The organism is Flavobacterium anhuiense (genome assembly GCF_001705175.1).
Classification (GTDB): Bacteria; Bacteroidota; Bacteroidia; order Flavobacteriales; family Flavobacteriaceae; genus Flavobacterium; species Flavobacterium anhuiense.
Map to the genome: position 1 here is coordinate 403,700 of NZ_CP016907.1, position 115,343 is coordinate 519,042.

The window sequence follows — 115,343 nt, forward strand, 5'->3', positions numbered from 1 at the left end:
ACTCCTATTAGAAGAAAAGCTGTAGATGCTGGTCTGGTTCTTACAACCTCTCCTATTGCAGATCAAAAAACATTTAGTGTGTATGCGTGTGATGTCATCAATTTTACAGATCGTCTTTCGGCTATGTTGAGTTTGCGTCTGGATAATTTTGACCGTGAAAAAGTAGGAACCGTTGAAGGTTACAATCAGACAGCTTTGGCTCCAAAGCTTGGATTGGTTTATGAATTGGTTAAAGACCAAGTTTCTGTATTTGGAAATTACATGAATGGCTTTCAAAACATGCAGCCTGTAACACAGCCAGATGCTTCGATATTTGTTTTGGATCCTATTTATGCAGTTCAATATGAAGGAGGTATTAAAGCCGAAGCTTTCAATAAAAAACTGACTGGTTCTGTGAGTTATTACAATATTACAATCGATAATGCGACAAGAGTAAATGCTACAGGTTTTACAGAACAAGATGGCAAGCAAGTCAGTAAAGGTTTTGATTTTGAGTTAATGGCCACTCCTATCAACGGATTAAGCATTGTCGCTGGTTATGGCTATAATGATAACAGAATTGTAAAAGCTTCTGACACATCAATCGAAGGAAATAAAGCGACAGGTTCTCCTGAAAATGTGGTGAACTTTTGGACTTCTTACACCTTCCAAAATAAACTAAAAGGGCTTGGTTTAGGTTTTGGCGCCAATTATGTAGACAAAAATTTCTTTACAGCAGATAATACTTTTTATATGCCTTCTTATACAACTCTTAACGGATCTGTTTATTATGATCGTACATCATGGAGAGTTGGCCTTAAATTTAATAATATAACTAACGAAAAATACTGGGATTTCTGGGGTACATCACAAGCTCCGACAAATATTCTGGCTAGTTTAACAATTAAATTTTAAGTCAGAGTTTTAATTTAAGCAAAAGCATCTCAGCATAAAACTTGAGGTGCTTTTTTGTATGATTTTATTTTTAATTATTCTAAATAAAACTTATGTTTGTGAAAAATATCAATTAATAATTTAAAACTCGATCTTATGAAATCAAATACTTTAAAAACAGTAAGCTTTTTATTTCTAATGCTTTTTGCTGCACCTCAACTTTTTGCTCATGCTCTTTGGATCGAAACTAAAGCAACAGGAACAAAAGGAAAAGCTCAAGAAATTTCTGTTTACTTTGGAGAGTTCTCTGATAACGACATTACAAAAGCCGATAAATGGTTTTCTGATTTAAAGGATTTCTCTTTAGTGGTAATTTCTCCTTCAAAAAAAGAGACTAAATTAACTTCTAAAGCTCTAGACAATAAATACCAAGCGTTTTTTACACCAGATGAAGATGGGGTCTACACGATTGTAATGCATCATACTGTAAAAGATGTTTATGGCACGATGAAATTAGATTACAATTCTAGTGCAAACGTTGTGGTTGGCAATAAGGCTGCAGGAAATACTATTACTTCTAACACCAACAAAATTGCTGTTTTCTCAGAAAATGCGGATGTAGCCAAAAAAGATACTAAAATTACTGGCGTAGCCTCTTATGACGGAGCGATTGCAAAAGAAGCTAAAGTTAAAGTAATTGCGCCAAACGGATGGGAAAAAGAGTTGTGGACAAACGATAAAGGAGAATTTTCTTTTACGCCTATCTGGTCAGGAAATTATATGGTAGAATATGCTCATACAGACAAATCATCTGGTGAACACAACGGAAAAAAATACGATGAAATCTGGAAAATGGCTACTTACCAAATTGTAGTAAAATAATTTTTCGTTCATTCTGAGATTTAAATTCAATTTAAAGCCTTGCTGCGGAGCAAGGCTTTTTAGTTGTTATTTATACTAAATTAAAATAATAACTAAAAATTCTTAAGGAAATCTTAAGGAAAAAATAATAAACATTTAAGAAATAAAAATGGTTCATAATTTTCTGTTAAAGAATCTGTGTCTTTATATTTGCACTCGATAATTTTTATTGAATCTAAATAAATACCATGAAATATAATTTACTATTTGCATTAGGATTATTAAGTTTTGCCTCTTACGGTCAAGATTATTCAAGCAATGAAACGACTTCATCTGTTACTGATACTGTAAAAAATAAAAAAGGAGAAATTCTAAACGAAGTTCTGGTTACCAAAACAAAAGAGCCGAAACCAGTAACTGCAGTTCGCTCTGGATTAAAACCAATGGATAATCCTCAAAGCATTCAAGTAATTGGTTCTGAAATTATCGAACAGCAGCAAGCTATCAGATTAAGCGAAGTTCTTAAAAATGCTAATGGTGTATATGTAAGTTCTGCTCGTGGAGGTGCTACAGAATCTTTTTTCTCAAGAGGATATGACATGTCGGCAAACAATATGTTCAAAAATGGTTTTCGTTATAATTCAGGTTCAATTCCTGATGTTTCTGGCTTAGATAAAGTAGAATTTTTAAAAGGTGGTTCTGCCCTATTATTTGGAAATGTTACTCCAGGAGGAATTTTAAACTTAGTAACCAAAACGCCTCAATTCAAAAGTGGAGGTGAAATCTCAATGCAAATGGGAAGCTACGCTTACTATAAACCAGCATTTGATTTTTATGGAGGCCTAAATAAATCTATTGCATTTAGAATTAATGGTTCTTATGAGAATTCAGAGAGTTTTAGAGATGTTGTAAAAAATGAACGTTTATACATCAACCCATCGTTACTTTTCGTAATCAGCCCTAAAACACAAATTACGGTTCAAGGTGACTATTTAAGCGCAGATTGGACGCCAGATTTTGGAACCGGAATTATCGGAAAAGAAATCTTAGACTTACCTCGCAATGCTTTCTATGGAGCACTTTGGTCAAATGGTACTACTAAATCTTCTAGTGCATCGGTTTTATTAAATCACGATTTCAATAAAAACTGGAAACTGAACTTCAATAGTTCTTATCAGACATACAAAAGAACACAAAAATCTACAGCCCAACTATCTAATTTAGATGACAGCAAAATATATCCAACTCCAGGTTACTGGAATAGAGGATTAACTCAAGGAAAAAACTTAGAGCAAATTTTAGGAGATCAATTAAGCTTACAAGGAAACTTTAATACAGGATCTGTAAAACATCAAATTTTTACTGGTGTAGATTGGGAAAACTCATTTGCAACAGCTTATACTTACGCTTTTAGTGAAGAAAAAGTAAAAGTAAACGGTAAATATGATCCTAGTCTTTATGACACGATTTATCTTTTTGATTTTGATCCGTCAACGCAAAGAAATGATATTCCAAATGCAAGAGCAACACAAATCGGAAAAACAGAAACAAATCGTTTCGGGGTTTATTTCCAGGATTTAATTTCGGTTACAGATAAATTTAAAGTACTTGCTGGAATTCGTTGGTCATGGCAAGAAGCTGAAGTAACAACATATAAAGAGACTTCTACCGGAGCAGGAAATCCTGAAAAAGCAACACCAACTGTTGCTCCAAAGCGTTTAGACAATGCGTTTTCTCCAAAAGTAGGATTAGTATATCAGCCTTTAAAAGACATGTCATTATTTGCTAGTTACTCTAGTTCATTTACACCAAATACAGGAACAACAATTGACTTGCAACCATTAGAAGCTTCTATTATAGATCAATATGAAGCTGGAATCAAAAAAGATTTCTGGAATGGTGCCTTAAGTACAAATGTAACAGTTTACCAAATCACAAATAGCAATTTAGCGCAAACTGCAGAGTATAATACTGATGGATCTCTTAATACAGATACAACTAAAAAAACTTTAGGCGGCGGAACAAAAAGTAAAGGAGTTGAAATTGATATTACCGCAAAACCTACTGAAGGATTAAGCATCATTGGAGGTTACAGCTATAATGATATGCGTTATACTAATACATCTGGGACTAACGGAAGTTTTGTTGAAGGAGATCGTGTAGTGAGAACGCCAGTAAATACAGCCAATTTAAGTTTCTTCTATACGTTGCCATCTGGCGTCTTAAAAGGTCTTTCTTTTGGAGCTATCGGAAACTATATTGGAGACCGTTTGGGCGGATGGAATGATGATTATGTTTGGACTGCTGTTAAACCTACACCAACAAATCCTAAACCTGACCCTGCATATACCGTAACGATTAGAGATCGCGATATTCCATTAGAAGGTTATATTACAATCGATGCATCTGTTGGATATACTTGGAGAAAATTCTCAATTCTTTGCAAATTATCAAACATTACAAACGAATTAAATTATACAGTTCACGAAAACTATAGTGTGAACCCAATTGCTCCTCGTCAGGTTATGACAAGCTTGCGATACAAGTTCTAAAATATTGAATTAGATGTTTTTTTGATTTATCCCGAGATTTTCCTGTCTTCTCAAAAACAGAAAAATCTTGGGATTTTTATTTTACATCCGATACTAATTCAATTAACACTATTTTTGTTAGCAATAATATTCCCTAAAAAAATCAAAAATGTCAGATTCCAAGAAAAACCAATTGCAAAAAAGTTTAGGCCTTAGTTTTAATATAGCCGTTTTAATTGGAGGAACAATCGGTGTTGGGATCTTAAGAACGCCTGGAACTATTGCAGAAATGCTAAACAATTATTGGCTGATTCTTGCTTCTTGGCTATTTGGAGGTTTGTATGTTTTATTGGGAGCTAATTCGTATTCAGAACTGGCGACAATGCTGCCAAAAGCTGGTGGGTCTTACAATTATATAAAAAGAGCTTTGGGCGAGTATGCTGGATTTCTTTCTGGCTGGTACGATTATATTGTAAATGCCATTCCTCCTGCCTTTTATTGCATTGTAATTAGCGAATACACTAGCATTCTATTTCCACAATTGGCCAATTATGCAACAGTAATGTCCATTTCTTTATTAATAGCATTTGTATTGCTACATTTAAGTGGTGTAAAAAACGGAAGCTTGATTCAGCAGATTACTAGTTTATTAAAAGTGATTTGTTTTGTGGCTTTGGTTGTGGCTTGTTTTATGTATTCTGGAGTTGAAGTTCCGTCAATTAAAACCGATAATTCCATTTTTCAAATTGGACTTATTTTTGGATTTTTCAAATCATTACAGCTTATTATCGGGACTTACAATGGCTGGAATGCTGTATGTTTTTTTGCTGAAGAAAATGAAAATCCAAACAAAAATATTCCGAAATCTTTATACAGCGGAGTTTTACTTGTTGTAGCCATTTATATTTTGGTAAATGCTGCATTTTTTCATGTACTGCCAATCGAAACACTAGCAAAATCTAATCTTGCCGCTGCTGATGTTGCTAAAATTCTTTTTGGCGAAAGCGGAGCTAAAATCGTAACGGTAATTTCGATTTTCTCTTTAATCAGTATTTTGAATGCCTTTATGATGATTCCTCCAAGAATATTGTACGGATTAAGCCGTGACGGATTTTTTATCGAAAAAGGAACTCAAGTAAACAAAGGCGGAACACCAATTGTAGCGCTTTTGGTTTCATCATTTTTTAGCTTGTTTTTAATCTGCATTGGTTCTTTTGAAGTTTTGTTTTCATTCGCCGCTTTTATCTCCATAATCGTTTGGGGACTTGCCTATTATTCCCTTTTAAAACTAAGAACCTCTGAACCGCATTTACCAAGACCTTACCGCTCTTTCTGGTATCCGTGGACCACAATAATTGCCTTAATATTTTCTATTGCATTACTTGCTGGATTTATTTACAGCGATCTAAAAAGCTTTATTATAATTGTAGGTATTGTGATCGCTTCTTATCCTTTGTTTTTAGTTTTGAAGAAAAAACAAAAGTAATACAAAACTTACTTTTATTTTGTTTTTTAATAAAATGCACTATTTTTGCATTTAACAATATGAAACATGAATTACAACTTATCATTTCAGGAAAGAGCAAAGTTAAGCATGGAGCAATTATCCAAGCAGCAGCCAGTTACCTTAGAAGAAGCCAAAGCTCAAGTACAATGGCTAAAGAATTCAAGCATTTCAAAAAACAAGAAAAAGAGACCTTAGAAAGATTTATAGAATTAAATAATCTTTGGATTCTAGATATTAATCTTGAAGATTACCTCTCTGAAGGAGCAGAGCAAAAAGTCTATCTAAAAGATGGAAAGCATGTAATCAAACTTAATGATTCTATTTATTACAATTCCTGGATAGATTACTTCAATAATTTATTGTTAAATAACTTCTTTTTTCCAGATACTGCATACAATTTACTAGGCTTTTTCAAAAACGAAGATATTATATATGCAGTTGTTGACAACCTTTTGTAAAAGCAACTGAACCAACAGATTTAGAAGTTGTAAAAAGTTTATGCTTGTAAACGGTTTTCTAAATACCAAAAACAATGATTATTATAATCCCGACCTAGGAATTATTCTTGAAGATCTTCACGACGAAAATGTATTGACAGAAAATGGTATTCTCCAATTTATAGATACCGTTTTCTATATAAAAGATAATTTTTACGAGAATTAAAAAAATAATTTCGTAAAAAAAGAGAACTTCTACTGACATAACGTTGTCACTTCATGCCATTTAATTTGCATAACAAAACACAAAAAAGATGAGCAAATTAGATTTAACCAAAACAGACAAAACGTACTATAATGCCAAAATCAACCCCGAAATTGTCTTTATAGAAAAAGCGAATTATATATCGCTTACAGGTCAAGGTGATCCTTCTGGAAAAGATTTTTCAGAAAAAATTCAAGCATTATACACCACGGCGTATGTCATTAAATTTATGCATAAAGCGATGGATAACGATTTTGTTGTTCCAAAACTAGAAGCATTGTGGAGTTTTGATACTGAAAAATACGCATCAATCTCAATGGATGAAGCTCCACTGAAAATACCTCGCGCTGAATGGAATTACAGGATCATGATTAGAATGCCCGATTTTGTAACTCGAGAACAAACCGAAAAAGCTATTGCCATTGCGGTCAATAAAAAACAAAATGAATTAGCCAAAGCAATTGAATTCTTTGAAATGGAAGAAGGCAAAGTAATTCAAGTTCTTCATATTGGCCCTTTTGATACAGAACCGCAAACACTAAAAAAAATTCTAGAATTTAGTATTGAAAATAATCTACAACAAAACGGGTTGCATCATGAAATTTATCTTTCAGACTTTCGTAAAACAGCTCCCGAGAAATTAAAAACAATACTGAGAGAACCTGTCAAATAGTTTTTTTATTAGCCACGACTCGAGCGAAAGCGAACAGGCGAAGCAATTTGTGGCTAATAAAAAAAAGACCTAACAGGTTTTAAAAACCTGTTAGGTCTGCTTATAAAAAGAAATATTTCTTATTTCAAACCAGCCAAACTCTGCTCGATTGTAGCAATTTTTGCTAAAGCATCAGCTTGTTTTTGTTTTTCTAAATTAAGTACTTTCTCCGGAGCTCCGTTAACGAATTTCTCATTTGAAAGTTTCGCTTCAACCGATTTCAAGAATCCTTTTGTATAATTCAATTCTTCTGTCAGTTTTGCAATTTCTGCTTCAACGTCAATATTTCCAGTAATCGGAATGAAATATTCATTAGATTTTACACGGAAAGACAAAGCGCCATCAACTTTTTCAGAAACATATTCGAAAGCAGAAACGTTTCCTAATTTCGTGATGATTGAATCAAAATAAGTAGAAACATTTTCGCTATTGATTCCTTTTAATTCAATTGCATCTTTAAATGGAATATTTTTATCTTTTCTGATGGTTCTAATTCCTGAAATTACTTCAATAGAATTTTCGAAATCAGCAATTAATTTTGCATCAAACGGTTTTACTTCTGGCCAAGTCGAAACAATTAAAGCTTCTTCTGGAGTTCTTTCCGTAATCAACTGCCAAATCTCTTCTGTCAAGAAAGGCATAAACGGATGCAATAACTTCAAGTTGTTTTCTAACATTTCGATCGCTTTCGAGAAAGTTACGCTATCAATTGGCTGTTGGTAAGCCGGTTTAATCATTTCTAAGAACCAAGAACAGAAATCATCCCAAACCAATTTATAGATTGCCATCAATGAATCTGAAATTCTGTATTTCTCAAAATTATCCTCAATATCAACCAAAGTCTGCTGTAATTTCGCTTCGTACCATTCTATTGCTACTTTTGATGATTCTGGCTGTGCGATAGTTTCAGAAACTTCCCAACCTTTAATCAATTTGAAAGCATTCCAGATTTTGTTTGAGAACGCTTTTCCTTGAAGGCATAACTCTTCATCAAACATAATATCGTTTCCTGCAGAAGCACTTAAAAGCAATCCTACACGAACACCGTCGGCACCAAATTTCTCGATCAAGTCTAAAGGATCTGGAGAATTCCCTAATGATTTAGACATTTTACGGCGTTGTTTATCACGAACTAAGCCAGTTAAATATACATTAGTAAATGGTTTTTCACCTGCATATTCGTAACCTGCAATGATCATTCTTGCCACCCAGAAAAATAAAATATCTGGACCTGTTACTAAATCATTTGTTGGATAATAGTATTTAAAATCTGGACTTTCTGGATCCATAATACCACCGAAAACAGACATTGGCCATAACCAAGAAGAAAACCAAGTATCTAATGCGTCAACATCTTGTTTTAAGCTGTCGGTTGTTAGTTGAGGGTTGTTGGTTTTTTCTTTTGCTAATGCTAACGCATCTTCGATGTTTTCTGCAACTACGAAATCTTCTTTTCCGTCACCATAATAGTAAGCCGGAATTTGTTGTCCCCACCATAACTGGCGAGAAATATTCCAATCGCGAATGTTGTTTAACCAATGCGCGTAAGTGTTTTCGAAACGTTTTGGATGTAATTTAATATCTCCTGTTTCTAAAACCGATTTAATTGCTGGTTTTACCAATTCTTCCATTTTCAAGAACCATTGGTCAGATAATCTTGGTTCGATTACGGCTTTTGTTCTTTCAGAAGTTCCCACTTTATTTAAGTGTGTTTCTGTTTTTGCTAAAGCACCGATTTCTTGAAGTTCTTTTTCAATTTCCTTACGAACTACAAAACGGTCTTTTCCTTGATAGTGCAATCCGAAGCTGTTTAAAGTTGCGTCTTCGTTAAAAATATCAACGATTTCTAAGTTGTGTTTCTCACCCAACGTTTTGTCGTTCATATCGTGAGCAGGCGTTACTTTCAAACATCCTGTTCCGAATTCAATATCAACATATTCGTCTTCAATAATTGGAATAACTCTTCCGCAAATTGGAACAATTGCTTTTTTACCTTTTAAATGTGTAAAACGCTCATCGTTTGGATTGATACAGATAGCAGTATCTCCGAAAATAGTTTCTGGACGCGTTGTGGCAATGGTCAAGAAATCTTCTGAACCTTCAATTTTATATTTTAAGAAAAATAATTTTCCTTGCTGTTCTTCGTAAATTACTTCTTCGTCAGAAAGAGTAGTTTTTGCTTCTGGATCCCAGTTTACCATACGGTATCCTCTGTAGATTAATCCTTTGTTGTATAAATCCACAAACGATTTAATTACAGATGCAGACATGTCTGGATCCATCGTGAATTTAGTACGTTCCCAATCGCATGAAGCTCCTAATTTCTTAAGCTGCTCCAAGATTGTTCCGCCATATTTATCTGTCCATTCCCAAGCATGTTTTAGGAATTCTTCGCGGGTCAAATCGTTTTTATTGATTCCTTCAGCTTTTAATTTCGCTACCACTTTTGCTTCAGTAGCAATAGAAGCGTGGTCTGTTCCAGGTACCCAACAAGCGTTGAATCCTTTTAGACGTGCTCTACGAATTAAAACATCCTGAATCGTATTATTCAACATATGTCCCATGTGAAGGACTCCAGTGACGTTTGGCGGTGGGATTACAATGGTGTACGGTGTTCTATGATCTGGTTCTGAATGAAAATAGTTATTTTTCATCCAGTAATCATACCATTTACTCTCAATCGTCTTAGCGTCAAATTGTGCTGGAATTGTCATTTATATATGTTTAATCGTTTACTTTTTTGTTGATTCGTTTAATCGTTAAATTGTTTAATCGCTTGTTTTTTCGTGAAATCAATTTAAGGTAAATCGGTTAAACGATTAAACAGTTAAGCACATAAGCGAAACTTTGGTTCAGTTTTTGTATTTTATTAGCTGACAGCAAAAGTAAATAATTAAGTAGACTATAAAAAGAGAAATAATAATTTGTGTGTTAATTAAAAGAATGTATATTTACTTACAATTAAAAAAAGATTTCATATGAAAAATGCAGCCTCTTTTATTGCAGTCTTATTGTTTAGTGCAATAAGTTATGCGCAAAATGGCCCAAAAATTGAATTTGCAGCCCCTGATAATACAATTGATTATGGAAAAATTTCTAAAAGTGACAATGGGCTTCGTTCATTTGAATTTACCAACACTGGAGATGCTCCTTTATTAATTACAGGTGCAGAATCTACAGTAAGTTCAATTATTGTGACTAAACCTGCGGCAGCCATTATGCCAGGCAAAAAAGGAAAAATCGATGTAAAATATAATATGGTCGCAGGACCTATCCGTAAAACTATTACTGTTGAAACAAACGCAGTAAACTATCCTGACGGAAGAGTAGCTCTTAAAATTAAGGGTGAAGTTCAATAAGAATCAAATAATCTAAAATAACAAAAGCCGTTTCTAAATCTAGAAACGGCTTTTTATTTTGCAAAGCATCTTGCTTCTCAAATCTTTCTTCTTTTATTTCTTCTCAGCGCATTCAGCGGTATCAAATTTATACTTTACGCTTTCAAAGTCAATTGGTTTGTCTTTTACTAAATAAGTAACTCCCATTGTTGTCTGCATCGTTCCGTTTCCTAAAATAAGCTGATTATTGCGTTTTAAAAGTGCCATCGGATTTTTGAATGTTTTGTCCCCGTTTACGTTGTCTTTAAAAGTATAATCTACAAACAGCGTATCTCCATGAAACTCTCCTGCAACTTCACCCGTTCTAACAGTTGAAGGCGCCACTCTCATAACCATATCTCCAGATAATTTTCCGTTTTTTAAAGTATTTAATTTTAAATCTATCGTATCCTTTTCATAAATTGCTTTGTAACATGCCGTGCTTACTATTGTTTCACCTTCTGCTTTTGCAGCTTCAGCGGCTTTTTGTTTTTCTTCATTTTTACAGCTTTGCAATCCGATGAAGGATAAAAGCAAACAAGATAAGGTTAGATTTCTCATAATATTTTTCATTTTTTTGATATCACCATAAAATTAAAGAAAAAGAATTTATTTCTTCAATAATTTTAATCTGTTGGTAAAAATTAATTTCAACACATAGAAACATAGTTTCAATAAATTTTAAAAGGCGTTTCACTAATTTCAATACACATAGCTATGTGTTAAAGCTAGCTTTTTCTATAATCTTAAACAAAAACAATAAAAATCTATGTTTATATGTGTTTAAATTCAATTTAACTCAAAAGGATGATTTTTATAAATTTTTAATTACAAATTCAGATCTTCTGTTTAATTCATGTTCTTCTTCTGAGCACGAGTCATCGGTTTTGCATTTTATAATTGGCACCGATTCTCCATAACCTTTTGCTGTAATTCTTTGGGCATCTATTCCCGATTGAATGATAAATTCTCTAGTAGAATTAGCTCTCTTTTGCGATAAATCTTCATTAAATTTAGCATTTCCTCTAGAATCAGTATGAGATCCTATTTCGATTTTCATTTCAGGATACTTCTTCATTAATTCGACAACTCTTCCTAGAACCACTTTTGATTCTTTACGAATGTACCACATATTATAGTCAAAGTAAATTGGATCTGTTTTGATGATCAAGCGGTCTTTGTCTTTTACAACATCTTTTTCTTTCGCTAAAATCTCTTTTACTTTTTCCTGTTTTTTAACTTCAGCTGCAACAATTGCGGCTTCTTTGGCTTTTTTCTCTTTTTCTTTTAACTCAAGGGCAACCAAAGCTTCTTTTTTCTTGTTCTCTTCTTCAATAATAATTTCCTGTTTTCTCTTATTTTCAGCAATTTGTTTTTCTTCTTTTTTGATGGCTTCTAAAGATCTCAACGCCAAAGAAGCATCATTAACTTTATCTCTAGTTTTATCTAAGGTCAATATTTTAGAAGCATTGGTATAGTTTTCTTTGAAAGCGCTTATTTTATACGAACTCTCACAGGCAACCGTAAAACTGAATTTTCCGTCAGCAGAAGTTGTGATTGTATTTAAGGTTTTATTTTCTGAATCCTGCAATAATACTGTTGCACTTTCTAGAGCCAATTGCGTATCTACATCTGTAATTGTTCCTGCAATAAACTGTTTGCAATCTTCAACGATTAGATCTTTTATTTCTTTGAATTGATAAATGTCGTCGCTTCCCTTTCCTCCTTCTCTATTTGAAGCAAAAAATCCTTCTTTGGTATTCGAATCGATATTAAACGCAAAATCATCTAAATTGGAATTTAACGGAAGCCCGACATTTACTGGTTTTGAATAGTCATTTCCATTTATTTCAGAAACAAAAACATCTAATGATCCGTAACCTAAATGTCCGTCTGATGAAAAATATAATTTATTGTCTCCCGAAGCAAAAGGAAACTGCTCTCTCTTACCGGTATTGACTTGCGGCCCTAAATTCTTTGGAGTATCAAATGCTCCTTTATTTATGTTTACCGAATAAATATCAAATGAACCCAAAGAACCTGGCATATCTGAAGCAAAATACAATACTTTTTCGTCGGCACTCAAAGCGGGATGCTCAACAGAATAATTCGGACTGTTGAATGGAAGCGATGTAATATTGGTCCATTTTCCTTCTACTAATTCTGCTTTAAAAATCTGAAGATTTGAGATTTTTTTATCGTCTTTCTTCTTCTTGCCATTTTTAGAATTGTTTCTCGTAAAATACATCGTTTTGCCATCTTTTGTAAAAACTGCATTCGATTCGTGCATTCCAGTTTTTAATTCTTTAGCAAAATAATGAACGATAGAATCTGCCGAATTGATGTTTTTTAAAGGAATTGAAACTAAATTCAAATAGGTTTCGTTATCCCATTTGTATTTTTTATCGAATAAACCAGGTTTCAATTTAACTCCTGCAAAAACTAGATTTTCTTTGTATTTAACTGCTCCAAATTCAGAATTTGGCGTATTTATAGCAAGGTTTTTAATTTCAAAACGCTTACCGATCGCAGTAACATTTTCTAAAGTTTTAAGTTCTTTTTCAAATTTGGTAAGATCTTCTGGATTACTAGATTTAGCATAATATTCTTTTAAATTGGCATTTGCGTCATCGTTGCTATTTGTTGCTTTTAACGTTTGTGCGTATCTAAAATAATATTCTCGGTCTAAATTATTGCTGTAATTGCCAATCAGAAGACGATAATAACGCTGCGCTTTAACCAAATCATTGGTATAGAAATAAGAATCGGCCAAGTTTTTAATGACTTCTTCAGAAGGTCTTTCGTCGGCTAATTTTTGGTATAAAATAATGGCTTCGCTGTAATACGTTTTATCAAAAAAACGTTTTGCTCTAATCAATTCTTGATCCTGTGCACTTATAAACTGTATTGAAAATACGAATATAATAACGAGTAGTTTTTTCATATTTTTCATTTTAGAAGAATCTTGGTGATTTATCGAATCCTTTTCCTAATATATCTAAATCGAACAACAGCATTATTTCGTGTGTTCCAGAATTAAACTGACCGAAATTTGTGAGCGTATAATCATAGGCGTAACCCACTCTCAATGTCGGCGTAACATTAATATTGAATAAAGCACTAACTGAATCATCAATTCTGTAGGCAGCTCCAAATTCAAACTTTTCATTATACAAAACATTGGCTGTAACATCTAAAGTAATTGGCGCGCCTTTTACAAATTTTGACATAAATGCTGGTTTCAACTTCACCTTATCGCTAACCTGAAAAACATAACCTGCCGTTAAAAAAGTGTGTATTTCTTCAGAACCAAAAGCATTCATTCCTGATTTTTCTTCAATGTATTTTGATTTCAGCAAATTAGGCGCAGATAATCCAACATAGAGATTGTCTCTAAAATAGTAAGCTCCAACTCCAATATTAGGTTTGGTTGCATTTATATTTTCTGCAAAAGCTAAATCGGTCTGCGGATCTGTAAAACGAAATCCGTTAAAATTGGTTTGCATGGATGAAAAACCTGCTTTTAAACCTAGAGACAATTTATTTTTTCCGCCTAATTTTAAAACATATGCAAAATCGGCGTAAACATTATTTTCTTTTTTGGCGCCATCTCCAATATCATCTGAAATAAAAGAAATTCCGGCTTCTATTTTGTCATTAATCGCCGTATGTCCAAAAAACGTAAATGTTTTTGGAGCCCCATAAGCGCCCACCCATTGAGTTCTGTACAATCCACCAAAATTCATCATGGCAGGAACACCTGTCGCATAAGCAGGATTCACCACGCTCATATTATACATATAATGCGTGTATTCTGGGTCTTGCTGGGCAGAGACCGATAAATAGAAGAAGAAATTTATAAGGAGTATTATTTTTTTCATTTGAAAACTGTATTAAAATGTAAAAAGAGATTTTATCGATTTAAATAAAGACGGCCTTGTTTTGGCGGTTTATTGTCTTTATTGAAATGCAATACATAAAAATAAACTCCGTTGGGTGCGACACCTCCCGCGATACCGCTTTTTTCATAATTTTTACCGTCCCAAGCCGGTTTACTATTATCTCCTTTATACATTCCGTTTCCGTATCTATTATAAATTTCAAGTGTATAATTCGGGTATAAAAACTCAATATCTTTTATCACAAACGAATCGTTTACACCATCTCCGTTTGGTGAAAATCCGTCTGGAATAAAAAACTCGTATTGAGCCACCTCGCAGTCTTGCAAAGAGACTTTTACTTCTCTGTAACTTTCAGACAAGCATCTCGTTACTTCATTTAAATCATATCCGTAATAAGTTGCATTATGGACTAGTAATGTAGTTGAAGGCAATAAATTTCCATCTACCGCATCATACCAAGCAACGGTTGTGGGAACATTGGTTTTACTGGAAAGATCACTTATTTTCGGATTTGCCAATCCGCAGAAGTCTGGCGTTTCTGTCATTTCAGGAGCTGGCGTATCGTTTATAATTACCGAAATTTTGGCTGGTTCTGAAGTACAGCCCGCTGCTGAAGTTTCTCTAACGAAATAATCTTCTGTTTTTAAAACATAATCAACTGCTAACGGTGTTGTTGCTGTTGCCGAATTATACCATTTATATTGCGCCCCTTTTGGCTCTAAATTGGCTATTACTGCTTCATCAACTTTACAAAACTGCTGATCTGTTACAGTAGGTGCTGGCGGAATTGGATTTATTACAAAATCATCTGTAACATTGATTAAATCTACATCGCAATTTGTAACGGTATTGGTTAAATTCAATAATGTAATTTTTGTTGTTCCTGTATTTAAAAGCAATTCGGCAGGAATAATAAAATCTAATTTTCCATTTGTGACTGCTTTTGCAATAGTTTGCACAGATGAAGAATTGCTTTCAGACAACGCATAAGAAATACTGGCATTCGTTAAGCTTCCTAAACCAGAAACTGCAACAGTAACAGGCGCATTCAAACAGAAATCATTAACTTTTGCCACCACAGTTACTGCATTTGGAAGCGGATTTATATTTAAATTTCCTGCTACATTTGCCGTATTGCTGCATTGAGGCGAAGGATTTGTAATATCAGTGATGCTATAAATACTAATTACCGATAATCCGCTTCTAGTATTTAAACTTCTTGGAACTATAAAAGAAGCCTTTCCTCCAATAGATTGCATTTCTGCTGTTTCGCCAAGAGCCAAATTATCTCCATTTACGTTATAAGAGATACGGTAATTTCCATCGAGCAATTGAGGCGCTGTGACTTGAATTGTAGCATCATCATTTTGACAAATAGGAAGCGCCGATAATGTAGCATTAGTCAAACGCGGTAATGGATAAATAGTCAAAATAGTTGAAAACGGACTAAAGATATTTACACATTTTCCTTTACTTGATGTTGACACTATACGCGTAACCGTTATGGTATATTGCCCCACTTGTTTAAAATAAGAAGATCGAATTGGAAAGTTAAATTCTCCATTTGCAAAATTTCCTCTTACAGTTTCAGATCCAGACGCTCCCGGTCCGACAACACTAAAACTAACGTCGTATACTCCATTAGTTATAGAGTCTGGTCCTTGCGTAATTTTTGCCGAATACGTTGCTGTGGCAATTTCCGATTCGCAGATATCTTTGCTAACTGCGATTTTTGACCCTGTAAAATCGAGTCTTTTTTCGAGCAATATTTTTACAGTAGCATTATCATCAGGACATATAAAGCTGTTAGGAACAGCTAAAACAGTATACGTATAAGAATATTCTCCTGGGCCATTTGCGTCAAATAATTCTTGAAGGTTAATAGTATGATCAGTGGGCGATGTTATTCCGATACCTGTCCATGTTCCATCTGGGTCTTCACCAGTAAGCCTATCATTTAAATTCAAATCGGTATATGCTGCCAAATCGGTTGTGCCGCACAACTCCAAATGCTGTGGTTCTCCTGCTTCTGGAGCTATATAAATAGTTACTTGCACATTGGTAGACTTTTCGTCGGGAGAACATGCAAGCACAGCTGGCACGGTATAGATAAAGTTAAGTGTAGTTTTGGTTTTATATTGATCAATCGTTATTGAAGATTCTACGGGCTCTCCTTTGTCAGTCTTAAATGTCCCGTTTACATGTGGTCCCATTACTTTACTGTCAAAAGCCGTAAAAAGATTAAAAGTTCGATTTTTATTACAAACTGTAGCTTCCGAACCAACTCCCACATATGCACCTATCGTAATTGTAACTACAGCTTTATTATCTGTACATCCTGAAGTCGCTGGGGCAGTATAAGTATAATAATACGTTCCACCACCAAGAATAAGTTGCGCGTTCAAAATACCATTCACAGCATCTAAACCTTGCTTGCTGCTTCCTGTCCATGTTCCGCCAGGAACTGGAGAACCTCCTAATAAAGAAAATAAATTTACCGATTGATAAATTGGATTAGAGACGTCACAAATTAATTCATTTGTATTATCATCACCAGCACATTGTGCCGTTAGTTTTGAAGAAATGAGGGTAAAAAAAATAAAAAACAATACAAAACAGTGGTAGCTAATGTAGTTTTTTGCCATAGATCAAATTTTTTACTAAACATAAGAAAATATTTAACAAAAAACACGCTTTTTAGTAAACTTATTTTCACAAAAAGTAAACATTTCTACAATACAATATCTTAAAATGCTGTTTTCATAATAAATCAAAAATTATGACCTAGTTCTTTTTTACAATTCATCTTCTAGCCTAAATCTAAATTTAAGCACCACACTATTTCGTTCAACCTCGATATTAATCCAAATATCATCTTCCGATTTTAAAAGATTATTAATCTGTTGGAGAGTATATTTATACGGCTGTGTCTTATTAATACTGATAATAATGTCACCTTTTAGCAGTCCGCATTTTTCAGCTGCAGAATTCTTACGCACGTTTACAATTTCATAAACAGGCTTTAGAGCAAATTTATATTTAAAATTATTGCTGTTCTTCTCTTTTTCCTGCAATTCATCCATCGAGGAAGCAACTCGCACGGTTTCTAAATGCACTGTTTCCTGTACCCACTGAAGTCCATTGTGCTGAACCGTGATTCCACTTTTATTGTAGGTAAAAGGTTCTCCAAATTTGCTATTCTTTTTCAGGTAGAGTTTTTTCCCTTTATAATCCAAAACCAAAGTAAATCGTTTTAAAACTTCGCCACCAACAGATCCAATACGTCCTGGGACCATCTTAACGTTCCGAATGGAGGCAGAATCAGGAAAAGAAACGATTGGTTTTTTAAAATCAAATTCGTCAATCGAAAATTTATCAATTTTAGCACGATGCCCTTCAATATCCCCGCTAAATCCTTTTCCTAAAAAATCTGGAAAATTTTTATTTGGGAGTTTGATTTTATCATTCTCAAAAACCCAGAAAGCATCACTATTTCCAATATCAATTAGAAGCTTTGCCGGAATTTCTTCATTATTGACCGTTGCTGTTGTCATGATATAGGGTTTTGATTTTTCTACTGTTATCGGAACCATTCTAAACTTTTTATTTAGCCTTTCCTCAAACTTATTATTCTTCGCATGAACTATTATTTTCCTTTTCTGGTAATTAACTTCTACATAGTTATTTCGAAAGAATTTATGGCCGATAATTCCATTGACAGGAATTCCGATATGAGAAGACAAATTGAAGCTTTGGTCTAAAATAATAAAGACCATATGATCATTGGATTTCAGACCATGCGTTTCCAAAATATTCTTTGTCGATTTCAAGCCTTCTATTTCTTCCTCGCTTCCTAAACCGCGGAGTTTAATTTTTTCCACATTATTAAAACTGACTTCCTGCTTTTCTTCCATACTAAACAGAATCGTTTCTTCGACACCAGAATCTAAAAGAAAGTTAAGCTCAACTCCATTTACTTTTATCGGAATAAAAACAAGATTATTTATCAATTTAAAAGGAATTGTGGCCTTTGTTGCATTGTTTTCCAATAAAAAATCGCCTTGTCCAAAAAGCAAAAAAGGTAAGAATAACCCAAAAAACAATACTATATATTTTTTCATTGACAATATTTTATTATAAAATTAGTAAATATATTTATTATTGTTACATTTTTGCAAGTACCCGTATTGTTTACGTTAAATTGGAAAAAAAAATGCAAATTTGCACTTCAATAATTTATACTCATGCCGACAATTTCACACAAGGGAAGAAACATGCCCGAATCTCCGATACGCAAGCTGGCTCCTTTTGCTGATTTAGCAAAGAAAAAAGGACACAAGGTGTATCACTTAAACATTGGTCAACCGGATATCAAGACACCGGAAGTGGCCATCGAGGCGGTAAAAAATATTGATTTGAGTATTATAGAATACAGTCCGTCTGCCGGATATGAAAGCTATAGAAAAAAATTAGCTCATTTTTACCAGCGCCAAAATGTAAACGTTAACACAGAAGACATCATTGTAACTACTGGTGGTTCTGAAGCCTTACTTTTTGCACTGGCCACAATTACAGATCCTGGAGATGAAATCATTATCCCGGAACCTTTTTATGCTAATTATCATGCGTTTGCTTCTTCTACAAGTGCAACTGTAGTGCCTCTTGTTTCTACTATTGAAACTGGTTTTGCTTTGCCAAGTATTGACGAAGTTGAAAAACTAATAACACCAAGAACAAAAGCCATTCTGATTTGCAACCCTGGAAATCCGACTGGATATTTATACTCTGAAGCCGAAATTAAACAATTGGCTCATTTAATTAAAAAACACGATTTATACTTAATCGCTGATGAAGTGTACCGTGAATTTTTATATGATGGAGATGATGTTCATTTTTCTGTAATGAATCTAGAAGATGTACAGCAAAATGTAATCATGGTTGATTCTGTTTCTAAACGCTACAGTATGTGCGGAGCAAGAATTGGCTGTCTGGTGACAAAAAACAAAGACGTCTTGGCAACCGTAATGAAGTTTGCTCAAGCGCGTTTAAGTCCGCCAACTATTGAGCAGATTGCTTGCGAAGCTGCTATAGACACTCCGCAGAGTTATTTTGATGAAGTAATTGGTGAATACAAAGAACGTCGCAATACCTTAATTGCCGAATTAAACAAGATTGAAGGTGTTGTGGTAACAAAACCAAAAGGCGCTTTTTATTGTATTGCCGAACTTCCGATAGAAGATTCAGACGATTTTGCACAATGGCTTCTTGAAAGTTATGATTTAAATGGCGAAACGGTAATGATTGCTCCTGCAAAAGGTTTCTATTCGACACCTGGAATGGGACTAAATCAGGTTCGTATTGCTTATGTGTTGAACAAAAAAGATTTGATTACTGCTGTAAATATCTTAAAGGAAGCTTTACTGGTTTACAACAACAGATAATCAATTCATTATAATCGATTTAAAAAGACAATAACGTTCTTCGTTGTTGTCTTTTTTGTTTTTAATAACAATATTTCTCTTTAAAATTTAAATTATATCCAAAAAGTAGTAATTAAATCCTAAAAACCATAGAAAAGGTTTCCTATTTATTAATTATCTTTACCGCCTTAAAAAGATATACCACATATAATAGTAGTTCTTAATGATAAATAACGAAGATTTTTTAGACGAAATAGGTGACAGTCATTTCAGCAGTAATGCCAAAAACCCTCTAAGAGCGGATGCTTTTGATATCACTGATGAAGAAAAAATAGAAAAAATTAAAAAAGATGTCGAAAACATCCTGCAAACATTAGGAATGGATTTGACAGATGACAGCATTAAAGGAACTCCAAACCGAGTTGCAAAGATGTTTGTAAAAGAAATTTTTGGAGGTCTTAACCCAGCAAAACAGCCAAAAGCTTCTACTTTTGACAATAATTATAAATATGGCGAGATGCTTGTAGAAAAAAACATCACGGTTTATTCTACTTGCGAACACCACTTACTGCCAATTATCGGGCGTGCTCACGTTGCTTACATCTCAAGCGGACGCGTTATTGGTTTATCAAAAATGAACCGTATCGTAGAGTATTATGCAAAAAGACCTCAAGTACAAGAGCGTCTAACTATGCAGATTGTTCAAGAGCTTCAAAAAGCTTTAGGAACAGAAGATGTAGCCTGCGTTATTGATGCAAAACACCTTTGCGTAAACTCTCGCGGAATTAAAGATATCGAAAGCAGCACAGTAACTTCTGAGTTCGGAGGAAAATTCAAAGAGCCACAAACAAAAAGAGAATTTTTAGATTATATTAAGCTAGACACTCAGTTCTAAATTATTTGGGTTAACCGTTTATTTGTTTAATCGTTTAATCGTTTAATCGAAAAAGAGTTAAACAAATAAACGGTTAAACGATTAAATCAAAAAAAACATGTACATTTTTTCTTTTGAGAAACTTGAAGTGTGGCAAAATGCAAGAATGTTCATTTTGGATATTTATAAATTGACTAGTAAATTTCCATCAAATGAATTATTCGGAATAGCATCTCAAATAAAAAGAAGTGCATCTTCGATTGCAACAAATATTGCTGAAGGAACTTCAAGAAATACAAGTAAGGACAAAGCTCATTTTTTAACGATTTCTTATTCATCTGCAATGGAAACTTTAAATCATTTAATCATTTCAAAAGATTTAAATTATGTTTCAGAAACAGATTATGTAGCATCAAGAGAAAAAATTGAAAAAATTTGTAATCAAATAAATAATCTAAAAAAATATTATCTTTCACAACAATAAATCCGACAATCCGAATTAAACAAAATTAACGGTTAAACGGCTAAACGATTAAACGATTAAACAAAAATACTATGCCACTATATAGCAGTCAGCCTTTAAAAATATACAATTCGCTTTCTGGCGAAAAAGAAGATTTCAAACCAATCCATGAAGGAAACGTTGGAATGTATGTTTGTGGACCTACCGTATATAGTAATGTTCACTTAGGAAACGTGAGAACTTTTATGTCTTTTGATGTAATCTTCAGGTATTTTCTGCATTTAGATTATAAAGTTCGTTATGTTCGAAATATTACCGATGTTGGACATATCGTAGACGATGTGGATGAAGGTGAAGATAAAATTGCTAAAAAAGCGCGTTTGGAGCAATTGGAACCAATGGAAGTAGTACAGCGCTATACTGTAGATTTCCACAACATTCTAAAAGCTTTCAACTTTTTGCCTCCAAGCATCGAGCCTACAGCAACAGGGCATATTATTGAGCAAATTGAAATTATTAAAAAAATTATCGATAAAGGCATCGCTTATGTGGCAAACGGATCGGTATATTTTGATGTTGTAAAATATAACGAGACTAATAATTACGGTATTTTAAGCGGCAGAAATATCGATGATATGCTGGCAAACACACGTGATCTTGACGGGCAATCTGACAAGAGAAATCCTCAAGATTTTGCGCTTTGGAAAAAAGCAGAGCCGGAACATATCATGAGATGGCCTTCACCTTGGAGTGATGGTTTCCCTGGATGGCACTTAGAGTGTACTGCCATGAGCACCAAATATCTTGGGAATCATTTTGACATTCACGGAGGCGGAATGGATTTAAAATTCCCTCACCACGAGTGTGAAATCGCTCAAAATGAAGCTTGCACGGGTCAGGCGCCAGTAAATTACTGGATGCATGCGAACATGCTTACTTTAAACGGAAAGAAAATGGCAAAATCGACTGGAAACAATATTCTTCCAGGCGAAATTCTTAGCGGAGACAACAACATCTTAAGCAAACCATTCTCTGCTTCTGTAACTCGTTTTTTCATGCTTCAAGCACATTACAGAAGCATCTTAGATTTTTCTGACGATGCTATTGTTGCGGCCGAAAAAGGATATAAAAGATTGATGGAAGCACTAGATGCTTTACCAAATATTACTGCAGGAAATTCTAGTTCAATAGATTTTGCTGCTTGGAAACAGCTTTGCTACGATGCAATGAATGATGATTTCAACACGCCAATTTTAATCGCGCAGCTGTTTGAAGCCGTTCGCTACATCAATTTATTAAAAGATGGCAAAGAAACGATTTCTGCTGATGATTTAGCCGATTTCAAAAAAGCCGTAAATGCTTTTGTTTTTGACGTTTTAGGACTCAATGATGACAAAGCTGCTGATGGCGATAGCGATAAACTGGAAGGTGTAGTAAACATGCTTATCGAAATGAGAAATCAAGCGAGAGCAGATAAAAACTTTGCGCTTTCTGACCAAATTCGCGATCAATTAATTGCTTTGGGAATTCAGCTTAAAGACGGAAAAGAAGGAACTACTTTTAGCATTCAATAAAAAAGTATTCAATATTAGTTTTTAGTGTTTCATTCATTCTGAACACTAAAAACTGAGTATTGAACACCAACTAAACGATACAAGAAAAATATGTTTTCAAAAATTCTGATATATCCGTTTGTATTGTTAGTCCGCTTTTATCAGACTGCCATTTCACCGTTTACACCGGCTTCTTGCAGATTTGAGCCAACTTGTTCGACATATATGATTCAGGCATTGCAAATTCATGGATTGTTTTATGGCGGATTTTTAGGCGTCAAGCGCATTTTAAGCTGTCACCCTTGGGGAAGAAGCGGTTACGATCCTGTACCAGAAAAGAAATGCAACCACAAACATTAACTTTTTAGGAAACGGTACTTTACATTAAATATTTATTTTTACAGCTATATAAAAACATTTATACATGACACACGCCTTAAATTTAGTTTGGAATCCTTCTGAGGGAATCAACTTAGGATTTTTTATGATTCGCTATTACAGCTTAATGTTTGTAATTGCTTTTGGTTTAGGATGGTTCCTAATGAAAAAGATGTTCGAAAGAGAAAACGAATCGATTGAAAAACTAGATTCTCTATTTGTTTGGACAGTTTTAGCCACTTTAATAGGCGCTCGTTTAGGTCATGTTTTCTTTTACGATTGGGAATATTTCAGAAATCATTTGCTTGAAATTTTCCTGCCGTTTAAATTTGAGCCTGAATTCCAATTTACAGGTTTCCAGGGATTAGCGAGTCATGGTGCAGCAATTGCGATTATTGTTGCGATGTATTACTACAGCAAAAAAATTCTAAAACGTCCATTGTTATGGATTTTAGACCGAGTTGTAATTCCTGTTGCAAGCGGTGCTATTTTTGTACGTTTAGGGAATTTCTTTAATTCAGAAATTATTGGTCACGAAACTACTTCCGCATTCGGAATCCGTTTTCTTCATGATAAATTCAGTAAAGCTGAAGCAGTTCAAAAAACGGGAATAGCCGATCCAAAAGAAGCTTATAACGCAATAGCTTCAGATCCAAGATTTGCTAATTTGCTAGCAGAAGTTCCTTCAAGACATCCTACTCAGCTTTACGAAGCAATCTGTTACGTTTTTGTTTTTGCTATTTTATACTTTTTATACTGGAAAACAAATGCAAGACTTAAATCTGGTCTATTATTCGGATTGTTTTTAGTTCTTTTATTTGTTGTGCGTTTCATCGTAGAGTTTGTAAAAGAAAGCCAAGGTGGTTTTGAGAGTGAATTAGGCTTGTTTTCGACAGGACAATGGCTAAGCATACCATTTATCATTATCGGGCTTTTCTTTGTTATTAGAGCACAAAGAAATCCTTTAGCAGAATCATAAAATATAACTCCTTTTAATAAAAATGCCCAATATTTGAGATATTGGGCATTTTCTTTTTATAGCTTTAATTTACATCCAAATATGGATTTAAAGTTTCAGCTAGTTCATTGAGCCAATAGAAACTGTCTCTTAATTTGTTTTCTTGCTGGATGTTTTCTTGTTCGCTCATCACGTTTAGTGCGAGAGCAAAATTGACCTGTCTTAATGCTTTCGCCATAGACTGCGCGTCAATTCTATCGTTGAAGAAATTCATCAGCCTGATTTCGGCTTCTTTTGAAAGGGTTTTGGAACTCATAATCTTAACTTTTAGGGAAATATAAAACCCGCGTAGGTTAGGTGTCCTACGCAGTTAAGAACGCGTTGCAGTTGTTTCCAATACCGCCACCATACCACACGGGCAAACTTTTTTTCTGTGATCATAATTCTTAATTTTTAGGAAGTGCAAATATATTAAAAAAGACTAGTTTTAATAAGTAGGAAAAGTAATCTTTTTTCTTTTTTTAATTAGCTTCATTTACATAGGCAAACCAATACTACCATTTTTAGTATCATCGAATAATTTTTTAAAATCAGGAATGTTGTAGTAGTTACTTCTTTTGAATTCTTCTTCAAATTTTTCATCATTTAATTTTGGGAAAAAGGTATAAACATAACCTTGGTCAATACTTTGAGTGAATTTTGTTGCATAATAACAATATAGCGCATAGATTTTTGCCTTATCCCTGAAATTTGCATCCTCAACTTTTGGTAGTTCTGTTTTTCCTCGTAGATAAAGAAGATAGTTTTCCTTGCTTTTGTTATCAGCTTTGGTCATAACTTCAAAAATCTCTTTATGGAGAATGTATCTGTTATTACAAGTTTTGGTAAATAATAATTTGTCAAATTCATCATCATTTAGGTTTCGGTCTAAAACCCATTTTAGTAAATCTTTGTCTTGAACATAACCGAAAACTTTTACAAGTGATTCTAAAAAGTATTCATCATTGAATTTTAGCCATACCAAACTTGCTTTGTTATCATTGAATAGATATTTGTTGCGGTTGATTAAAGTTTGAATATTTTTTTGTCTCTTTTGCGATAAATCTGATATATCTTTCCACTTTGTGATAGTAACTTTATCATTCTCCTTTGTCCTGATTTCTGACGGTATATTATTTTCAAAGTCAATTAAATAAGGAAATTCCTTTTGATAATCTATGATTTCAGGAATAGCGTATAATTCAGTAATGAAGTTGTGTTTTTTTATTATGTATATTAGATATGGCTTAATATCGATTGAATTATCATTTCTATAAAAATTCATTGTTTTAGAACATTTTTCTTCAAAATTTATACATAATGTAGATTTACTTGAAGCAGGGTCAATTAATCGACCAAAGATTTTATAAATTCTATCATTAAAATTCTGCTCGTCAATTTTTGAAAAACTATTTTTCTTTAATATTTTATCTAAAAAAAGAATTGAATAATCTAGATCATTATTCGTGTAAGAATAGGTTTCTATATCAAAAGAGTTTTCGTACAAACCAGTCGAACCCTTTGACAGCTGATTTTCTAATATTTTTTCATTCATTGTTTGTTCCTTTTTAATCTGTGAATCTTTTATTTTATTCTTATTTTTTTTGCAATTAGTTGTTAAAAAAAGAAGGAAGATTATAATTATTATTTTATTTCTCATATTTAAAGATTATCTTGATTTTTCATAATTTAATTCTTCTCCATCTGAGGATAGCTTAGGCAATATTTTTTCTTCATCAGAAGGCATATAATTCTTTGGCTTAATTAACCAAAACTTTGTACCTAATCCTTTTTTTGAAACTGGATTTGTACATATAGTTCTTTTTCCTTTTCCATCGCCTTTTTTTCCATCTGATTGATTTCCTCCTAAATAAATTAAGTTTTCCCCATTTTTTGAAATACCAGCTAAAAATGCGACATGAGAATATGAAAAAACAATTACAGTACCTGGAAAGGCATCTTCAATATTCGTGATCAATTCCCCATCTTGCCATCCGTCCAGATTTGATCTTTTTTCTTTTGCCAAAGTAGGGGGAAGCCAATCTAATGCCGCTTCATTTTTAATAGGGTTTGTATTTTTATATTCACTAACTTGGGAAAAGCACCAGTTTACAAACGCCGCACACCAAAATGTCTCATTGGTTCCTGCAGGGTAACTGCTTTTATCAAAATAAGTGTAGATTTTTTCCTTTAATGGGGATTCGGTTTGTCTAATACCTCCAAAATCTTTTAATTCCTTAATTGCATATGGATACCAAGGCGCTGTTCCATCACTCTTTTTGGGTTCTTCCTCTTCAACATTCTCACATACTCCCTTAAATAGATACTTTGCTCCAGGATTATAATGTTCTTTTTTTAATTCTAACATAACATCTGCAACTGTAGTTTTTCCATTAATAAATCCCCAACGGTCTTCAAAACGTTGTCTGGTATAAACCCATTTCTTTCTTTGTGTATGTTCTTCGCCTTTCATAAAAGACGGGTTGGAAGCATAGCCGTATTTTGTTACCCAAGGTTCAATACCAATATTAATCCCCCTTTGCTTAGCGCTTGTTTGGCTTCCATCGCCATCTGGTACCGATATGCTTTCGTCGAAAAGAACATAATCAGGATTATTTCCATTTCCTACAGCATTGGGTTTTTAAACATGCAAATACAAGTCTACCATGTTTGATATTTCTTTCTTTGAAGCAAAATAGTCGTGAACATAATCCATTTGCTGTATGAAAGTCATTTTTTTTAAAGCAGATCTCGTTGTGCCTAATTTTTTGGCTGAAGCATCACTGAATTGTATTAAACCAGAATAGTCAGCTCCATTGTCAGCGTAAGGCTTAAACATGTTTTTCTCACCCGTTTCAAGATGCATAATAGCCATTAGTTCACTTGCTTTGTCTTTCTTTTTATCCTCTCCCCAAAGTTTTGCGCATACTTCTAGAACTTTTTTGCGTTCGTCGCAGGTTAATTTATTGCTCCAATAGAAATTATTTTCTTTACAAACACAGTTTGTTTTATTTTTATCTACCCAATGCCCACCAATATTAACAGTCAAGTAGCTATTAATCTTTTCAATAAATGGATCTTTCCAGATTTCTTTTTTTACATCAACTTTCTGTTCCTGATAATCATGCGCTTTTCTATCAGCTTTTGCTATTCCTCTGGTTTCTTTTTTAGAAGGACCTTTTGTTCTGCGGGAGATGGTTTTTGAGTTTCAGATGGTTTTGAAGCGGTGTAAATTTGATATTTGGGACACATAAATTATCTAAAATGACATTCAAACGTGATTGCTTTTCTCTATGTTGTAAAACTTCTATTGAAAAGACTCCGCTTTTATCTTAGTTTTATAAACATATCCTTTTTTGCCTTCCTTGGTTTGTACCAACCACCAATCTCCTGAATTATCCAATACTTGAACTTCAGAACCAGTGCTTATTTTTTGAAGAATTTCAGAAGATGTATTTTTCTCTTTTCTCAGATTTGTATAGCCGTCTGAATCGTTTATTTTATATTTAGAGTTATAACTTAAAGAATTTGAATATTCATGTTCAAGATAATTTTTTAACCTTTCAAAACCATAATAATTATTATTCTGTAAAACTTTTATATAATCTGGGTTTTCATCCAAATCCTCATCTACAATCCCTGTTATCCCTGACAAAATAATTTCATTTAATAAGAAAGCAATTTGATAATCACTTTTTTGAAAGTCATTTGGCTTTTTTCTGATTTCTTGGATTAAGTCTGAAAAATTAGAATAAACATCAGCTCCAACAACAACACCATAGTCTGTTGAAATTTCATTATTAAATTTTATTTCCCTTAATTTCTTAACCATCTTTTCACGTAATTTCAATTTGGTTTCATGATCTTGAAACAGAAGTTCAATAAGTACTGATTTACTTTCAAAATTAGTACGGCTAAAAACAAATTTTAATATGTCATTGTTTTCAGTAAATCCATAAACACTTACCAAATCATCCAATAGATATGGATGTCTTAATTTCAACCAAGCTAAAGCTGGGTTGTCATCATAAAATATAAATTTATTGTAATTACTAATTAATTGACCATCTATTTCTTCCCCGTCAGAATTTTCCACATATATTAAATTATAATCCTTAATAACAACAACAGGAAACATATCATTTTCTAAAACAATAATATTTGTATAATCTTTGATATCCCAATTATAATAGAATTTAATCTTATCGTAGAATGTATTTGTATCTGGTACCTTATAACCATACTTATTTACTTCAGATCTTATTCTTTCCTTATTGTCAGTAATAAATTTTTCAAAATTTATATTCATACCTCCATCATTAAAAATATTGAATGATGAAATTTTTTCGTTTGTTTGCCTATTCATTTTTTTATTTTTTTCATGTTGTCCATTGCAAGAAGCAGATAAAATAATTAGTGAAATACTAATATATTTCATTTTGTTTTTTATAATATTCCAGTCCATTTCGTATCTCCTATTTCTGTATTATCCCATTTTTCTTCTTTTACAGACCTCTGTTCTACAATAATCCTTACAGGTCGCTCATCATTTAGTGGTAAGTCTTCTAATTTCGAAAGCAATTCTTCTACTAATTTTGTATCTTGACCAGTTACCGTAGTCAAACAACCAATAGAATATTTTGGACTATATTGATGAATAGCAATACCTGCTCTTATTCCATGTGGTCCATTAATGGATGCAGATTTACCATCATCACTCAGATATATTTTGTATTTTTGACCATCAGATTTAGGGATTAAATAATATTCTCCAGGTGGAGTTTCATTATTTTTTCCGTATCTCATATTAGAATGCTTCCCATATTTGGTTTTATCACCATGTGCATCTCTTGATAGAAAAATAGAATAATCTTCAACAGGTAATTTATTTTCAGTTTTTTGTTTCTTGTATGTCTCTAGCGACATATTAAAATAAATATTAGTTTTATAAACAACCCAATCTTGGATTTTTTTTGAACCCTCACCAGAAACAACTACAACAGTTCCTATATCTAGATTTGAAAAAGTACCTGCTTTACAATCACTAAGCTTTAATATATCATTAGCTTTTTTGAAAAATCTTTGCCTCTCTTTCAAACCATCAGCGATCGCATTAATTTTTAAAGAAACTTTTTCAACAGCTTTTGCATTATTTTCATTTGCAAGAGAATTTATATTATTCTTGCCCCAATAAGCCAATGCACTAGTTATAGCATCTTTTGGATTATTTTTCAATTTGTATGGGTTGTCTCCATCTGTCCAATCTACATCAGGTTCATTATCATCCTTCATATGAGTATTGAAATATCTTTCTAGATTTTGATAATTCTCCTTCCACGTAATCTGTTTAAAGCCTTTCCCACTATACAACCATCCATCTCCTGTGTTTATGTGTAATCTGCCTAGCGGGTGTGTGTGTCCATATATTGCATTAGCCAATTCAATTTGTTGATTTAAAGTTAGCCCAGGCGTAGGTAATCGATTAATTCTTCCTAACCTTTTCGCCTCGGTTTCTTTTTCAAGACGTGTTCTAAATTGATTAAAATATGATGAGAATTTACCTATAAGCTTCTCCCAATACCAATTAAAGTTTTCCTGCAAACTGTAAAATTTACTTTCTTGAGAAATTTGAGCTAAAAAGTGAGCCTTTCGTATACAAGTATTTATGCCAACTTTTTTACGATATATATTTAAATAAGGAAGAGCGGCTCTTATCATGGTTTCATCCTCAACTAGACAATTGTTTCTTTTGTCTACACAAATCTTTTTAATTTCATCAAGTGTAATATCTTTATCACAATTTGGGCAATCACTTTTTTTCTGATGCCAAATTGAATCCCCAACATCAACCATTAACAGACTATTTATAAATTCCTGTTGCGGGTCGTAATTAACGGTAGGTTTTACATCTATTTTCTGCTCCAGATAATCATTCGCTTTTCTATCTGCTTTTGCTATTCCTCTGGTTTCTTTTTTAGAAGGTCCTTTTTGTTGTGCGGGAGATGTTTTTTTAGTTTCGTTTTCAGATGGTTTAGAAGCAGAAGTTTTGGAAAGTATATCTACTTTATAATCTGGATTAATTACATTAATATCTTGGGTAGGTTTCGAAACTTTTTTGTAAAACTCTGCTGTCACATAATATTCATGAAATGCGCCTTCGTTAGACTCATTGGGTGACGTTTTTGCATTGGCAAGCCAAACTTTGCTGGGGTCAAAAGTAAATTTGACATCGGCTATTCCATTTAATACATTGGCTTCTTTTGTTTCAATACTAATATCAGAAAGGTCTTTTTTGCCTCCGTCATTTTCCCATAAAGTAACGTTTATGCGAAATTTTTCCATGTTCAGACAATGCACGCGAGCTGTAATCGTTTCGCCGTAGCTAAATAGTTTAGTAGGCTTTTTTCCAAGGTTGTCCAAAATTTCTACATGCAGTATCTTGCTTTCTGCATTTTCTTTTGTTTTTATATCCAGAACTGCTTTTTCGCCATTGGCATCAACTAGCATCCTGATTCCTTTTCGTTTAAGGCTAGGTTGGGTAAATGTATACTCTACGGTTGCACCGGTCTTATTGTTTTTGGTCATTTTTACCCATTCTTTTCCCAATAATATCCAGACACTCCATTTAATATTTTCGTCAGGTATATTTTGCAGTGGTTCCATGAAATTTGATGGAGCAGAATTGCCAAAAAAATCATGTATAGAGTAATATTCTTGTATCCCTATCACAGGATTGGCATTGCCATATATCTTTACTTTGCTCATAATTTTATACTATTTAATAACAATCAGAAAGCTGTTCTTCTAATTCATCTGGATTTAACAAAGGATTAATCTGCTTTAAGACATCGCGATCTGCTTTTTGCATCTGCTGGCTTCCTAACTCGGCTATTTGTCCATGTTTAAAAATTTCTATGCATTTTGGTCCGCCTATAGGACATCCCGCTTTGCTGTCTTCTATCAAAATCTTGCCTTGATTGCTCAATGTTACTTTCTCGTAAGGATCGTCCCACAAGGTTATGGTCGCCATGCAGGGTTTATTACCACTTGAAGTAGGCTGTAAAGTGCATTTGCCAAAAGTGCCACTCTTTAAGGTTTGATTGATATCTTTGGTTGTAGCTATCAATTTTTTATTGGCTCCTTTGTCGTTGGCAAAATGTTTTTTTTGAGATTTTACTACTAAAATATCCGTGGCACTTGGGTCTTCACTAAACTTGCATTTGCAGGTTGCGCCATCTACAACAACATATTTCTCCATAATCTTAATTTTTTATTATTCTACTAAAAGTGACATCCTACTATCTACAGTAATTTTGCTCTCGTCTAAATTTTTAACTTCAACTGTAATTTTTCGTTTCATATCAATTAAATCACATTCCAAATGCAGTTCTTCTATGAGATAATTATTAGGATTCAAAAAATATTGAGCTTGGTAATATTCTTCGACATTTTTGTCTTCAGATTTTCCGCTTTGGGTTATTTCAATCTGATTTAGATCGTTGAGATAAGGATTCACCTTTTCAGAAATTAAAAACTCCAAATCTTCGGTTTGGGCAATTACAGGAAAATATAATTTTCGTTCCGTTTCAAAACTTTGAGTGTAGGCTCTGTGTATTCCGTTAAAATAAGCCCTCAAGAACCAGTTTCCAGATAGAAGTTTTACCAATAAGCTGTTATCTTCAATTGCACTTTCAATATTTTTAGTGAGCTGGGCAAAAGTTTTCCCATCAAACAATTCCCTAATGCTGTATTTTTGTTTTTCCCAGCGTTCTTTTAGTTTGTCATAACTATTTAAATCTATCCATTTGCCGTATTTATTTACAACTATTCGTAAAGGAAACAGAAGTTCTGAAGTCTTTTCTGCGACCGTATATACTCTTGTATCAATTGGTTCTCCGTCTATTAATAGTTCTGAAGTTTTACTTATTTCAATAAAATGATAATTGTCTTGTTGGGTATCAGGTTTCAATCTTAATAGGCTGAAATTTTGTTCAAGAGTCTGTTTTTTTCCTTCCTTTTCAATTGTGTACAAAACCGAATAGTTACGATTGAGTTCAAAAGGGTTAAAAGGAAGGACATTATCTTGACTTACAAATAAAACGGGTTCTTTCTCCTTTTCTTTATCATCTTCTTTTTTCATATGCTATCCATTTATTTTATAGGTCCTTCTTCATCAGGCTCTTTTAATTCATTAATCTTTTTCTGTTCTGAATCTTCATTGTGCGAATCAGTGTTGTATATTTTAGCATCGGGTATTTTCTTTATTTCTGGAGGAGCATTTTTCTCCGTTTTACGCTCACATACTATTACTGAGTTTTCCTTGATTAAATTGGATTCCATATCGTATAAAGCATCTATGTATTTTGTTTTTTCATACCATTTGGATTGAGGATAGAAAACCCAATTGTAATTTTGTTTATTTGGCATCATTACTTCAATCTGATTTTCTGGATTACTTTGGTTATATCCATTTACTGCAAGAAAAAACAAACGCCCAAATTTGACGCCTACAGGTGCTTTTGCTCGTATAGAAATATATTTTTCATCACTGTATTCTTTTTTTATTAAGAGTGTAATCAATAAAATGCCATTCATTTCATTGCTCTTAATTGTTTTATAAAACTTATCAGGTGTCCATGTAGTTATTTTTTTTGGGGGTATAAGCATCATAAAACAAAACGCTTTATCAATCGCAGTGGGAACTACGAATAGTATAAAATGGCCACACATTATAAAAGTAAAATTTATGCCGTTTAAGGCTGTATAAATAATAGCAAACAGCAGGCTTGAGTATAATGGGGCAACAGATGCGAAAAGGAGTTCTACAACAAAACTCTTTTGCTTGAATTCCTGAAAATAATTACGATAAATCCAAACATGAAAAACCCCAAACACTAAAGATACTATCTGATAAAAAAGAAGTTCTTGACTAAGGTTTGTAAATCGCTTATTATGACCTAAAAATGCAATAAGCGCATAAATCAATGCCAATATCAAAGCATAGGCATAGAATTTCTTTTTATACTCTTTTGCAAAGTCTTTTATTTTATCGCTAATAAGTAAGGTAAGGATACTACTAAGCGCAATTATCACAATTAAATATATTATGATATTGACATCAATAAGATTTACTAAGTACTTTTTAATCATTTCAGTAATATTTAAGCACTAATGTAATCTTTTTATTTCATTTTAAACCAAAAATATATTATTTTTCTTTCATTTAAGAATTTTTATTTAATAAAAAAAAGGACTATGTCCTTGAGTGTTTTTTACAATTAATTATTATTTCATAAAATCATTACAAAATATATAATTTTAAACCAAATCCTTTACAATTGATACGAGATACCAAATTCGATATTCTTCGTATTATATCCAGCATTACTGCTTCCTAAACCTGCATTTGAAACGTGCCTTAAGCTTGGACGAATATCAAACTGCATTTTATTATAACCAACCGTAAAACCAAGCGCTAAAACATCGGCAAAAGCAAATCCTTTAGACATTCTTTCTGTTTCTGTATCTGTAATAAGAGGTCCAACACTTCCTAAAACATAAAACGAACACACTTTACCGATAGGTTTACGAACTAGAAAACCACAATTAATCACATATTCGCGAACATCCTTTAGACGCGTATATTCATCTCTTTTTTGCTGATAATTTGGCGTTTCAGGCTTAACAAAATAGAAATTCAATAATTGGTGTTTTCCAAAATTGATTTCAGGTTGAATTAAAACTTCGTATTCAAAATTTTTAGTCTCTTTTATCTTGTAATAGAGTTGCGCCTTATAAAAATGATTTTCAAAAGTATAATCAGTATTACTAAATTCACTTCCGAATCCATAACTCAAACCTAATCTATAATTACTGCTTTTCTCTTGTGCTTGAAGCTGAAAAGCAACAAATAAAGCAATTATAAAAAATCTTAGTTTTTGAATCATAATTTGTTTTGGATTGGCAGATGCAAACATAAAAAAAAGATCCAGTTTTCACTGGATCTTTCTATTTAATTAAAATAAGGTTTTTAATTATGCCTTATTGTGTTTGTCTTCGATTGTGTGTTTCTCATCACTTGAAATCGTGTCAACCAATACTGGTGTAGCGATAAATAATGAAGAGTAAGTACCAACGATAATACCGATCAACATTGCAAAGATAAATCCTCTGATAGATTCTCCACCGAAAATAAACATCGTTAATAATACGATAATCATCATTAATGAAGTATTCAATGTTCTAGATAATGTAGTATTAATAGAAGCGTTTACAATATCTTCAAAGCTACCTTTACGGTTTCCTATGATAAACTCTCTTACCCTGTCAAATACAATTACTGTATCGTTCATAGAATAACCAATTACAGTTAAGATCGCAGCGATAAAGTGCTGATCCATTTCCATGTGGAATGGCATGAATTTGTAGCATAATGAATAAATTCCTAATACGAAGATTACGTCGTGAGCAACAGCTGCAATCGCACCTAATGAATACTGCCATTTACGGAAAGATACCATTAAGTATAAGAAAATAACTGCCATCGCACCAAGAACTGCCCAGTAAGAGTTAGTTTTAATATCTTCAGAGATAGAAGCACCTACTTTAGAAGCTTGTAATACTCCAACTCTCTTACCATCAAATGAGTTGATGAATTTATCGTAAGTTGTATTTGGGAAATACTTCTGTAAAGCAGCATATAATTTTTGGTTTACTTCCTCATCAATAGCAACACCGTCTTCTTTAATTTTATATTTAGTAGTGATTTTCAATTGATCATCATCACCTAAAATTTTAGCCTCAACCGGAGTACCGAAAGCTGCAGACAATTCGTCTGAAACTGCAGTAGCATCAACTGGTTTTTCAAATTTAACTTGGAAAGTTCTTCCTCCAACAAAATCAACACCTTCATCTAATCCGTTAACGAAGAAGATAGATACTAAACTTACTACTGTTACAATAGAAGAAAAGATATAAGTGAACTTTTTGATTTTGATGAAATCAAAGTGGAAGTTTGTAAACCAGTTTTTAGTAATACTTGTAGAGAAAGTCAAATCTGCTTTTCCTGCAATATTTCTGTCAATGAAAATTCTAGCAATAAAGATAGAAGTAAACAATGAAGTTACGATACCAATTAATAATGTTAATGCGAAACCTTTAATAGGACCTGTTCCGAAAATAAACAAGATAGCTCCAGTTAAAACGTGAGTAACGTTAGCATCAATAATAGAACGCATTGCACCATGCCATCCGTAAGAAGCTGTAACTGCTTCAGAAAGAGATTTTCCTTCACGCAATTCCTCTTTCGCTCTTTCGTAGATAATAATGTTCGCATCTACCGCAGTACCTAATGTAAGTACGATACCTGCAATACCTGGTAATGTCAATACAAAACCAAAACTTGCCATAATTCCGAATAAGAATAGTAAGTTTAACAATAAAGCAAGGTTTGCATACCAACCAGCTTTACCATAATAGAATACCATCCAAACGCAAACTAATAAGAAACCTAATACAGAAGAGATTGTACCTGCATCAATAGCCGCTTGTCCTAAAGATGGACCTACAACAGTTGATTGAATAATATCTGCAGAAGCTGGTAATTTACCTGCATTTAATACGTTAGCTAAATCTTTTGTTTCAGCGACATCAAATGAACCTGTAATCTCAGATCTTCCTCCAGCAATAGGACCGCTTGTTACACCTGGAGCAGAATATACGATATCATCTAATACAATAGCAATGTAGCTTTTTTGAGCAAATGCTCTTCCTGTCAATTCTTCCCAAACTTTAGCACCTTGGCTGTTCATCTGCATAGAAACTGCAGGTTTACCCATTTGGTCAAAAGTATCTTTTGCATCAGTTACAACACCACCGCTCATAGCTGGCGCATTGTCTCTGTTTCCTTTTAAAGCATACAATTCTACAACTTCAACATCTGCTGCAGTTTTTGGATCTTTTGCTTTAGGATCTTTTATAGTTGTTGGCTTACTCCATACAAATTTAGCGTAGTGCTGATCAGCAGCCAATAAAACTCTAATTTCTGGTCTTTTAAAATATTCATTGATAGAAGCAGTATCTTTAGGTGCAAAATAACCTAAAACTGGTCCGCCACCATTACCAATCATTTTATCAAACAAAGGATTGTTTCCTTTTTTAACATCTGAAGAATCTTTAGCATCTGTTAATAATGCATTTAATGAATCTTTAGCAACAGTTTTAGTTTCAGTCTTTTTAACTTCAGTTTTCTTTAAAGCTTCGTTTGCCGATACTAAGAAATTACCGATTTCTTCAATTTTGAAAGTTTCCCAAAACTCTAATTGAGCTTTTCCTCCTAATAATTTTTTAATTCTATCAACATCCTTAGCACCTGGAAGCTCAACTAAGATTCTTCCTGTTTCTCCCAATTTTTGGATGTTTGGCTGAGTAACACCAAATTTGTCGATACGCTCTCTTAATACTTTAAAAGCGCTTTCTACAGACTCATCAACTTTTCTTTTGATAACTTTTTGAACTTGCGCGTCAGACATTTGAAAGTCTACTCCACCTTCTCCTTGAAGGCTTCTGTTAGCGAAAATATCTGGAGATGCTAATTTTACAGTTCCTTTTGAATTTGCTTCAAAAGCTTCAAAAAACTTATTTAAATATGTTTTGTTTCCTTCTAAATTTGCAGATGCATCAGCTAATGATTTATTAAAAACTGGATTTTTAGAATTATTAGCCAAACCTTTTAATACATCTTTAATAGAAATTTGAAGAATTACGTTGATTCCTCCTTCTAAGTCAAGACCTTTATTAAGCTGTTTGTTTTTCACTTCGTTATAAGTGAAATCAGTAAAACCAAGATTTAATACTTTTTCTTTACCAATAGAATCTAAATATTTCAGCTCTTTATCAGGGTTATCTCCTGCAAAAGCTTTAGCTTCACTTTTGACACTATTTGCCACAAAAGTGAAGGATAGTTGGTAAATACTTACCAATGCAAATAGAATTGCGAAAAATTTAATAAGTCCTTTATTCTGCATTATTACTAAAAATTAATTATGTTTTATTTTTGATTTTGTTTTAAAGTCCCATAAAATAAGCCCTGACATTATTTTTTAAAACAAAAAAACGAGATCACGAATTACCAATTTTTTTTTAAACCGAGCAAATATATAATTAACGAAAATATTAACCAATTTATTTATTAATTAATCTCAAAAAAAAAGCTGCAAAAGTGCAGCTTCTTTTCTTTTTTGCCGTTTTTATTATACTAAAATCGTTTTTAGGGCATCATTCATACTACGAACTGCATCTGCACTTTTAGCAAATAATGCTTTTTCCTGATCGTTTAATTTAATATCAACTATCTCTTCTACTCCGTTTTTACCAATTATGCATGGCACACCGATACAAATATCATTCTGCCCATATTCTCCTTCTACAAAAACAGAACATGCAATCATTTTTTTCTGATCGTTTAAAATGCTATCTACCACATAAGCTACAGAAGCCCCTGGAGCGTACCAAGCTGAAGTGCCTAAAAGTCCAGTAAGAGTAGCTCCTCCAACCATAGTATCTGCTGCAACTTTCTGCAATACTTCTTCTGAAAGGAACTGTGATACTGGAATTCCATTATAAGAAGCTAAACGTGTTAACGGAATCATAGTGGTATCTCCATGACCTCCAATTACCATTGCCGAAATATCATTTGCAGGTTTATCCAAAGCTAATGAAAGGTAAGTTCTAAAACGAGAACTATCTAAAGCACCGCCCATTCCTATTATTCTATTTTTCGGAAGACCTGTAGCTTTCAAAGCCAAATACGTCATCGTATCCATCGGATTGGAAACTACGACAATTATAGTATTAGGAGAATATTTTAGTACATTTTCGGCAACTGTTTTTACAATTCCTGCATTAATACCTATTAATTCTTCTCTTGTCATTCCTGGTTTTCTCGGAATTCCTGATGTAATTACTACTACATCGCTTCCCGCGGTTTTAGAATAATCGTTGGTAACTCCCGAAACTCTGGTATTAAAACCTGTGTTTGTGGCACACTGTGTAATATCCAGCGCCTTCCCCTCTGCAAAACCTTCTTTAATATCCAACAATACTACTTCGCTTGCAATTCCTCTATAAGAAATGACATCTGCACAGGTAGCTCCAACATTTCCTGCTCCTACAATGGTAACTTTCATATTTTTTACTTTATCGGTTATTAATTATGTCTATTCTCTAAAAAGACAATTCGTTTAATTGTCTAGTAAATTTAAACAATTAAACGAATTGAAATTATTAATTTTTCATTTTATGCGTCGATATTTGCGTAAACTGCATTTTTCTCGATAAACTCTCTACGAGGAGGCACTTCATCCCCCATCAGCATAGAGAAAACTTGATCAGCTTCTGCAAGACTTTCAATATTAACCTGACGTAATGTTCTGAAATTCGGATCCATTGTAGTTTCCCATAATTGCTCCGCGTTCATCTCTCCAAGACCTTTATAACGTTGGATAGAAGCACTTCCTCCCATTCTTTCGTTAGCTTGATCACGCTGAACATCATTCCAAGCGTATTCTTTTTTGTTTCCTTTTTTAACTAAATATAAAGGTGGCGCTGCGATATATACGTGACCTTCCTCAATAAGCTCTTTCATAAAACGGAAGAAGAACGTTAATATTAAGGTAGAAATGTGGCTACCATCGACATCGGCATCACACATGATGATTACCTTATGATATCTAAGTTTTTCAAGATTTAACGCTTTACTATCTTCAGCAGTTCCAACCGTTACTCCTAATGCAGTAAAGATATTTCTAATCTCTTCGTTTTCGAACACTTTATGGTGCATCGCTTTTTCAACGTTCAAGATCTTACCACGCAATGGCAGAATCGCCTGAAAGTTACGATCACGTCCTTGTTTTGCTGTTCCACCAGCCGAATCTCCCTCGACAAGGTAAACTTCACATCTTGCTGGATCTTGCTCAGAACAGTCTGATAATTTCCCTGGCAATCCGCCGCCTCCCATAACAGTTTTTCGCTGTACCATTTCACGCGCTTTTTTGGCTGCGTGACGTGCCTGAGCCGCTAAGATTACTTTTTGGATAATTACTTTTGCATCATTTGGATTTTCCTCCAAATAATTTTCAAGCATTTCTCCAACTGCCTGAGAAACTGGAGAAACAACCTCTCTGTTTCCAAGTTTAGTTTTAGTTTGTCCTTCGAACTGAGGTTCTGCAACTTTTACCGAAATAATAGCTGTTAATCCTTCACGGAAATCATCTCCTGATATTTCGAATTTCAATTTATCCAACATTCCAGAAGCATCGGCATATTTTTTAAGCGTTCTTGTCAAACCACTTCTAAAACCTTGCAAATGCGTTCCTCCTTCGTGCGTATTGATATTGTTTACATAAGAAAAAATATTCTCCGTATAACTTGTATTATAGATCAAAGCAACCTCAACTGGAATTTCACCTTTTTCGTGATCCATACTGATTACGTGAGAAATAATTGGCTCACGGTTTCCATCTAAATAACGGATATATTCTTTTAATCCTTCATCTGAATGAAAAACTTCGCTTCTAAATTCTCCTTTTTCATCAACTTCTCTCTTATCTGTAAAGGTAATTGTGATTCCTTTATTCAAGAAAGAAAGTTCACGCATACGAGCTGAAAGCGTATCGTATGAAAACTCAGTAGTCTGCTGAAAAATAGTATCATCTGGGAAGAAAGTCTGGCGCGTACCTCTTTTCTCTGTTTCACCGATTTGTTTTACAGGATATAAGGCTTTTCCTCTTTCGTATTCCTGCTCATAAATTTTACCTTCTCTAAATACAGTAGATTTCATGTGAACAGAAAGGGCGTTTACTACAGAAACCCCAACCCCGTGCAAACCTCCTGAAACTTTATATGAATCTTTGTCGAATTTACCTCCGGCACCAATTTTTGTCATTACAACCTCAAGTGCAGAAACACCTTCTTTTTTATGCAAATCAACTGGAATACCACGTCCGTTATCTTCAACTGTAACAGAACCATCTTCGTTTATTGAGACACTAATGGTGTCGCAATGCCCTCCCATTGCCTCATCAATAGAGTTATCAACAACCTCATAAACTAAATGATGCAGTCCTCGAACCCCTACATCTCCAATATACATCGATGGACGCATTCTTACGTGCTCCATTCCCTCTAATGCCTGAATACTATCTGCTGAATAATTGTTCTTCTTGATTTCTTCGCTCATATAATTTATTCTAAAAAATGTATTTACTGTCTAACACGCAAATATATAAAAACGCGAGCTATATACCCAGTAAATTACAACTTAAAGCACCTAAGTTATTAACACAATCGTCTGAAAAACCTAAAAATAAGTCCAAAAATGAATTTAAATTCGAAATTTTTGAAAATCCCAAAATTTTAAATGTCAAATTCTATTTTTGAAATCTGAAATATCGAATCAAAATTTTAAAATCCGCTTAAAACATTAAAATAAAAAACCGAAATCACATTAAAATGTTTTTCGGTTTTTCTATATCAGTCCCAACTTGGAATTTGGAATTTATTTTATTGATTTTTCCTTTTTTTTGGAATTTGGAATTTAAGAAATTGGAATTTTCCACTTTTAAGCAATAACAGTAGTTTTTACAGTTTCAAAATTACCATTTAAGTGTGCAGCATTTGCCCTTCCGCTTGGATCGAGATTTTCCTGCCATTTTGGTATCCATTTTCGAACAGTTTGCGCTGCACTGACCTGCGGATAGAATTTATGGAAAATCGATCTGTATAAATACGCTTCTTTAGTCGTTGGCGAATTGTACGGAAACTCAAGACTTGCTCCCGCCAATTGCTCATCTGTAACCTGCGAAGCGCAATATTCGATCAACTCATCAACCCAACTATATCCTACACCATCAGAAAATTGCTCTTTCTGACGCCATAAAACTTCTGAAGGCAAATAAGTATCTTCTGTATCAAAAGCTTTTCTTAAAATATATTTTTCAACGCCATCATACGTTTTTGGCTGTTTTTCTTCTGTTTTAATTCGAATCGCAACATCTAAAAATTCGGTATCCAAAAACGGAATTCGCACTTCTAAACCATTTGCCATTGTCGTTTTATCTGCACGTAGCAAATCGGCTGTAAACAGCTTCTGCACTCGTTCTATCGTTTCATCCTGAAATTCTTCTTCCGAAGGCGCATTTCTAAAATACAAATGTCCACCAAAAACCTCATCAGCTCCCTCGCCAGACAAGATTACTTTTATTCCTTGATCAGCGATAGCTTTAGAAAGCAAATACATTGGCACACCAGATCTTACCGAAATAATATCGTAAGTTTCGATATGATAAATTACTTTTTCTAAGGCTTTCACTCCTTCTTCTACAGAAAAATGAATTTCGTGATGTTCTGTCCCCAAAAATGCAGCTGCTTTTCTTGCCACAACATTATCTGGAGCATCAGCATCTAATCCAATAGAAAAAGAGTGCAGCTTTTCACCTTTTTCTTTTAGCAATCTGGAAGTTATAGCTGAAATTAATGAAGTATCTAAACCTCCTGACAGCACAACACCCAAAGGCACTTCGGCCAATAAACGTTTGCGTGTTGCCTGAATTAAGCTTTCGCGAATTAACTCTAAATCTAGTGGCTGAGTTGCATTTTTATGGTCTTCGTATTCTGGACGATAGTATTTTACAAAACCAGTTTTTGCTGTATAATAATGTCCTGGAGGAAAAGTAGAAAACGATTTGCATTGGTCTGCAATAGATTTCATTTCTGACGAAAAATAAATTCGTCCTCTTTCATCCAAACCATAATACAAAGGTTTTACCCCAATCGGGTCACGGCCAGCAATATATTTATCTCCATCGATCACCACAAAAGCAAAATCTCCATCTAATTTATTGCAGAAATCATATCCAAATTCTTCATACAGATGTACAATCACTTCTGAATCTGATTCTGTTCTAAAAGTATGGTGCTTTAATACCGTATTTTTAAGTTCTTTATAATTATAAATTTCCCCATCATGCACCATCCAAGCTTTATTAGTTCCTTGAATTGGCTGTTTCCCCGAATTAAGATCAATAATCGATAGGCTTTCATGACAAAGTATACTGCCATTTTCCATGATATGTATATCGCTCTCGTCAGGTCCGCGATGAGACATTCTTTCTGAAAGTTCTTTTACAAGTTTCGGGTCTTTTCCTTTTCCAATTACGGCCAATAATCCAGACATAATACTTCTATTTTATTTATTTACATTCAGTTTTTAGGCTAACTGAACATTAAAAAATCATTAAAATTTTTCATACAAAGCAAAACTAAATATTAAATTTTGCTTTTTGCTATTAAATTCTTAAAATACAATAGCATTTAACGTTTTTTTATGGGGTTTCAAATATATTAAAAGAAAGTTAAATAATTACAAATAACAAATCTTAGAGAGTCTTAATTATTTAATTTAACAGTTAAGACAAAAAAACGCTCTCTTAAAGAGAACGTTTTTCCGCAATATATATACTAATTCTAAAAATTAAACTCTATTTTATGCTTTAACGTAAGCATCGTCGTGAACATTTGCTACTGCTCTTCCTGATGGATCGTTTAAGTTTTTGAAAGCTTCATCCCACTCCAAAGCAATTTTTGTACTACATGCCACACTTGCTTCCTGAGGCACACACAATGCTGCTGCATCGCTTGGGAAATGTTCAGTAAAAATTGAACGATAATAGTATTCTTCTTTTGAAGTCGGCGTTTGCAAAGGAAATTTAAATCTCGCGTTTGCCAATTGTTCGTCTGAAACTTCTCTAGCTACCACTTCTTTTAAAGTATCAATCCAGCTGTATCCTACTCCATCAGAGAATTGTTCTTTTTGTCTCCAAGCCACACTTTCTGGAAGCATGTCTTCAAAAGCTTTACGAACTACCCATTTTTCCATTGGGTGCTCTTTGTTGATCATTTTATCTTGCGGGTTGATGCGCATGGCAACATCCATAAATTCTTTATCCAAGAATGGCACACGACCTTCAATTCCCCAAGCCGCTAAACTTTTGTTGGCACGTAAACAATCATACATGTGAAGTTTTCCTAATTTACGAACGTTTTCTTCGTGGAATTCTTTAGCGTTTGGCGCTTTGTGGAAATATAAATATCCTCCAAACAACTCATCTGCACCTTCTCCCGAAAGAACCATTTTGATTCCCATAGATTTGATCACTCTCGCCATTAACCACATTGGAGTTGAAGCTCTAACTGTAGTTACATCATATGTTTCAAGGTTGTAAATTACATCACGAACCGCATCTAATCCTTCTTGGATCGTAAATTTGATTTCATGGTGAATAGTTCCAATATGATCTGCAACTTTTCTTGCTGCTGCTAAATCTGGAGAACCTTCTAAACCAACAGAAAAAGAGTGCAATTGTGGATACCAAGCATCTGTAGTATCATCTGACTCAATTCTTTTTTGAGCAAATTTCTTAGCCACAGCCGAAGTAATAGAAGAATCTAAACCTCCTGAAAGTAAAACTCCGTAAGGAACGTCACTCATTAATTGTCTGTGAACTGCTGCTTCCAATGCTTTTCTGATTTCAGGAATGCTTGTTTCGTTATCTTTTACTGCATCGTATTCTGTCCAGTCTCTTTTGTACCATTGTACAAATTCACCGTCTTTACTTGATAAATAATGTCCTGGAGGGAATAATTCGATTTTTGTACAGTATCCTTCAAGAGCTTTTAACTCTGAAGCAACATAGAAAGTCCCGTGCTGATCCCATCCAATGTACAACGGAATAATTCCCATATGGTCACGAGCAACGAAATACTCGTCTTTATCTACATCGTAGATTGCAAATCCGAAGATTCCGTTTAATTCATCAACGAAGTTTACTCCTTTTTCTTTATATAAAGCTAAAATAACTTCACAATCACTTTCAGTTTGAAAGTTATATTTACCAGCAAATTGTTTACGCAAATCTCTGTGGTTGTAGATTTCACCATTTGCAGCCAAAACCAATTTTTTATCTTCTGTAAATAAAGGTTGTTTTCCTGACGCTGGATCTACAATTGCCAAACGCTCGTGAGAAAGAATCGCTTTATCATTGCTGAAGATACCGCTCCAGTCTGGTCCACGGTGACGAATGATTTTTGACATTTCTAATACTTGAGGCCTTAAAGCTTCGGCTTTTTGTTTAAGATCAAAGGCACATACAATTCCACACATAATTTTATATTTTATTTTATAAATTTTAATTTGATAGGGCAAAGATGTGATATTAGTTACAATTGAAAAACACAAAGCTCAATATCAATTACAATTATAAATCAAAACAACAATTTTACATACAAAATGTAAAATTTTGATATAAAAAAAAGTCTTAAACTTGAAATTTTTAATTTTGAGTATAAAACTGCTTTAAAATTGAAACTTTAAATCGGTTTTTTGAATTAAATTTTGAGTTATTTCGATATCAATGAAAGATTCGTAAAGAGAAGACAGAAAATTGTTCTGAAATTATTGTTTATCTAGCGGAACCTAGATTTTGAGTCTTACAAACTTTGTGGAATTACTTTATGTCTATTCTTTAGAGAACTTTGTCAAAGTTTAAAACTTTGACAAAGTGGTTGATAGACGAATTCATTATTCGACGCTTTGAATAGTATAATGCGTCTTATTAATTTCAAATTGAAATCCAGCTTTATTTCCCATTAAGTGATTTCCTAAGGGAGATTGTGGAGAAAGCGTAATAACATTAATTCCTTCAATTGCAATTTTAGGAAGCGCAACACTCACATATAAATAAATTCCGTTGGCTTTTACTAAACTGCCTAAAACGATGTTTTCTGTTGTCTTAAGCGGGTCTATTTTATCTAAAATTGCTTTTTGCTCAAGGGCTTCCTTCAACTTATTAGTCAATTTTTCCTGTTCGATATGCATCATCGACAAAGCTGTTTCGTGTTTATCGCCGGCTGAACCTTTGGCATCGTTTTTTGAATCTTCTGTCAAACCAGAAATCATGTCTCTGAAAACATCAATTCTGTCTTGAACCATTTGTGTATAGTGAGAATATATTTTTTCTTTGAAAGTCATTTTTTTAAAGGTACTGAGATTCTGAGGTGCAAAGGTGCAAAGGTTTTTCTTTTTGTCTAAATTTTTATTCGAAAAAAGCTTTTGGATAGACCACTTCTCCGCTTACTCCTTTTAAACCATCTTCCGCTAATGCAATAACCATACAGTTTTCTGATGGAACATCAAAAGGCATTTTGATATTGTACTTTTCACAAAGTTTATATCCAAATCTTGGATAATAATCTTGATGTCCTAACAAAATAACCGATTTGTAACCTAACCTTTTCGCGATTTCATGTCCATGTAAAATAAGTTTAGAACCAATTCCTTTTCCTTGAAATTCTGGCAAAACTGAAACGGGAGCGAGTGCTAATGACGGAAAGATTTGAGATTCATTTTTTATCTGCAGCTTGGTAAATAAAATATGACCGACAATATCATTATCAATTTCTGCAACAATAGACAATTCAGGAATAAAGGCTTCAGAGTTTCTAAGTCTTTCTACCAAAAATTGTTCTTTATGATCGCTGTATTCTTCCTTTTCAAAAGCTTTTTCTATCAAATGAAAAACACTTTCAAAATCATTTTTATTTTCTTGACGTAATATAATTTCCATTTTATAAAATTAAAAAACAGCCACGAATTCACGAATCTACTCCAAAAAATTCATGAGCCCATGGCTGAAAAAAAAGGCACTTTATCTTTTATAAAATCTTTGTGCCTTAGTGTCTTTGTGGCATTAAGCCTTAAAAATCAAATTTATAATTTGCACCTCCTAAAACTTGGAATCCTTGTACAGGATAATTCAACCATTTTTCGTAAGCTTGATTTCCAATATTATTCAGTTTTAAGAAAAACGTCAAACGTTCGCTGAATTTATATCCAACATGAGCATTAGCATCAAAATAACTTTTTAAGGTAATTGGTGTTGCATCAATTCCTAAAGAAGTATTGGTCTGCATATCTTTTCTTTCTCCAACATAAAACACATTCAATCCTGCGTACCACTGCTTTGTAATATTAACGTCCAAAGTCGAACTTAATTTCATTGATGGCAAATTCCATGCTTCGACTGCATTGTCGGTATTATAACTATTAAAAGTTCCGTTGATTCCGAAAGTTACATTTTGAGAAAAATCAGCTTTTAATTCTCCGTAGAAACGGAACGTTCTAATATCTTCATACACTACTCCAAATGAGTTTCCGAAAGCATAATCTTCATTGGTAATTACTTCTGTATAATCATTTGCTTTAAACAGTGCTTTGTCTTTTTCGTTCAAATAAGAAGCGGTCAAGTTATAATTTACGTTATTTGCCAATTTCCCTTTCAAACCTGCAAATACATTATATTGTGTACTTGACGGACGCATGTTTAAAGTCGGAGACAAAAACGGATTCTCGGTCACAAAATCGGCATACGAATTTTGGTTTAAAGCTCCATTTACTCCAGTATAGAAAATCATCAAATCGCCAACCAGTCTATATGAAGCATTTACTTTTGGATAGAAATAAAATTTATTGCCACTGTTTTCAGAATCTGCACTGTAATAGATTCCAGCCCCTAGTTCTAATGTCCATTCGTTTTCATTGATTACAAAACTTGGTTCGATTCCAACATTTGTAAAACTGTATTTTAAAGCTTCTGTATTATCTTGAAAATAATTGTTTTTAAAAGATCCGCTTACATGATCTACAATTACATTGGTTTTAATTGCCTGATCCATTACATCAACTGTAAAAGTAGGCTTTACATAAAATCTGTTTTCTGATGAAGAATAACTGTCTGAAAAATGAGTAAATTTCGCAGAAAGCTTACTAAAAATACTTTCTGTAAATTCTGCATTTCCGCCAAACCAAATGGTATTATAAGAATGGTCTGGATTAATGCTGTTTACCAAATCATAACGCTGATCTGGAATTGTCGAGCCAAAATCTGATGGAAGTCCGTACCAGTTATAAATTTGGTTTTGATATCCTAAATCGACTCCCCAAGTATTATCTCTATTGTTTTGTCCGTAACCAACATTTATTGATGTATCGTAAAATTCATCATTCAATTCTACATCTTTTATTCCGCCTTGAGAAGAGTGATGGCGAAACATTCCGGCTACATAATCATTATTGCCCAAATCCTGATTTACGAATAATTCACCGTTCAAAGTGCTGTAATTTCCAAGTCCTAAAGTCGCGTAATTATTAAACAATCTTTCTTTTTTAGCTTTTTCCACACCTTCAGCTTTTCCCTTTGAAGGCGTAAAAGTAGAAGCCACAGGAACAGACAAAATACTATATTTAATTACTTCTTTCGGCTGATTCCCGCTATCGTCAAGCGAAGGTGTTTCTTTTACTTTAAAAGCATCTGAAACAGTCGGCGAATATGGTTTTACCACGTTTACAGTTTCAGTTCCGATACTTTCATTTTTCTTCTGCGCAATCGAAAACTGACCAACAAATAATACTAGCAAAACGATAATTTTATACTGGCAATTTAATTTCATATTTCTTTCTTTTAAGAGGGTTAAGAAGAAAGAAGCAAGAGAAAAGACCTATCAAATCTATTTCTTTTCTCAAAACTCTTGTTCTATCCTCTATATTCTATTATCTAAATCTAAAAATTCTTTTTTCTTGACTCTTGTTTTTGCGTCTTTCTTCTTGCTTCTTTCTTCTAAAGTTTAAGCTTCCCACTCCCCTTTGGCTACAAATTGAGCTTTTCCTCCTATTTTAATATCAAACTGATCTCCGCTAAGTTTTCCATCAAAATAAATTTCAGACGGTCGGCCAATGTAATCTCCCTGATGGTTTGTTACTTCAATTACAGGAGAATGATATTTTAAAAGATAGGCCTGCAGACAAGTACTTGCACTTCCTGTTGCTGCATCTTCCACCAATTGATTATTTTCTACACATAACATTCTGGTTTCCAACTTCGAATCTTCAAAACTATAAAAATACAGCCCTCTGTGATCTGTTTTACAATGCTGTTTCAACCATTTATCGGTTTTATCTTTATCTAAAACCAAATTCTCTAAAGCTCTTTTGCTGTTTAACGGAACAATTACAAATGCACTTCCCGTAGTCACTTCTTGTATCAAATATTGATTGTCAAAATCATCAATTGTCAAGTTGCTGAAAGACGGGAAATCTTCTTTTGCAAAAACATCCCAAAACTTTGGTTGCGCCGCTTTTAGCCAAATCAAATCTTCGGTTTTATTGATCGAAATTGGTCCAATAGGAACTTCTAATTTTATTTCGTTAGGCGAATTTTCAAAAATCTTATTCATCAAAACCCAAGAAGTCCCAATGATCGGATGTCCTGCAAACTGCATTTCGTGAGCAGGAGTAAAAATTCTTATTTCGGCTTTATTGTTTTCTTTGTCCAGTTTCGTTACAAATGTGCTTTCCGCAAAATTAATCTCGCGCGCGATCTGCTGCATTTCTTCCGAACTTAAATTCTCAGCATCTAAAAAAACCGCCAACTGATTTCCGGCATATTTCTTATCAGCAAAAACATCAACTATGTAAAAAGGTAAACTCATTTCTTTCTTTTTTTTTGAGAATAGAGCCAAGAAGCAAGAGAAAAGACTTTTCATTGAAATCTTGCTTCTTAGCTCTTTCTTCTATTTTTCTATCTATTAATCGACGAATTTGTTTTTGACTCTTCCGCTTTAATAGCTCCTAATTCTTTTTTCGCTTCTTCGACAACATCTGGATAATCTGTAAAATTGTTGATTACGTTATCTAAAATATAAGTTGCCTGATAACTGTCTTTTAATCCGTAGAAGTTCTTCGCCATTAACACCAAACCTTTTGCTCCGTAATATTTATACGCCGAATAGCTTTTTGCCAATTTTTGAACCGCAGTATTCGAAGCATCAAATTTCCCTTCTTTGGTTTTAAAATAGGCATCGTAATACAACGCTTCTGCTGCTAATTCTCCTTTTGAAGTTGTCATTAATTTAGCGTAAACTGTTTTCGCTTTATCTTCATTCCCTGTTTGAATCGCCGCTCTTGCCACAATGATCTGGGCATCTGCTTTTACTCCTGCATCAGATTTTGGGCTTTCTAAAACTTTTTCAGCAGCAGTAACCGAATTGTCATAATCTTTTTTGTCATAATAACATTTCATTAGGTTTGCCTGAGCAAAAGTCTTGTTCTGCGGATAATCTGCTTCGCTTTCTAAACGTTTTAAAACCGGAATTGCTTTATCACAATCTTTTGCTTTTAAGTAAATTTGAGACAATCTATTTAAAGCCTGTTCTGTAAATTCATTTCTAGGCTGATCGATTACATATTGATAATTTGATGTCGATTTTGTTTCAGATCCTTCAGCATAATACAATTGTGCTAGATAAAAATTAGCTTCCAAAGCGTGCAAACCAGCCGGAAATTTGCTTACATAACCTCCAAATCCCGTAATTGCAGCTTTGCTATTATTTTGACTATATTGTTTAAAGGCGGCATCATAAGTATCGTTATCTAATTCAGCATCTGAAACCTCAACAAAATCTAAAGTACGAACCCAAGTTGCATATTCGTCTACTTTTCCTGAATCAACATAGATTAATCTTGCTGTTGAAACCGCTTCTAAAGCTTCTGGTGTTTTTGGAAATTCAGCCGCTACTTTTTTGAATTTTGTTAAAGCCTGCTGATCGCGATCTGAATTATAATAAATCAATCCTTGTTTTAAAATTGCTTTTGAAGTAAAAGATCCATTTTGGAATTCTGAAATCAATTGATCATACGTTTTCAAAGCTTGATCGTTTTTCTTTTCTGCAACGTAAGTATTTCCTAATTCGAACAAAGCATCATCTCTGTAAGACGATTTTTTGTACATCTGAAGGAAATTATTCAATTCGTCGACTTTCTTCGCATTATTTGACATGAATCCGTAAGAAAGTGCTTTTTGAAACTGCGCATAATCAGCATCTACGCCTTTTGCAGCAATCGCTTTTGCGTATGCCTCGTTAGCAGCGCTGTATTTTGAAGTCACGAAACGACAATCTCCTAAACGCAAATAAGAATCGTTTAAACGAACTTTGTCTGAAGGCGAATTATCGATTTGAGCCTGAAAAGAATTCGCCGCCTGATCATATTCTTTCAGCTTAAAATACGTGTAACCAATATTGTAATTGATATTTTTATATTCGTCTGTAGATTTTGCAGTAGCCATTCCAGCAAATTGCTTGTAAGTCAGTAAAGCATTTTGCATATCATCATTCAGATATTCTGTTTCTGCTTTCCAGAAAGTGGCACGTGCTGTGAACTCAGGTGTTTTTTGTTCGCTGATCGCACTTTTGAACATTTTACCCGCTTCTTGGTAATTATTTTCGTTGTACAATTCCAATCCACGATAGAAAAGCACTTTTTGATACGCAGCTTTGTTTTCAGCAGATCTATTTTTTTCTAATAAAACTAAAGCTTCTTTGTAATTTTTAGAAGAAATATAAGAATCAACCAAAAGTTTTTCTACTTCTGCACGGCTTGAATTGTTTGGATATTTTTTAAGGAAATCCAATAAAATACCAGGAACGGCTTGATAAGCATTTCCGATATCGTAACTTAATTTAGCATAATTTAAAGCAGCATCTTCTTGAATCTGCGCGTTGAAATCCATTTCAGAAGCATTCTTAAAAGCATTTAAAGCTTCTTGCTTTTTACCTGTATTTAAATAGCTTAAACCTAAATGGTAATAAGCATTCTGCGCAACGAAATCTTTTCCTTCAATAATTTTATTGAATTGGGAAATTGCTTTTTCGTAGTCTTTCTGCTCATAATACGCATAACCTAACTGGTAGAAATCGGTATTATTCCATTTTCCTTTTTTACCAGCATATTTTTCCAAATACGGAATTGCTTTTCCATATTGTTTTAGGTTGAAATAACTTTCTCCAATAATTTTATTCAATTCCGATTTTTCAATATCGTTAGATTTATTCATGGCTACCAATCCTAAATCAATCGCTTTTTGGAAATTTCCTAATTTGAAATTCATATCGGCTTGATAATACGATAGCTTTTCTTTGTATTTTTCTTCGCCAGAAACCTCATCAAAATATTTAGTCGCTTCTTTGTAATCGTCGCCTTCATAAGCCATAAAACCTAAGTAATATTTGGCCTGAGAACCATATTCTTTTGAATTGACAACCTTATTAAAATAATTGGTGGCTTCTTTTTTCTTTTTAGCATTAAAATAGCTGTAGCCTTTCATGAAATTAAACTTATCAGACTCAGTTTTGCTCATGTAACTTTCATCTACCTTGTCAAACCACTGTAAAGCTTTTGGATAGTTCCCTTGTTCGAAAAAATATTGCGCAGCTTCAATATAAGCCTGATTTTGTTTAGTACTTGTTGGATAGTCGTTAACAAAATTTTCTACCAAAGCATCGGCATTTGCTTTATTGGTTCTTATCGCACAATTGGCAATGTAGTACGCACAATCTGACTGAACTTCTTCGTTAGTCGCATTGTATTTTACTTTTTCAAAAATCAATTGTGCCGAAGCATATTGTTTATCATTATATAAAGCCAGTGCTTTGTCAAAATCCTTTAATTCGTAAGTATAAATAGCCGATTTTTGTGCCGTAGCTATAGTCGAAGCAAGGATAATTTGGTATAAAAAGAACTTGGAAAGTTTACGCATTGTAATAATATTTAGTATTCAAATGTATCATTTTATACGGGTTATAACGAAACGTTTTGAGGTTTTATTATGAACAAATATTCGATAATAAACATTTAAGAGCATTATAAAAACTGAATCAGAGCCATTGTAAGATAGATAAGTTATTATAAGTTAGGAGCTTTTGGCAGATTAACCAAAATGAACTTAGAATACTTTCAGGGTTTAAATTTTCAACCGTTTTTCGAGAATTTTTCTTAAGAAATGATTGAAATTTATTTTGAATACAAGCGTTATCTTATTACTTTTACCATTCAAACCAATTTTATTATGTCACAAACCGTACTGTCTCTTAAAGAAGTCACTATATATCAAGAAGGAAGAAAAATTATATCTCACATTAACTTAGATGTTAAGCATGGTGAGTTTATCTACATTATTGGGAAAACTGGTTCTGGGAAAAGTAGTTTCCTAAAAACTTTGTATGCTGATTTGCCGTTAATTGAAGGTGAAGGACATATTGTTGAATTTGATTTGGCTACTTTAAAAGAAAACGATATTCCGTACTTGAGACGTAAAATCGGAATTGTATTTCAGGATTTCAAACTGCTTCCAGACCGTTCTATAAAAGACAATATGCTTTTTGTTTTAAGAGCTACAGGATGGGTCGAAAAAGAAGCCATGCAGCACAAAATTGATGAAGTTTTGGACAAAGTAGGCATGAAAGATTTTGTAAATAAAATGCCTCATCAGCTTTCTGGAGGAGAACAGCAGCGTGTTGCAATTGCAAGAGCATTGCTTAACGACCCAGAATTTATTTTGGCAGACGAACCAACAGGAAACCTTGATCCGCAAACGAGTTCTGAAGTATTAGAAGTACTAAAAGCAATCAACGCCGCTGGTAAAACTGTAATTATGGCGACTCATGATTATGCTTTACTAATGAAATTCCCATCTAAAACTTTGAAATGTGAAGATGAAAGAATCTTCGAAGTGGTTCAAAGAAGCGTGTAATGCTTTCCATTTTAATTCCGGTTTATAATTATGATGTTTTACCGCTTGTAAGCGAATTAGTAAAGCAATGCAATTCTTGCGGAATTATTTTTGAAATCATTTGTCTAGATGATGCTTCTCAAAGGTTTATACTTGAAAATCAAAAAATCAATCTATTTGAGAACGCTTCATATTCTGTTTTAGAAAAAAATATTGGACGAAGCGCGATTCGAAATTTATTGGCCGAAAAAGCAGTTTACGAAAACTTGCTATTTTTGGATGCTGATACAATTCCAGTTCACGATAATTTTATTTCGAATTATATTTCAGAAATAGAAAATAAAGCTGTTTTTGGCGGACTTTTGTATGAAAACAAAAAGCCACTACCAGAACAAATTTTACGTTGGATTTATGGCAAAAAAAGAGAAGCTTTAAGTTTATCAGAAAGAAATAAAAATCCATCAAACACTGCATTGGTTTCTAATTTATTGATCAAGAAAGAAATTCTTAATCACTTTCCTTTTGATGAAAATCTAACAAAATACGGTTATGAAGATCTGCTTTTTTTTGCCATATTAAAATCCAATCAAATTGAGATTAAACATATTGAAAATCCTGTTTTTCATTTAAATTTGGAATCTTCCTCTTTATTTCTAAGCAAAACAAAAACTGCATTAGAAAATCTAGTTCTTTTAGATTATTTGAATAAAATATCGAAAAAAGAAAGCAAAATTATCCGCTCTTTCGACCGCTTAAAAAAACTAAAACTGACTTCTCTTTTTAATTTTGTTTTTAAAAAATCGGAACAAAAAATTGAGCGAAATTTACTTTCAGACAAACCTTCACTTTTTCTGTTTGACATTTACAAGTTAGGTTATTACTGTTTTCTTAAAACAAAATAAATGGCTTTTTTTTCTATCATAATTCCGCTTTACAACAAAGAAAACTTTATCGCAAACACGATACAAAGAGTTTTCGATCAAACTTTTCAGAACTTTGAAATTATTGTAGTAAATGACGGATCAACAGATAAAAGCGAAGAAAAGCTACTTCAATTTAAAGATTCTAGAATCCATTATTTTAGCAAAAAAAATGAAGGCGCTTCTGCGGCTAGAAATTACGGAATCGAAAAAGCATCAGCCCATTTTATAACTTTTCTTGATGCCGACGATTATTGGTATCCGACATTTTTAGAAACTATGTTTACCAATATTTCAAAACTTCCAGACCAAAAAGTATTTTCTGCTGCAATAGAATTTGAAACTTCAAAAAAAGTAATCTCTGCACAATATTCGATTTCAAAAACAAATGACGAATTTGAAATTGTAAACTATTTTAAGGCCAGTTTAAAAGAAACCGTTCTATGTACTTCGTGTGCTGTTTTTCATCAATCTGTTTTTGCTGAAATTGGAAATTTTGACACCAAAATTAAAAGCGGTCAAGATACCGATTTATGGATTAGAATCGGACTTGTTTTTCCAGTTGTTTTTTCTTGGAAAATATTGGCAAGATATGTCTACGACCCTAAAAGCCTTTCGAAAAACAAAAATCTGATGAAAGAAAAAATGGATTTTTCAAAATTTGAAGAGTCCGAACAAACAAATCCAGACTTAAAATACTTTTTAGATTTAAATCGGTTTTCACTTGCCATTAAAGGCAAATTAGCTGGAGAAACTGCTCTTTTTTATAAATATTATAATTCAATAGATTTAAAAAAAATTCGTTGGAAGAAAAGATTTTTACTGCGTCTTCCTGCATTTATTTTACGCATTTTAATTTCTTTTAAAACCTTTTTAGCAAATTTAGGAATCGGTTCATCTGTTTTTAAATAATCTGAACTTTTTGTATTCTCGAATATAATCTTCCTCGCTAAATTCACCAGAAGACAAAACTAGACAAACACTTCCCGATGAGAAATTTTTAAGTTCGCGCCAAATTCCCGAAACAATAAGCAAACCTACATTTGGCTTATTTAGCGTAATTGTTTTGGTATTTTTTCCGTCTTTCAAAACCACATCAAAACTGCCGCTTAGAGCTATTAAAAGTTCCTGTTGTTCAATATGTGCGTGTCCTCCCCTTTTGCTTCCGCTTGGCACATCGTACAAATAATATACTCTTTTGGAAACAAACGGAATCGTATTGCCTTCAACAACCGAAAGATTTCCTCTCCGATCTTGAATTTTTGGAATCTCGATCAATTGAATGTCTGAAATATTCGTCATTAGTGATTGTTTAGAAGTTTTTTCCATTGATCTGAAATATGTTTTAAAGACAAATGTTTTACACTTTCAACCGCATTCTGTTTGCAAAAACGATATAATTCAGCGTCATCTACAAATCTATTCATTGCTTCGGCTAAATCTTTCGTGTTATGGTCTTCGACCAATAAACCATTAAACTCATTCTGAATAATTTCTCGCGGTCCAGAATTGCAATCAACGGCAACAACTGGCGTTCCTAATGCTAATGATTCTATAACCGATAGCGGAAATCCTTCGTAATAACTTGTCAAAATTGTAAATTTTGCTTCTCGAACTTCTTCAAAAGGATTTTCTTTGAATGGAAGAATCTTAACATAACCATTCAAATTAAAAGTTTTAATTTTCTGCTGAATAAAATCTGCATCATCTCCAGATCCCATCAAATGTAATTGATATCCTTTTTCATATAATTTTGATTGAGAAAAAGCTTCTAACATCAGTGTAAAATTTTTCACTTTTTCTTCAAATCTTCCAAAATATAAAATTACTTTTTTGGTTTCTAAGACTTCTTTTTTCAATTCTTCTTCTTCAATAGAAAACGGATTGTAAATGGTAATGGTGTTTTTAAGTTCGTATAACTTATTTATTTTTTCCTCTATTGCCTTTGAAACACAGACTAAAGCTTGAACATTCTCATAAAGTATTTTCGACCAAAACTTTGAAGAAGGAAAATATTCTTTAAAATTATAACTGTGAACGATATAATAGATTTTTGAATTGCGGTAAATAAATTTAGTAATTAGTTCTCGCAACAAAATATTTCTCGTTCTGCTGTCAATAACAATATCAATATTATTTTGGTTTAAATAATTCCTCAACAGTTTTCCTTTTTTTAATTTTCTAAAAACAGAAAATGAACCCGCACTTTCTTTTTCTAAATTGAACAAAGCTCCAGTATATTCATAATCTATATCGTCATTGACAATTATGGAATGAACTTCAAAACCAGAACTTTCTAACATGAAAGTAAGCAAACCTGCAAAACGTTCTGCACCTCCTTTTCCAAGAGAAATCGAAACAATAGCAACTTTCTTTTTATTCATGTTTTTAACCGAAAAAGTAAATATATTTGTCAAATATACATATAAATGAAAGTTTTACTGGTAGGCGAATACAGCCATTTGCACAATTCTTTAAAAGATGGTTTGAAGGCTTTAGGACATGAAGTTTTTATTATTGGTCATAAGGACGGTTTTAAAAATTTTCCTGTAGATTTTCCTATCCAAAAAAAATGGGATTCTGGTTTACCAAAAAAAGTAAAAGTTGCCGTTTATAAAATCTCGGGATTTGATATCACTTCTTATCTGACTTTTAGACAATTTTTAAAATTTGAAAAACAATGTTCTGGTTTTGATGTTGTCCAACTCATTAACGAAAACAGCTTCTATTGTACTTATCATTTTGAGAAAAAAATCATTTCGTATCTCTTAAAAAACAACCAAAAACTTTTTCTTTTAAGTACCGGTTATGATTATCTAAATGTGAAATATTGCTTCGAAAATCCTAATTTTAAATCTGTAATTCCGCTATATCTTAATCATAAGATTGATAAAAAGTCTTTTGGAAATGTTTTGAAATTCCGTGAAAAAGCTTTTTTAAAACTCCATCAGTTTATTTACAAAAACATAAACGGAATTATTGCTACAGATTTAGATTATCATCTTCCATTACAAGGAAATAAGAAATATTTAGGGATGATTCCGAATCCTATTAATATTGGAAAACTTCATTTCGAACCGCTTAATATTCATGACAAAATTGTTATTTTTCACGGAATCAACAATGAAAATTATCTAAAAAAAGGAAATGACTATTTTGAAAAAGCTCTAGAAATAATTGAGCAAAAATATGCTTCAAAAGTTGAAATTATAACGGTTCGCAGTATTCCTTACGCTGAATATATCAATCTTTACAATAGCTGTCATATTTTATTGGATCAAAGTTATGCTTACGATCAAGGGTATAATGCACTCGAAGCAATGGCAAAAGGAAAAGTAGTTTTTACAGGTGCCGAAAAAGAATTTACAGCAAGATATAATCTTCAAGAAAAAGTATGCATAAACGCCATTCCAGACGTTAATTATCTGGTTAGCGAATTGTCTTTTTTAATTGAAAATCCCAAAGAAATTACTGCAATCGGAAAAAGAGCTAGAGATTTTATTGAAAAAGAACATCACTTTGTAAAAATTGCAGAAAAGTATATCCATCAATGGAATGAAAATTAAAACAAACTTTTTCTAAAATAAATTCCTAAAACAATAAAATAACATGCATTCTGAAAAACATAAGCAATTACAACACCTTCAATTTGAAATAGTTCTATAAAATACAAACTTGCAGTATAAAAGACCGACAGTGAAAATAATTCTGTAATGATAAAGGCTGAAGTTTTTCTTTTTGCAAAAAACTGATACCCCAAGATTAAAGCGCAAACTTTAAAAACATCACCCAAAAGCTGCCAAAAAAACAAATCGGTTACAGGTAAAAATTCTTTTGTAAAAAGCAATTGAATAACAAAAAAACGGATGAAATAAAGTATTGCCAACGCAAGTGCAAAAACTGGTAAAATATATTTATAGTACTGCAAAAAAACACTTTTAGTTTCCTGATTATTTTGAGCTTTGGACAATTTTGGCAGAAAATAAACACTCAAAATTGCACTGATAAACATTAAATAATAGCTTGAAATACGCGTCATGGTTTCCCAATATCCGGCTTGTTCTATTCCTAAATCCTGAATAATATGATTTCGAATTGCAAGAAATACAAAAGGGCCAAAAACAGATGAAACCAGTGTCATTAAAGAATAAGCCGAAAGATTTTTCAAAACTTTGAAATCGAAGACATCTAATTTTACAAATTGAAAAATCTGAATCTCTTTTTGAACTAAATAAAGCGTGATAAAAAACAGCAATGCTGGCGCCATTACAATTGCCATTAAAGCTCCAGTCGTTTTAAATTGCAATATCAGAAAAACAGAAGTCAACAGCCCTACAATGTTTCCAATAATATTAATACTAATTACTTTTTTAAACTTGCCTAAACCATTAATTACAGCAATAAAAAATATAGAAAGTCCGTAAGTTGGCAAGACAAACGATAAGGTTTTAAAAACAATTAAATATTCTGTATTATCTCCAAAGATTTTTTCATTCCAATAAGAAGCTGAACAAAAAAGAATGATGCTTAAGAGAATCGCAACTCCTATTAAAGCAATAAAAACGGTCGAAATTATTTTTTGAAGTTCAATTCTACTTTTTTCGCTTTCGGCAGTGTATTTTACAATTCCATTTTGAAAACCTAAAGTGGCGATATTTTCTAATGAAGTCAAAAAATTGCGAAGATTTCCAACTAGAGCCATTCCGCTTGGCCCAACAAAAACTGCTAATATTTTTGAAGTAATTAATCCAATTCCGATTTTTAAAGCAACACTCAAACTGTTTAAAGAAGTAATCTTAAACAAATTCGTTTGAATTATTTTTCTATAAAAACTCAAATTAGTATTGATTTAAAATTTCAATAATATAATCCACTTCAGATTCAGTCAAAACTGGACTCATAGGCAAACTCAAGACCTCTTTATGAATCTTTTCAGTTATAGGAAACGACAAATTATTCCATTGCGAAAAAGCTTTTTGCTTATGCGGAGGAATCGGATAATGAATTACAGTTTGAATATTATTTTGAGTTAAATATTCTTGAAGCTTTTCTCTGTTTTCTGTTCGAATAACAAACAAATGAAAAACATGATTATTGGAGAAATCCCAAAATGGCAACACTATTTTATGGTTTTTAATTTCTTTTAAATAGCGCTCTGCAATGGCTCTTCGCTTTTCATTATCCGAATCTAAGTTTGGTAATTTTAGATTTAAAAATCCAGCCTGCAATTCGTCTAGTCTTGAATTTACACCAACATATTTGTTATGATATTTTTTTTCCGAACCATAATTACGAAGCGAAAAAAGGACTTTTGCTAATGCTTCGTCATTTGTTGTAATTGCTCCTCCGTCGCCGAGACAGCCCAGATTTTTTCCTGGGTAAAAACTGTAAGCGATTGCAGATTTTAGATTATAGATTTTAGCTTTTAGATTTTTCTCTACGCCATGAGATTGCGCTGCATCTTCTACAACAATCAAATCATGTTTTTCTGCAAGCTCATTTATCTTATCCATTTCAGCCAATTGTCCGTATAAATGAACCGCTAAAATGGCTTTTGTCTTTGGAGTGATTTTTTCGGGAATTAATTCTGGATTTATATTGTAAGTTTCTAATCTTGGTTCAACCAAAACAGGAACTAAATCGGCTTGTAAAATAGCCAGAATACTGGCAATATAAGTATTGGCAGGAACAATAACCTCATCACCTTTTTTGAGTTTTCCGAGTTCGATATAACCTTTAAAAATGAGAAACAAAGCATCAAAACCATTTCCAACTCCAATACAAAATTTAGATTGACAATATTCAGCAAAAGCTTTTTCAAATGTTTCCACTTCTTTTCCTAAAATATACCAGCCGTTGTCTAAAACCGATTTCAATTTTTCTTGAAATGCCGTTTCATACGGTTCATTTATTTTTTTTAGGTCTAAGAATGGTATCACTTTATTTCTATTTTATAAAAATCCTGATTGTAAACAGAACAGCCTAATTCTTCCTTCTGGTTCAAAAGCCCTAAATTGTAACCTGATTCATTTCCCTCGTCCACTATACCCATATCAAAGAAATGTTTTCCTTTTCGTTTGTATTTGTGAATCAGATTAATGAATAAAAAATCGAGTGCGCGAAATTCTTCTCCTATTTTTGAAGTGGCGCCGTATTGCGATTTTATAACATCTTTAGTTTCAAAAATCGTTATTCCAGCTATAATTCCATCATTTCTGTAAGCAGAATATTGTCTGATATTTTTAGGAAATTTAGATTTCAAAAATGCAATTTCTTCTTTGGAATGCACTGGCTTTACATTAAATTTTTCTGCTAATCTTGGCTCAAGAATTTTTTCCCAAAATGGATCAAAATTTTCTTCTTCAAAAATATCCAAATCTAAATTTTCGATTCTTCTAAAATGCTTCATTTTGCTTTTAGAAATCTTTAAAGGAGCTTGCAGATTAACTGCTAAATTCATTTCTTTTCGTTCTAGAATCGCTCCCCTTTTCAACAAAAAAAAATCCATTGCTGCGTTTCCTTCAGAAAAATAAAAATTCGGAACTGGCTTATAATAAAAAGTATTGACTTGGTTTTCTTTCAAAAAAAGTAAAATTTCATCTAAAATGGATTCAACCTTTTCTGCTTTCAATTTCGGCAAATAAACCAATCCTCCGTATGTAAGACCTTGATGCGAATAAATGGCATTTTCTTTTTTATTCGCAGGAAGAATAGCACGCAGTTTTTCATCTTCAAATACTAAAAGCGAAAAATCTTCAAAACGATCTTTATGATATTCCATAAAATCGCGGTGAAACAAAAACGTGGCATTTTTGGACTGGGCGACAAAATCGTTCCAAATCGAATAATCATCTTGAGAATACTTTTTTATGGTGTATTTCATATTTATTTATGATCAAATGCTTTTAAATGCCATTTATACTTTACTGCCATTAATCTAATCACAATAATCACAAGCGAGGTAACTAAATATAAAATGTCGTCGTTTAAATTTAGTTTTCGCAATCCAAAAAATACCATTCCGCCAAAAATACAGATTGTGGCATAGATTTCTTCTCTAAAAACGTTTGGAATTTCGTTGCACAAAATATCACGAATTACGCCTCCAAAACAAGCTGTCATGGTTCCTAATGCAATACAAATTGCGGGATGAAGTCCAGTTAAAATTCCTCTTTCCAAACCAATTAAAGTAAAAACTCCGAGCCCGATTGTATCAAAAAGAAACAATGAAGTTCGAAGCTTATCGAAACTTTTTCTAAAAAGAATCGCTAGAAAAAATCCTAAAATGATCACATACACATATTGCATGTCACGCATCCAGCCCACAGGAGTTCTTCCGATTAAGACATCGCGAAGTGTTCCGCCTCCAACGGCAGTTACAAATGCAATGATAAAAACCCCAAACGGATCTAGTTTTTTGTGCATTGCGGTCAAGGCACCTGACATTGCAAACGCCATTGTCCCAATAATATCAAGTAAGTGAAACATTTTTTTTGAGTTACAAAGATGCAAAGGGTCAAAGTTACAAAGTTGTACCGAATAATCTTAACAACTCTTACTCATAAACGTTTCTTATTTTTTCACGTAAATCGGACTTCTTTTTAATAAATAAGAAATAGAATCCATCCAACCGTCTTTTACTGCCAGCAAAGGCTTACGGGTTTGTGAATAGATTTTATCTGTATTTCTATACATGTCAAAATAGACCGTATAATAGTAATACGTCTGATTGTTTGCGGTTGTTGTAGAAATATCATTTGTGGTTACTTTTTTGTTGTTGTCGCTCACTTTTGCATTTCCGCTGTTATATGTGGTAGCTGTAGTACCGGTTCCAATTGTGTAAGAAACTTTTGCGGCCACAATGTTATCAACTCCTAATATTTTTTCAAGATCTTCTATTGGCGTTTCGTCAATGTTATTATGGTCTATTCCAGCTTTGTGCAACAAACTATTTGTTGTTCTTAAATCCTGAACTGTCAGCGGAAAAATGTTTGAAGATTTGTCTAACAATTTGTTGTACAAATCATTTTGAGCAAATTTTGCCATATCTTCAGAACCTTGCTGATTATCTGCATTTACATAAGGAATTGGCAATACGGCAATTGTATTATGTTTCATCTCAGCGCTTGCAATACTTTGAGATGTACTTTGATCAGCACTGCTAGTGTTTGGAGAAATATCAAAGGTTTGAGATCTTCCGCTTGCAAAATCAATTTTGGCAATCTGAGAAACGTCTAGCGAAATCTGAACGGTCTCTCCCGGAAGTGAATATTCTACTGTTTTATCAGACATTTTTAAAACTGTGCATTCAATAATCTGATAATCTCTTTTTATAATTTTATCTAATTTTTTTCCGCTTTGGGCAAAACTCACAAAAGCAGACAATAGTACTAGTAATACAAGAAAAGGCTTTGTAATTTTCATTTGTTTGGAAATTTATGAATTAATTATCTATATATAAATTTACGAAGAAATTTTAAAAAATTATCAGCAAAAATTAGAAAAATCCAACAATCCTTCAAAGAAAAAAAATTACATGTTTTGTGTATAGAAATTGTAATCTTTTAAAATTACTCTAATAAAATCGCTGTTATTTCCAGATTGATTTTTAATTCCTGTTACGCTTTCAATTTTGGCAGCCAACTTGTAAATAACTTCATGATCGTTTTTAGCCGCCGCCTTTTGAAAGGTTTCTTTAATGATACGCATATCGTTATCTGAAAGCTTTATTACCAAAGGATACGTTGGCACATAAGATTCGCCAATATCTTCGAGAATAGTATGACTGATATTAATTTTATTCTTCAAAGTAATTACCGCCGTACCTGCCGCCATATCTCCCAATCGTTGTGATTTCTGGCTCGTAATAACCGTGATAAGACCCGGAAGTCCGAAAAAAGTAAAAAAGTCTATTACTCTAAAAAACCATCGGATTAAATAGTCTCCAAAACCTGCTTGATAACCATCAATTTTAACCACTTTAATTTTCAATAATTTTTTCCCAAGCGACTGTCCTTCAAAAACACTTTCTAAAACCAACGAATAAACTATAACCGGAGAATACAATAATAAAAAAATTGCTCCGCGAGACCAGCCGTCCAAATTAACCATCAATCTATCGAGCTGCAACCAGTCAAAAAGAACTATCGAAAGCACTGTTATATAACAAATTACAATAAATAAATCGATAAAAAACGCGCCTAGTCTTTCGCCTACAGAAGCAGCGATAAAATTTATTTTAACATTTTGTGTCGTATTAATAGATAATTCTGACATATTTCATATTTTAGCCTACAATGAGAGAAATCGCCTTTATAAAACAAAACAGAGAAAAATGGCTCGAGTTTGAGCTGGCAATTTTTGGTAAAGCTAAAAAAAATCCTGATGAATTAGCTAATTTGTACATTCAAATGATGAATGATTTGTCGTATGCTCAAACGTATTATCCTAAAAGTAAAACGGTTGTGTATCTCAATCATCTCGCTTCTCAGATTTATCAAAAAATTTACAAAACCAAACGCACCGATCAGAATCGGCTTGTAGATTTCTTTAAAATCGAAGTTCCTTTATTGGTTTACGAATACAGAAGGTATCTGGTTTATGCATTTGCTTTATTTTTTGTCACCGTTTCTATCGGAGTTCTTTCTGCTCGTTATGATCGTGATTTTGTGCGTCTCATTTTAGGTGACGAATATGTAAATATGACTTTAGAAAACATCAAAAAAGGCAATCCGATGGCTGTGTATGGTTCAGGCAGCAATTGGGGAAGTTTTATTGGCATTACAGTCAATAACCTTTTTGTAGGCGCAAGATGTTATTTCTACGGAATTTTTGCAGGAATCGGAACTTTTAATGTTTTTCTTCAAAACTGTATTATGCTCGGTTCTTTTCAGTATTTTTTCTACGAACAAGGCGTTTTTTGGAAAAGCGTTCGAGGCATCTGGATTCACGGTTCTATGGAGATTTTTGCCATCGTAATCGAGACTACAGCTGGATTTATTTTAGGAGCTTCTATCCTATTTCCTAAAACTTTTTCTAGGCTAAATTCTTTTAAAATCGGTTTCAAAAACAGCTTTAAAATATTCTTAAGCACTTTTCCTTTCACCATAAGTGCAGGATTTTTAGAAGGTTTTATTACACGATATTCTATCGATATGCCCAACTGGCTAAGCAGTTTTATTATTTTATTGACACTGGCAATAATTTCATTTTACTACTTGATATACCCTTTTATTGTACACAAAAAAATAACTTCAAAACCAATTCATTTATAATGTTCGAGCTTTACAGAAAAAGACAATTAGGTGATAATCTTGGCGATACTTTTACTTTTTTCAAAAATTACGGAAAGAACTTTTTCAAGATATTTTTTATTACAAATGGAGCATTTTTACTTCTTTTTGCCATAGTAATTTATACGCTCCTTAAAGTCAATTTTGAACACATCCAAGAATCTGGTCTTGAAAACAATCAATTAAAAAGCGATCTTCTTGAATACTTCAATCATAATGAAGGATTAGTCGTTGCATTGGTATTTATCTGCGTTTTTTTATTCTTTATCATGTCCTTGTTTAATTATGCTTATCCGGTTTTATATTTAAAATTGATTGCTGCTGGCCAAGAAGATTTTGAAGTGAATGATCTCTCGGCAAGTTTTTTTAAAGTTCTTTTTAAATTAATAAAATTCAGCATAGGCTATTTGTTTTTAGTTTTTCCGGTTTTAATAATTGCCTTAATCATCTTGTTTTTTCTGTGCTTCATTATTATCGGAATTCCACTGCTAATGATTGCGCTACCAGCGTTGTTCACCTTTTTAAATCTTCATTTTTACAGTTATCTGACAGAAGAAAAACGTTTTTTTGAATCTCTAAAACACGCCTACTATTTAATGAAAGTAGATTTTTGGAATACAATTGGAACAACTTTCATTATTATGATGATAATGCAGTTTGTTCAGTTTGCCATAACAATGTGTTTATATTTTGTAGGTATGTTTATCGCTTTAGCGTACTTAATTGGAAATTCTGCTTCAGACAACACAAATACTGTAGAACCCTCACCATTATTGATAGGCTTTATAACGATTGTCGTAATTGTGTTAATTGTTCTTGGTAACATTTTTAACAACATTATTATAGTGAATCAGGGCATGATTTATTATAGTTTAGAGTCAGGAGACAAACAAGAATCGAAATCAATTGATTTAATTGGAGATACTACAAATGAATAGGTTTGTTATTATTTTATACTTTCTTTTCTGTCTGAGCCCGTTCTATGCTCAAGATACTCTGGTTGAAGAAGATTCTCCAAAAATTGTTGGAATTAAGTATACCGAAAAAGATATCAAGGTAGACTCTGGATCTGTAGAAGCCAGACATTTTGAAAAGGATTTCAAGAAAAAATATACCGATAAGGACTTTGTTTACGAATACAAAGAGCCCGAAAAAAGCTGGTGGGATCATTTTAAGCATTGGCTCGCTAGACAAATTGCCAATTTGTTTAATTTCGGAAGTGTAAAATCATCTCTAAACTTTATTTCAATTTTGTTTAGAATAATTGCCGTTCTGGTTGTTATACTTTTAATATACTTTATTGTCAAGGCATTAATCAAACGAGAAGGAATGTGGATTTTTGGAAAGAATTCCGACAAAAGAGCTTTGTTTTATTCTGATGCCGAAAAAAATATTCATCTTTTAGATTTTGAAAAACTTATTAAAGAAAGCATTGAAGCAGGCGAAAAAAGAATTGTCGTGCGATATTATTATTTATGGCTTTTGAAAGTAATGGCACAGTATCATTATATTGAATGGGATATCGAAAAAACCAATTCGGATTATTTGTACGAGTTGCATAATCCTGCTCACAAAGAAGAGTTTACTTATCTTTCTTATTTGTACAATTATATTTGGTATGGTGAATTTGAAATTGACGATGCAACATTTAGAAAGACTGAAAACAGATTTAAAAAAGCATTAAAAACCTTTGGCAATGGATAATAAAGTTAAAATATACATTGCTATTCTGGTTCTAATTTTCGGAATAACATTACTCGTAGACAAAGGGCAGCCAAAACCTATTGATTGGACTCCAACCTATTCTGTTGAAGATAAAATCCCGTTTGGATTATACGTTTTCGACCAAGAAGCGGATGGTCTTTTTAAACAGAAAGTAGAAAGAATTTCGACACAGACTCCTTATGAATATTTGGATTCTCAATATGATGCTAGAGAAAATGTACAAACCTATAAAGTTAAAGGTACTTTTATGAATATTTCTGAAGTCGATAATATTGACCAGCAATCCATGAAAGAAATTCTATATTTTGTTTCTCACGGAAATAATGCTTTTTTGAGCATGAAAGTGTTTCCGAAAGTATTGTTAGATTCTTTGAAAATTGAATTAAAAACCGATTTCATGCCCAATGACAGCATTTCGGTTTGGATGGCGAACAAAAAAGCTGGCACAAAAAAATATACTTTTAATACTGGATTGAGTGATTATTTTTCTAAAATAGACACTTTAAATACAAAAGTTTTAGGGTATCAAATTAGCAGTAAAAACAAAAAACAAGTCAACTTTATTGAAGTTCCTTATAAAAATGGTTATCTCTATCTGCATACGCAGCCAGTGGCTTTTACCAATTACAATCTGCTGAAAAAAGATTATTATCAATATGCAGAAAACGTTCTGTCTTATATTCCGAAAGGAAATGTATTCTGGTATAACAAAACTTTAAATGATAAAAGAATTTCAAGCTCTCCAATGCGTTACATTTGGAGTCAGCCCGCTTTAAAATCGGCTTGGTATTTAGGCTTAATTGGAATTCTTATTTTTATGATTTTTAATGCAAAACGCAAACAGCGAATTGTTCCGATCATAAAACCATTGCAGAATCTAACTGTTGATTTTACCAAAACAATTGGAAATTTATATTATCAAGAAGGCGATCACACCAATATTATTGACAAAAAGATTATTTACTTTTTAGAAAAAATCAGAACCGATTATCTGCTTGATACCAGCAAACTTGATGACGATTTCATAATGAAATTGCATTATAAAACAGGAAAAGATGAAAAAGATATCCGTGATGTAGTTCAGTTAATCAATGACCATCGAAATAGTTATCACGGAAGTCTTGAAGAAGATTTGATTAAAATAAATACAGCAATAGAAAAGATTTTACATTAAAATTCTAAACGAAATTCAAAAAGAAAATAGACCAAATTATGGACGATATCAATACAACATCAAGCGAAATCACAAATGAAAATGTGAATTTTGAAACAAGAATTAATTTAGGCCCGCTTTTAGATCACGTAAATACGATTAAAAAAGAAATCGAAACCGTAATCGTAGGACAGCATAAAATGGTAGATCAGCTTTTGGTTGCTATTTTGTCAAACGGTCACGTACTTTTAGAAGGTGTTCCAGGAGTTGCCAAAACCATTACGGCAAAATTATTGGCTAAAACCTTAAATATTGGTTTCAGCAGAATCCAATTTACTCCCGATTTAATGCCTTCAGATATTTTGGGAACTTCTATCTTTAATCTGAAAAACTCAGAATTTGAATTCAAAAAAGGGCCAATTTTTTCTAATCTGATTTTAATTGATGAAATCAACCGTGCTCCAGCAAAAACACAAGCTGCACTATTTGAAGTAATGGAAGAACGCCAAATTACAATTGATGGTTCTGCTTATCAATTGGAGGCGCCATTTTTGGTTATTGCAACTCAGAATCCTGTAGAACAAGAAGGAACTTATCGCTTGCCAGAAGCGCAATTGGATCGTTTTCTTTTTAAAATTACAATTGATTATCCAAAATTGAACGAAGAAATTTTAATTATACAAAGGGAACATTCTTTACAAGATCACGGAAAATTAGACGCTATTCAAACAATTCTTTCGGCTGAAGAAATCAAAGAATATCAAGGTTTGGTAAAACAAATTAGAGTAGAACAAAACTTGTTGGAATACATTGCTCGAATTGTAGTAAATACACGCGAAAATGCATTTTTATATTTAGGCGCTTCGCCTCGTGCTTCTATCGCGATTTTGAATGCGGCAAAAGGTTTTGCTGCAATCCGAGGACGTGATTTTGTAACGCCAGAAGATATTAAAGAAGCTGCAATTCCAGTTTTACAGCACCGTGTAATTGTTGCTCCAGAACGCGAAATGGAAGGTATTTCAAGTCCAGAAATTATTAAACAGATTATTGAAACAGTCGAAATTCCGAGATAATTATTAATGGTGAATTGTAAATGGTTAATGGTTAATGGTTAATGGTTAATGGTTAATGGTTAATGGTTAATGGTTAATGGTTAATGGTGGAAAACGTAAAAGGCTTCGACTTCGCTCAGCCTGACAAAAAAGAACAAAACCTGAAACTTGAAACTTTTCACATCGCAATTGTCACCCTGAGCGACAAAGAAGAACAAAACTTGAAACCTGAAACTTGAAACAATAAAAACAAAAAACATTGAAACCGTCTAAACTTTTTATATTATTCTCTTTACTATTGTTGACTGTTTTTCAGCCATCAAATGCTGGTTTTTTAAAAGACAAAAAAGATTCTTTTTATTTCAAAAATGACAAACAGGAAATTGAAATTTTAGTTAAGAAATTGTACGAATGGGTAGAAACTAAAAATAGCAACAATGATTTCAATCCTCTTGCAAACAAAAAAGGAGACAAATACATTGGTTTAGATTTAAACTCACATAAAAAAAGATTGGAAGAATTGAAGAAAACCAATTTCTTTTCACAACAGTTTTTAGACAATTACAATAAAATTGCTCTGAGAATAGATTCTAATCTTAAAACTAAAAAAATAGAATGGCTTGAAGGAGATTTGCCTCCTTTTGGAAATGATGCCAATCCGTGGTGTAATTGTCAGGATTATCCCGATAATTATTGGAAAACTATGACGATTAATCATTTGAAGATTGAAAACGACAAAGCTTCTTTTGATTGGACTTGGTCGTGGAAAGGTGATTTTAAATACAAAGTGAAAACCGTTAAAGAAAACGGAGTTTGGAAAATAGCTTCTTTAGAAGGCTTTGATTTTAATGACTTCACTAAAATTTATTAGAAAAACATAAAACCGAAAAAACTTGAAATTCATAAAAAGTCTATATCTGAACAATTTCTTTTTCTATGTACTCATTGGCATTATAGGATTGTTTGTCTGCGCTTTTATTTTTCCCAATATGTATAATGCAGTTTGGCTGCTTGTTTTGGGTTTAATTACTTTTTTAGGACTTGATATTTTGCTTTTGTATGTGGCGAGAACAGGACTTGAAGCCGAAAGAATTACGCCAGAAAAATTATCAAATGGTGATTTAAATCCGATAAAAATTAATTTAAAAAACCATTATACTTTTCCCGTTTCGGTTAAAATTATTGATGAGATTCCGTTTCAATTTCAGGTTCGAGATTTCAAAATTGTAAAAACAATAAAAGCCGCGACGCAAAAAGAAATTGGTTATGATCTTCGCCCGACAGAACGCGGAGAATACCATTTTGGTTCTCTAAACATTTATGTTTCTTCGCCATTAAAACTCATTTCTAGAAGATTTATTTTTGATAAAGATCAAATGGTTCCGACCTACCCTTCTTATATTCAGTTAAGAAAATACGATTTGATTGCTTTTTCGAATAACTTATTTCAATACGGAATCAAAAAAATACGCCGAATCGGTCATACAATGGAGTTTGAACAGATTAAAGAATATGTTCAAGGCGACGATTTGCGAACTTTAAACTGGAAAGCAACTGCCAAAAGAAATTCATTGATGGTCAATCAGTTTCAAGACGAAAAATCACAATCCGTTTATATGGCAATTGACAAAGGGCGCGTAATGCAAATGCCTTTTGACGGATTAAGTTTATTGGATTATGCGATTAATTCGGCTTTGGTTTTATCCAATGTCATCCTGAAAAAGCAAGATAAAGCAGGGCTTTTTTCTTTTTCTAAAAAAGTAGAAAACAGAGTTTTTGCTGAAAGAAGAGGTTCGCAAATGCAGAAAATCCTAGAAACTTTGTACAATGTAAAAACCGATTTCTTCGAAAGTGATTACAGCAGATTGTATGTTGACATTAAGAAAAACATCAATCAGAGAAGTTTAATAATTCTGTACACCAATTTTGAAACCATGGACGGTTTAAATCGTCAATTACCTTATTTAAAAGGAATTGCCAAAAGCCATTTATTGGTTGTAGTTTTCTTTAGCAATACAGAATTGAACAGCATCATCAATAAAAAAACCACTACAATTCAGGAAGTTTATGATAAAGTAATTGCCGAAAAATTCATGTTTGAAAAACGTTTAATCGTAAACGAATTGAAGAAATACGGAATCCATTCTGTCTTAACACAACCTGAAAATCTTACGCTTGACGCCATTAATAAATATTTAGAAATTAAGTCTAGAGGGATTTTGTAAAAGTTCTAAATGTAAAGCGACCAATGCCCATTTAGAATTTTTGAGTTCATATATTTTCAACTTCTATTAAATTATAGTTACATTACGTCATACCGTAAAAATTGCTTTATTAAATTACTTAGTTTTGAATTGTATTTCAAATTAATAAGTAATGAAAAAAGCAATTTTAATTCTGCTAATTTTATTGAGCTGTAAATCTTTAGCCCAAAAAACAGAAAACATTATTATTATCACTACAGATGGTTTTAGATGGCAGGAAGTTTTTAAAGGCATTGATCCCACAATTGCCAATGACAAAAAATTCAATCAAGGAGACAGTGCCTACATTTATAAAAAATATAGCAATTCTGACATAAAAGAAGCTCGTAAAAAACTAATGCCTTTTTTCTGGTCTGAAATTGCTTCTAAAGGTCAGATTTATGGAAATCGAGATTTAGGAAACAAAGTTGATGTTGCCAATCCGTACTGGTTTAGCTATCCTGGTTACAGCGAAATCATGACTGGAAATGTAGATGTAAAAGTCAACTCAAACGGTTACAAAGCCAATCCAAATGTAAATGTTTTAGAATTTTTAAATCAACAATCTAAGCTGAAAGGCAAAGTTGCCGCTTTTGGCGCATGGGACGCTTTTGATCGAATTTTAAATGAAGAAAGAAGCGGATTTCCTGTAATTTCAGCCTTTGACAAGGTAGGCGGAAATAAACCAACAGCAGCTCAGCACTTATTAAATGAGATGCGTGACAACTCATATAAACCATTTCATATGGATGAATGCCTAGATGTTTTCACCCATTATCAGGCTTTGGATGAACTAAAAAATAAAAAGCCAAAAGTACTTTACATTGCATACGGAGAAACCGATGAGTGGGCGCATCATGGACAATATCGTTCGTATTTAGATGCAGCCAATCAAGTGGATAAATGGATTCAGGAAATCTGGAATTTTGTTCAAAATGATCCACAATACAAGAACAAAACTACTTTATTCATAACCGTAGATCACGGACGTGGAGACAAAGTAAAATCGCAATGGACAGATCACGGTTCTGATGTTCCTGGAGCTTCAGAAATTTGGTTTGCCTCAATGGGACCTGAAATCGCTCCAAAAGGCGAAATCAAAACAGAATCTCAATTCTACCAAAAGCAATTTGCTCAAACTTTAGCAAAATTGATGGGATATAATTTCAAAACCGATCATCCTGTAGAAACTGAGATTAAAGAAGTTTTTGAGAAATAGTTTTTTATAGCCACAAATTCACGAATTTTATTTTGATTATGAAACCAAATAATTCGTGAATTCGTGGCTATTTTAAATTATTGCGAGAAGAAAAAAACTCAGTAACTTAGCGCCTTAGAAACTTAGCATCTCAAAAAAAATGAAACAAATAACTTCAGTTCAAAATCCGTTTATCAAATCTTTGGTTTTACTTCAAGAAAAAGCCAAGGCCAGAAAACAAACCGGAACATTTTTGATTGAAGGACAACGCGAAATTTCATTAGCCATAAAAGGCGGTTATGAAATCGAAACAGTTCTATTTTTACCTGAATTAGTTTCAGAATCAGAAATCAATAAATTAATCCAATTTCCTTTTCAGATTATCGAAATCAATAGAGAAGTTTACCAAAAGTTGGCGTATCGCGACACTACAGAAGGTATTTTAGCCGTTGCCAAAACTAAATCTTTAAAATTATCTGATTTAAAACTATCTGATAATCCATTAATTTTGGTTGTAGAATCTTTAGAAAAACCTGGAAATATTGGTGCTGTTTTACGAACTGCAGATGCTGCCAATTTGGACGCAGTTTTGATCGCCAATCCAAAAAGCGATTTATACAATCCAAATATTGTCCGCTCGAGTGTTGGTTGCCTTTTTACGAATCAGATTGCAACTGGAACAACAGCAGAAATTATTGCTTTTTTGAAAGAAAAAAAGATCAATTTCTACAGTGCCACTTTACAAAATTCAACTTCATATCACACCCAGAATTTTACCACTCCAACCGCTTTAGTTGTGGGCACAGAAGCAACTGGTTTAACGCAAGAATGGCGTGACGAAGCAACACAAAATATCATTATTCCAATGCAGGGAGAAATTGATAGCATGAATGTTTCTGTCGCTGCCGCTATCTTAATTTTTGAAGCAAAAAGACAGAGAGGATTCTAATTTAAAAGGTATACAAGGAACAAATATGCAAAGGTTCTGAGGTTCAAATTAAAAGTCCTCAACTTCTAATTTTTAATCTTTAATTTTAATCAAAAAAAACGACTGCTTCAATGTTAGACTGAGACGAGTCGAAGCCTTATTCCTACATGGAAAATCTAAAATCTGCACTCTAAAATCAACAATCTAAAATCTTGTGTATGTTCAAACTAATTCTTATTTTTAGTACTTGAACTATGCCGTTATGACAGAAATAGATATCGAAAAAGAAAACAAAGCTATTGCGCAGGAATACAAGGAATTACTTCGAATAAGTTACCAAACTTTAACCCCAGCAGACAAAAAATTAATTAGAAAAGCATTTGATGTTGCTGTCGATGCGCACAAAGAGCAGAGACGTAAATCGGGCGAAGCTTATATCTTTCATCCTATTGCAGTTGCAAAAATTGTTGCCTCAGAAATTGGTCTGGGAGCGACCTCTATCGCTGCGGCTTTACTTCACGATGTTGTAGAAGATACGCCAATGACCGTTGAAGACATTGAGCGTTTGTTTAATCCTAAAGTGGCACAGCTGGTTGAAGGACTTACGAAAATCTCATTAGTTCAAAAAGATTTGAATGCTTCGATGCAGGCTGAGAATTTCAGAAAAATGATTCTGACCCTGAATGATGATGTTCGTGTAATTTTAATAAAACTAGCTGACCGTTTGCATAATATGCAGACAATGGATTCGATGGCGGAATACAAACAGACCAAAATCGCATCTGAAACTTTATACATTTATGCTCCTCTAGCCCACCGTTTGGGACTTTATAACATTAAAACCAAATTGGAGGATTTAGGATTAAAATATACTGAGCCTGCAGTCTATGATGACATTGTAAGCAAAATTCGCGAAACTAAAGAGCAGCAGGACGCATATATCAAAGACATTTCGGAGGTTTTGAAGAAATCTTTAGACAACGAAGGCATAGATTATATCATCAAAGGCCGACCAAAATCGATTTATTCTATTCGCCGAAAAATGCGTGCGCAAAACGTAACATTTGATGAAGTTTATGATAAGTTCGCACTTAGAATTGTGTACAAAGCCGATCCGCATGAAGAAAAATTCATAGCTTGGAAAATATATTCTATCGTAACAGACCATTATAGACCGAGTCCGAGCCGTTTGCGTGACTGGATTTCATCTCCAAAATCAACTGGTTATGAAGCCCTTCACATCACCGTTATGGGACCAAAAGGACGTTGGGTTGAAGTTCAGGTGCGAAGCGAGCGTATGGACGAAATCGCCGAAAAAGGTTACGCAGCTCATTACAAATATAAAAATGGAGCAACAGAAGAAAGCGGTTTGGACACATGGCTGAACTTACTACGTGAAGCTTTAGAAAACCCAGAAACCAATGCAGTTGATTTTGTGGAAGATTTCAAAATGAATTTGTATTCTAAAGAAATCTTCGTCTTTACTCCAAAAGGAGAAATTAAATCGTTGCCAAAAGGTGCCACTTCTCTTGATTTTGCTTTCAGTATTCACTCTGAAATTGGAATTAAAACTCGCGGAACTCGTGTAAACGGGCGTTTAGTCCCGTTGAATTATGAACTAAAAAGCGGTGATCAGGTCGAAGTAATTACTTCTCCAAACCAGAAACCAACGGTAAACTGGTTGGAATACGTAACAACTTCGAGAGCTAAAAATAAAATCAAAAACGTTCTGAACGAGAACACCAAAAAAATTGCAGAAGAAGGAAAAGAATTACTGGTTAGAAAATTAAAACACCTAAAAGTTACCTTTAACGAACAGGTTACAAACGAGTTAGTAAATTTCTTTAAACTAAAAACCAGTTTGGATTTATTTTATAGAGTTGGAATTGGTGCGATCGAAAATCAGCAGTTAAAAGATTATGCAGCGCAGAAAAGCAATTCGTTTATCAATTTCTTCAAAAATAAAATTAAACGAAATAAAGATACTGCAGCCGAAGATATTCATAAGCCAGTCATTAGCAGCAATTACGATATGCTTGTTTTTGGAACCGAACATGACAAGCTAGATTACAAACTTTCGCAATGCTGCAACCCTATTCCAGGTGATGACGTTTTTGGTTTTGTAACTATTAACGAAGGAATCAAAGTGCATAAAAAAGACTGTCCTAATGCAATTGGAATGCAGTCTAACTATGCTTACAGAATCATGAGTGCCAAATGGATCGATTCTTCACAAGAGGAATTTAAAGCCATTATCAATATTACAGGAATGGATGTTTTAGGACTTACCAACCAACTTACACGAGTAATTTCGAATAATATGAGCGTTAATATTCAAAGTATTTCTTTGAGTACAGACGCCGGAATTTTCCACGGTCAGATTGCGGTAATTGTAAAAAACAATACCATTTTGAAGAAAATGATCAATGCCATTAAGAAAATTGACGGGGTCGATAAGGTTACCAGAGAGTACAGAACCTAACTTTTTAGGGAAACTATAAGAATTTTGTAACGAAACTTTAAACCCGAAACTTTTATTCATTAAAAATAAAAAATTATCTTTGCCGGATATGACACTTATTTCAACTGACAACACTAAGAATCAAGAAATTGTAAAAAATGTTTTTACACTATATCTTGAACAAAAAGGGCATCGCAAAACTCCTGAGCGTTATGCTATACTTCAGGAAATTTACGATAGCGAGGAGCATTTTGATATCGAAAACCTTTATATCAAAATGAAAAACAAAAACTATCGTGTGAGTAGAGCTACTTTATACAACACGATTGAGTTATTGTTGGACTGCGCTTTGGTTAGAAAACATCAATTTGGACAAAATCAGGCTTACTACGAAAAATCATATTTTGATAAACAGCATGATCACATCATTATGACAGATTCGGGAGAAGTAATTGAATTTTGTGATCCAAGAATTCAAACCATCAAAAAGACTATCGAAGAAATTTTTGATATCGAAATTACAAATCATTCGCTTTATTTCTACGGAAACAAAAAGCAAAATTCAAATTCATAGTCTATTCAATTAGACTTTTTCAAAAAAATAAAAAAAGAAAATTAACTACATAATCAGTAGGACAACTTTGATTGTCCCAACGCAAATTAAAACAGAATGACCGTAGATTTATTACTAGGATTACAATGGGGAGATGAAGGTAAAGGAAAAATTGTAGACGTACTTACCTCAAATTATGATATTATTGCACGTTTTCAAGGAGGACCAAATGCAGGACATACATTAGAATTTGACGGAATTAAACACGTACTTAGAACAATCCCTTCTGGAATTTTTCATAAAAACTCAGTAAATGTTATCGGAAATGGTGTTGTAATTGATCCTGTAGTTTTTCAAAAAGAAATTGAAGGTTTAGAAAAATTCAACCTTGATATCAAAAGCAAATTAATCATTTCGAGAAAAGCACATTTAATTTTACCAACTCACCGTTTATTAGATGCTGCTTCTGAAGCTTCTAAAGGAAAAGCGAAAATTGGTTCTACTCTTAAAGGAATTGGACCAACTTACATGGACAAAACGGGTAGAAATGGTTTACGTGTTGGAGATATTGAATTAGAAGATTTTAAAGAGCGTTACAGAGCTTTGGCTGACAAACACGAAGCTATGATTGCTTTTTATGATGTTAACATCCAATACAATTTAGCTGAATTAGAAAAAGAATTCTTTGAAGCTATTGAAGAACTTAAAAAATTAGATTTCATCGACAGTGAAGAATACATGCACCAAGCTCAAAAAGCTGGAAAATCTATTCTTTGCGAAGGAGCTCAAGGATCTTTATTAGATGTTGATTTCGGAACTTATCCTTTCGTAACTTCATCAAACACTACTGCTGCTGGAGCTTGTACAGGTCTAGGAATTGCTCCTAACAAAATCAAAGAAGTTTACGGAATTTTCAAGGCTTACGTTACACGTGTTGGTAGCGGACCTTTCCCAACTGAACTTTTTGACGAAGTTGGCGCTACAATGGCAAAAGTAGGTAACGAATTTGGCTCTGTAACAGGAAGACAAAGACGTTGCGGATGGTTAGATCTTGTTGCTTTAAAATATGCAGTTCAAGTTAACGGAGTTACTCAGTTAATGATGATGAAAGGTGACGTTCTTTCTGGTTTCGAAACTTTAAAAGTTTGTACTGAATACAACTACAAAGGACAGAACATTTCTCACTTCCCTTATAACATTGAACCAGAAAATGTTACTCCAATTTACAAAGAGTTTAAAGGATGGAAGCAAGATTTAACAGGATTGACGACTTACGATCAATTGCCAATTGAGCTAAAAGAATATATTGAGTTTATTGAAAAAGAAATCGAAGTGCCAATCAAAATCGTATCGGTTGGACCAGATAGAAAACAAACAATAACAAAATAATACATTTAAACGCTCTGATTATCAGAGCGTTTTTTTTGACTATTACCGACATGAGAAAAAATCCAGAAATTGAGATCACAGAAACCAAATTGTTATCCGACAATTGGTATATATTAAACAAAGTTACTTTTAACTATAAAAAAGAAAATGAAAAAGTAGAATCACATATTCGTGAAGTTTATGACCGCGGAAATGGAGCTGGAATTTTACTATATAATTCAACAAAAAATACTGTTATTCTAACCAGACAATTTCGTTTGCCAACTTATCTTAACGGAAATAAAACGGGAATGATGATTGAAGTTTGCGCCGGTCTTTTGGACAAAGACAATGCAGAACAAGCTATAATTCGTGAGACAGAAGAAGAAACAGGCTATCGATTAAAAAAAGTTCAAAAAGTTATTGAAACGTATATGTCACCAGGTTCTGTAACAGAGATTTTGTATTTGTTTGTTGGCGAATATGACGAAAGCATGAAAGTAAGTTCTGGTGGTGGACTTGACGCAGAACAAGAAAACATCGAAGTTTTAGAATATACTTTTGATGAGGCTTACGCCATGATCGAATCTGGAGAAATTACTGATGCCAAAACTATTATGCTTTTGCAGCATGCAAAAATTAAAGGCTTGATTTAAAAGTTTTTTGAGTATTTTAGATTAATCAAAAAATCTAAAATGCTCAAATTCAAAATAGCTCTGGTTTTCTTTTTACCACTTTTTGTTTTTTCTCAAAACGAAAAATGGCCAGCAGAAAAACTCAAGCAAGATTTAACCATTTTTAAAGAAATAAGAGAAAATGCCAATTCTGGACTTTATAAATACAGAACAAAACAGCAGATTGACAGTATTTATTCTTGGGCTTTTTCGCAGATCAATACGCCCAAAAGCCTTATAGAATTTTATAAAATAGTTTTGCAGATTACCGATTTTGAAGGAAGCTTGCATAATGACACTACACTTCCTGAAGATTTTGAAAAGAAATACTCATCGGGAAATGTTTTCTTTCCTTTTCCTGTAAAACTCATTAATAATCAGCTGGTCGTTAATTTTGAAAATACGGAAATTCCGTTAGGCTCTCAAATTTATAGCATTAACGGAATCAAAACTTCAAAACTGCTTTCATCTTTCTACAAATACTACACCACCGACGGTTATAACATCACAGGGAAATCAATTGGAATTGGGAGTTCTTTTGCCAAATATTTTGAAATGGAATATGGTCCGCAAAAGAGATTTATAGTAGAATATTCGCTTCCAAATCAAACCAAAAGATTAAAAAAAACAGTTTCAGCTGTTTCAAACGAAATTCGAAAAGAGAATTTCAAAAATCGCCATTCACTTCCCATTGATAGTTTACAGTACAACCGTGCAAAGGATAAATATTCTTTTAAAATTATTTCTAATAATACAGCTTTACTTTCTGTCCATACTTTTGTAATTGGTCGAAATGCAAAACATAAAGAACATTTGGCTTACAAAAAATATTTGGATAGCTGTTTTAATTATCTTTCAAAAAACAATCAAATAAAGAATTTAATTGTTGATGTACGAAATAATGGGGGCGGAACAGATCCTAACGACATTGTTACTTTTTCTTATTTAGCAGAAAAACCGTTTCGCGAAAATGCATCTGCGTATATTAATTTCCAGGAAATTCCATTTGCTGAATATTTAGTTTATGAAGAAACGGAACCGCAGAAAAAACAGGAAGAAAAAAAGGATTTTGAAGATGAATTGAAAGAAGAATTTCCAAAGTCGGAAAACGGGAAATACATTCAAGACGAAAAATTCAACCCATTATTACAGGCTGAGAAAAACAGCTTTAAAGGTCAGATTTATTTATTGATAAGTCCGAGAATTGCTTCTGCTGGATCACTATTTGCTTCATTAGTTGCAGGAAACACTAAAGCAATTGTTATTGGAGAAGAAACCATGGGCGGTTATTTCGGCCATAATGGCCACACTCCTATTGAATACGAATTGCCCAATACCAAAATTAAAACACAATTTTCGATTGTAAATCTAGAACAAGATGTTCCTAAAAAGCCCAATCAGATTTTTGGAAGGGGCATAATTCCAGATTATGAAGTGAAGCAGACTTTTGAAGATTTTATGAAAAACAGAGATACGCAATTGGAATATACTTTGAAATTGATTGAGGAATAAATTGAATATTTTCGGAAATTTTTTTCATCGGAACACAATTTAAAATTCCTGAATACTCAAACAAAATTCTGATTATAAATCACTTAACTTTTAATTTTTCTAAAAACAATAGCTATATTACCAACACTTCAGAAGAAAAATGAGCTATTTGAAATTTCTAAATGAAAATCCCGAAACCAATTCAAAAAATTATGTAACCCTTTTCAGCTATCAGATGTATAACTTTATATTCATAAAAATACCAACCTATGAAAAAGTTATATTACACAGCAAACGCCCTACTGATTTTAATGTTAGTCTTATTAGGTTCTTGTAAAAAAACCGATACTATAACATTGACTGAAAATAAAAAAGAGAAAAAGAAAGTAATTGAATATAAAAAGCCAGAAACAGTTTCTTATCAAATTACAAATACAAAAGAATGGCTGAAACTAAATGAAGCTGACAGTTCTAAAATGGATATTGTTTACGCTTTAAACAGAACAGATAAAGCCAATTTTAAAAAACTGGATTCTGTTGTAATTCCAGCAGATTTTAGCGGAGATTTGGTTTATTATCTTCCATTTCCATTACACGTTTCTGCATTAGAAGAAGTTTCAAAAATTATCCTTTTTTCTTATCCTACGCAGAGCTTTGCCGCTTACGAAAACGGTGAATTGATGCGTACGGGTCCAACCAATATGGGAAGAAAAAAAGATCCTACTCCTACCGGATTATTTTTCACTAATTGGAAAGCAGAAAAAACAACCAGTACATTTAACGATGAGTGGGAACTAAAATGGAACTTTAATATTGAAAATAAACTAGGAGTTGGCTTTCATCAATACGATTTGCCAGGATATCCTGCTTCTCATTCTTGTTTGAGATTATTAGAAAAAGATGCCAAATATCTTTACACTTTTGCTGACGAATGGATTCTAAAAGACAAGGAAAATGTAAAAGTAAAAGGAACTCCAGTTGTAGTTTTTGGAAGTTATGATTTTGACGGGCCAAAACCTTGGCTAAAATTAGCATCAGATCCGGAAGCTCTAAATATTCCAGAATCTGAAATTGAAAATCAGGTAAAACCGTTTTTAAAAGAGATTTTAGAAAATCAAAATCTAAGAGAAGCCGAGCCTACAAAAACAATATAAATATACTCTCAATATAAAAATCAGCTTTATTTCAGCTGATTTTTTTTATTCTTGTCAATACCAAATGTAAATATTTGGCTAAAGCCCAACACTTAACCATTATGAACCTCCAGCTAAAGCTGGAGGCAATTCAAGACAAATTTGGCTTCTACAAATCAATTACTCTAAAACCAAACTATAAACAAAAACTTAGAAGCTTAGAATCTTAGCAAATCAAAAAAACAATTCATAAATAAGCGATCGTTCATTTATTATTTATATCTTTGTACCATAATTAATTAGAATTATGAGAACAAGAGATATTAATAAAGAAGAAATTGTAAAACAAAAAGCAATAGAAATGATCGTTAACCAAGGCATAGAAGGCTTTGGAATGAACCGTTTGGCAAAAGAATGCGGAATATCTGTTGCTACACTTTATATCTATTATTCAGACAAGGAAGATTTGATTCGCAAAATTGGAATCGAAATTGGCCAAAATTTCTTTGAAAAGATGTTTGATGGCTTCTCTACAAATATGTCTTTCAGAGACGGATTACGAAATCAATGGGAAAATCGTATTTATTTCAACCAAAATTTTACGCTACAGGCTAACTGTTTTGAACTGTTAAGGCATTCTACATATGGTGATGCAATCATACAAGAAGTGACGGGAGAATACAAACAAATGATGACTGAATTTATGCTGTCGGCAATTGAGAGAAAAGAACTTATCTCTGTTCCTTATGAAGTCTTTTGGAGCATTGCTTACGGTTCGCTTTATTCTCTTTTAGAATTTCACAGAGACGGAAAATCAATGTCTGGAAAATCTTTTGTTCTTAAAGAAGAAATTAAAAATGAAGCTTTTAATCTGGTTTTAAAAGCGTTGACTCCATAAATAAATCTCAAATTCCAAATTCCAAATTCTAAATTCCAAATTCCAATCTTGGAACCTAAAGGCAAACTCCAAAAACTAAATTCCAAAAACTAAACTCTCAATACTTTATCACTCTGTGCAAAGTCGTAGAGCAATTTCAATAATATTAATTTAAATAAAATGAAAACTTCAATTATAGAAAATAAAAAAATTGCCATTATTGGCGGCGGTCCAGTTGGACTTACTACAGCTAGAATTTTACAAATTAATGGTGCTGATGTCACAGTTTACGAAAGAGATATAAATGCTCAAGCTAGAACTTCGGGTGGAACTCTTGACATTCACTCAGATTCTGGCCAGTTTGCCATTCAGAAGGCAGGTTTAATGGATGAATTCTACAAATATGCTCGACCAACTGGAGAAAAAATGGCTGATATGGATGGAAACATAACCTCTGATGAAATGCCCGATGAAACCAACGCTTTTTCGCGTCCAGAAATTGACCGAAATGATCTGAGAAAAATTATGCTGGATAACCTTAAAGAAGGAACAGTTGTTTGGAACAGTCAACTGGTTAACATCGAAAAAACAGAAAATCAATATGTTTTAGAATTTAAAAACGGCACAAAAACAACCGCAGACTTTGTTATTGTTGCCAATGGAGGAAGATCAAACGCTAGAAAATTTGTCAGCGATCAAGAACCTCAGCTTTCTGGAACGTATATTATTCAGGGTGAAATTGTAAATCCTGACCAAGATTATCCTGAATTTAAGCCGAAATACGGAAACGGAAATGTGATGGCAATGGGCGAACACAAAATGTTTTATACGCATACGATGCGCGATGGTTCTGTACATTTTGGTGTTTCTTTTAAAGCTGACGAAGATTGGATTGCTAATCACGGAATCAACTTTGAAGATGACAAAGCTGTGATTGCTTTTTTAAATGAAACTTTTAAAAACTGGAACGATGATTACAAAAAATTCTTTGCTGCTTCGACTGAATTTTCTGGTTTGCCATTGCGTTTATTTTCTTTAGAAGAACCTTGGAAAGAACATTCAAACATTACGCTTGTTGGCGATGCAGCACATTTAATGCCTCCTTTTGCTGGCGAAGGCGTAAATATGGGATTGTTTGATGCTTTTCATCTAACGCAAAATTTAACAAACGGAAAATTTGAAACTATCGATGAAGCAATTGCCGATTACGAGAAAAAAATGTTTGGTTATGCATTAGAAGCACAGCGTATGACAAAGAAAATGGAAGATTTACTGCATTCTGATATTGTGACTGAAGATATTTTAAATAGTAGATTCTAATTAAAATGAGATAATAAAATTAAAAAAGGCGTAAGAATTAAATCTTACGCCTTTTTCTATAGGTTAATTGATTAATATTTCAATTTCATCTAACAAGAGCTGTTTTCTTTTTATTCCATAAAGCCTTTTCAATAAATTCAAAATACTAAATGGATTACTTCCTATCATTGAATAAAACACAGCCATATCTTCATAATTATGAACTGAAATTTTATATTTCGATTTTTCAGTTATCTGAAAACTAAAAAATTTCACAGCTCTATTTCCGTTTTTATAATCTCTAACTTTAAGACTTTCCTCTCTCAGTAATATCGATTCATTTCTTTTTAAATCAAGTATTTCAACAAAAAAATCATCATTAACCTGAACATCAAAACCTCCTAAAACGTAGATATCATAAAACCCATAATACAAATCAACTTCAAGAACATCTTTTAACTTGAATTGCAAATTCATTATGATTATCTAGAATAATTTGGAGCTTCTTTTGTAATTGTTACGTTATGCGGGTGACTTTCAGTAATTCCACTTGAAGTGATTCTTACGAAACGACCTGTTTCTTGTAAAGTAGGAATATCTTTTGAACCGCAATATCCCATACCTGCACGAAGACCTCCGATAAACTGAAGCATACTTTCGTTTAATTCACCTTTGTAAGGAACACGTCCAACAATTCCTTCTGGAACTAATTTTTTAACGTCGTCTTCAACATCTTGGAAATAACGATCTTTAGATCCTGTCTGCATCGCTTCAACAGATCCCATTCCGCGGTAAGATTTGAATTTTCTTCCTTCAAAAATAATAGTTTCTCCTGGAGATTCTTTTGTTCCTGCCAATAATGAACCTAACATTACACAGTCAGCACCTGCAGCGATAGCTTTAGGAATATCTCCGGTGTAACGAATTCCACCGTCAGCAATTACAGGAACTCCTGTTCCTTTGATTGCCGCAGCAACTTCTAAAACTGCTGAGAATTGAGGGAAACCAACACCTGCAACGATACGTGTTGTACAGATAGAACCAGGTCCGATTCCAACTTTTACTCCGTCTGCTCCATTTTCTACTAAATATTTAGCAGCTTCTGGAGTAGCGATGTTTCCAACTACTACGTCTATTTGAGGGAATTTTGCTTTTACTTCTTTTAATACATTTACAACACCTTCTGTGTGTCCGTGAGCTGTATCGATAATGATGGCATCTACACCAGCGGCAACTAAAGCTTCTGCTCTTTGAACAGCATCTCCAGTAACTCCAATTGCAGCAGCCACTCTTAAACGGCCAAAAGAATCTTTGTTTGCGATTGGCTTTTGAGTCAGTTTTGTAATATCTCTGAAAGTGATTAAACCAACTAATTCGTTTTTATCATTTACAACAGGTAATTTTTCAATTTTATGACCTTGTAAAACTACTTCTGCCTGCTCTAGTGAAGTTCCTTCAGAAACCGTAACTAAGTTTTGGCTTGTCATAACCTCAGCGATAGGTCTTGCTCCGTTTTTCTCGAAACGTAAGTCACGGTTTGTAACGATACCTTTTAAGATTTTATTTTCGTCAACGATTGGAATACCACCGATTCCGAATTCTTTCATAGCGTTTTTAGCGTCAGCAATTGTAGAGTTCATTGGTAAAGTTACCGGATCGATAATCATACCTGCTTCAGCACGTTTTACTTTTCGAACTTTTCCTGCTTGCTGTTCGATAGTCATATTTTTATGTAAAACACCAATTCCGCCTTCTTGCGCCATAGCAATTGCCATTGCGCTTTCTGTAACTGTATCCATCGCAGCTGATACAATTGGAACGTTTAATGTAATGTTTTTTGAGAATCTTGATTTAATGCTCACTTCGCGAGGAAGCACATTCGAGTAGTTAGGTACTAATAATACATCGTCGTAAGTTAAACCTTCGCCGATAATCTTGGAGTTGTGTGCTATCATGGTGCAATTTCTAGTTGAATTGCGTGCAAATATAGTGAATAAATTGCTAACTTGAATACTAACTTATTCATAAATTTGTATTTACAGGAAAAGTCTTTCAAATTAAAATTCCAATTTTTTAAATTCCAAATTCTAAGTTAGAACGAAAAAAAGCTTCGCTTTTTTAAGAGTTTGGAATTTGGAATTTAAAAAATTGGAATTTATCTATTCTCATTCTTTATCTTGAAACACAAAATTGATTCCGATCTGAAAGGCTGCACTGCTGGCTTTGGAGATGTCTTTATATTCTAATACGTTATTGGCTAGAGCATAAATATTTACTGGACCAATTGTTCCTGCGAGCCCTAAACCAATATTGGTATTTGAAAAAGTATCTAAGGTGTAAGTGGCTTTTAAATCTAATTTCTTAAAAATATTTCTTCTGTAAAAAGCTGTCAGAGCAAATAGAGGTGTTCGAGGGGCTGACATTGCAAAAAGCTGCGCTCCTACCGCATTTTTATAATATTTATTAACCTTTCCATGACAATTGTATTCGTCATCGGGGCGCGCTTCTCCAAAAGAATATTGAATGGAAGAATACAATTTTGTCGGACGCCAAGTAGTGTATTTATTATAAAGTGTATCTCTTGGTATGGCTTTATCAAATTCGTCAAAGACATTTTCTGGATCGTCTGAACCCAAAAAATCGGGATTAGCACCATTGTATTGATAAGTTCCTTTATACGTGATCGTTTCTATGTCTTTGGTTTGTCGCACAAAACCCAAATCTATAATACTTGCCGTTAGCTGCAAATTGTCTTTTATATAGTAGGTAATTCCAGCATCGACACCAAAACCTAGGCTTCCGTTAAAAAAGGTATTATTGGCAATATCACGCGCTATGTTTCCTTCGTATTCATCTTTTGTAAATTTTGCAATTCCAGAGGTTTTTAATTCTAAATTGGAAGAAATAATCTGGTTATAAAGGTTTGGAGTTCCAGGTTCTTGTCCTGTATAAATGTATCCCGAATTTTTTGTAGAAGTTGCATTTGCGCCACTTGAATAGATTTTGGCGCGTCCTCCGTAAACCAATTTATCATTGACTTTTTTATGAAAACCTACGTGAAAAACAGAAAGCACTTCTGCCTTCATATTTAAATCGCCTAGATTAAATGATTTTCCGATATAATTTCTATTTCCATCTAAAGCTAATAATGCAAGATCTTTTGGAACAAACATAAAAAAATCGAATTCCTGATATGCCCCAAATGAAATATAAGAACGGCTTTCTCTTCCTCCTATTCTAAATCCACCAGAAAATATTTCCAATTGCTGATTGGTTACAACTTTGTCATTACTGGAAGATTTATTGATGACGTTTCTGACTTTTTGATTAAAATCGACACCATCATTGGCGAATAAATCATAGGCCGAGAAACTGCTGGAGCCCACATTTGCTGAAATTCCAGATAAAACTGGAAATCCGAAATAATATTTATACGAAACATCCGCTCCAGGATTTACAAGAGAAGACTGCGGAATTGAAGTAAAGTTATATAAGAGTTCCTTGTTTTGGGCAAAACAAGATAAATGAAGAACCAAGCAAAAAATCAGTACCTTTCTCATTTAATTTCTAAATAAGCCGTTGCACTTGATCTTAATTTTAAATTTCCTTGACTCTCACTATTCAATGGAGGTCCCGCAGCAATTATTACGACAAAACCAATTTTCTGGGTTTGTTTTAAAAGATCTAATCGCGCGTTTTCGAAAACTTCTGTAGGGTATTTTATAACATTTGGAGCTCCTTTATAGGACGGAACTGTAAAAGATATGGTCTGTAAAACCTGATTTTGGTCGTTAAGCAAAAGCATGTTTAAAATGAAAGCACGATCTATATTATTTTCGACTTCAAAATCAAAATCAGCTCTTTTAAGACGTTCTGTAAAAAATTTGTTTTTAAAAATATCAAAATCTCTAGAATCATAGCCAATGTTAGTTCCTCCGTCGTCTACAAGTCTACTTGCTGGAATATCGAAATAAGCAAGGTTTGCGACAAATACAGGTTCTAGCTTAAAATCGTTTACTTGATCAAAATCTAAATCGCTTGAACAGGAAAACAATAAAAAGACTGAAAATAATATACCTGAAATTTTACTTAACGAACTTAATCTCATAAGAATAGTTATATCAATACTAAATGTAACGCATTATGTTTACATTCATTATCTAAGGTAAGAAAAATAACTATTTTTTAATGGAACTTTCCAAACAATTTTGAAGCTTCGTTATAAGCGCTCTCGAAACTAAGAGAATTAAGTCCTGTTGCTTTTTTATTGGCAGTAAAATACGAAATCAGTTTTTCTGTTGGCATGTTTCCTGTCAGTTTATCGGTCGCCATTGGACAACCACCAAAACCTTGAATCGCACCGTCAAAACGTGTACAGCCAGCTTTTGCTGCTGCGTCGATTTTTTCGAACCAGCTTTCTGGAGTTGTATGCAAATGCGCGCCAAACTCAATTTTAGGATATTTCGGAATCAAATCTGAAAACAAATAGGTAATGACTTCTGGCGTAGAAGTTCCTACAGTATCAGATAGCGACAAAATTTTCACGCCCATTCCGGCCAATTTTTCAGTCCATTCGCCTACAATTTCAACATTCCAAGGATCTCCATACGGATTTCCGAAACCCATAGAAAGATACGTAACCACTTCTTTGTTTTTCTTATCTGCCACTTCAAGAATTTCTTGAAGCGTAACCAAAGATTCTGCAATGGTTTTGTGTGTGTTACGCATCTGAAAGTTCTCTGAAATAGAAAACGGAAAGCCTAAATATTGAATCTGCTCATAGTTTGCAGCCGTTATGGCTCCTTGTGTATTGGCAATAATGGAAAGTAGTTTACTTGTGGTCTGCGAAAGATCTAATTGTGCCAAAACCTCAGCAGTATCCTGCATCTGCGGAATAGCTTTTGGAGAAACAAAACTTCCAAAATCGATAGTGTCAAAGCCAACTCTCAACAAAGCTTGTATATAAGTAACTTTATTTTTTGTTGGAATAAAGGTTTTGATACCCTGCATGGCATCTCTAGGACATTCAATGATTTTGATTTCTTTATTCAAAGCTTATTCTTTTGTAAAGGCTAAGTTAGTTTCTTTTTTAATGAAATAAAAGATAATTTTAGCTCAATCCGATTATTACTGAATATTGTAATAGCCAACAATATTACTTAAAAACGTAATATTTAAAAGTATTACCAAAAAGCGTAATAATCATTTTTATTACTTATATTTGTAATAGAAAGTTTATAATTTTTTAATTATATTTGAGTTATGACTAGTGTTATTACAGCAGACATTATAGGTTCGAGACAGCAATCTGAACATTGGGTTAACAATCTAAAGAAAATCTTAGCACCATTGGGCAATACGCCAAGTCAGTGGGAAATTTATCGTGGAGATGAATTTCAGATTGAAGTAACAAATCCAGAAGATGCATTGCTGACTGCAATTTTAATAAAAGCACAGTTAAGAGCTATAAAATCTGATGCTCGTATGAGTATTGGTTTTGGAGATAAAACGCATAATGCTGAAAGAATATCTGAAAGCAATGGTTCTGCTTTTATACATTCAGGAGAACTTTTTGAAACTTTAAAAAAACAAAAAGTCACATTAGCACTTCGAACCGGAAGTACTGATTTTGACGAAAAATTCAATTTAATGCTGCAACTGGCATTGACTTTTATGGATAGCTGGCTGGTACAGTCGGCAGAATTTGTGGCATTGGCAATAGAAAATCCAACTTTATCACAAGAAGAATTAGGACAAAAACTAGGCATAAATCAAGCTGCTGTGAGCCGAAGACAAAAACGCGCTCAGTTTGATCTAGTTATGAATTTAGATCGTTATTTTAGAACACAAATAAAACAACTTACAGCCCCATGATTTTATTTATAAAACTGCTTCTCGCTCATTTGTTAGGTGATTTTATCTGGCAGCCTAATTCTTGGGTCGCCAACAAGGAACTCAAAAAACATAAAAGCGTTTATTTGTATATTCATATCTTACTGCACGGAGTTTTAGCAGCAGTCTTAGCAGCCGAAATCAACTTTATACCTTATGCAGTTGTGATCGCTGTTACGCATGGAATTGTAGATTTAATCAAACTGAATTTCCAGAAACCTAAAACCAAACGCACTTGGTTTATAGTTGACCAAATCGCCCATGTTCTAATTTTAATTGGAATTGTACTTCTATACGAAAACAAGCCAATACCTGATTTTTGGAAAGATAATCAATTTTGGATTCTGCTTACCGGATTTTTATTGCTCACAAAACCAACCTCTATTTTTATAAAGACCATCATTTCAATCTGGGCACCAGAAAGCAAAAACAGCAATCAGGATAACTCACTAATTGCTGCTGGAAATTATATTGGTATTTTAGAACGCTTGTTTGTTTTCGGATTTATCTTAACCGGACATTTTGAAGCAATTGGATTTCTATTGGCCGCAAAATCTATTTTCAGATTCGGAGATTTAAAAGAAGCCAAAGACCGAAAACTGACCGAGTATGTTTTAATCGGCACTTTAATCAGTTTTGGAATTGCATTACTTGTCGGATTGGCCGTTCAGGCGTTGCTTTTACAATTGCTCTAAGACTTTTTTGTTGATTGCTTTTATCAATGCTGGACCTTCGTAAATAAAGCCCGTATACAATTGCACTAGACTTGCTCCTGCATTTAGTTTTTCAATCGCATCATCGGCAGAATGAATTCCTCCTACTCCAATAATCGGGAATGCTTTATTGCTTTTTTCTGAAAGGAAACGAATTACTTCTGTAGAACGTTTTGTTAATGGTTTTCCAGACAAACCTCCTGTTTCAGTTTTATTTGCTGATTGTAAACCTTCTCTAGAAATGGTAGTATTGGTTGCAATCACACCTGCGATCTGAGTGGTTTTTACAATATCAATAATATCTAATAACTGCTCATCTGTAAGGTCTGGAGCAATTTTTAAAAGAATAGGTTTTACTTTTTGTGTGCTTATTTTTTGCTTTTCGACATTTCTATTTTGCAATGTCTGCAATAAAGCTGTCAAAGGTTCTTTGTCTTGTAAAGCTCTTAAATTTGGCGTATTGGGCGAACTCACATTCACTACAAAATAATCTACATGATTAAAAAGTGCATCAAAACAAATGATATAATCTTTTACAGCATCTTCGTTATCGGTCACTTTATTCTTTCCGATATTTCCTCCAATCAAAACACCTGAGTTCTTTTTCAAACGCTCTACAGCTTCTAGAACACCTCCGTTATTAAATCCCATTCGGTTAATAATGGCTTGATCTTCTTTTAGACGGAATAAACGTTTTTTTGGATTCCCTTCTTGCCCAACTGGCGTTACAGTACCGATTTCGATAAAACCAAAACCAAAATCGCCCAGTTCTTTGTATAGTTTCGCATCTTTATCAAAACCAGCCGCAAGTCCAACGGGATTTTTGAATTTAATTCCGAAAACTTCTCTCTCTAATCGAGCATCTTTTACTTCATAAATCGATCTTATAATTGCCGAAACTCCAGGGATTTTTGAAATGAATTTTAAAAATGAGAAAGTAAAGTAATGTACTTTTTCTGGATCAAAACAAAAAAGTATCGGACGAATTATCAATTTATACATAAGAGTTGTGTTGTTGTTATTTTGGCTGCAAATTTAAATATTATAGTTTAAAAAGGTGCTTTTTTACAAAAAACAAATAATTTGATTTTTGTTTAATTATTTCATTTATAAATAAAACAATTCTAAAAAATTGACACTGGCTATTAATCAAAAACTTGTTTTTCATGTTGCAAATTATAAAATGAAACCATTTTGGCTTGTCGAAAATACTCTTTCAGATTTGACAATAGCTAATTTTGAGATAAACACATTCCAAAAAAAAGCTATTTCAAAACTTTAAAACCTATAAGCCTTAAAAAAAATCGAATTCAGAACAGACTAAAAGCTTCATTTTTCAGATTATTTACGCCAAAGTTCAAAGAGCACATCACAAGATCAATAACAATTAACAACTGTAATCATGAAAATCAATCTGCAATTCTTTCTAAAAAGTATTTTCACACTTATCCTTTGTTTTTCATTAAGTATAACTTCGAAGATCTTTGCTCAGGCAGATCCTCAGCAGGTTACTAAAGAAACTTTTAAGGGTAAAATGGCCTTAGACATTAGAGATTCTAAAAGCGATTGGAGTCCTTATTTGCCAAAAAAAGCGCCAGCAGGTGCTCCTAACATTTTATTTATTTTGTACGATGATACTGGTATGGCTGCATGGTCACCTTATGGAGGTGCCATAAATATGCCTACTATGCAAAAATTAGCAGATAACGGAATTACCTATTCACAATGGCATACAACGGCTTTATGTTCCCCAACACGTTCAACATTGCTTACTGGTCGTAACCATCATCTTAATGGAATGGCCGCTATTACTGAAACAGCAGATGGATATCCTGGAGCAAGCGGAAGAATCCCAAAACAAGCTGCAACAATTGGCCAGATTCTGCAGGACAATGGCTGGAGCACTTTTTGGATTGGAAAAGATCACAATGTACCGGAACAGGATATTGCAGCCGGAGGACCAAGAAGCACTTGGCCACTTCAAATGGGATTTGATCGTTTTTATGGTTTTCTTGGCGGAGAAACCAATCAATGGTATCCTGACTTAACAGAAGATAATCATTTTGTTGAACCGCCTGCAACTCCTGAAGAAGGCTATCATTTATCTAAAGATTTAGCCGATCATGCATTGCAATACCTTAAAGATCAACAAGCAACCAATCCTTCAAAACCATGGTATATGTGGTATTGTCCAGGAGCCAATCACGCTCCGCATCAAGCCCCGGAAGAATATATTGCAAAATACAAAGGTAAATTTGATGACGGTTACGATGCTTACCGTAAATGGGTTTTACCTCGTATGATTGCAAAAGGAGTATTGCCTCCGGGAACAAATTATGACAAATTCAATCCGATGCCTCCTGGAGTTGCCAATCCTGCCGACAATGTTTTGGATTGGAATAAATTGAGTGCTGATGAAAAAAAATTATTCTCAAGATTAGCTGAAGTTTATGCTGGTTTCTCTGAATATACAGACGCCCAAGTGGGAAGAATTATTGATTATCTTGAAAAAACAGGACAGCTTGAAAACACACTTGTCATTTATGCTGCCGATAATGGAGCTTCGGGAGAAGGCTCTGAAACTGGTTCTGTAAACGAGAACAAATTCTTTAACGGATATCCTGATGAGTTAAAAGAAAACTTAAAATATATTGACAAATTAGGAAGCCCAGATACTTATGAGCATTATCCAACAGGATGGGCAGCAGCATTTTCTACTCCGTTTAAAATGTTCAAAAGATACAGCCAATATGCTGGAGGAACTTGTGATCCATTGGTAATGTCATGGCCAAAAGGAATAAAAGCAAAAGGTGTGGTTCGTGATCAATTCCACCACTCCACTGATATTGTTCCAACTATCTTAGATGTATGCGGACTTGAAATGCCAAAAGAATATCGTGGCGTTGCTCAATATCCATTATCGGGAGTTTCTATGCGTTATACTTTTGATGCAGCTCCAAACACAAAAACACAAAAACACATTCAGTATTTTGCCATGTTAGGAAGCCGTGCTTTATGGAAAGATGGCTGGAAAGCTGTTGCACTACACGCTCCACTAGGCGGAAAAGGACATTTTGACAAAGATGAATGGGAGCTATACAATACAGACGTTGACAGATCTGAATCTAATAATTTAGCTAAAAAATATCCAGATAAATTAAAAGAGCTGATTAAAGACTGGAATGATGAAGCTGCCAAAAATTTGGTTTTACCACTTGACGACCGCTCAGCAATTGAAGTATTAGGAACAGAAAGACCTACCTCTGAACCGCCTCGTGACTTATATAAATATTATCCTGGAACTTCAGCAGTGCCAGAAGGAGTTGCTGTAAACGTTCGCGGAAGATCTTATAAAATCCTAGCCGATGTTGACGTTAAAGATGCGAAAGCTTCGGGCGTACTTTTTGCACACGGATCACGTTTTGGAGGACATACTTTATTTATAAAAGATGGCAAGCTAAATTATGTGTATAATTTCTTAGGAATTGCTCCTGAACAAAAATTCACTTCGAATGTGCCAATTACAACTGGAAAACATGTTTTTGGAATGGAATTTACTAGAGAAAAAGCAGGTCCGAATGGAGAATCTCTAGGTCAAATGAAACTTTACATAGATGGAAAAGAAGTTGCTTCTGGCCCAATGAGAACACAATCCGGTAAATTTACTCTTGCTGGAGACGGACTTTGTGTTGGATTTGACAGCGGTGATTCTGTTAGTAAAGAATACAAAACTCCAGGAACTTATAAAGGAGGCGAAATCATTGGCGTAGGTGTTAGTGTTGGAAAAGTTGAATATACTGACTTAAACAACGAAGCAAAAAGAGCTTTAGGAAGAGATTAAAAAAAACAAACAAAGAGGTATATTCGGTTGCTATTGTGCGACCGAAATACCTCTTTTCTTCTTTTAAATAAATGTATCATTAATAAAGAAGCCAAATGTATTACACCTATTTTAAGCCATATTTTCTTTTCTACTTCTGTCTATTACTTTTTTTCTCAACTAAAATTGTAGCACAAGAAAGCGAAGAAGAGAAATTCAAACCACATCATCAAATCGGAATTTCTATCAATCATGTTCATGTTTTTGAAGGCCGCGATGATGAAGGAAGTCGAGAAACTTTAACACTTCCTGCTTGGGGAATCGATTATACGTTTCAATTCCGCGAAAAATGGGCTATTGGCCTTCATACCGATTTTATTGTAGAAAAATTTAAAGTAGAAAAGGTTTATGCAAGCGAAGAAGACAAAGAAACCGTAGAAAGAAGTTATCCTATTGCCCCTGCTCTTATGGGAATTTATAAACCAAACGAACATTGGAGTTTTCTTTTGGGTTTTGGTGGCGAATTTGCGAAAGAAGAAGATTTTTTCCTTACCCGAGCTGGTGTAGAATATGGTTATGAACTTCCAAAAGGGTGGGAAATTTTTGGAACTGCGAGTTACGACTTTAAATGGAACGCATACGACAGCTGGGGAATCGGTTTAGGAATTGCAAAAAACTTTGGAGGAAAATAATTTATACAAACCTATTGATCTTATGTGCTGCTCAAACAAATCAAATCGTATTTCTAAAAACCTACTCTTCATTTTCCTTTTATTAATTGGTTTCAAAGGATTTTCACAACAAGAAAAAGATACCACAAAATTAATGAATGTTCGTTATGGCAGTAAAGGAATTGAATTGGAAACCAGAGACAAAAAATTTCTGTTTCAATTGGCAAGCCGTTTGCAGTTTCGCTTTTCAACACCAAATGATACAGATCCATTAACTTACGATGACTATAGCCAAGATCCTAAAACCACTTTCAAAATAAACCGTGCCAGATTAAAAGTTGGCGGTCATGCTTTTGAACCTTGGCTTAAATATTATTGGGAATATGAATTGAGTCAGTCCAATTTGCTTGATTTCAGAATTATGATTGAAAAATGGGATTGGCTTAGTTTTAAAGTAGGACAATGGAAAACTGAATTTACTCGCGAAAGATTCATTAGTAGCGGTGAACAGCAAATGGTAGATCGATCTCTCATTAACCGAACTTTTACCGTTGACAGACAGTTAGGAGTTGAAGTTTATGGTCATTTGAAAGGAGCTGGAATTGCCGATTTCAATTATTGGGCCGCTGCATTGACAGGAACTGGACGAGGAAGCACTTCTAATGATGATAATCATTTAATGTATTTTGGAAGGGCGCAATGGAATTTTTTAGGAAGATTTCTTGATTTTGAAGGCTGTGACTTAGAATTTCATGAAAAACCCACTCCCATTATTGCTTTTTCTGCGATAACCAATCGAAGTCCATATACTAGATTCTCACAAGCTGGAGGAGGTTCTCTGGACGGATTTGAAAATGGTTTGCCAGGACAGTACAGAGTCAATCAATGGAATTTTGAGACTGCTTTTATGTATCGTGGTTTTTCTTGGCAGAGTGAATTGCACACCAAGGAAATCATTGACAAAATAAATAACAATGACACCACCATAATGAAAGGGTATTACATTCAGGCAGGATATTTTTTTCATAATGTTTTTGACTGGTGGCCCAAACACTTAGAAATGGCTGGCCGTCATGCCGCATACAGACCTGATAATTCAATAAGAGAAAATAGACAGGATGAATCTACATTGGCTTTTAATTGGTTTTTTAAAGGACATAAAAACAAATTGACTTCTGAGGTAAGCTATTTTAGCTTTCAAGACAAAACACTTCCCTTACAGCAGGGATGGCGATTTAGAATACAGTGGGACATTTCATTATGATTCAAACTTTTAGCTCATTAACATAAATCGAACCTTTTTTTTCATAACTTTAAATCACATAAATTACTGAATATGAAAAACATATCCAAAACAGTAAAAAAACTGGCACTTTTAATGTGTTTGACCGCAACCTTTTTCTTTATCTCCATTGATGGTTTAGCTCAGCGTCATCGTGGTGGTGGCGGATTTAACAGAGGTGGCGGAGGAGCAGTCCATACCAGACAGGCAAGACCTGCTACACAATCGAGACCAAACGTGACAAGGCCGAGTACGACTAGACCTGCGGCAACGACTAGACCAGGAGCTAATAACTCAGGAACTCAAATTACCAGACCATCAAACAATTCCAATAGAAATAATACTATAAACAGAAACAGTGCTGTTAATAGAGACAATACTATAAACAGAAATAATATAGGCAACAGAAATACCAACATCAGTGGCAATACTGTCAACCGAAATAGAAATAACATCAATGTCAATAACAACATTTATGTACAAAACAATCGTAACACAATAGTAAGACCTGGCCCTCGACCATATGTACGCCCTCCCTATGTCTATGGAGGTTATAGATACAACTGCTATCACCCGTATTACCCGCGTCCTTATGTCCCTTTTTATTGGGGACCGGTTTGGCATCCATGGGGATTTTTTGTAGCAACTCTGGCCACTACAGCTATTATTGTTAGTGTAGAAAATCAGAAATACCATTACGACCAAGGCGTATGGTACACCTCTACTAATGGTGGTTATACAGCAGTTCCTGCGCCAGTTGGAGGTACCGTTAATAATATTCCAAGTGGAGCTGAAACAGTAAATACCGGAACAGTAAATAATTACTATTATGGAGGAACGTATTATGAAAAAGACGGAGGAAAATATACTGTAGTCGCTCCTACTGCTGGAACGATAGTAGAAAATCTGCCAGAAGGCGGAGAAGAAGTGACAATAGGCGATGCTAAATATGTAAAATTTGGCGAAACGTATTACCAGCCTGTAAAAATTGACGGAAAAGATAAGTATGAAGTTGTGTCAGTTGAGAAAGACAATTAATTTTATTAATTCTATAAAATTAATATAACTTAAAAGTTATTTTGCCTAATTTTATACCCGCTATTGATAACCATATAAGCTCAAAAATAATAAACCATGAAAAACAAAACCCTTTGGATTTTTGCATTACTCACATTATCCATTATTTCAATTGCTTACAGTTATACCAAATTTTCACATAAAGTAGAAAAGACAGCCGTGGAGTGTCACGAAACTCCCAGTACTGTAGAATCTGAATTCAAACCCACTATAGAAAACAAATTTAAACCAGCAGAAAAAGCACCAAAAGGCATGGTTTGGATTCCAGGCGGCGAATTCTCAATGGGAACTAATGTTGAAGACGAAAGTTTGTGCAGCATAAAAGGTGTTACCAAAGATGCTGCTCCTATCCATAGAGTGTATGTAGATGGCTATTATATGGATGAAACTGAAGTAACAAACGAAGAATTTGAAAAATTTGTAAAAGCCACTGGTTATGTAACTGTTGCGGAACAAAAACCAACAAAAGAAGAATTTCCAACGGCAAACGAGGAAGATTTAATTACAGGTTCTGTTGTCTTCACTCCTACACCATCTGCAGTTAATTTGAATAATTTCTTGCAATGGTGGCGTTATGAGCCGGGAGCTGATTGGAGACATCCAGAAGGCCCACAAAGCACCATTAAAGGAAAAGAAAAATATCCTGTTGTACATGTTGTCTACGAAGATGCTGCGGCTTATGCGAAATGGGCCGGCAAAAGACTTCCTACAGAAGCAGAATGGGAATTTGCAGCACGCGGGGGGAAAACTGGAAATTTATACGCTTGGGGAAATGATTTAAAACCAAAAGGAAAATTTCAAGCCAATATTTACCAAGGGCATTTCCCAATTAAAGATGGTGATACTGGAGAAGACGGATTTAAAGGAATTGCTCCAACAAAACAATACGCTCCAAATGGATATGGTTTGTATGATATGGCAGGAAATGTTTGGGAATGGGTAAACGATTGGTACAGCGTAGATTATTACAAATCATTAGCAGAAAGCGGTAAAGTAACAAAAAATCCGCAAGGGCCAAGTGCTTATTACGATCCTAATGATCCTTCTGAAATAAAACGTGTACATCGTGGCGGTTCATTTTTATGCACTGACCAATATTGCACTCGATACATGGTGGGAACCAGAGGAAAAGGCGAAATCAGATCTGCGGCCAATCACGTTGGTTTTAGATGCGTAAAAAGCAAATAACAAACTAAAAATACTAGAAAGGGATTCAATTTAGAATCCCTTTTTTTATAAATTCAGATATTGGGAAGCTAAATTTTGCAGCAGAAAAATTTTTCTATATTTGCTAAAAATCTAAAAAAATGCAACATATCATAGATCGTTTTATCAGTTATGTAACAATTGACACTGAATCAGATCCAAATTCTCAAACAACTCCAAGCACTCAAAAACAATGGAATCTTGCCAATAAACTAGTTGACGAACTAAAAACAATTGGCTTAGAAGATGTAACGATTGATGACAAAGCCTATATCATGGCAACGCTTCCTAGCAATGTTGATCATGAAGTGCCAACAATTGGTTTTGTTTCTCACTTTGATACTTCTCCAGATTTTAGCGGAGCAAATGTAAAACCTCAAATCGTTGAAAACTACGACGGAAAAGATATCGTTCTGAATGCTGAAAAAAACATTGTTTTATCTCCAGATTACTTTAAAGATTTATTATTATATAAAGGTCAAACCATCATCACAACTGACGGAACAACGTTATTAGGTGCCGATGATAAAGCTGGAATTACTGAAATTGTTTCAGCAATGGAATACCTAGTTCAGCATCCAGAAATTAAACACGGGAAAATCAGAATCGGTTTTACTCCAGATGAAGAAATTGGACGCGGAGCGCATCATTTTGATGTAGAAAAATTTGGAGCGCAATGGGCTTACACTATGGACGGAAGCCAGATTGGCGAGTTGGAATATGAAAATTTCAACGCCGCTGGAGCGAAAATCACTTTCAGAGGGAAAAGTGTTCACCCAGGTTATGCAAAAGGAAAAATGATCAATTCTATGCTTTTGGCAAATGATTTCATCAACGAACTTCCAAAAGGCGAAACTCCACAAGAAACTAGAGGTTATGAAGGTTTTTTCCATGTGCATCACATTAAAGGAAATATCGAAGAAACCGTTTTAGAATTAATTATCCGTGATCACAACAGAAAGAAATTCGAAAAACGAAAAGAATTGATTCACAAATTGGCGAAACAATTCAATAAAAAATTCGCAAAGAAATTCGGTGAAGATATTGTAACTGCCGAAGTTAAAGATCAATATTACAATATGAAAGAAAAGGTTCTGCCTGTAAAATATATTGTAGATATTGCCGAAAAAGCAATGAGAGAATTGAATATCAAACCGATCATCAAACCAATTCGCGGCGGAACTGACGGTTCTCAATTATCATTTATGGGATTGCCTTGTCCGAACATTTTTGCGGGCGGACATAATTTCCATGGAAAATACGAATATGTTCCAGCAGAAAGTATTCAGAAAGCAACTGATGTGATTGTAAAAATTGCTGAATTGACAGCTATTCCTGGAATTTTTGACGCACCTGAAAAATCTAAGAAAAGAAAATAATGGAATCAAAATCCGAAAATAAAGGCATTTGGAAATACGGCGATCAATGGGAAGAAGAATTACTTTTTCTAAAATCGATTATTGATAAAACCGAACTGACTGAAACCACAAAATGGGGAGGTCCAGTTTATGTTTACGAAAAGAAAAACGTAATTGGCCTTGGCGGATTTAAAGATTATTTTGCAATATGGTTTTTCAACGGTGTTTTCTTAAAAGACGAGAAAAAGAAATTAATAAATGCTCAAGAGGAAGTTACAAAATCTTTACGACAATGGCGTTTTACTTCTAAAGATCAAGTGAACGAAAAAGACGTTTTAGAATATATTCGTGAAGCCATTGAAAACGAAAAACAAGGAAAAGTAATTAAGCCTGCAAAAAAAGAAGCCATAATTTCAGAACTAATAAATGCAGAAATGGCTAAAAACCCAGATTTGAAATCAGCTTTCGAAAAATTTTCTCCGTATAAACAATACGAGTTTTTAGAATATATTGAAACAGCTAAACAGGAAAAAACAAAACTTTCTAGAATCGAAAAAGTGATCCCAATGATTTTAGCCAATGTGGGATTGAATGATAAATACAGGTAATTTAATTTTCAATATTTAAATTCCAAATTCCAATCTATACGAGACCTTTGTCAAAGTTTTAAAACTTTGACAAAGGTTTTGTCTTTTTTTGTCATCCTGACGAAGGAAGGATCACAATAGTAACTCCGCAAAGTATGGCGAAAAATCTTTGTCGATTCACACGTGCGATCCTTCCTTCGTCAGGATGACAAGATTACCGTGAATAAAAAAATCCCAAACTCCTATTTGGAATTTGGGATTTAAATATTGTAATTTAAAATTTATGCTTTCTTATTCAAAGCAGCGCTCAATTCTAAAGAGATAGCAGAACGCTCTAATTTTAATTTTCCAGACATAGTTTCGATTACAACAGTAGTTTCTGCAAGTTCAGCGATTTTACCGTGGAAACCACTTTTTGTAACTATTTTATCACCTACTTTAAGGTTGCTTTCAAATTCTTTTTCGTTTTTAGCTCTTTTTTGCTGTGGTCTAATCATGAAGAAATAGATTACCACGAACATTAAAAGGAATGGCGCAAATTGAGATAATTGTCCCATAATTTAAATTTATTTTTGATTTATATTTAATATTTTCTTTTGACTCTTCGACTCCGCTCAGAGAGAAAAAGCAGTTGGAATTTGTCATTTAAAAATTGGTTTTTACCAACTTTTACATTAACCCTCTTCCCGTTTTTAGCATCTTCTTATTAGCCGTAAGCTCTTTAACAAGATTATCCAAAATTCCGTTGATAAAAATACTACTTTTTGGTGTAGAATACTCTTTTGCAATTTCTAAATATTCGTTAAGAGTTACTTTTACTGGAATTGAAGGAAATTTAACAAACTCGCAAATTGCCATTTTCAAGATAATTGTATCAATTTCAGCAATACGGTCACTGTCCCAGTTTGGTGTTTTGTCTTCGTACTCTTTTGCAAAAGCGCTTTCATTTAAAACTGTTCTTCTAAACAGATCTTTTGCAAAATCTTTATCTTCAACATCTTTATACAATTTTGGCACTCTAAAATCGTCTGGATTTTCAGTTTTAATAGCTTTCAACTGTTTAATGATGTGCGTGTTTACAACCGGAATATCATCAACCCAAGTCAATTTATCATCTTCTAAATACTCATATAATTTTTCATTCGGAACAATAACATTTTCAAACAAATCAATGATGAATTGTCTGTCCTCTTCAAACGTGTTAACGTTATTGCTCATGTATTTTTTGTAGATATCGCTTGCTTTAATGTCATTTAACAGCAAAATAATATAATCGTCGTTTAAAGACCAGTTATTGATTTTACGGTTTTCTAAAGCAATACTAAGAGAATTACTTTCTGCTAAAAGCTGGAAGATTTTGTTTTTGATGAACTTTTCGTTCGGATTACGTTCTGCTGCAGTAGCAAGGTGTTTTTTGCTTGACAGATGCAAATAGACAGCTTCTTTTTTACAAATTTCTATCAATGAAGAAAGCATTATAAGATATAAGTCCTGAATATTATCAATGCTATAAAAAAGGAATTTCTCTTCTTTTTCCATATTTTCAGAACCGCTTTGGTGCATTGCATAAATGGATTGCATTACTTTAACGCGTATGTGTCTTCTATTTACCACCTTGTAAGAACATTTAAAAATTAGTCTGCAAAAGTATAACTTTTGATGCGTATTTTAAAATTAATTCGTAAAAAAGTCGCAGTTTGCAGTCGCAGTTTTCAGTTTTCTTTAAAATAGTAGTTGCTGGCATGCAGTATTCAGTCGCAGTTTTCAGTTTTCTTTAAAATAGTAGTTGCTGGCATGCAGTATTCAGTCGCGGTTTTCAGTCTCAGTTTTCGGTATTAAGCGAAAACAAAAAAGTCTCAGTTTCCAGTAGATCTGAAAACTGAGACTGAGACTGTAAACCTAAAAAAAATTACTTCTTAGCGTTCTCGATTCTTCTTTGATCAATTCTGTTTTGAGCAATTGTAAGAGCAGCTTTATGAGTTGTAATATTATTTTTAGCAGCAAAATCTATAATTTCTAAAGTTGTATTATAGATGTTTTCTGTTTTGCTCATGATTTCAGCTTTACCGTAGTTTGCCAATTCAGCATAAACATTGATAATTCCACCAGCGTTGATTAAGAAATCTGGAGCGTATAAAATTCCTCTTTCTTGTAATCTTGCTCCGTGGACATTTTCGTCAGCTAATTGGTTGTTTGCAGCACCAGCAATAACTTTAGCTTTAATTTTATCTACTGTACTATCATTTATTGTTGCTCCCATTGCACATGGCGCGTAGATATCAACATCTGCAGTATATAAATCTTCGCCAGTATAAATTGTTGCATTGTATTTTGAAGCAACTTGGTATAATTTTTCTTCATTGATATCAGAAATAGTTACCTGTGCTCCTTCTTTAGTTAAATACTCAACCAAAGTTTCTCCCACGTGTCCAATTCCTTGTACCAAAACTTTTTTACCGTCTAAAACATCAGTACCAAACTGACTTTTAGCAGCAGCTTTCATACCTAAATAAACACCGTAAGCAGTTACAGGAGAAGGGTTTCCAGAACCACCTCTTTCTTCAGAAATTCCCGTAACATAAGGGGTTACATCTCTTACAGTATCCATGTCTTTAGTTTCCATTCCGACATCTTCTGCAGTAATATATCTTCCGCTAAGTGAATGAACAAATTCACCAAACTTACGCATTAATTCAGGCGTTTTTTGAGTTTTAGCATCACCAATAATAACGGCTTTACCTCCACCAATATTTAGTCCAGTAATGGCAGATTTAAACGTCATACCTCTAGAAAGGCGTAAAACATCGTTTAAAGCTTCCCATTCTGTGTTATAATTCCACATTCTGGTTCCTCCCAAAGCTGGCCCCATAACCGAATTATGAATACCAATAATTGCTTTTAAACCTGTATCTTTGTCATTGCAAAATACAATTTGTTCGTGATCGTCAAAAGATAATTGACCAAAAACAGGATCCATTTTTTGAAGTTCCTTTCCAGTTGCGAAAGTTGCATCCATAGCGCTAGTATTAATTAGGTTAAAATTATGAATTTATCAAAAAGACATCTCAAACATAATTAAAAAATACATATGTGCTAATTTTTTATCTTTAAAATAACAATTTTACAATAGAATTGTTTTGATTAAATCGCAAATTATTATAATTTTATTTAATAATAATTCTTAAATCTAAATCAATTCAATATCATATTTCTTAAAAAAATGAAAGAATTAAGCTATTTAAACAAATATTTCATCAAATATAAATACAGTTTCTTGCTAGGAATTTTAATCACCATAATCGCACAAATATTTTCTCTATTTACTCCAAAGCTTATTAGCAAGTCTTTAAACGCTATTGAAAATTTTGACAAACTTTCTGCTGCAGAGCAAAAATCAGAAATAGTAATCGCAACTTTTCGTCAGGATCTCATTCATAATGTGCTACTTATCATCGGAACTACCATTGTTGCTGGATTTTTAACCTTTTTAATGCGCCAGACTTTAATTGTAATGTCACGCCATATTGAGTTTGACTTAAAAAATGAAGTTTTTAGACAATACGAGAATCTTTCGCAGAATTTTTACAAACAAAATAGAACTGGAGACTTAATGAACCGTATTAGCGAAGACGTTTCAAAAGTCCGTATGTATGTTGGGCCAGCCGTAATGTATACTATAAATACAGCTATCCGTTTTGCCATCGTTATATTATATATGTATAATGTATCGCCGTTGCTTACCTTATATACTATATTGCCGTTACCAATTCTTTCTTATTGCATTTTCAAGTTAAGCTCAGAAATCAATAAACGTAGCACTACATTCCAACAATATCTTTCTAAAGTTTCTAGTTTTACACAGGAAATATTTTCAGGCATTCGAGTTATTAAAGCGTATTCTTTAGAAAATCAGCATCAAAATAATATGGTTGATCTTGCAGAAGAAAGTAAACGCAAAAGTTTGAGTCTAGCAAGAGTTCAATCTTTATTTGGTCCATTGATGATTGCGCTTATTGGAATCAGTAATTTGGTTGTAATTTATTTTGGAGGTGTCATGTACATCAACGGAAGCATTCCTAATATCGGAACAATAGCAGAGTTTATATTATATGTAAACATGCTGACTTGGCCCGTTGCTTCTTTAGGATGGGTTTCTTCTATGGTTCAAGAAGCGGAGGCTTCTCAGAAACGTCTAAATGAATTTTTGAAAATTGAACCAGAGATCAAAAACAACAACGAAAATACTTCAGAAATCCAAGGAAATATCTCTTTTGAAAATGTTTCTTTCACCTATCAGGATACTAATATCGAAGCTTTGAAAAATGTTTCTTTTACAGTAAAAAAAGGAGAAACATTAGCCATTTTAGGAAAAACGGGGTCTGGAAAATCGACTATCCTTTCTTTGATTTCAAGATTGTATGACGTAACCGAAGGAGAAGTTAAAATTGACGGAAATGAAATCAGCGCCTTAAATTTAAATGATCTTCGCAATAATATCGGAATCGTGCCACAAGATGCTTTCCTGTTTTCTGATACGATTAAAAACAATATCAAATTCGGAAATCAAAACGCTACTGATGAAGAAGTAATCGAAGCGGCTAAAAATGCAGTTGTTCACGACAATATTATTGCATTTAACAAACAGTACGACACCGTTTTAGGCGAAAGAGGAATCACGCTTTCTGGTGGACAAAAACAGCGTGTTTCTATTGCAAGAGCCATTATTAAAAATCCAGCCATTTTACTTTTTGACGACTGTTTGTCTGCTGTAGATACCGAAACCGAAGAAATGATTTTGAATAATTTGTTCGAAATTTCTAAAGACAAAACCACCATAATTGTGAGCCATCGAGTATCATCGGCCAAGAATGCAGATAAAATTATTATACTCGAAGATGGTAAGATAATTCAACAAGGTTCTCATAATCAATTAATAAATCAAGAAGGATATTACGCATCGTTATATTTAAAACAACTTTCGGAAAAAGAATTACTTTAATTGTTGCGTAATAGATAATTTTTTATGATTTTTGAGTACTATTAATTCCAAAAATGATAGAACGTATTATGAGAGAAAATGACATGTTAGAAAAAGAAGAGATTTTTTCTAAAGTATTACGCGCAGGAAGAAGAACTTATTTCTTTGATGTGAGAGCTACCAAAGCCGATGATTATTATATCACGATTACAGAAAGCAAAAAATTTACTGAAGAAGATGGTTCTTTTCACTTCAAAAAACACAAAATCTATTTATACAAAGAAGATTTCAGTGCTTTCTCCGAAATATTAGAAGAAATGACTTCTTATGTTTTAAACCACAAAGGCGAAGAAGTAATTTCTGAAAGACACCAAAAAGATTTTAAAAAAGAATACAGCTCTGAAAAGACTGAAAGCCAAAGATCTAGTTTTACAGATATCGATTTTGATGATATTTAATCAAAAATCATCTACATAAAGTAGGAGTCCAATTTGTTCTGCATTTTGGACTTTTTTTATATATTTATGTTTTAAGATGTGAATTGTAAAATGTGAGACGTACGATTCATGTAGCTTTTACTTCTAAAATAATTTTACAAATTACACTTTACCTCTAATGAAAAAATTAATTATTCTCCTAAGTTTCTTCCTTTACGGAATTTCACTATCTGCCCAGAATATAGAATATGAAACGAAAAATAATATCCAATATTATAGTGCGGCTGTAAATAAGTCCGATAAATATATCGGCGAAAGATGTGTTTTGGATATTTATTACCCTAAAAACAAAACAGGATTTGCTACAATCGTATGGTTTCACGGCGGCGGATTGACTGGCGGAAACAAAGAAATCCCAGAAGCTTTAAAAAACAAAGGTTTTGCAATTATTGGAGTAAATTATAGATTGTCTCCAAAAGCAAAAGCCGAAAAAGCTATTGAAGATGCTGCCGCAGCTGTTGCTTGGGCTTTTAATACTATTTCAAATTATGGTGGCGATAAATCTCAGATTTTTGTTTCTGGACATTCTGCAGGAGGATATTTAGGAATGATGATTGGCTTAGATAAGAAATATCTTCAAAAAGAAAACATTGACGCCAATCAAATTGCTGGACTTATTCCGTTTAGCGGACAATGCATTACGCATTTCGAAATTAGAAGAGAAAACGGAATTCCTGAAAAACAACCAACAATTGACCAATTTGCTCCGTTGTATCATGTTCGTGCCGATGCTCCGCCAATGTTATTAATTACTGGAGATCGTGAACTGGAAATGCTTGGGCGATACGAAGAAAACGCATATATGGCCAGAATGATGAAACTGGTTGGACATACGCAAACCAAATTATATGAATTGGACGGTTATGGCCACGGAATGACAGAACCTGGTTTTCCGCTTTTGGTCAATGAAGTAAACCGAATTTTAAAAGAACGTAAAAAATAATCACTAAATAAAAATTCCACGGCAATGGAGACACAACTATTAATTATACCAGGACTTGGAGATTCTGGAGAAAAACACTGGCAAACCTTTTGGCATAAAAAATTCGAAAACTCAATTCGTGTTGTACAAGATAATTGGGATGAACCAATTCGCGAAGAATGGCTCGACAGATTAAACAAAAATATTTCTAAACTTAACAAACCTACTATCTTAGTAGCACACAGCTTGGCTGTTTCATTGGTTTTACATTGGGCAGAAAAATACAGTAATCCGAATATTATCGGCGCTTTTTTAGTCGCTCCTGCTGATGTTGACTCACCTCAACACACACCAGAATCCATAAGAAATTTTTCACCAATACCTCTTTATAAATTACCATTTCCGTCTGTAGTCGTTGCAAGCGAAAATGATCCTTATGCTTCTTTTGAAAGAAAAAAACTCTTCGCTGAAAAATGGGGAAGCGATTTTGTAAATATCGGTCAGCAAGGGCACATCAACTCCGATTCTGATTTGAAATATTGGGAAGAAGGACAATTGATTCTTAAACAGTTTATTGAAAAAATTGGTTAAGTGTTCAGTCGCAGTCTCAGTAAACAGTCCAAAACTGAACACTGCGACTGCGACTGAAAACTAAAAAAGCTATCCAATTCTTAATCCATTCGGTATTCTAAAATCTGGAGCCAATAAAATCACATCTCCCTCCTCGCCAACAGCGCCAAGCACCAAACATTCGCTCATAAATTTTCCTATTTGCTTTCTTGGGAAATTTACAACTGCAACAATCTGGCGATTTAACAAATCTTCTTTTTGATATCGTTTTGTGATTTGTGCCGATGATTTTCTAATTCCGATTTCTGAACCAAAATCAATTGTCAGTTGATAGGCTGGTTTTCTTGCTTCGGGAAAATCGTTTACTTCTATAATAGTTCCTACGCGCATATCGGTGCGCTCAAATTCGTTCCAGGTTAAATCCATTTTTAAATTGTATTATTTACAAACCTATAAATTTTGTAATTAATGCACCTAATTCTATAACCTGTTTCTTTTCCTTAAATCTAACTTTACGTGAAGAAAAACGAAAATACTCACGTAAAAAGATATAACATGGAACATACTGAACCAAATGCATGCATGTCAATTAAAGATTTTGAATCTAATCTAAAACAGGTTCACACGGATAAATATATAGAAACCGCTCAAAACGTAAGGCTTTATGTGAAAGATTATGGTCAAGGGAAACCTGTAATCCTGATTCATGGCTGGCCTCTCTCTAACGAAATGTGGGAATATCAGATTGATCATTTGGTCCAAAACAATTATCGTGTAATTGCCTATGACCGACGCGGATTTGGAAAATCTTCTCAGCCTTGGGATGGTTACGATTATGATACTTTGGCAGATGATCTGAAAGAAATTATCGAACAATTGGAACTAGAAAACGTAACTCTTGTAGGTTTTTCTATGGGTGGCGGTGAAGTAGTTCGTTACTTTAGCCGTCATGGCGGAAAAAGCGTTGTTAAAGCAGCTTTAATTTCGTCCATTATTCCATTTCTTTTAAAAACTCATGATAATCCAGATGGGCATCCAAAAGAAAAAAGTGAAAATACAGCAGCAGCAATAAAAGAAGATAGAATTGGTTTTGTAGATAATTTCGGGAAAACCTTTTTTGGAGTTAATATTATAAACAAACCACTCAGCACTCCATTATTAGAATACTATAGAAACTTATGCTCTGTAGCTTCTCCAAGAGCTACTTTAAAATGTGCCGAATCGTTTTCGTATACTGATTTTAGAGACGAGTTGGATTTTATAAAAGTTCCAACTCTAATTATTCACGGTGACGATGATAAAATTGTACCTATAGACCTCACTTCGAGAAAAGCGGCAAAATCTATTGCAAACAATACTTATATCGAATATGCAGGAGCTCCTCATGGTTTATTTTATACTGACAAAGAAAAGCTAAACGAAGATTTATTGGAATTCCTAAATTCATAAAAAAATAAAAAAAGTATCCAAAGAAGCAAGCTCTATAGGCTAACTGCTTTCTTTGGGTATTTTTTATTCTTGTGCTCTTTTATTTACAGTTTTTTAAAGCTATTTTTGGGAATCAAATTTCAGATAAAATGGCACGAACAGAATCAACAATGCTTCCTTTAGGAACAGTTTCACCTGACTTTTATTTAAAAGATACTAACTCGAATAATACTTTTTCTTTTGAAGATTTAAAAGGTTCAAAAGGCACTTTGGTTACGTTCATTTGCAACCATTGTCCGTTTGTGCATCATGTGATCAGCGAAATTGTTATGATTGCAAATGATTATCGTGTTCAGGGATTGGGAGTAATTGCTATTTCTAGCAATGATGTGGTCAAATATCCTCAAGATGCTCCAGAATTAATGACAGATTTTGCAATGGAAAATAAAATTGATTTTCCTTATCTATACGATGAAACTCAGGAAACTGCAAAAGCGTATCAAGCGGCTTGCACTCCAGATTTCTATTTATTTGACAATCAAAACAGATTATTTTATCGCGGGCAATTAGACGATTCAAGACCTGGCAATGGAATTCCACTTAGCGGAAACGATTTGAGAGGCGCAATCGATGCCTTAATTTACAACCGAAGTTTAAAAGAACCGCAGAAACCAAGTTTGGGTTGTGGCATTAAATGGAAGTAAAACCTCACTAAATTCAAAAAGATTACGTATCTTTGCGGTTCAATTTAACAAATCCTTGTGGGAAATATAATATCATATACAGCCTCTACGAAAGCGTTTTGCATAGCAAAACCGATTCCTGCTGTAATTATTTCGCATAATAAGGCCTTTATTAATTAGGCCTCCGTCTACTTCACTTTTTTTCTTCTTTTGACGGAGGATTTACATCAGCTTAAACATTTCCTTATTTGACAAAAATCATTTTTGATCAGATATTTTTTTGTTTTTCCAGATTAAGCATTTTTGATTCTTTGCCATTTTCAGGACTTAGAAATCTTTTGTTTGTAAATATTCGAAAGAAGAATAAACCATTTAAATTTTATAACAATAAATTCAATATAGATATGAAACCAACACCCACATTCTGTAAATCAGATTATCAATTTTTAAGAGAGTTGATTTTAAAAAGTAAAAATTCAACAAATACTAAAGAAGCCAATCAGCTTTCGCAAGAATTAGACCGCGCTGTAATTAGCAAAGAAAGCGAACTAGACTCAGTTATAAGAATTAATTCTATTGTAACAATTGAAGATGTAAAAGCCAAAAAACAAATGAAAATTCAAATCGTTTTACCTTCTGCAGCAGACGTAAAACAATCTAAAATTTCAATTCTAGCACCTTTAAGTGTTGCCATTATTGGTTTCAAAGAAAATGATGAAGTAGATTGGGAATTGCCTGCCGGAATCAAAACTTTAAAGGTAATTGCTGTAGATAATTCGGCTGTACATCATTCTTAATTTTCAAAACACCTCATTCTGTGACGGTGTTTTTTTTTATATCTATCTGAAAAATAAAAAACTGTTCAATTGAACAGTTTTTTTATGCTTATTTCTCAAATCCAGATTACAATTGTGAATCAATATAATTCGTAATTGATGCCATTTGAGTTTCGTCTAATTTTGCTTTTTTACCCATTCTTACCAAAATCGGCGTCCATTCTTCTTTTGTGAATTTTTTAGGTTCATACAATTTGTGACATCTTGCACAACTATTATCATACAAATTTTTGCCTGTTTCTAATTCAGGCGTTAAAGCAACCGTTTTTGGAGCTTCAGCAGGAGTTGATGCAACTGCAGCTTTTTTTTGAGTTCCGCAAGAAACCACAAATAACGCAAGTCCTGCTAGGATTAAAAAGTTTTTCATTGTCTTAATTTTATATAGTAAATATAAAAAAATCCCATATGGCATAACATATGGGATTATTATTTAAAACAATGCTAAATTGCTTGTAAAACTCTTATTTTACGTCCATTAATTCAACGTCGAAAATTAAAACTGCGTTTGGCGGGATAACTCCTCCAGCACCAGATGGACCGTAAGCTAAATCAGAAGGAATTACAAAACGAGCTTTGTCACCCACTTGCAATAAAGCAATACCTTCGTCCCATCCTTCAATAACTTGTCCAATTCCTAATTTGAATTCGATTGGTTTTTTACGTGGGTAAGAAGAATCAAATACTTTTCCGTTTTCTAAAGATCCTTCGTAGTGAACAGAAACTGTTTTTCCAGCTTCAGCCTTTTTACCTTCACCTTTTTGAATCATTTTATAACGTAAACCGCTTTCTGTTTTATCAAAACCAGCAGCCAATTGTTCCATTTTTGCTTCAGATTCTGCTTTTAAAGCTGCCTCACGTTTCATACGAGCACCTTTTAAACCAATGAAAGCTTCAATTGCGTTCCATTTTTGAGCTTCTTCACCTACTCTGATAATTTCAACAGACTCTAAATTGTCACCTTGAGCAACTGCATCAACAACGTCTTGTCCTTCAACAACATGTCCGAAAACACTATGTTTGTTATCTAACCAAGGAGTCGGAACGTGAGTAATGAAAAATTGAGAACCATTGCTTCCAGGACCAGAATTTGCCATAGACAAAACTCCTGGACGATCGTGTTTTAAACTTGGGTGAAATTCGTCATCAAATTTGTAACCTGGATCTCCTGTTCCAGTTCCTTTCGGGCAACCTCCCTGAATCATGAAATCAGCAATTACCCTGTGGAAAGTTAATCCATCATAGAATTTTTGTCCTTGAGGTTTCACTTTGTTTTCCATATTTCCTTCTGCAAGAGCAACAAAGTTACCTACAGTTCCTGGTGTCAAATCGTGAGTCAATTTTACTAAAATTGAACCTTTGCTAGTATTGAATTTAGCGTATATTCCGTTTTCCATGTTGTTATTTTTAATTTGAACGCAAATTTACAAATTAATTTCTTAATCAATTTGCGCTTTTTTTGATTTATAAGTAAGTCCGTAAATCATCAATGATAATAAAGATAAAGCCATACAGCCTATTGTTACAGCTGGCCATCCGCCAAATTTCCATAATAATAAGCCGTATGCAGATCCTGCCGCTGTCCCTAAAAATGTTAGTGACATAAATACGGTATTCAATCTGTTTCTTGCTTCTGGCAATAAGGAATAAACTCTCGTTTGATTGGAGATGTGAACGCCTTGAATTCCGATATCGATAAATACAATTCCGATTGCAATCCCGATTACGCTTCCAATGGCAAAATAAAAGACAACGAAACTTAATAATACCAATAAACAGCCGTAGCCAACTGCAATTCTTGAGTTCCCTTTGTCTCCCAATTTCCCAACAAGAGGTGCTGCTAGAGCTCCAGATGCGCCAACAATTCCAAATAAACCGATTGTAGCACTATTAAAATCGAAAGGTTTTCCAGAAAGCAGAAGCACCATTGTAGTCCAAAACGCTCCAAATTGAGCAAAACTAAAAACATTGATTGCCGTTGCCTCACGCAAAACTGGTTGTGTTTTTATAAGCGTAAACAATGACTGAATTAACTGTGCGTAAGTCCCTTGAAATTGCGGTTTGTTCTGCGGAAATTTGCTCTGAATCACAAAAAAGATCAAAAGACAAATTCCTGCTGCGATATAAAACATCGATCTCCAGCCCAGAACCTGACCAATAAACCCACTCAATGTTCGCGAAAGCAAAATACCGACTAAAAGTCCGCTCATAATAGTCCCTACGACTTTTCCACGCTGATCAGGCGCGCTTAAAGAAGCTGCCAAAGGTAAAATAAGCTGTGGCACAATCGAAGTGATTCCAATTAACAATGAAGCGATTTGCAAAACAAGAAAACTTTTGGCAGTTGCAGCAATTAGCAATGCAATTACAGTAGCAAAAGTAGTCATCAAAATTTGCCTTTTTCGCTCTATTTTATCGCCAAGAGGCACCATAAAAAACAATCCGATAGCATAACCCGCCTGAGTCAGATAGGTTATTGTTCCGGCACTTTCTTCTGGAATTTTAAATTCGTTGGCAATTAAAACAATCAAAGGCTGGCAGTAATAAAGATTTGCAACTATAAGACCAGTGCAAACTGCCATAAACAGTACATTAGTTTTAGATAAATTCATGCTGCAAAAATACCACTCTAATCTTTAGCAAAACTTTAAAAAAAGTATAAATTTTAAGTTTTTTTTAAAACCATATACGTGATATAAGTTCATTTAAACTTAAATACTTAATAAGTTTATTTCTTCAAAAACATATTAATAGTTTAAAAAATCTTCTCTAGCAGGGCTAAAAACATCTGTTAACATGCCTGTTTCCAAACAAACAACACCGTGTATAGCATGTGGCGGAATATAAAAACTATCTCCTTCTTTTAAAGTTTGTGTCACACCACTGATTGTAACATCAAATTTGCCGCTTGCAATGTATGTAACTTGCGAATGATAATGGTCGTGCAAAGTGCCGATTCCTCCTTTCTCAAAATGAACATTTACCAGCATCACTCTTTCATCAAAAGCTAAAATTTTACGTTTGATTCCCTCACCGACTACTTCCCATTCGATTTCGTCTCCTTTTATAAATTCTTTGCTAGTACTCATTTTTATTTATTTTTAATTTTTTCAAAATCCTTTTTCATCAATGCCAATCCTTCATCTAGATTATTCTTTTGAAAGAACGCTTCAAGCTCTTTTAATCTCTTTAAATTATCATAATTAAATCCCGAATTTAATTTTCTTTGACAAAGAGAACACAATCTAATAGAATGCGAATCTGTTTCTATCATACTATTGGTTCCGTTCATAACGCAACTGGCTTCAATACAATGATGCAGACCAAACATATGCCCTATTTCGTGAGAACAAATTTTCAGCAATCGTTCTAACCCTAAATTAAAATCGGCTTCTTTTTGCATTCTGTACATCGAACTTACTGCAATTTTATCTCTGTAAGATGCCAACCCAAAAACGTAATTCCATTCGGGTTTTGGGTACAAATCTTTTTCAGTTATTGCCATTAAAGCAATTCTTTTATTAGGATTTTCTTCTTTTAAAACATCGGTTAAAATGTATCCCGCCAAAAACTGTTCTTGTCCGACATCTCCAATTCGTCTAGCATGATTCGGGATAATATCATTTGAAACATTTTCTAAAACCTTAGTTTCCAATTGAAAAAATATTTGCAAATACTGACGAACTAATTCAATTTGTTTTATTTGCATTGAATTGAACTTTCCTATAGGCTGCAGATAAATAATATTTTCTTCTTTGGTTGGAACAACATGTTTAGTTCTCACAAATTGTTCGAAACTTTGTCCGTTTTCTTTATGAGAAAACAACCAATCTCCATAAGCTGGTTTCCCAAGTGTAACATCATTTGCTTTAATATCTACAAAATAAGGCGCGGGTGGTAAAATTTTCTGCGGCATTAATGGTATCTTTAAATTTGCCTTTTCTTTTTTATCAGATTGACATGAACAAAGAACCACAAATACTAGCAAAAGAAGCTTCCTCATATAGATGAATTAGATTAGATTTTTCGAAATAAAATCACAGCTCGTTTGTATAGAATTAAAAGAATTTGAAGCAAAATTATTTTCCTGTTCTACAAAAAAATGAACCATTCCAGATTGTTTTGCTTCCGAGAAGAAAGGTTTAAAATCAATTGTTCCAGAACCAACTTCAGTATTCAAATCGTTATTATTTTTATCCTTATCTTTCACATGCCACATTTTGAAACGCCCTGGATTTTCTTTGAATAGTTTTAAAGGATCATTGCCAGAATGAACTACCCAGTATAAATCTAGCTCGAAATACACCAAATCTTTATCGGTTTCCTTTAATAGAATTTCGTAACCTGTAACACCATCATACTTCTTAAACTCAAAATCATGATTGTGATAAGCCAGTTTTAAACCTGCTTTTTTGCACATTTCTGCGGCTTCATTTACGCGAGCTGCGATCTTTTTATAATCTTCTATACTTCTTCTAAAAGGCTCATCTATCCACGGAACAGTCAGAAATTCATTTTTAAGAACTTTTGCAACCTCAATTGCTGCGATTAATTCTGCAGTATTTCCGTCGTACAAAAAACTTCCCAAATTATAATGTCCACTAACCGCTTTTAATCCATTATCATCTAAAATCTTTTTTAATTCTTTAGGCGTTAATCCCCAAAATTGATCTTTAATTGAAAAACCGTATGTCTCAACAGTCGTATAACCTGCTTTGGCAACTTTTTCTAAAGTTCCTTTTACATCTTTAGGAAGTTCATCACGAAGCGTATACAGCTGTAAACCTATTTCTTTTTTATTCATAGTAAGTGCAAATGATGGTGAAGCCAAAACTGCAGTTGCAGCAAGACCTGTGGTTACGATAAAGTTTCTTCTGCTGATCATTTTAATGATTTAAATTTCAGAAAGTAAATATATTATAAAAATTGATTTTTAAAGTTTTCTGCGAAATTTTGAAGTGCATTTGCAGTTTCTTCCGAAACAATTTCTCCTTCAGCATTCACTTTTCCTCGCACTCCCTGAATTAAAAGCTGTGTTGTGTCGTCAAATTTAGCTTCGAGTGTTTTCATAACCAATAGCAATTGCTCATGCCCCATTTCACCAGAGGCAGAAGCGGTAATAAGACCTGCTTTTTTGTTTGAAAAAATAGTTGTTGAAACACACCACTCTAAAGCATTTTTCAAACTTCCCGGAATACTGAACACGTATTCTGGAGTGCAAATGATAACTCCATCGGCACTTATAATTTTATTTCTAAATGTAGTGATTTCTTGCGGAGGATTATCTGTATCTAAATCTGGATTAAAATGAGGAAGGCGCTCTAAATCTTCAAAAATTTCCACCTCAAATTCAGGTTTTAAGTAATTTGAAATGTATTTCAGAATTTTAAAGTTACTGGAATTACTTCTCGTGCTTCCAGATATAGCAAGGATTTTTATTTTTGTTGATATCATATTTAGATTAGGTAATTTTAGATTAATTCCTTGAAAATAAATTTTTCATCATAATCGACTTCAAATTTTTCAAGAAAGTTAATATACTCTTCTCTAAATGTTTTCTTTTTATGATGCTGTTCTTGATTTTCGATATATTTTATAACAGCATTTAATTGAGATTTACTATACGAAAATGCTCCATATCCTTCTTGCCACTCAAAATGACTATTTGCAAATTTATTTTCATTTATCCATTTTGATGAATTTTGCTTTACGCTTTTCATCAATTCTGATATAGACTGCATAGGTCTTATTCCTATTAAAATATGAATATGATCTGAAACTCCGTTTATAGCCAAAAGTTTATGATTGTTATTTTTTATAATGCCTGAAATATACTTAAACAATTCATCTTTCCAATTTTTGTGAATCATCGCCTTTCTATATTTTACAGCGAAAACAAAATGAATATGTATTTGCGTATATGTGTTTGCCATTATTTAGTCCCTACGGGACATTAATTCTTTAATTATTATTATTTTTTCTACCGATATTTTATTCCTATCGGAATATTTTTATGACGTGCAAACATAGTGAAAAAGAAAGAATTATCTTGCATATTTTTAATATATTCTAAACTGCTCTGTTCCGTTGGAATAAAATACTGGTAGTATAAAAATCCACAAAACAATCCGATATGTTTTGAAAGAATAGAGGAAACTGTTCCGTTAGGAACAAAATATTGGTAGAAAACAAATATCATAGCACAAAAAAAATCAATCGCATCGATTTTGTCCCGTTAGGGACTACGCCTATTTCGCCGTCAGCAAATTCAATCCTTGCATTTTTTGAGAATCAATTGCTTGCGGCGGATAATTCTGTTTTTCTTGTCGTGTAGATGTGACTTTCCCATCTTTATTTATATATACATAATTGTAACGCCAGTAATTTGATCCAGCCAATGACGTACCATCATCAGTAAAAACCTGATCTGCATAAACCAGAATTTCTCCATTTTGATTATTATCTAAAGTCCTTATAGGATTTCCTAAAGTTTTAAGCACTTTCGATTTGGCTTCTCCTACAGCTACTGTAGCAGAATTAGTGCTTGCACAGGAAAAAAATAGCGCAAGTACTACAGGCAGTAATATTGTTTTTTTCATAATAAGGGATTGAATTTATGTTTTGGATTTTGGC

Annotated in this window: 104 protein-coding genes (1 of these 104 cut by a window edge); 51 read left to right on the forward strand and 53 right to left on the reverse strand. The window is 33.4% G+C overall.

Translation table 11 applies throughout. The features are described from left to right. The 7 genes from BB050_RS01710 to BB050_RS01735 all read left to right on the forward strand — a co-directional run. Nucleotides 1–894 carry the 3' portion of a TonB-dependent siderophore receptor gene (locus tag BB050_RS01710; RefSeq protein WP_066032370.1) on the forward strand. It extends 1,428 nt beyond the left edge of the window, so 894 of the gene's 2,322 nt are visible here — the last part of the coding sequence; its start codon lies off the left edge, out of view; the stop codon is at nt 892–894. 135 nt (nt 895–1,029) lie between these two features. Beyond that, nucleotides 1,030–1,755 carry a DUF4198 domain-containing protein gene (locus tag BB050_RS01715; protein ID WP_066032371.1) on the forward strand — a complete coding sequence of 242 codons (726 nt, stop codon included), beginning with the start codon at nt 1,030–1,032 and terminating at the stop codon, nt 1,753–1,755. A gap of 227 nt (nt 1,756–1,982) precedes the next feature. Then, nucleotides 1,983–4,286 carry a TonB-dependent siderophore receptor gene (locus BB050_RS01720; protein ID WP_066032372.1) on the forward strand — a complete coding sequence of 768 codons (2,304 nt, stop codon included), beginning with the start codon at nt 1,983–1,985 and terminating at the stop codon, nt 4,284–4,286. Nucleotides 4,287–4,434: 148 nt separating this feature from the next. After that, nucleotides 4,435–5,751 (forward strand): APC family permease, encoded by a 1,317-nt coding sequence (locus BB050_RS01725; protein WP_066032373.1) that lies wholly within the window; start codon nt 4,435–4,437, stop codon nt 5,749–5,751. 59 nt (nt 5,752–5,810) lie between these two features. After that, nucleotides 5,811–6,230, forward strand: a complete 420-nt coding sequence (locus BB050_RS22175) for a putative polyvalent protein kinase domain-containing protein (protein ID WP_250637244.1) — start codon at nt 5,811–5,813, stop codon at nt 6,228–6,230. 40 nt (nt 6,231–6,270) lie between these two features. After that, nucleotides 6,271–6,435: a putative polyvalent protein kinase domain-containing protein gene (locus BB050_RS22180; protein WP_250637245.1), complete on the forward strand. Its 165-nt coding sequence runs from the start codon at nt 6,271–6,273 to the stop codon at nt 6,433–6,435. Between the two features lie 88 nt (nt 6,436–6,523). After that, complete coding sequence (locus tag BB050_RS01735) at nt 6,524–7,147, forward strand: GyrI-like domain-containing protein (RefSeq protein WP_066032374.1); 624 nt, start codon at nt 6,524–6,526, stop codon at nt 7,145–7,147. 119 nt (nt 7,148–7,266) lie between these two features. Here the strand turns inward: BB050_RS01735 and BB050_RS01740 are convergent, their stop codons facing one another. After that, entirely contained in the window at nt 7,267–9,900 is a 2,634-nt protein-coding gene (locus BB050_RS01740; protein WP_066032375.1) for a valine--tRNA ligase, read from the reverse strand. Nucleotides 9,901–10,164: 264 nt separating this feature from the next. Between BB050_RS01740 and BB050_RS01745 the strand changes: the two genes are divergently transcribed. After that, a complete protein-coding gene (locus tag BB050_RS01745) occupies nt 10,165–10,545 on the forward strand; it encodes a DUF1573 domain-containing protein (RefSeq protein ID WP_008462293.1) in 381 nt (126 codons plus the stop codon). Nucleotides 10,546–10,638: 93 nt separating this feature from the next. Here the strand turns inward: BB050_RS01745 and BB050_RS01750 are convergent, their stop codons facing one another. The 5 genes from BB050_RS01750 to BB050_RS01770 all read right to left on the reverse strand — a co-directional run bounded on the left by BB050_RS01750 (nt 10,639) and on the right by BB050_RS01770 (nt 18,586). After that, nucleotides 10,639–11,124: a hypothetical protein gene (locus tag BB050_RS01750; protein ID WP_066035074.1), complete on the reverse strand. Its 486-nt coding sequence runs from the start codon at nt 11,122–11,124 to the stop codon at nt 10,639–10,641. A gap of 253 nt (nt 11,125–11,377) precedes the next feature. Further along, a complete protein-coding gene (locus BB050_RS01755; protein ID WP_066035075.1) occupies nt 11,378–13,507 on the reverse strand; it encodes an OmpA family protein in 2,130 nt (709 codons plus the stop codon). A 10-nt stretch (nt 13,508–13,517) separates the two neighbouring features. After that, entirely contained in the window at nt 13,518–14,444 is a 927-nt protein-coding gene (locus BB050_RS01760; protein WP_066032376.1) for a PorP/SprF family type IX secretion system membrane protein, read from the reverse strand. A 32-nt stretch (nt 14,445–14,476) separates the two neighbouring features. After that, nucleotides 14,477–17,110, reverse strand: a complete 2,634-nt coding sequence (locus BB050_RS01765; protein ID WP_066032377.1) for a gliding motility-associated C-terminal domain-containing protein — start codon at nt 17,108–17,110, stop codon at nt 14,477–14,479. Between the two features lie 150 nt (nt 17,111–17,260). Then, nucleotides 17,261–18,586 (reverse strand): PDZ domain-containing protein, encoded by a 1,326-nt coding sequence (locus BB050_RS01770; protein ID WP_008462288.1) that lies wholly within the window; start codon nt 18,584–18,586, stop codon nt 17,261–17,263. A gap of 123 nt (nt 18,587–18,709) precedes the next feature. Between BB050_RS01770 and BB050_RS01775 the strand changes: the two genes are divergently transcribed. The 6 genes from BB050_RS01775 to lgt all read left to right on the forward strand — a co-directional run bounded on the left by BB050_RS01775 (nt 18,710) and on the right by lgt (nt 24,132). Then, a complete protein-coding gene (locus BB050_RS01775; RefSeq protein ID WP_066032378.1) occupies nt 18,710–19,906 on the forward strand; it encodes a pyridoxal phosphate-dependent aminotransferase in 1,197 nt (398 codons plus the stop codon). 202 nt (nt 19,907–20,108) lie between these two features. Next, nucleotides 20,109–20,780, forward strand: coding sequence for a GTP cyclohydrolase I FolE (gene folE, locus BB050_RS01780; protein WP_066032379.1), 672 nt, complete (start codon nt 20,109–20,111; stop codon nt 20,778–20,780). A 97-nt stretch (nt 20,781–20,877) separates the two neighbouring features. Beyond that, entirely contained in the window at nt 20,878–21,243 is a 366-nt protein-coding gene (locus tag BB050_RS01785) for a four helix bundle protein (protein WP_066032380.1), read from the forward strand. Nucleotides 21,244–21,314: 71 nt separating this feature from the next. Next, complete coding sequence (gene cysS, locus BB050_RS01790) at nt 21,315–22,796, forward strand: cysteine--tRNA ligase (protein ID WP_066032381.1); 1,482 nt, start codon at nt 21,315–21,317, stop codon at nt 22,794–22,796. 90 nt (nt 22,797–22,886) lie between these two features. Beyond that, nucleotides 22,887–23,135, forward strand: a complete 249-nt coding sequence (yidD, locus tag BB050_RS01795; protein WP_066032382.1) for a membrane protein insertion efficiency factor YidD — start codon at nt 22,887–22,889, stop codon at nt 23,133–23,135. Between the two features lie 64 nt (nt 23,136–23,199). Next, nucleotides 23,200–24,132, forward strand: coding sequence for a prolipoprotein diacylglyceryl transferase (gene lgt / locus BB050_RS01800; protein ID WP_066032383.1), 933 nt, complete (start codon nt 23,200–23,202; stop codon nt 24,130–24,132). Between the two features lie 64 nt (nt 24,133–24,196). Here the strand turns inward: lgt and BB050_RS01805 are convergent, their stop codons facing one another. From BB050_RS01805 to BB050_RS01905, 20 genes are all read right to left on the reverse strand, one after another. Continuing rightward, nucleotides 24,197–24,427, reverse strand: coding sequence for a hypothetical protein (locus BB050_RS01805; RefSeq protein WP_066032384.1), 231 nt, complete (start codon nt 24,425–24,427; stop codon nt 24,197–24,199). A gap of 219 nt (nt 24,428–24,646) precedes the next feature. Beyond that, nucleotides 24,647–25,705 carry a hypothetical protein gene (locus BB050_RS01810; protein ID WP_123906983.1) on the reverse strand — a complete coding sequence of 353 codons (1,059 nt, stop codon included), beginning with the start codon at nt 25,703–25,705 and terminating at the stop codon, nt 24,647–24,649. Nucleotides 25,706–25,819: 114 nt separating this feature from the next. Next, entirely contained in the window at nt 25,820–26,623 is an 804-nt protein-coding gene (locus BB050_RS01815) for a C40 family peptidase (protein ID WP_066032386.1), read from the reverse strand. A 168-nt stretch (nt 26,624–26,791) separates the two neighbouring features. Beyond that, nucleotides 26,792–27,199 (reverse strand): hypothetical protein, encoded by a 408-nt coding sequence (locus BB050_RS01820; RefSeq protein WP_066032387.1) that lies wholly within the window; start codon nt 27,197–27,199, stop codon nt 26,792–26,794. 258 nt (nt 27,200–27,457) lie between these two features. Continuing rightward, on the reverse strand, nt 27,458–28,615 hold the full coding sequence (locus BB050_RS01825; RefSeq protein ID WP_066032388.1) for an SH3 domain-containing protein: 1,158 nt from the start codon (nt 28,613–28,615) through the stop codon (nt 27,458–27,460). Continuing rightward, entirely contained in the window at nt 28,597–30,915 is a 2,319-nt protein-coding gene (locus BB050_RS21965; RefSeq protein WP_066032389.1) for a glycoside hydrolase family 19 protein, read from the reverse strand. The genes BB050_RS01825 and BB050_RS21965 overlap by 19 nt, the downstream gene beginning before the upstream one ends. A 13-nt stretch (nt 30,916–30,928) precedes the next feature. After that, on the reverse strand, nt 30,929–31,408 hold the full coding sequence (locus BB050_RS01835; protein WP_066032390.1) for a DUF4280 domain-containing protein: 480 nt from the start codon (nt 31,406–31,408) through the stop codon (nt 30,929–30,931). A 15-nt stretch (nt 31,409–31,423) separates the two neighbouring features. Continuing rightward, nucleotides 31,424–32,290: a hypothetical protein gene (locus BB050_RS01840; protein ID WP_066032391.1), complete on the reverse strand. Its 867-nt coding sequence runs from the start codon at nt 32,288–32,290 to the stop codon at nt 31,424–31,426. 11 nt (nt 32,291–32,301) lie between these two features. Then, on the reverse strand, nt 32,302–33,300 hold the full coding sequence (locus tag BB050_RS01845; RefSeq protein WP_066032392.1) for a TssN family type VI secretion system protein: 999 nt from the start codon (nt 33,298–33,300) through the stop codon (nt 32,302–32,304). A gap of 182 nt (nt 33,301–33,482) precedes the next feature. After that, nucleotides 33,483–34,097 (reverse strand): acyloxyacyl hydrolase, encoded by a 615-nt coding sequence (locus BB050_RS01850; RefSeq protein WP_066035076.1) that lies wholly within the window; start codon nt 34,095–34,097, stop codon nt 33,483–33,485. An 87-nt stretch (nt 34,098–34,184) separates the two neighbouring features. Further along, entirely contained in the window at nt 34,185–37,175 is a 2,991-nt protein-coding gene (secDF, locus tag BB050_RS01855) for a protein translocase subunit SecDF (RefSeq protein WP_008462262.1), read from the reverse strand. A 225-nt stretch (nt 37,176–37,400) separates the two neighbouring features. Then, a complete protein-coding gene (gene mdh / locus BB050_RS01860) occupies nt 37,401–38,336 on the reverse strand; it encodes a malate dehydrogenase (RefSeq protein WP_066032393.1) in 936 nt (311 codons plus the stop codon). Between the two features lie 110 nt (nt 38,337–38,446). After that, nucleotides 38,447–40,387 carry a DNA topoisomerase (ATP-hydrolyzing) subunit B gene (gyrB, locus tag BB050_RS01865; RefSeq protein ID WP_008462259.1) on the reverse strand — a complete coding sequence of 647 codons (1,941 nt, stop codon included), beginning with the start codon at nt 40,385–40,387 and terminating at the stop codon, nt 38,447–38,449. A gap of 381 nt (nt 40,388–40,768) precedes the next feature. Then, on the reverse strand, nt 40,769–42,382 hold the full coding sequence (gene asnB / locus BB050_RS01875; RefSeq protein ID WP_008462257.1) for an asparagine synthase B: 1,614 nt from the start codon (nt 42,380–42,382) through the stop codon (nt 40,769–40,771). Nucleotides 42,383–42,691: 309 nt separating this feature from the next. Continuing rightward, the gene (gene asnB, locus BB050_RS01880) at nt 42,692–44,368 is read right to left on the reverse strand and encodes an asparagine synthase B (RefSeq protein ID WP_066032395.1); all 1,677 of its coding nucleotides are present in this window, start codon (nt 44,366–44,368) and stop codon (nt 42,692–42,694) included. 417 nt (nt 44,369–44,785) lie between these two features. Beyond that, on the reverse strand, nt 44,786–45,235 hold the full coding sequence (locus BB050_RS01885) for a hypothetical protein (RefSeq protein ID WP_066032396.1): 450 nt from the start codon (nt 45,233–45,235) through the stop codon (nt 44,786–44,788). Nucleotides 45,236–45,299: 64 nt separating this feature from the next. Continuing rightward, on the reverse strand, nt 45,300–45,830 hold the full coding sequence (locus tag BB050_RS01890; protein WP_066032397.1) for a GNAT family N-acetyltransferase: 531 nt from the start codon (nt 45,828–45,830) through the stop codon (nt 45,300–45,302). Between the two features lie 130 nt (nt 45,831–45,960). After that, entirely contained in the window at nt 45,961–47,712 is a 1,752-nt protein-coding gene (locus BB050_RS01895; RefSeq protein WP_066032398.1) for a TonB-dependent receptor, read from the reverse strand. Between the two features lie 174 nt (nt 47,713–47,886). Beyond that, nucleotides 47,887–48,750 (reverse strand): PhzF family phenazine biosynthesis protein, encoded by an 864-nt coding sequence (locus BB050_RS01900; RefSeq protein WP_066032399.1) that lies wholly within the window; start codon nt 48,748–48,750, stop codon nt 47,887–47,889. 89 nt (nt 48,751–48,839) lie between these two features. Next, nucleotides 48,840–51,854 (reverse strand): tetratricopeptide repeat protein, encoded by a 3,015-nt coding sequence (locus BB050_RS01905; protein ID WP_066032400.1) that lies wholly within the window; start codon nt 51,852–51,854, stop codon nt 48,840–48,842. 309 nt (nt 51,855–52,163) lie between these two features. Here BB050_RS01905 and BB050_RS01910 point away from each other — a divergent pair, with 309 nt between their 5' ends. From BB050_RS01910 to BB050_RS01920, 3 genes are read left to right on the forward strand one after another with little or no spacing between them, the layout of a single operon-like run. Then, nucleotides 52,164–52,847: a cell division ATP-binding protein FtsE gene (locus BB050_RS01910; protein WP_008462249.1), complete on the forward strand. Its 684-nt coding sequence runs from the start codon at nt 52,164–52,166 to the stop codon at nt 52,845–52,847. Then, nucleotides 52,847–53,728 carry a glycosyltransferase family 2 protein gene (locus BB050_RS01915; RefSeq protein WP_066032401.1) on the forward strand — a complete coding sequence of 294 codons (882 nt, stop codon included), beginning with the start codon at nt 52,847–52,849 and terminating at the stop codon, nt 53,726–53,728. Before BB050_RS01910 ends, BB050_RS01915 begins: the two co-directional genes overlap by 1 nt. Next, nucleotides 53,729–54,658, forward strand: a complete 930-nt coding sequence (locus BB050_RS01920; protein WP_066032402.1) for a glycosyltransferase family 2 protein — start codon at nt 53,729–53,731, stop codon at nt 54,656–54,658. Here BB050_RS01920 and BB050_RS01925 read toward each other — a convergent pair. Together BB050_RS01925 and BB050_RS01930 are read right to left on the reverse strand one after the other, a co-directional pair. Further along, nucleotides 54,641–55,048 carry a sugar 3,4-ketoisomerase gene (locus tag BB050_RS01925; protein ID WP_236940405.1) on the reverse strand — a complete coding sequence of 136 codons (408 nt, stop codon included), beginning with the start codon at nt 55,046–55,048 and terminating at the stop codon, nt 54,641–54,643. The two genes, BB050_RS01920 and BB050_RS01925, sit on opposite strands and share 18 nt — an antisense overlap. Next, a complete protein-coding gene (locus BB050_RS01930) occupies nt 55,048–56,130 on the reverse strand; it encodes a glycosyltransferase (protein WP_066032404.1) in 1,083 nt (360 codons plus the stop codon). Before BB050_RS01930 ends, BB050_RS01925 begins: the two co-directional genes overlap by 1 nt. A 45-nt stretch (nt 56,131–56,175) precedes the next feature. Here BB050_RS01930 and BB050_RS01935 point away from each other — a divergent pair, with 45 nt between their 5' ends. Continuing rightward, a complete protein-coding gene (locus BB050_RS01935) occupies nt 56,176–57,312 on the forward strand; it encodes a glycosyltransferase family protein (RefSeq protein ID WP_066032405.1) in 1,137 nt (378 codons plus the stop codon). Here the strand turns inward: BB050_RS01935 and BB050_RS01940 are convergent. From BB050_RS01940 to BB050_RS01965, 6 genes are all read right to left on the reverse strand, one after another. Continuing rightward, nucleotides 57,309–58,583, reverse strand: coding sequence for an O-antigen translocase (locus tag BB050_RS01940; RefSeq protein WP_066032406.1), 1,275 nt, complete (start codon nt 58,581–58,583; stop codon nt 57,309–57,311). The two genes, BB050_RS01935 and BB050_RS01940, sit on opposite strands and share 4 nt — an antisense overlap. Nucleotide 58,584: 1 nt before the next feature. Further along, entirely contained in the window at nt 58,585–59,685 is a 1,101-nt protein-coding gene (locus BB050_RS01945; RefSeq protein WP_066032407.1) for a DegT/DnrJ/EryC1/StrS family aminotransferase, read from the reverse strand. Continuing rightward, nucleotides 59,682–60,629: a FemAB family protein gene (locus tag BB050_RS01950; RefSeq protein WP_066032408.1), complete on the reverse strand. Its 948-nt coding sequence runs from the start codon at nt 60,627–60,629 to the stop codon at nt 59,682–59,684. Before BB050_RS01950 ends, BB050_RS01945 begins: the two co-directional genes overlap by 4 nt. A gap of 2 nt (nt 60,630–60,631) precedes the next feature. Then, nucleotides 60,632–61,234 carry a trimeric intracellular cation channel family protein gene (locus BB050_RS01955; RefSeq protein ID WP_008462233.1) on the reverse strand — a complete coding sequence of 201 codons (603 nt, stop codon included), beginning with the start codon at nt 61,232–61,234 and terminating at the stop codon, nt 60,632–60,634. 84 nt (nt 61,235–61,318) lie between these two features. Next, a complete protein-coding gene (locus tag BB050_RS01960) occupies nt 61,319–62,170 on the reverse strand; it encodes a hypothetical protein (RefSeq protein ID WP_066032409.1) in 852 nt (283 codons plus the stop codon). A gap of 108 nt (nt 62,171–62,278) precedes the next feature. Then, the gene (locus BB050_RS01965) at nt 62,279–63,022 is read right to left on the reverse strand and encodes an RDD family protein (protein ID WP_066032410.1); all 744 of its coding nucleotides are present in this window, start codon (nt 63,020–63,022) and stop codon (nt 62,279–62,281) included. Nucleotides 63,023–63,042: 20 nt separating this feature from the next. Between BB050_RS01965 and BB050_RS01970 the strand changes: the two genes are divergently transcribed. The 17 genes from BB050_RS01970 (at nt 63,043) to BB050_RS02050 (ending at nt 82,214) form a co-directional block, all read left to right on the forward strand. After that, nucleotides 63,043–64,020, forward strand: a complete 978-nt coding sequence (locus BB050_RS01970; RefSeq protein ID WP_008462230.1) for a stage II sporulation protein M — start codon at nt 63,043–63,045, stop codon at nt 64,018–64,020. Beyond that, nucleotides 64,020–64,976: a hypothetical protein gene (locus tag BB050_RS01975; RefSeq protein ID WP_066032411.1), complete on the forward strand. Its 957-nt coding sequence runs from the start codon at nt 64,020–64,022 to the stop codon at nt 64,974–64,976. The genes BB050_RS01970 and BB050_RS01975 overlap by 1 nt, the downstream gene beginning before the upstream one ends. Then, nucleotides 64,969–65,742 carry a DUF4129 domain-containing protein gene (locus BB050_RS01980; protein ID WP_066032412.1) on the forward strand — a complete coding sequence of 258 codons (774 nt, stop codon included), beginning with the start codon at nt 64,969–64,971 and terminating at the stop codon, nt 65,740–65,742. The genes BB050_RS01975 and BB050_RS01980 overlap by 8 nt, the downstream gene beginning before the upstream one ends. Next, nucleotides 65,735–66,937 carry a DUF4350 domain-containing protein gene (locus tag BB050_RS01985; protein ID WP_066032413.1) on the forward strand — a complete coding sequence of 401 codons (1,203 nt, stop codon included), beginning with the start codon at nt 65,735–65,737 and terminating at the stop codon, nt 66,935–66,937. Before BB050_RS01980 ends, BB050_RS01985 begins: the two co-directional genes overlap by 8 nt. Before the next feature lie 38 nt (nt 66,938–66,975). Beyond that, the gene (locus BB050_RS01990; RefSeq protein ID WP_066032414.1) at nt 66,976–67,989 is read left to right on the forward strand and encodes an AAA family ATPase; all 1,014 of its coding nucleotides are present in this window, start codon (nt 66,976–66,978) and stop codon (nt 67,987–67,989) included. 238 nt (nt 67,990–68,227) lie between these two features. After that, a complete protein-coding gene (locus tag BB050_RS01995) occupies nt 68,228–68,839 on the forward strand; it encodes a DUF3828 domain-containing protein (RefSeq protein WP_066032415.1) in 612 nt (203 codons plus the stop codon). A gap of 22 nt (nt 68,840–68,861) precedes the next feature. After that, nucleotides 68,862–70,193 carry a DUF58 domain-containing protein gene (locus BB050_RS02000; RefSeq protein WP_066032416.1) on the forward strand — a complete coding sequence of 444 codons (1,332 nt, stop codon included), beginning with the start codon at nt 68,862–68,864 and terminating at the stop codon, nt 70,191–70,193. Nucleotides 70,194–70,344: 151 nt separating this feature from the next. Then, on the forward strand, nt 70,345–71,430 hold the full coding sequence (locus BB050_RS02005; RefSeq protein WP_066032417.1) for an alkaline phosphatase family protein: 1,086 nt from the start codon (nt 70,345–70,347) through the stop codon (nt 71,428–71,430). A 139-nt stretch (nt 71,431–71,569) separates the two neighbouring features. Continuing rightward, nucleotides 71,570–72,358, forward strand: coding sequence for a TrmH family RNA methyltransferase (locus BB050_RS02010; protein ID WP_066032418.1), 789 nt, complete (start codon nt 71,570–71,572; stop codon nt 72,356–72,358). Between the two features lie 241 nt (nt 72,359–72,599). Further along, complete coding sequence (locus BB050_RS02015) at nt 72,600–74,819, forward strand: RelA/SpoT family protein (protein ID WP_008462217.1); 2,220 nt, start codon at nt 72,600–72,602, stop codon at nt 74,817–74,819. 88 nt (nt 74,820–74,907) lie between these two features. Next, a complete protein-coding gene (locus BB050_RS02020) occupies nt 74,908–75,372 on the forward strand; it encodes a Fur family transcriptional regulator (protein ID WP_008462215.1) in 465 nt (154 codons plus the stop codon). 96 nt (nt 75,373–75,468) lie between these two features. Then, nucleotides 75,469–76,740, forward strand: coding sequence for an adenylosuccinate synthase (locus BB050_RS02025; protein WP_008462214.1), 1,272 nt, complete (start codon nt 75,469–75,471; stop codon nt 76,738–76,740). Nucleotides 76,741–76,790: 50 nt separating this feature from the next. After that, nucleotides 76,791–77,375, forward strand: a complete 585-nt coding sequence (locus BB050_RS02030) for an NUDIX domain-containing protein (RefSeq protein WP_066032419.1) — start codon at nt 76,791–76,793, stop codon at nt 77,373–77,375. Between the two features lie 39 nt (nt 77,376–77,414). Next, nucleotides 77,415–78,905 (forward strand): S41 family peptidase, encoded by a 1,491-nt coding sequence (locus BB050_RS02035; RefSeq protein WP_066032420.1) that lies wholly within the window; start codon nt 77,415–77,417, stop codon nt 78,903–78,905. Nucleotides 78,906–79,153: 248 nt separating this feature from the next. Then, a complete protein-coding gene (locus BB050_RS02040) occupies nt 79,154–80,038 on the forward strand; it encodes a L,D-transpeptidase (protein WP_008462211.1) in 885 nt (294 codons plus the stop codon). Nucleotides 80,039–80,324: 286 nt separating this feature from the next. Beyond that, the gene (locus BB050_RS02045) at nt 80,325–80,915 is read left to right on the forward strand and encodes a TetR/AcrR family transcriptional regulator (RefSeq protein WP_008462210.1); all 591 of its coding nucleotides are present in this window, start codon (nt 80,325–80,327) and stop codon (nt 80,913–80,915) included. Nucleotides 80,916–81,074: 159 nt separating this feature from the next. Continuing rightward, the gene (locus tag BB050_RS02050) at nt 81,075–82,214 is read left to right on the forward strand and encodes an FAD-dependent oxidoreductase (RefSeq protein WP_066032421.1); all 1,140 of its coding nucleotides are present in this window, start codon (nt 81,075–81,077) and stop codon (nt 82,212–82,214) included. 63 nt (nt 82,215–82,277) lie between these two features. Here BB050_RS02050 and BB050_RS02055 read toward each other — a convergent pair whose 3' ends face one another. The 5 genes from BB050_RS02055 to BB050_RS02075 all read right to left on the reverse strand — a co-directional run bounded on the left by BB050_RS02055 (nt 82,278) and on the right by BB050_RS02075 (nt 87,245). Beyond that, on the reverse strand, nt 82,278–82,670 hold the full coding sequence (locus BB050_RS02055) for a hypothetical protein (RefSeq protein WP_066032422.1): 393 nt from the start codon (nt 82,668–82,670) through the stop codon (nt 82,278–82,280). A gap of 5 nt (nt 82,671–82,675) precedes the next feature. After that, nucleotides 82,676–84,148 (reverse strand): IMP dehydrogenase, encoded by a 1,473-nt coding sequence (gene guaB, locus BB050_RS02060; RefSeq protein WP_008462205.1) that lies wholly within the window; start codon nt 84,146–84,148, stop codon nt 82,676–82,678. A gap of 210 nt (nt 84,149–84,358) precedes the next feature. Next, entirely contained in the window at nt 84,359–85,753 is a 1,395-nt protein-coding gene (locus tag BB050_RS02065) for a DUF5723 family protein (RefSeq protein ID WP_066032423.1), read from the reverse strand. Next, entirely contained in the window at nt 85,750–86,301 is a 552-nt protein-coding gene (locus BB050_RS02070) for a hypothetical protein (protein ID WP_066032424.1), read from the reverse strand. Before BB050_RS02070 ends, BB050_RS02065 begins: the two co-directional genes overlap by 4 nt. A gap of 77 nt (nt 86,302–86,378) precedes the next feature. Continuing rightward, nucleotides 86,379–87,245 carry a hydroxymethylglutaryl-CoA lyase gene (locus BB050_RS02075; RefSeq protein WP_083219800.1) on the reverse strand — a complete coding sequence of 289 codons (867 nt, stop codon included), beginning with the start codon at nt 87,243–87,245 and terminating at the stop codon, nt 86,379–86,381. A gap of 210 nt (nt 87,246–87,455) precedes the next feature. Between BB050_RS02075 and BB050_RS02080 the strand changes: the two genes are divergently transcribed. Both BB050_RS02080 and BB050_RS02085 read left to right on the forward strand, forming a co-directional pair. Then, nucleotides 87,456–88,067 carry a hypothetical protein gene (locus BB050_RS02080; protein WP_066032425.1) on the forward strand — a complete coding sequence of 204 codons (612 nt, stop codon included), beginning with the start codon at nt 87,456–87,458 and terminating at the stop codon, nt 88,065–88,067. After that, nucleotides 88,064–88,780 (forward strand): DUF3307 domain-containing protein, encoded by a 717-nt coding sequence (locus BB050_RS02085; RefSeq protein WP_066032426.1) that lies wholly within the window; start codon nt 88,064–88,066, stop codon nt 88,778–88,780. Before BB050_RS02080 ends, BB050_RS02085 begins: the two co-directional genes overlap by 4 nt. Here BB050_RS02085 and BB050_RS02090 read toward each other — a convergent pair. Next, nucleotides 88,766–89,800 carry a quinone-dependent dihydroorotate dehydrogenase gene (locus BB050_RS02090; RefSeq protein WP_066032427.1) on the reverse strand — a complete coding sequence of 345 codons (1,035 nt, stop codon included), beginning with the start codon at nt 89,798–89,800 and terminating at the stop codon, nt 88,766–88,768. The genes BB050_RS02085 and BB050_RS02090 overlap by 15 nt on opposite strands. A 400-nt stretch (nt 89,801–90,200) precedes the next feature. Here BB050_RS02090 and BB050_RS02095 point away from each other — a divergent pair, with 400 nt between their 5' ends. The 7 genes from BB050_RS02095 (at nt 90,201) to BB050_RS02125 (ending at nt 98,820) form a co-directional block, all read left to right on the forward strand. Then, entirely contained in the window at nt 90,201–92,639 is a 2,439-nt protein-coding gene (locus tag BB050_RS02095) for an arylsulfatase (protein ID WP_083219801.1), read from the forward strand. Nucleotides 92,640–92,734: 95 nt separating this feature from the next. Further along, nucleotides 92,735–93,310 (forward strand): hypothetical protein, encoded by a 576-nt coding sequence (locus tag BB050_RS02100; RefSeq protein WP_066032428.1) that lies wholly within the window; start codon nt 92,735–92,737, stop codon nt 93,308–93,310. Nucleotides 93,311–93,332: 22 nt separating this feature from the next. Beyond that, nucleotides 93,333–94,553 carry an OprO/OprP family phosphate-selective porin gene (locus tag BB050_RS02105; protein WP_066032429.1) on the forward strand — a complete coding sequence of 407 codons (1,221 nt, stop codon included), beginning with the start codon at nt 93,333–93,335 and terminating at the stop codon, nt 94,551–94,553. Nucleotides 94,554–94,625: 72 nt separating this feature from the next. Beyond that, nucleotides 94,626–95,609, forward strand: coding sequence for a DUF6515 family protein (locus BB050_RS02110; RefSeq protein ID WP_066032430.1), 984 nt, complete (start codon nt 94,626–94,628; stop codon nt 95,607–95,609). Nucleotides 95,610–95,705: 96 nt separating this feature from the next. Further along, the gene (locus BB050_RS02115; protein WP_066032431.1) at nt 95,706–96,836 is read left to right on the forward strand and encodes a formylglycine-generating enzyme family protein; all 1,131 of its coding nucleotides are present in this window, start codon (nt 95,706–95,708) and stop codon (nt 96,834–96,836) included. Between the two features lie 119 nt (nt 96,837–96,955). After that, nucleotides 96,956–98,233, forward strand: a complete 1,278-nt coding sequence (pepT, locus tag BB050_RS02120; protein WP_066032432.1) for a peptidase T — start codon at nt 96,956–96,958, stop codon at nt 98,231–98,233. Continuing rightward, on the forward strand, nt 98,233–98,820 hold the full coding sequence (locus tag BB050_RS02125) for a YdeI/OmpD-associated family protein (protein ID WP_066032433.1): 588 nt from the start codon (nt 98,233–98,235) through the stop codon (nt 98,818–98,820). Before pepT ends, BB050_RS02125 begins: the two co-directional genes overlap by 1 nt. A gap of 260 nt (nt 98,821–99,080) precedes the next feature. Here the strand turns inward: BB050_RS02125 and yajC are convergent, their stop codons facing one another. The 3 genes from yajC to BB050_RS02140 form a co-directional block, all read right to left on the reverse strand. Continuing rightward, on the reverse strand, nt 99,081–99,356 hold the full coding sequence (gene yajC / locus BB050_RS02130) for a preprotein translocase subunit YajC (protein ID WP_008462186.1): 276 nt from the start codon (nt 99,354–99,356) through the stop codon (nt 99,081–99,083). A 112-nt stretch (nt 99,357–99,468) separates the two neighbouring features. Then, a complete protein-coding gene (nusB, locus tag BB050_RS02135; RefSeq protein WP_066035079.1) occupies nt 99,469–100,380 on the reverse strand; it encodes a transcription antitermination factor NusB in 912 nt (303 codons plus the stop codon). A gap of 328 nt (nt 100,381–100,708) precedes the next feature. Continuing rightward, complete coding sequence (locus tag BB050_RS02140; protein WP_066032434.1) at nt 100,709–101,815, reverse strand: Glu/Leu/Phe/Val family dehydrogenase; 1,107 nt, start codon at nt 101,813–101,815, stop codon at nt 100,709–100,711. A 204-nt stretch (nt 101,816–102,019) separates the two neighbouring features. On the opposite strand from BB050_RS02140, the gene BB050_RS02145 reads away from it, so the two are divergent. From BB050_RS02145 to BB050_RS02160, 4 genes are all read left to right on the forward strand, one after another. After that, nucleotides 102,020–103,798: an ABC transporter ATP-binding protein gene (locus BB050_RS02145; protein ID WP_066032435.1), complete on the forward strand. Its 1,779-nt coding sequence runs from the start codon at nt 102,020–102,022 to the stop codon at nt 103,796–103,798. Between the two features lie 68 nt (nt 103,799–103,866). Continuing rightward, nucleotides 103,867–104,235: a PUR family DNA/RNA-binding protein gene (locus BB050_RS02150; protein WP_008462177.1), complete on the forward strand. Its 369-nt coding sequence runs from the start codon at nt 103,867–103,869 to the stop codon at nt 104,233–104,235. A gap of 157 nt (nt 104,236–104,392) precedes the next feature. Continuing rightward, nucleotides 104,393–105,217: an alpha/beta hydrolase gene (locus tag BB050_RS02155; protein WP_066032436.1), complete on the forward strand. Its 825-nt coding sequence runs from the start codon at nt 104,393–104,395 to the stop codon at nt 105,215–105,217. A gap of 24 nt (nt 105,218–105,241) precedes the next feature. Next, nucleotides 105,242–105,787: an RBBP9/YdeN family alpha/beta hydrolase gene (locus BB050_RS02160; RefSeq protein WP_066032437.1), complete on the forward strand. Its 546-nt coding sequence runs from the start codon at nt 105,242–105,244 to the stop codon at nt 105,785–105,787. A gap of 69 nt (nt 105,788–105,856) precedes the next feature. On the opposite strand, the gene BB050_RS02165 is transcribed toward BB050_RS02160, so the two are convergent. Next, nucleotides 105,857–106,192, reverse strand: a complete 336-nt coding sequence (locus BB050_RS02165; protein ID WP_066032438.1) for a tRNA-binding protein — start codon at nt 106,190–106,192, stop codon at nt 105,857–105,859. Nucleotides 106,193–106,321: 129 nt separating this feature from the next. Here BB050_RS02165 and BB050_RS02170 point away from each other — a divergent pair, with 129 nt between their 5' ends. The 3 genes from BB050_RS02170 (at nt 106,322) to BB050_RS02180 (ending at nt 108,674) form a co-directional block, all read left to right on the forward strand. Next, entirely contained in the window at nt 106,322–107,215 is an 894-nt protein-coding gene (locus tag BB050_RS02170; RefSeq protein ID WP_083219896.1) for an alpha/beta fold hydrolase, read from the forward strand. A gap of 128 nt (nt 107,216–107,343) precedes the next feature. Then, the gene (locus BB050_RS02175) at nt 107,344–107,898 is read left to right on the forward strand and encodes a thioredoxin family protein (RefSeq protein ID WP_066032439.1); all 555 of its coding nucleotides are present in this window, start codon (nt 107,344–107,346) and stop codon (nt 107,896–107,898) included. 383 nt (nt 107,899–108,281) lie between these two features. Continuing rightward, the gene (locus tag BB050_RS02180; RefSeq protein ID WP_008462169.1) at nt 108,282–108,674 is read left to right on the forward strand and encodes a GreA/GreB family elongation factor; all 393 of its coding nucleotides are present in this window, start codon (nt 108,282–108,284) and stop codon (nt 108,672–108,674) included. Nucleotides 108,675–108,780: 106 nt separating this feature from the next. Here BB050_RS02180 and BB050_RS02185 read toward each other — a convergent pair whose 3' ends face one another. The 9 genes from BB050_RS02185 to BB050_RS02230 all read right to left on the reverse strand — a co-directional run bounded on the left by BB050_RS02185 (nt 108,781) and on the right by BB050_RS02230 (nt 115,309). Beyond that, nucleotides 108,781–109,080 carry a cytochrome C gene (locus BB050_RS02185; protein WP_066032440.1) on the reverse strand — a complete coding sequence of 100 codons (300 nt, stop codon included), beginning with the start codon at nt 109,078–109,080 and terminating at the stop codon, nt 108,781–108,783. A gap of 94 nt (nt 109,081–109,174) precedes the next feature. Then, nucleotides 109,175–110,107 (reverse strand): peptidylprolyl isomerase, encoded by a 933-nt coding sequence (locus BB050_RS02190; RefSeq protein WP_008462165.1) that lies wholly within the window; start codon nt 110,105–110,107, stop codon nt 109,175–109,177. Nucleotides 110,108–110,149: 42 nt separating this feature from the next. Beyond that, a complete protein-coding gene (locus BB050_RS02195; RefSeq protein ID WP_236940406.1) occupies nt 110,150–111,292 on the reverse strand; it encodes an MFS transporter in 1,143 nt (380 codons plus the stop codon). 165 nt (nt 111,293–111,457) lie between these two features. Further along, complete coding sequence (locus BB050_RS02200; RefSeq protein ID WP_008462162.1) at nt 111,458–111,799, reverse strand: cupin domain-containing protein; 342 nt, start codon at nt 111,797–111,799, stop codon at nt 111,458–111,460. Nucleotides 111,800–111,801: 2 nt separating this feature from the next. Beyond that, nucleotides 111,802–112,626, reverse strand: a complete 825-nt coding sequence (locus tag BB050_RS02205; RefSeq protein WP_236940407.1) for an archaemetzincin family Zn-dependent metalloprotease — start codon at nt 112,624–112,626, stop codon at nt 111,802–111,804. Between the two features lie 96 nt (nt 112,627–112,722). After that, on the reverse strand, nt 112,723–113,595 hold the full coding sequence (locus BB050_RS02210; RefSeq protein ID WP_066032443.1) for a sugar phosphate isomerase/epimerase family protein: 873 nt from the start codon (nt 113,593–113,595) through the stop codon (nt 112,723–112,725). Nucleotides 113,596–113,627: 32 nt separating this feature from the next. Next, a complete protein-coding gene (locus tag BB050_RS02215) occupies nt 113,628–114,164 on the reverse strand; it encodes an NADPH-dependent FMN reductase (protein ID WP_066032444.1) in 537 nt (178 codons plus the stop codon). Nucleotides 114,165–114,181: 17 nt separating this feature from the next. After that, nucleotides 114,182–114,643 (reverse strand): IS200/IS605 family transposase, encoded by a 462-nt coding sequence (gene tnpA, locus BB050_RS02220; protein ID WP_066032445.1) that lies wholly within the window; start codon nt 114,641–114,643, stop codon nt 114,182–114,184. A 315-nt stretch (nt 114,644–114,958) separates the two neighbouring features. Continuing rightward, on the reverse strand, nt 114,959–115,309 hold the full coding sequence (locus tag BB050_RS02230) for a hypothetical protein (protein ID WP_066032447.1): 351 nt from the start codon (nt 115,307–115,309) through the stop codon (nt 114,959–114,961). Nucleotides 115,310–115,343: the final 34 nt, after the last annotated feature.

What these genes read in the sequence shown, in the direction of transcription:
- BB050_RS02055 (WP_066032422.1), bottom strand. Translation starts at nt 82,670, where the DNA reads ATGAATTTGCAATTCAAGTTAAAAGATGTTCTTGAAGTTGATTTGTAT.
- asnB (WP_066032395.1), bottom strand. Translation starts at nt 44,368, where the DNA reads ATGTGTGGAATTGTATGTGCCTTTGATCTTAAACAAAAAGCCGAAGCT.
- yidD (WP_066032382.1), top strand. Translation starts at nt 22,887, where the DNA reads ATGTTTTCAAAAATTCTGATATATCCGTTTGTATTGTTAGTCCGCTTT.
- asnB (WP_008462257.1), bottom strand. Translation starts at nt 42,382, where the DNA reads ATGTCTGGATTATTGGCCGTAATTGGAAAAGGAAAAGACCCGAAACTT.
- BB050_RS02165 (WP_066032438.1), bottom strand. Translation starts at nt 106,192, where the DNA reads ATGGATTTAACCTGGAACGAATTTGAGCGCACCGATATGCGCGTAGGA.
- BB050_RS01825 (WP_066032388.1), bottom strand. Translation starts at nt 28,615, where the DNA reads ATGGACTGGAATATTATAAAAAACAAAATGAAATATATTAGTATTTCA.
- yajC (WP_008462186.1), bottom strand. Translation starts at nt 99,356, where the DNA reads ATGGGACAATTATCTCAATTTGCGCCATTCCTTTTAATGTTCGTGGTA.
- nusB (WP_066035079.1), bottom strand. Translation starts at nt 100,380, where the DNA reads ATGCAATCCATTTATGCAATGCACCAAAGCGGTTCTGAAAATATGGAA.
- BB050_RS02125 (WP_066032433.1), top strand. Translation starts at nt 98,233, where the DNA reads ATGGAATCAAAATCCGAAAATAAAGGCATTTGGAAATACGGCGATCAA.
- BB050_RS01815 (WP_066032386.1), bottom strand. Translation starts at nt 26,623, where the DNA reads ATGAAAGGCGAAGAACATACACAAAGAAAGAAATGGGTTTATACCAGA.
- BB050_RS02155 (WP_066032436.1), top strand. Translation starts at nt 104,393, where the DNA reads ATGAAAAAATTAATTATTCTCCTAAGTTTCTTCCTTTACGGAATTTCA.
- folE (WP_066032379.1), top strand. Translation starts at nt 20,109, where the DNA reads ATGATAAATAACGAAGATTTTTTAGACGAAATAGGTGACAGTCATTTC.
- BB050_RS02010 (WP_066032418.1), top strand. Translation starts at nt 71,570, where the DNA reads ATGAAACAAATAACTTCAGTTCAAAATCCGTTTATCAAATCTTTGGTT.
- BB050_RS01770 (WP_008462288.1), bottom strand. Translation starts at nt 18,586, where the DNA reads ATGAAAAAATATATAGTATTGTTTTTTGGGTTATTCTTACCTTTTTTG.
- gyrB (WP_008462259.1), bottom strand. Translation starts at nt 40,387, where the DNA reads ATGAGCGAAGAAATCAAGAAGAACAATTATTCAGCAGATAGTATTCAG.
- BB050_RS02175 (WP_066032439.1), top strand. Translation starts at nt 107,344, where the DNA reads ATGGCACGAACAGAATCAACAATGCTTCCTTTAGGAACAGTTTCACCT.
- BB050_RS22175 (WP_250637244.1), top strand. Translation starts at nt 5,811, where the DNA reads ATGAAACATGAATTACAACTTATCATTTCAGGAAAGAGCAAAGTTAAG.
- BB050_RS01725 (WP_066032373.1), top strand. Translation starts at nt 4,435, where the DNA reads ATGTCAGATTCCAAGAAAAACCAATTGCAAAAAAGTTTAGGCCTTAGT.
- BB050_RS02205 (WP_236940407.1), bottom strand. Translation starts at nt 112,626, where the DNA reads ATGCCGCAGAAAATTTTACCACCCGCGCCTTATTTTGTAGATATTAAA.
- BB050_RS01785 (WP_066032380.1), top strand. Translation starts at nt 20,878, where the DNA reads ATGTACATTTTTTCTTTTGAGAAACTTGAAGTGTGGCAAAATGCAAGA.
- BB050_RS01740 (WP_066032375.1), bottom strand. Translation starts at nt 9,900, where the DNA reads ATGACAATTCCAGCACAATTTGACGCTAAGACGATTGAGAGTAAATGG.
- secDF (WP_008462262.1), bottom strand. Translation starts at nt 37,175, where the DNA reads ATGCAGAATAAAGGACTTATTAAATTTTTCGCAATTCTATTTGCATTG.
- BB050_RS01840 (WP_066032391.1), bottom strand. Translation starts at nt 32,290, where the DNA reads ATGAAAAAAGAAGATGATAAAGAAAAGGAGAAAGAACCCGTTTTATTT.
- BB050_RS01765 (WP_066032377.1), bottom strand. Translation starts at nt 17,110, where the DNA reads ATGGCAAAAAACTACATTAGCTACCACTGTTTTGTATTGTTTTTTATT.
- BB050_RS01890 (WP_066032397.1), bottom strand. Translation starts at nt 45,830, where the DNA reads ATGGAAATTATATTACGTCAAGAAAATAAAAATGATTTTGAAAGTGTT.
- BB050_RS02025 (WP_008462214.1), top strand. Translation starts at nt 75,469, where the DNA reads ATGACCGTAGATTTATTACTAGGATTACAATGGGGAGATGAAGGTAAA.
- BB050_RS02210 (WP_066032443.1), bottom strand. Translation starts at nt 113,595, where the DNA reads ATGATCAGCAGAAGAAACTTTATCGTAACCACAGGTCTTGCTGCAACT.
- BB050_RS01850 (WP_066035076.1), bottom strand. Translation starts at nt 34,097, where the DNA reads ATGATTCAAAAACTAAGATTTTTTATAATTGCTTTATTTGTTGCTTTT.
- BB050_RS01715 (WP_066032371.1), top strand. Translation starts at nt 1,030, where the DNA reads ATGAAATCAAATACTTTAAAAACAGTAAGCTTTTTATTTCTAATGCTT.
- guaB (WP_008462205.1), bottom strand. Translation starts at nt 84,148, where the DNA reads ATGATAGCACACAACTCCAAGATTATCGGCGAAGGTTTAACTTACGAC.
- BB050_RS02090 (WP_066032427.1), bottom strand. Translation starts at nt 89,800, where the DNA reads ATGTATAAATTGATAATTCGTCCGATACTTTTTTGTTTTGATCCAGAA.
- BB050_RS02195 (WP_236940406.1), bottom strand. Translation starts at nt 111,292, where the DNA reads ATGGCAGTTTGCACTGGTCTTATAGTTGCAAATCTTTATTACTGCCAG.
- BB050_RS01745 (WP_008462293.1), top strand. Translation starts at nt 10,165, where the DNA reads ATGAAAAATGCAGCCTCTTTTATTGCAGTCTTATTGTTTAGTGCAATA.
- BB050_RS02215 (WP_066032444.1), bottom strand. Translation starts at nt 114,164, where the DNA reads ATGATATCAACAAAAATAAAAATCCTTGCTATATCTGGAAGCACGAGA.
- BB050_RS02045 (WP_008462210.1), top strand. Translation starts at nt 80,325, where the DNA reads ATGAGAACAAGAGATATTAATAAAGAAGAAATTGTAAAACAAAAAGCA.
- BB050_RS01735 (WP_066032374.1), top strand. Translation starts at nt 6,524, where the DNA reads ATGAGCAAATTAGATTTAACCAAAACAGACAAAACGTACTATAATGCC.
- BB050_RS02065 (WP_066032423.1), bottom strand. Translation starts at nt 85,753, where the DNA reads ATGAGAAAGGTACTGATTTTTTGCTTGGTTCTTCATTTATCTTGTTTT.
- BB050_RS01915 (WP_066032401.1), top strand. Translation starts at nt 52,847, where the DNA reads ATGCTTTCCATTTTAATTCCGGTTTATAATTATGATGTTTTACCGCTT.
- BB050_RS21965 (WP_066032389.1), bottom strand. Translation starts at nt 30,915, where the DNA reads ATGAGCAAAGTAAAGATATATGGCAATGCCAATCCTGTGATAGGGATA.
- BB050_RS01930 (WP_066032404.1), bottom strand. Translation starts at nt 56,130, where the DNA reads ATGAATAAAAAGAAAGTTGCTATTGTTTCGATTTCTCTTGGAAAAGGA.
- BB050_RS02110 (WP_066032430.1), top strand. Translation starts at nt 94,626, where the DNA reads ATGAAAAACATATCCAAAACAGTAAAAAAACTGGCACTTTTAATGTGT.
- BB050_RS02150 (WP_008462177.1), top strand. Translation starts at nt 103,867, where the DNA reads ATGAGAGAAAATGACATGTTAGAAAAAGAAGAGATTTTTTCTAAAGTA.
- BB050_RS02200 (WP_008462162.1), bottom strand. Translation starts at nt 111,799, where the DNA reads ATGAGTACTAGCAAAGAATTTATAAAAGGAGACGAAATCGAATGGGAA.
- lgt (WP_066032383.1), top strand. Translation starts at nt 23,200, where the DNA reads ATGACACACGCCTTAAATTTAGTTTGGAATCCTTCTGAGGGAATCAAC.
- BB050_RS01900 (WP_066032399.1), bottom strand. Translation starts at nt 48,750, where the DNA reads ATGAGTTTACCTTTTTACATAGTTGATGTTTTTGCTGATAAGAAATAT.
- BB050_RS01925 (WP_236940405.1), bottom strand. Translation starts at nt 55,048, where the DNA reads ATGACGAATATTTCAGACATTCAATTGATCGAGATTCCAAAAATTCAA.
- BB050_RS01755 (WP_066035075.1), bottom strand. Translation starts at nt 13,507, where the DNA reads ATGAAAAAACTACTCGTTATTATATTCGTATTTTCAATACAGTTTATA.
- BB050_RS02170 (WP_083219896.1), top strand. Translation starts at nt 106,322, where the DNA reads ATGGAACATACTGAACCAAATGCATGCATGTCAATTAAAGATTTTGAA.
- BB050_RS02100 (WP_066032428.1), top strand. Translation starts at nt 92,735, where the DNA reads ATGTATTACACCTATTTTAAGCCATATTTTCTTTTCTACTTCTGTCTA.
- BB050_RS01970 (WP_008462230.1), top strand. Translation starts at nt 63,043, where the DNA reads ATGAGAGAAATCGCCTTTATAAAACAAAACAGAGAAAAATGGCTCGAG.
- BB050_RS02070 (WP_066032424.1), bottom strand. Translation starts at nt 86,301, where the DNA reads ATGAGATTAAGTTCGTTAAGTAAAATTTCAGGTATATTATTTTCAGTC.
- BB050_RS01905 (WP_066032400.1), bottom strand. Translation starts at nt 51,854, where the DNA reads ATGCGTAAACTTTCCAAGTTCTTTTTATACCAAATTATCCTTGCTTCG.
- BB050_RS02190 (WP_008462165.1), bottom strand. Translation starts at nt 110,107, where the DNA reads ATGGAAAACGGAATATACGCTAAATTCAATACTAGCAAAGGTTCAATT.
- BB050_RS02015 (WP_008462217.1), top strand. Translation starts at nt 72,600, where the DNA reads ATGACAGAAATAGATATCGAAAAAGAAAACAAAGCTATTGCGCAGGAA.
- BB050_RS02020 (WP_008462215.1), top strand. Translation starts at nt 74,908, where the DNA reads ATGACACTTATTTCAACTGACAACACTAAGAATCAAGAAATTGTAAAA.
- BB050_RS01760 (WP_066032376.1), bottom strand. Translation starts at nt 14,444, where the DNA reads ATGAAAAAAATAATACTCCTTATAAATTTCTTCTTCTATTTATCGGTC.
- BB050_RS01895 (WP_066032398.1), bottom strand. Translation starts at nt 47,712, where the DNA reads ATGAAATTAAATTGCCAGTATAAAATTATCGTTTTGCTAGTATTATTT.
- pepT (WP_066032432.1), top strand. Translation starts at nt 96,956, where the DNA reads ATGCAACATATCATAGATCGTTTTATCAGTTATGTAACAATTGACACT.
- BB050_RS02185 (WP_066032440.1), bottom strand. Translation starts at nt 109,080, where the DNA reads ATGAAAAACTTTTTAATCCTAGCAGGACTTGCGTTATTTGTGGTTTCT.
- mdh (WP_066032393.1), bottom strand. Translation starts at nt 38,336, where the DNA reads ATGAAAGTTACCATTGTAGGAGCAGGAAATGTTGGAGCTACCTGTGCA.
- BB050_RS02115 (WP_066032431.1), top strand. Translation starts at nt 95,706, where the DNA reads ATGAAAAACAAAACCCTTTGGATTTTTGCATTACTCACATTATCCATT.
- BB050_RS02160 (WP_066032437.1), top strand. Translation starts at nt 105,242, where the DNA reads ATGGAGACACAACTATTAATTATACCAGGACTTGGAGATTCTGGAGAA.
- BB050_RS02080 (WP_066032425.1), top strand. Translation starts at nt 87,456, where the DNA reads ATGACTAGTGTTATTACAGCAGACATTATAGGTTCGAGACAGCAATCT.
- BB050_RS02005 (WP_066032417.1), top strand. Translation starts at nt 70,345, where the DNA reads ATGAAAAAAGCAATTTTAATTCTGCTAATTTTATTGAGCTGTAAATCT.
- BB050_RS01955 (WP_008462233.1), bottom strand. Translation starts at nt 61,234, where the DNA reads ATGTTTCACTTACTTGATATTATTGGGACAATGGCGTTTGCAATGTCA.
- BB050_RS01885 (WP_066032396.1), bottom strand. Translation starts at nt 45,235, where the DNA reads ATGACTTTCAAAGAAAAAATATATTCTCACTATACACAAATGGTTCAA.
- BB050_RS01960 (WP_066032409.1), bottom strand. Translation starts at nt 62,170, where the DNA reads ATGAAAATTACAAAGCCTTTTCTTGTATTACTAGTACTATTGTCTGCT.
- BB050_RS01950 (WP_066032408.1), bottom strand. Translation starts at nt 60,629, where the DNA reads ATGAAATACACCATAAAAAAGTATTCTCAAGATGATTATTCGATTTGG.
- BB050_RS01910 (WP_008462249.1), top strand. Translation starts at nt 52,164, where the DNA reads ATGTCACAAACCGTACTGTCTCTTAAAGAAGTCACTATATATCAAGAA.
- BB050_RS22180 (WP_250637245.1), top strand. Translation starts at nt 6,271, where the DNA reads ATGCTTGTAAACGGTTTTCTAAATACCAAAAACAATGATTATTATAAT.
- BB050_RS02035 (WP_066032420.1), top strand. Translation starts at nt 77,415, where the DNA reads ATGCTCAAATTCAAAATAGCTCTGGTTTTCTTTTTACCACTTTTTGTT.
- BB050_RS01845 (WP_066032392.1), bottom strand. Translation starts at nt 33,300, where the DNA reads ATGATTAAAAAGTACTTAGTAAATCTTATTGATGTCAATATCATAATA.
- BB050_RS01835 (WP_066032390.1), bottom strand. Translation starts at nt 31,408, where the DNA reads ATGGAGAAATATGTTGTTGTAGATGGCGCAACCTGCAAATGCAAGTTT.
- BB050_RS02105 (WP_066032429.1), top strand. Translation starts at nt 93,333, where the DNA reads ATGTGCTGCTCAAACAAATCAAATCGTATTTCTAAAAACCTACTCTTC.
- BB050_RS02040 (WP_008462211.1), top strand. Translation starts at nt 79,154, where the DNA reads ATGAAAAAGTTATATTACACAGCAAACGCCCTACTGATTTTAATGTTA.
- BB050_RS01980 (WP_066032412.1), top strand. Translation starts at nt 64,969, where the DNA reads ATGAATAGGTTTGTTATTATTTTATACTTTCTTTTCTGTCTGAGCCCG.
- BB050_RS01805 (WP_066032384.1), bottom strand. Translation starts at nt 24,427, where the DNA reads ATGAGTTCCAAAACCCTTTCAAAAGAAGCCGAAATCAGGCTGATGAAT.
- BB050_RS01975 (WP_066032411.1), top strand. Translation starts at nt 64,020, where the DNA reads ATGTTCGAGCTTTACAGAAAAAGACAATTAGGTGATAATCTTGGCGAT.
- BB050_RS02095 (WP_083219801.1), top strand. Translation starts at nt 90,201, where the DNA reads ATGAAAATCAATCTGCAATTCTTTCTAAAAAGTATTTTCACACTTATC.
- BB050_RS01775 (WP_066032378.1), top strand. Translation starts at nt 18,710, where the DNA reads ATGCCGACAATTTCACACAAGGGAAGAAACATGCCCGAATCTCCGATA.
- BB050_RS01935 (WP_066032405.1), top strand. Translation starts at nt 56,176, where the DNA reads ATGAAAGTTTTACTGGTAGGCGAATACAGCCATTTGCACAATTCTTTA.
- BB050_RS02085 (WP_066032426.1), top strand. Translation starts at nt 88,064, where the DNA reads ATGATTTTATTTATAAAACTGCTTCTCGCTCATTTGTTAGGTGATTTT.
- BB050_RS01965 (WP_066032410.1), bottom strand. Translation starts at nt 63,022, where the DNA reads ATGTCAGAATTATCTATTAATACGACACAAAATGTTAAAATAAATTTT.
- cysS (WP_066032381.1), top strand. Translation starts at nt 21,315, where the DNA reads ATGCCACTATATAGCAGTCAGCCTTTAAAAATATACAATTCGCTTTCT.
- tnpA (WP_066032445.1), bottom strand. Translation starts at nt 114,643, where the DNA reads ATGGCAAACACATATACGCAAATACATATTCATTTTGTTTTCGCTGTA.
- BB050_RS01720 (WP_066032372.1), top strand. Translation starts at nt 1,983, where the DNA reads ATGAAATATAATTTACTATTTGCATTAGGATTATTAAGTTTTGCCTCT.
- BB050_RS02030 (WP_066032419.1), top strand. Translation starts at nt 76,791, where the DNA reads ATGAGAAAAAATCCAGAAATTGAGATCACAGAAACCAAATTGTTATCC.
- BB050_RS02140 (WP_066032434.1), bottom strand. Translation starts at nt 101,815, where the DNA reads ATGGATGCAACTTTCGCAACTGGAAAGGAACTTCAAAAAATGGATCCT.
- BB050_RS01990 (WP_066032414.1), top strand. Translation starts at nt 66,976, where the DNA reads ATGGACGATATCAATACAACATCAAGCGAAATCACAAATGAAAATGTG.
- BB050_RS01985 (WP_066032413.1), top strand. Translation starts at nt 65,735, where the DNA reads ATGGATAATAAAGTTAAAATATACATTGCTATTCTGGTTCTAATTTTC.
- BB050_RS02180 (WP_008462169.1), top strand. Translation starts at nt 108,282, where the DNA reads ATGAAACCAACACCCACATTCTGTAAATCAGATTATCAATTTTTAAGA.
- BB050_RS02230 (WP_066032447.1), bottom strand. Translation starts at nt 115,309, where the DNA reads ATGAAAAAAACAATATTACTGCCTGTAGTACTTGCGCTATTTTTTTCC.
- BB050_RS01810 (WP_123906983.1), bottom strand. Translation starts at nt 25,705, where the DNA reads ATGAATGAAAAAATATTAGAAAATCAGCTGTCAAAGGGTTCGACTGGT.
- BB050_RS02145 (WP_066032435.1), top strand. Translation starts at nt 102,020, where the DNA reads ATGAAAGAATTAAGCTATTTAAACAAATATTTCATCAAATATAAATAC.
- BB050_RS01750 (WP_066035074.1), bottom strand. Translation starts at nt 11,124, where the DNA reads ATGAGAAATCTAACCTTATCTTGTTTGCTTTTATCCTTCATCGGATTG.
- BB050_RS01920 (WP_066032402.1), top strand. Translation starts at nt 53,729, where the DNA reads ATGGCTTTTTTTTCTATCATAATTCCGCTTTACAACAAAGAAAACTTT.
- BB050_RS02050 (WP_066032421.1), top strand. Translation starts at nt 81,075, where the DNA reads ATGAAAACTTCAATTATAGAAAATAAAAAAATTGCCATTATTGGCGGC.